General features: G+C 59.6%; 110 protein-coding genes, 1 tRNA gene and 2 pseudogenes (1 of these 113 running past the window's edge). 69 read left to right on the top strand and 44 right to left on the bottom strand.

Going from position 1 to position 113503, the window contains the following annotated elements:
• A protein-coding gene (locus ACZYHG_RS25990) for a toxic anion resistance protein (protein WP_464610974.1) crosses the window boundary here: on the bottom strand, positions 1–420 show its beginning. It extends 660 nt beyond the left edge of the window; only the first 420 of its 1080 coding nucleotides appear in the window; it begins with the start codon at positions 418–420; its stop codon lies off the left edge, out of view.
• A gap of 176 nt (positions 421–596) precedes the next feature.
• Positions 597–1256 (bottom strand): alpha/beta hydrolase, encoded by a 660-nt coding sequence (locus tag ACZYHG_RS25985; protein WP_464610973.1) that lies wholly within the window; start codon positions 1254–1256, stop codon positions 597–599.
• Between the two features lie 200 nt (positions 1257–1456).
• Here ACZYHG_RS25985 and ACZYHG_RS25980 point away from each other — a divergent pair, with 200 nt between their 5' ends.
• On the top strand, positions 1457–2656 hold the full coding sequence (locus ACZYHG_RS25980; RefSeq protein ID WP_464610972.1) for an OpgC family protein: 1200 nt from the start codon (positions 1457–1459) through the stop codon (positions 2654–2656).
• A gap of 8 nt (positions 2657–2664) precedes the next feature.
• Here ACZYHG_RS25980 and ACZYHG_RS25975 read toward each other — a convergent pair whose 3' ends face one another.
• On the bottom strand, positions 2665–3735 hold the full coding sequence (locus tag ACZYHG_RS25975; RefSeq protein WP_464610971.1) for a LacI family DNA-binding transcriptional regulator: 1071 nt from the start codon (positions 3733–3735) through the stop codon (positions 2665–2667).
• Positions 3736–3898: 163 nt separating this feature from the next.
• Here ACZYHG_RS25975 and ACZYHG_RS25970 point away from each other — a divergent pair, with 163 nt between their 5' ends.
• Together ACZYHG_RS25970 and ACZYHG_RS25965 are read left to right on the top strand one after the other, a co-directional pair.
• A complete protein-coding gene (locus ACZYHG_RS25970; protein ID WP_464610970.1) occupies positions 3899–4042 on the top strand; it encodes a hypothetical protein in 144 nt (47 codons plus the stop codon).
• A 56-nt stretch (positions 4043–4098) separates the two neighbouring features.
• On the top strand, positions 4099–4248 hold the full coding sequence (locus tag ACZYHG_RS25965; protein ID WP_464610969.1) for a hypothetical protein: 150 nt from the start codon (positions 4099–4101) through the stop codon (positions 4246–4248).
• A gap of 12 nt (positions 4249–4260) precedes the next feature.
• On the opposite strand, the gene ACZYHG_RS25960 is transcribed toward ACZYHG_RS25965, so the two are convergent.
• Together ACZYHG_RS25960 and ACZYHG_RS25955 are read right to left on the bottom strand one after the other, a co-directional pair.
• Positions 4261–4620, bottom strand: coding sequence for a DUF423 domain-containing protein (locus ACZYHG_RS25960; RefSeq protein WP_464610968.1), 360 nt, complete (start codon positions 4618–4620; stop codon positions 4261–4263).
• Between the two features lie 30 nt (positions 4621–4650).
• Entirely contained in the window at positions 4651–5904 is a 1254-nt protein-coding gene (locus ACZYHG_RS25955; RefSeq protein ID WP_464610967.1) for a multidrug efflux MFS transporter, read from the bottom strand.
• A gap of 116 nt (positions 5905–6020) precedes the next feature.
• Between ACZYHG_RS25955 and ACZYHG_RS25950 the strand changes: the two genes are divergently transcribed.
• Both ACZYHG_RS25950 and ACZYHG_RS25945 read left to right on the top strand, forming a co-directional pair.
• Positions 6021–6686, top strand: a complete 666-nt coding sequence (locus tag ACZYHG_RS25950; RefSeq protein ID WP_464610966.1) for a GntR family transcriptional regulator — start codon at positions 6021–6023, stop codon at positions 6684–6686.
• Positions 6687–6791: 105 nt separating this feature from the next.
• The gene (locus ACZYHG_RS25945) at positions 6792–7052 is read left to right on the top strand and encodes a DUF982 domain-containing protein (protein WP_027028494.1); all 261 of its coding nucleotides are present in this window, start codon (positions 6792–6794) and stop codon (positions 7050–7052) included.
• A gap of 54 nt (positions 7053–7106) precedes the next feature.
• Here the strand turns inward: ACZYHG_RS25945 and ACZYHG_RS25940 are convergent, their stop codons facing one another.
• Entirely contained in the window at positions 7107–7259 is a 153-nt protein-coding gene (locus ACZYHG_RS25940) for a hypothetical protein (protein ID WP_080680689.1), read from the bottom strand.
• A 197-nt stretch (positions 7260–7456) separates the two neighbouring features.
• On the opposite strand from ACZYHG_RS25940, the gene ACZYHG_RS25935 reads away from it, so the two are divergent.
• Both ACZYHG_RS25935 and ACZYHG_RS25930 read left to right on the top strand, forming a co-directional pair.
• The gene (locus ACZYHG_RS25935) at positions 7457–8428 is read left to right on the top strand and encodes a glycosyl transferase family 90 (protein WP_464610965.1); all 972 of its coding nucleotides are present in this window, start codon (positions 7457–7459) and stop codon (positions 8426–8428) included.
• 282 nt (positions 8429–8710) lie between these two features.
• Positions 8711–9682 carry a glycosyl transferase family 90 gene (locus ACZYHG_RS25930; RefSeq protein ID WP_464610964.1) on the top strand — a complete coding sequence of 324 codons (972 nt, stop codon included), beginning with the start codon at positions 8711–8713 and terminating at the stop codon, positions 9680–9682.
• 30 nt (positions 9683–9712) lie between these two features.
• Here the strand turns inward: ACZYHG_RS25930 and ACZYHG_RS25925 are convergent, their stop codons facing one another.
• The gene (locus tag ACZYHG_RS25925; protein WP_464610963.1) at positions 9713–10756 is read right to left on the bottom strand and encodes an aldo/keto reductase; all 1044 of its coding nucleotides are present in this window, start codon (positions 10754–10756) and stop codon (positions 9713–9715) included.
• A 281-nt stretch (positions 10757–11037) separates the two neighbouring features.
• Between ACZYHG_RS25925 and ppk2 the strand changes: the two genes are divergently transcribed.
• A complete protein-coding gene (gene ppk2, locus ACZYHG_RS25920; protein WP_464610962.1) occupies positions 11038–11958 on the top strand; it encodes a polyphosphate kinase 2 in 921 nt (306 codons plus the stop codon).
• A gap of 48 nt (positions 11959–12006) precedes the next feature.
• Here the strand turns inward: ppk2 and ACZYHG_RS25915 are convergent, their stop codons facing one another.
• From ACZYHG_RS25915 to ACZYHG_RS25905, 3 genes are all read right to left on the bottom strand, one after another.
• Positions 12007–12651, bottom strand: a complete 645-nt coding sequence (locus ACZYHG_RS25915) for a dihydrofolate reductase family protein (RefSeq protein WP_464610961.1) — start codon at positions 12649–12651, stop codon at positions 12007–12009.
• 174 nt (positions 12652–12825) lie between these two features.
• Positions 12826–13368, bottom strand: coding sequence for a glyoxalase superfamily protein (locus ACZYHG_RS25910; protein ID WP_464610960.1), 543 nt, complete (start codon positions 13366–13368; stop codon positions 12826–12828).
• A gap of 258 nt (positions 13369–13626) precedes the next feature.
• Complete coding sequence (locus ACZYHG_RS25905; protein WP_464610959.1) at positions 13627–14835, bottom strand: polyhydroxyalkanoate depolymerase; 1209 nt, start codon at positions 14833–14835, stop codon at positions 13627–13629.
• A gap of 124 nt (positions 14836–14959) precedes the next feature.
• On the opposite strand from ACZYHG_RS25905, the gene ACZYHG_RS25900 reads away from it, so the two are divergent.
• Complete coding sequence (locus ACZYHG_RS25900; RefSeq protein WP_464610958.1) at positions 14960–15661, top strand: glutathione S-transferase family protein; 702 nt, start codon at positions 14960–14962, stop codon at positions 15659–15661.
• A 50-nt stretch (positions 15662–15711) separates the two neighbouring features.
• On the opposite strand, the gene hemB is transcribed toward ACZYHG_RS25900, so the two are convergent.
• Entirely contained in the window at positions 15712–16743 is a 1032-nt protein-coding gene (gene hemB, locus ACZYHG_RS25895; RefSeq protein WP_464610957.1) for a porphobilinogen synthase, read from the bottom strand.
• Between the two features lie 123 nt (positions 16744–16866).
• Positions 16867–17688 (bottom strand): DUF2066 domain-containing protein, encoded by an 822-nt coding sequence (locus tag ACZYHG_RS25890; RefSeq protein WP_464610956.1) that lies wholly within the window; start codon positions 17686–17688, stop codon positions 16867–16869.
• Positions 17689–17872: 184 nt separating this feature from the next.
• On the opposite strand from ACZYHG_RS25890, the gene ACZYHG_RS25885 reads away from it, so the two are divergent.
• The 4 genes and pseudogenes from ACZYHG_RS25885 (at position 17873) to ACZYHG_RS25870 (ending at position 21681) form a co-directional block, all read left to right on the top strand.
• Positions 17873–18916: an enoyl-CoA hydratase/isomerase family protein gene (locus ACZYHG_RS25885; RefSeq protein WP_464610955.1), complete on the top strand. Its 1044-nt coding sequence runs from the start codon at positions 17873–17875 to the stop codon at positions 18914–18916.
• On the top strand, positions 18913–19335 hold the full coding sequence (locus ACZYHG_RS25880) for a DUF6163 family protein (RefSeq protein WP_027028506.1): 423 nt from the start codon (positions 18913–18915) through the stop codon (positions 19333–19335). Before ACZYHG_RS25885 ends, ACZYHG_RS25880 begins: the two co-directional genes overlap by 4 nt.
• 238 nt (positions 19336–19573) lie before the next feature.
• Positions 19574–20089, top strand: coding sequence for a transcriptional regulator LdtR (ldtR, locus tag ACZYHG_RS25875; protein WP_013896002.1), 516 nt, complete (start codon positions 19574–19576; stop codon positions 20087–20089).
• A 337-nt stretch (positions 20090–20426) separates the two neighbouring features.
• Positions 20427–21681 (top strand): annotated as a pseudogene (locus ACZYHG_RS25870) (L,D-transpeptidase family protein).
• Positions 21682–21742: 61 nt separating this feature from the next.
• Here the strand turns inward: ACZYHG_RS25870 and ACZYHG_RS25865 are convergent.
• Positions 21743–22468, bottom strand: a complete 726-nt coding sequence (locus ACZYHG_RS25865) for a helix-turn-helix transcriptional regulator (RefSeq protein ID WP_464610954.1) — start codon at positions 22466–22468, stop codon at positions 21743–21745.
• A gap of 366 nt (positions 22469–22834) precedes the next feature.
• Here ACZYHG_RS25865 and ACZYHG_RS25860 point away from each other — a divergent pair, with 366 nt between their 5' ends.
• The 16 genes from ACZYHG_RS25860 to ACZYHG_RS25785 all read left to right on the top strand — a co-directional run bounded on the left by ACZYHG_RS25860 (position 22835) and on the right by ACZYHG_RS25785 (position 38526).
• Positions 22835–24478: a Na+/H+ antiporter gene (locus tag ACZYHG_RS25860; protein WP_464610953.1), complete on the top strand. Its 1644-nt coding sequence runs from the start codon at positions 22835–22837 to the stop codon at positions 24476–24478.
• 176 nt (positions 24479–24654) lie between these two features.
• A complete protein-coding gene (gene glyA, locus ACZYHG_RS25855) occupies positions 24655–25968 on the top strand; it encodes a serine hydroxymethyltransferase (RefSeq protein WP_464610952.1) in 1314 nt (437 codons plus the stop codon).
• A 190-nt stretch (positions 25969–26158) separates the two neighbouring features.
• A complete protein-coding gene (locus ACZYHG_RS25850; RefSeq protein WP_464610951.1) occupies positions 26159–26647 on the top strand; it encodes a hypothetical protein in 489 nt (162 codons plus the stop codon).
• A gap of 32 nt (positions 26648–26679) precedes the next feature.
• Positions 26680–27009 carry a GlpM family protein gene (locus ACZYHG_RS25845; RefSeq protein WP_464610950.1) on the top strand — a complete coding sequence of 110 codons (330 nt, stop codon included), beginning with the start codon at positions 26680–26682 and terminating at the stop codon, positions 27007–27009.
• A gap of 95 nt (positions 27010–27104) precedes the next feature.
• Complete coding sequence (gene nrdR, locus ACZYHG_RS25840; protein WP_027057293.1) at positions 27105–27584, top strand: transcriptional regulator NrdR; 480 nt, start codon at positions 27105–27107, stop codon at positions 27582–27584.
• A 2-nt stretch (positions 27585–27586) separates the two neighbouring features.
• Positions 27587–28717, top strand: a complete 1131-nt coding sequence (ribD, locus tag ACZYHG_RS25835) for a bifunctional diaminohydroxyphosphoribosylaminopyrimidine deaminase/5-amino-6-(5-phosphoribosylamino)uracil reductase RibD (RefSeq protein ID WP_464610949.1) — start codon at positions 27587–27589, stop codon at positions 28715–28717.
• Positions 28718–28785: 68 nt separating this feature from the next.
• Positions 28786–29403 carry a riboflavin synthase gene (locus ACZYHG_RS25830; protein WP_464610948.1) on the top strand — a complete coding sequence of 206 codons (618 nt, stop codon included), beginning with the start codon at positions 28786–28788 and terminating at the stop codon, positions 29401–29403.
• 45 nt (positions 29404–29448) lie between these two features.
• Positions 29449–29820 (top strand): hypothetical protein, encoded by a 372-nt coding sequence (locus ACZYHG_RS25825; RefSeq protein ID WP_464610947.1) that lies wholly within the window; start codon positions 29449–29451, stop codon positions 29818–29820.
• A gap of 105 nt (positions 29821–29925) precedes the next feature.
• Positions 29926–30420, top strand: coding sequence for a 6,7-dimethyl-8-ribityllumazine synthase (ribH, locus tag ACZYHG_RS25820; protein ID WP_464610946.1), 495 nt, complete (start codon positions 29926–29928; stop codon positions 30418–30420).
• The gene (nusB, locus tag ACZYHG_RS25815; protein ID WP_464610945.1) at positions 30417–30917 is read left to right on the top strand and encodes a transcription antitermination factor NusB; all 501 of its coding nucleotides are present in this window, start codon (positions 30417–30419) and stop codon (positions 30915–30917) included. The genes ribH and nusB overlap by 4 nt, the downstream gene beginning before the upstream one ends.
• Positions 30914–32131, top strand: coding sequence for an MFS transporter (locus ACZYHG_RS25810; protein ID WP_464610944.1), 1218 nt, complete (start codon positions 30914–30916; stop codon positions 32129–32131). The genes nusB and ACZYHG_RS25810 overlap by 4 nt, the downstream gene beginning before the upstream one ends.
• 179 nt (positions 32132–32310) lie before the next feature.
• Positions 32311–33222 carry a glycine betaine ABC transporter substrate-binding protein OsmF gene (osmF, locus tag ACZYHG_RS25805; protein ID WP_464610943.1) on the top strand — a complete coding sequence of 304 codons (912 nt, stop codon included), beginning with the start codon at positions 32311–32313 and terminating at the stop codon, positions 33220–33222.
• Positions 33223–33278: 56 nt separating this feature from the next.
• Complete coding sequence (locus ACZYHG_RS25800) at positions 33279–34442, top strand: ABC transporter permease (RefSeq protein WP_464610942.1); 1164 nt, start codon at positions 33279–33281, stop codon at positions 34440–34442.
• Positions 34439–35377, top strand: a complete 939-nt coding sequence (locus ACZYHG_RS25795) for an ABC transporter ATP-binding protein (RefSeq protein WP_464610941.1) — start codon at positions 34439–34441, stop codon at positions 35375–35377. The genes ACZYHG_RS25800 and ACZYHG_RS25795 overlap by 4 nt, the downstream gene beginning before the upstream one ends.
• Positions 35374–36123, top strand: coding sequence for an ABC transporter permease (locus ACZYHG_RS25790; protein WP_464610940.1), 750 nt, complete (start codon positions 35374–35376; stop codon positions 36121–36123). Before ACZYHG_RS25795 ends, ACZYHG_RS25790 begins: the two co-directional genes overlap by 4 nt.
• A 261-nt stretch (positions 36124–36384) precedes the next feature.
• Positions 36385–38526 (top strand): sodium-translocating pyrophosphatase, encoded by a 2142-nt coding sequence (locus ACZYHG_RS25785; protein ID WP_464610939.1) that lies wholly within the window; start codon positions 36385–36387, stop codon positions 38524–38526.
• 87 nt (positions 38527–38613) lie between these two features.
• Here the strand turns inward: ACZYHG_RS25785 and ACZYHG_RS25780 are convergent, their stop codons facing one another.
• From ACZYHG_RS25780 to ACZYHG_RS25770, 3 genes and pseudogenes are all read right to left on the bottom strand, one after another.
• Positions 38614–39612, bottom strand: a complete 999-nt coding sequence (locus ACZYHG_RS25780) for a glycosyltransferase family 2 protein (RefSeq protein ID WP_464610938.1) — start codon at positions 39610–39612, stop codon at positions 38614–38616.
• Between the two features lie 123 nt (positions 39613–39735).
• Positions 39736–40122, bottom strand: a complete 387-nt coding sequence (locus ACZYHG_RS25775; RefSeq protein WP_464610937.1) for a hypothetical protein — start codon at positions 40120–40122, stop codon at positions 39736–39738.
• A gap of 203 nt (positions 40123–40325) precedes the next feature.
• Positions 40326–40842, bottom strand: a pseudogene (locus ACZYHG_RS25770) (outer membrane protein assembly factor BamE).
• A 114-nt stretch (positions 40843–40956) separates the two neighbouring features.
• Here ACZYHG_RS25770 and ACZYHG_RS25765 point away from each other — a divergent pair.
• From ACZYHG_RS25765 to ACZYHG_RS25745, 5 genes are all read left to right on the top strand, one after another.
• Positions 40957–41499: a ubiquinol-cytochrome C chaperone family protein gene (locus ACZYHG_RS25765; protein WP_464610936.1), complete on the top strand. Its 543-nt coding sequence runs from the start codon at positions 40957–40959 to the stop codon at positions 41497–41499.
• Between the two features lie 3 nt (positions 41500–41502).
• On the top strand, positions 41503–42051 hold the full coding sequence (locus ACZYHG_RS25760) for a YceD family protein (RefSeq protein ID WP_464610935.1): 549 nt from the start codon (positions 41503–41505) through the stop codon (positions 42049–42051).
• A gap of 113 nt (positions 42052–42164) precedes the next feature.
• Positions 42165–43235, top strand: coding sequence for a phosphate acyltransferase PlsX (plsX, locus tag ACZYHG_RS25755; protein ID WP_464610934.1), 1071 nt, complete (start codon positions 42165–42167; stop codon positions 43233–43235).
• Positions 43236–43244: 9 nt separating this feature from the next.
• Entirely contained in the window at positions 43245–44216 is a 972-nt protein-coding gene (locus ACZYHG_RS25750; protein WP_464610933.1) for a beta-ketoacyl-ACP synthase III, read from the top strand.
• Positions 44217–44304: 88 nt separating this feature from the next.
• The gene (locus tag ACZYHG_RS25745) at positions 44305–44640 is read left to right on the top strand and encodes an integration host factor subunit alpha (RefSeq protein ID WP_464610932.1); all 336 of its coding nucleotides are present in this window, start codon (positions 44305–44307) and stop codon (positions 44638–44640) included.
• A gap of 3 nt (positions 44641–44643) precedes the next feature.
• Here ACZYHG_RS25745 and ACZYHG_RS25740 read toward each other — a convergent pair whose 3' ends face one another.
• Positions 44644–44856 carry a hypothetical protein gene (locus ACZYHG_RS25740; protein WP_464610931.1) on the bottom strand — a complete coding sequence of 71 codons (213 nt, stop codon included), beginning with the start codon at positions 44854–44856 and terminating at the stop codon, positions 44644–44646.
• On the opposite strand from ACZYHG_RS25740, the gene ACZYHG_RS25735 reads away from it, so the two are divergent.
• The gene (locus ACZYHG_RS25735; RefSeq protein ID WP_027028529.1) at positions 44855–45394 is read left to right on the top strand and encodes a MerR family transcriptional regulator; all 540 of its coding nucleotides are present in this window, start codon (positions 44855–44857) and stop codon (positions 45392–45394) included. The two genes, ACZYHG_RS25740 and ACZYHG_RS25735, sit on opposite strands and share 2 nt — an antisense overlap.
• Before the next feature lie 95 nt (positions 45395–45489).
• Positions 45490–45792 (top strand): hypothetical protein, encoded by a 303-nt coding sequence (locus tag ACZYHG_RS25730; RefSeq protein WP_464610930.1) that lies wholly within the window; start codon positions 45490–45492, stop codon positions 45790–45792.
• A 71-nt stretch (positions 45793–45863) separates the two neighbouring features.
• Here the strand turns inward: ACZYHG_RS25730 and ACZYHG_RS25725 are convergent, their stop codons facing one another.
• Positions 45864–46847, bottom strand: a complete 984-nt coding sequence (locus ACZYHG_RS25725; protein ID WP_464610929.1) for an ATP-grasp fold amidoligase family protein — start codon at positions 46845–46847, stop codon at positions 45864–45866.
• A gap of 101 nt (positions 46848–46948) precedes the next feature.
• Entirely contained in the window at positions 46949–47821 is an 873-nt protein-coding gene (locus ACZYHG_RS25720) for an ATP-grasp fold amidoligase family protein (protein ID WP_464610928.1), read from the bottom strand.
• A gap of 267 nt (positions 47822–48088) precedes the next feature.
• On the opposite strand from ACZYHG_RS25720, the gene ACZYHG_RS25715 reads away from it, so the two are divergent.
• On the top strand, positions 48089–48409 hold the full coding sequence (locus ACZYHG_RS25715) for a hypothetical protein (protein WP_464610927.1): 321 nt from the start codon (positions 48089–48091) through the stop codon (positions 48407–48409).
• 137 nt (positions 48410–48546) lie between these two features.
• Here the strand turns inward: ACZYHG_RS25715 and ACZYHG_RS25710 are convergent, their stop codons facing one another.
• Positions 48547–49161, bottom strand: a complete 615-nt coding sequence (locus ACZYHG_RS25710; protein WP_464610926.1) for a hypothetical protein — start codon at positions 49159–49161, stop codon at positions 48547–48549.
• 285 nt (positions 49162–49446) lie between these two features.
• Here ACZYHG_RS25710 and ACZYHG_RS25705 point away from each other — a divergent pair, with 285 nt between their 5' ends.
• From ACZYHG_RS25705 to ACZYHG_RS25685, 5 genes are all read left to right on the top strand, one after another.
• Positions 49447–49731: a helix-turn-helix domain-containing protein gene (locus ACZYHG_RS25705; RefSeq protein WP_464610925.1), complete on the top strand. Its 285-nt coding sequence runs from the start codon at positions 49447–49449 to the stop codon at positions 49729–49731.
• Between the two features lie 182 nt (positions 49732–49913).
• Complete coding sequence (locus tag ACZYHG_RS25700) at positions 49914–50375, top strand: YbaK/EbsC family protein (RefSeq protein WP_464610924.1); 462 nt, start codon at positions 49914–49916, stop codon at positions 50373–50375.
• A gap of 314 nt (positions 50376–50689) precedes the next feature.
• Complete coding sequence (locus ACZYHG_RS25695) at positions 50690–51625, top strand: tyrosine-type recombinase/integrase (RefSeq protein WP_464614789.1); 936 nt, start codon at positions 50690–50692, stop codon at positions 51623–51625.
• Positions 51626–51976: 351 nt separating this feature from the next.
• Positions 51977–52186, top strand: a complete 210-nt coding sequence (locus ACZYHG_RS25690) for a hypothetical protein (protein WP_464610923.1) — start codon at positions 51977–51979, stop codon at positions 52184–52186.
• 263 nt (positions 52187–52449) lie between these two features.
• A complete protein-coding gene (locus tag ACZYHG_RS25685) occupies positions 52450–52683 on the top strand; it encodes a helix-turn-helix transcriptional regulator (RefSeq protein WP_464610922.1) in 234 nt (77 codons plus the stop codon).
• 915 nt (positions 52684–53598) lie between these two features.
• Here ACZYHG_RS25685 and ACZYHG_RS25680 read toward each other — a convergent pair.
• Positions 53599–53910 carry a DUF982 domain-containing protein gene (locus tag ACZYHG_RS25680; protein ID WP_464610921.1) on the bottom strand — a complete coding sequence of 104 codons (312 nt, stop codon included), beginning with the start codon at positions 53908–53910 and terminating at the stop codon, positions 53599–53601.
• A 1047-nt stretch (positions 53911–54957) separates the two neighbouring features.
• Positions 54958–55230 (bottom strand): VanZ family protein, encoded by a 273-nt coding sequence (locus ACZYHG_RS25675; RefSeq protein ID WP_464614788.1) that lies wholly within the window; start codon positions 55228–55230, stop codon positions 54958–54960.
• A 231-nt stretch (positions 55231–55461) separates the two neighbouring features.
• Between ACZYHG_RS25675 and ACZYHG_RS25670 the strand changes: the two genes are divergently transcribed.
• The 8 genes from ACZYHG_RS25670 to ACZYHG_RS25635 all read left to right on the top strand — a co-directional run bounded on the left by ACZYHG_RS25670 (position 55462) and on the right by ACZYHG_RS25635 (position 66462).
• Positions 55462–56739, top strand: a complete 1278-nt coding sequence (locus ACZYHG_RS25670) for an acyltransferase family protein (RefSeq protein ID WP_464610920.1) — start codon at positions 55462–55464, stop codon at positions 56737–56739.
• 95 nt (positions 56740–56834) lie between these two features.
• On the top strand, positions 56835–57974 hold the full coding sequence (locus ACZYHG_RS25665) for an acyltransferase family protein (RefSeq protein ID WP_464610919.1): 1140 nt from the start codon (positions 56835–56837) through the stop codon (positions 57972–57974).
• 290 nt (positions 57975–58264) lie between these two features.
• Positions 58265–58540 (top strand): hypothetical protein, encoded by a 276-nt coding sequence (locus ACZYHG_RS25660; protein ID WP_464610918.1) that lies wholly within the window; start codon positions 58265–58267, stop codon positions 58538–58540.
• A 618-nt stretch (positions 58541–59158) separates the two neighbouring features.
• Positions 59159–59440, top strand: a complete 282-nt coding sequence (locus ACZYHG_RS25655) for a Crp/Fnr family transcriptional regulator (protein WP_464610917.1) — start codon at positions 59159–59161, stop codon at positions 59438–59440.
• A gap of 372 nt (positions 59441–59812) precedes the next feature.
• Positions 59813–60583, top strand: a complete 771-nt coding sequence (locus ACZYHG_RS25650; protein WP_464610916.1) for a response regulator transcription factor — start codon at positions 59813–59815, stop codon at positions 60581–60583.
• Positions 60584–60782: 199 nt separating this feature from the next.
• A complete protein-coding gene (locus ACZYHG_RS25645) occupies positions 60783–63107 on the top strand; it encodes an AGE family epimerase/isomerase (protein WP_464614787.1) in 2325 nt (774 codons plus the stop codon).
• Between the two features lie 169 nt (positions 63108–63276).
• Positions 63277–65157: a GumC family protein gene (locus ACZYHG_RS25640; RefSeq protein WP_464610915.1), complete on the top strand. Its 1881-nt coding sequence runs from the start codon at positions 63277–63279 to the stop codon at positions 65155–65157.
• 450 nt (positions 65158–65607) lie between these two features.
• A complete protein-coding gene (locus tag ACZYHG_RS25635) occupies positions 65608–66462 on the top strand; it encodes a sugar transferase (protein ID WP_464610914.1) in 855 nt (284 codons plus the stop codon).
• 39 nt (positions 66463–66501) lie between these two features.
• On the opposite strand, the gene ACZYHG_RS25630 is transcribed toward ACZYHG_RS25635, so the two are convergent.
• Positions 66502–66738 (bottom strand): hypothetical protein, encoded by a 237-nt coding sequence (locus ACZYHG_RS25630; protein ID WP_464610913.1) that lies wholly within the window; start codon positions 66736–66738, stop codon positions 66502–66504.
• A 193-nt stretch (positions 66739–66931) separates the two neighbouring features.
• Here ACZYHG_RS25630 and ACZYHG_RS25625 point away from each other — a divergent pair, with 193 nt between their 5' ends.
• Positions 66932–68332, top strand: a complete 1401-nt coding sequence (locus ACZYHG_RS25625; protein WP_464614786.1) for a hypothetical protein — start codon at positions 66932–66934, stop codon at positions 68330–68332.
• A 26-nt stretch (positions 68333–68358) separates the two neighbouring features.
• On the opposite strand, the gene ACZYHG_RS25620 is transcribed toward ACZYHG_RS25625, so the two are convergent.
• Positions 68359–69789 carry a polysaccharide biosynthesis/export family protein gene (locus ACZYHG_RS25620; protein WP_464610912.1) on the bottom strand — a complete coding sequence of 477 codons (1431 nt, stop codon included), beginning with the start codon at positions 69787–69789 and terminating at the stop codon, positions 68359–68361.
• Between the two features lie 14 nt (positions 69790–69803).
• Complete coding sequence (locus ACZYHG_RS25615) at positions 69804–70670, bottom strand: glycosyltransferase family 2 protein (RefSeq protein ID WP_464610911.1); 867 nt, start codon at positions 70668–70670, stop codon at positions 69804–69806.
• 262 nt (positions 70671–70932) lie between these two features.
• Here ACZYHG_RS25615 and ACZYHG_RS25610 point away from each other — a divergent pair, with 262 nt between their 5' ends.
• The 4 genes from ACZYHG_RS25610 to ACZYHG_RS25595 are packed head-to-tail and all read left to right on the top strand — an operon-like array spanning position 70933 to position 75478.
• Entirely contained in the window at positions 70933–72243 is a 1311-nt protein-coding gene (locus ACZYHG_RS25610) for a glycosyltransferase (protein ID WP_464610910.1), read from the top strand.
• Positions 72240–73460, top strand: a complete 1221-nt coding sequence (locus ACZYHG_RS25605) for a class I SAM-dependent methyltransferase (RefSeq protein WP_464610909.1) — start codon at positions 72240–72242, stop codon at positions 73458–73460. The genes ACZYHG_RS25610 and ACZYHG_RS25605 overlap by 4 nt, the downstream gene beginning before the upstream one ends.
• A 29-nt stretch (positions 73461–73489) precedes the next feature.
• Positions 73490–74449, top strand: a complete 960-nt coding sequence (locus ACZYHG_RS25600) for a glycosyltransferase family 2 protein (protein WP_464610908.1) — start codon at positions 73490–73492, stop codon at positions 74447–74449.
• A gap of 39 nt (positions 74450–74488) precedes the next feature.
• The gene (locus ACZYHG_RS25595) at positions 74489–75478 is read left to right on the top strand and encodes a hypothetical protein (RefSeq protein WP_464610907.1); all 990 of its coding nucleotides are present in this window, start codon (positions 74489–74491) and stop codon (positions 75476–75478) included.
• Here the strand turns inward: ACZYHG_RS25595 and ACZYHG_RS25590 are convergent.
• From ACZYHG_RS25590 to rfbF, 4 genes are read right to left on the bottom strand one after another with little or no spacing between them, the layout of a single operon-like run.
• Positions 75465–76685 (bottom strand): class I SAM-dependent methyltransferase, encoded by a 1221-nt coding sequence (locus tag ACZYHG_RS25590; protein WP_464610906.1) that lies wholly within the window; start codon positions 76683–76685, stop codon positions 75465–75467. The two genes, ACZYHG_RS25595 and ACZYHG_RS25590, sit on opposite strands and share 14 nt — an antisense overlap.
• Positions 76682–77935, bottom strand: a complete 1254-nt coding sequence (locus ACZYHG_RS25585; RefSeq protein ID WP_464610905.1) for a class I SAM-dependent methyltransferase — start codon at positions 77933–77935, stop codon at positions 76682–76684. The genes ACZYHG_RS25590 and ACZYHG_RS25585 overlap by 4 nt, the downstream gene beginning before the upstream one ends.
• A gap of 21 nt (positions 77936–77956) precedes the next feature.
• Positions 77957–79000, bottom strand: a complete 1044-nt coding sequence (locus ACZYHG_RS25580) for an NAD-dependent epimerase/dehydratase family protein (protein ID WP_464610904.1) — start codon at positions 78998–79000, stop codon at positions 77957–77959.
• Between the two features lie 3 nt (positions 79001–79003).
• Positions 79004–79774, bottom strand: coding sequence for a glucose-1-phosphate cytidylyltransferase (gene rfbF / locus ACZYHG_RS25575; protein WP_464610903.1), 771 nt, complete (start codon positions 79772–79774; stop codon positions 79004–79006).
• An 87-nt stretch (positions 79775–79861) separates the two neighbouring features.
• Here rfbF and ACZYHG_RS25570 point away from each other — a divergent pair, with 87 nt between their 5' ends.
• From ACZYHG_RS25570 to ACZYHG_RS25560, 3 genes are all read left to right on the top strand, one after another.
• Entirely contained in the window at positions 79862–80686 is an 825-nt protein-coding gene (locus tag ACZYHG_RS25570) for a PIG-L deacetylase family protein (RefSeq protein ID WP_464610902.1), read from the top strand.
• Positions 80687–80873: 187 nt separating this feature from the next.
• A complete protein-coding gene (locus ACZYHG_RS25565; RefSeq protein ID WP_464610901.1) occupies positions 80874–81587 on the top strand; it encodes an FkbM family methyltransferase in 714 nt (237 codons plus the stop codon).
• Between the two features lie 10 nt (positions 81588–81597).
• Positions 81598–83679 carry an oxidoreductase gene (locus ACZYHG_RS25560; protein ID WP_464610900.1) on the top strand — a complete coding sequence of 694 codons (2082 nt, stop codon included), beginning with the start codon at positions 81598–81600 and terminating at the stop codon, positions 83677–83679.
• 18 nt (positions 83680–83697) lie between these two features.
• On the opposite strand, the gene ACZYHG_RS25555 is transcribed toward ACZYHG_RS25560, so the two are convergent.
• Genes ACZYHG_RS25555 through ACZYHG_RS25545 form a run of 3 tightly spaced genes read right to left on the bottom strand, consistent with a single transcriptional unit; the run spans position 83698 to position 87943 of the window.
• Positions 83698–84954, bottom strand: coding sequence for a glycosyltransferase family 4 protein (locus tag ACZYHG_RS25555; protein WP_464610899.1), 1257 nt, complete (start codon positions 84952–84954; stop codon positions 83698–83700).
• Positions 84951–86429, bottom strand: a complete 1479-nt coding sequence (locus ACZYHG_RS25550) for a lipopolysaccharide biosynthesis protein (RefSeq protein WP_464610898.1) — start codon at positions 86427–86429, stop codon at positions 84951–84953. Before ACZYHG_RS25550 ends, ACZYHG_RS25555 begins: the two co-directional genes overlap by 4 nt.
• Positions 86396–87943, bottom strand: a complete 1548-nt coding sequence (locus ACZYHG_RS25545; protein WP_464610897.1) for a DUF4214 domain-containing protein — start codon at positions 87941–87943, stop codon at positions 86396–86398. Before ACZYHG_RS25545 ends, ACZYHG_RS25550 begins: the two co-directional genes overlap by 34 nt.
• Before the next feature lie 720 nt (positions 87944–88663).
• Here ACZYHG_RS25545 and ACZYHG_RS25540 point away from each other — a divergent pair.
• On the top strand, positions 88664–89401 hold the full coding sequence (locus ACZYHG_RS25540) for a glycosyltransferase family 4 protein (protein ID WP_464610896.1): 738 nt from the start codon (positions 88664–88666) through the stop codon (positions 89399–89401).
• Between the two features lie 22 nt (positions 89402–89423).
• Here ACZYHG_RS25540 and ACZYHG_RS25535 read toward each other — a convergent pair whose 3' ends face one another.
• Positions 89424–89678, bottom strand: a complete 255-nt coding sequence (locus ACZYHG_RS25535; RefSeq protein ID WP_464610895.1) for a DUF6894 family protein — start codon at positions 89676–89678, stop codon at positions 89424–89426.
• 378 nt (positions 89679–90056) lie between these two features.
• On the opposite strand from ACZYHG_RS25535, the gene ACZYHG_RS25530 reads away from it, so the two are divergent.
• Positions 90057–91577, top strand: a complete 1521-nt coding sequence (locus tag ACZYHG_RS25530) for a phosphomannomutase/phosphoglucomutase (RefSeq protein ID WP_464610894.1) — start codon at positions 90057–90059, stop codon at positions 91575–91577.
• Between the two features lie 1033 nt (positions 91578–92610).
• On the opposite strand, the gene ACZYHG_RS25525 is transcribed toward ACZYHG_RS25530, so the two are convergent.
• Positions 92611–93261 (bottom strand): invasion associated locus B family protein, encoded by a 651-nt coding sequence (locus ACZYHG_RS25525; protein ID WP_464610893.1) that lies wholly within the window; start codon positions 93259–93261, stop codon positions 92611–92613.
• A 183-nt stretch (positions 93262–93444) separates the two neighbouring features.
• Between ACZYHG_RS25525 and ACZYHG_RS25520 the strand changes: the two genes are divergently transcribed.
• The 6 genes from ACZYHG_RS25520 to ACZYHG_RS25495 all read left to right on the top strand — a co-directional run bounded on the left by ACZYHG_RS25520 (position 93445) and on the right by ACZYHG_RS25495 (position 100396).
• Positions 93445–93795, top strand: a complete 351-nt coding sequence (locus tag ACZYHG_RS25520) for a hypothetical protein (protein WP_464610892.1) — start codon at positions 93445–93447, stop codon at positions 93793–93795.
• A 385-nt stretch (positions 93796–94180) separates the two neighbouring features.
• Complete coding sequence (locus ACZYHG_RS25515) at positions 94181–94885, top strand: CsgG/HfaB family protein (protein ID WP_464610891.1); 705 nt, start codon at positions 94181–94183, stop codon at positions 94883–94885.
• A 288-nt stretch (positions 94886–95173) separates the two neighbouring features.
• Positions 95174–98965: a beta strand repeat-containing protein gene (locus ACZYHG_RS25510; RefSeq protein ID WP_464610890.1), complete on the top strand. Its 3792-nt coding sequence runs from the start codon at positions 95174–95176 to the stop codon at positions 98963–98965.
• A 69-nt stretch (positions 98966–99034) separates the two neighbouring features.
• A complete protein-coding gene (locus ACZYHG_RS25505) occupies positions 99035–99427 on the top strand; it encodes a hypothetical protein (RefSeq protein ID WP_464610889.1) in 393 nt (130 codons plus the stop codon).
• A 44-nt stretch (positions 99428–99471) separates the two neighbouring features.
• Positions 99472–100074, top strand: a complete 603-nt coding sequence (locus ACZYHG_RS25500) for a hypothetical protein (protein WP_464610888.1) — start codon at positions 99472–99474, stop codon at positions 100072–100074.
• A 49-nt stretch (positions 100075–100123) separates the two neighbouring features.
• Positions 100124–100396 (top strand): curli assembly protein CsgF, encoded by a 273-nt coding sequence (locus ACZYHG_RS25495; protein WP_464610887.1) that lies wholly within the window; start codon positions 100124–100126, stop codon positions 100394–100396.
• Between the two features lie 6 nt (positions 100397–100402).
• On the opposite strand, the gene ACZYHG_RS25490 is transcribed toward ACZYHG_RS25495, so the two are convergent.
• Positions 100403–100855: a hypothetical protein gene (locus ACZYHG_RS25490; protein WP_464610886.1), complete on the bottom strand. Its 453-nt coding sequence runs from the start codon at positions 100853–100855 to the stop codon at positions 100403–100405.
• Positions 100856–100977: 122 nt separating this feature from the next.
• Between ACZYHG_RS25490 and ACZYHG_RS25485 the strand changes: the two genes are divergently transcribed.
• Both ACZYHG_RS25485 and ACZYHG_RS25480 read left to right on the top strand, forming a co-directional pair.
• Positions 100978–101214, top strand: a complete 237-nt coding sequence (locus ACZYHG_RS25485; protein ID WP_464610885.1) for a hypothetical protein — start codon at positions 100978–100980, stop codon at positions 101212–101214.
• A gap of 751 nt (positions 101215–101965) precedes the next feature.
• Positions 101966–102322: a hypothetical protein gene (locus ACZYHG_RS25480; RefSeq protein WP_464610884.1), complete on the top strand. Its 357-nt coding sequence runs from the start codon at positions 101966–101968 to the stop codon at positions 102320–102322.
• Between the two features lie 203 nt (positions 102323–102525).
• Here the strand turns inward: ACZYHG_RS25480 and ACZYHG_RS25475 are convergent, their stop codons facing one another.
• A complete protein-coding gene (locus ACZYHG_RS25475) occupies positions 102526–103056 on the bottom strand; it encodes a Ros/MucR family transcriptional regulator (protein WP_464610883.1) in 531 nt (176 codons plus the stop codon).
• A gap of 602 nt (positions 103057–103658) precedes the next feature.
• Between ACZYHG_RS25475 and ACZYHG_RS25470 the strand changes: the two genes are divergently transcribed.
• Positions 103659–104663 (top strand): hypothetical protein, encoded by a 1005-nt coding sequence (locus ACZYHG_RS25470; protein ID WP_464610882.1) that lies wholly within the window; start codon positions 103659–103661, stop codon positions 104661–104663.
• Between the two features lie 1508 nt (positions 104664–106171).
• Here ACZYHG_RS25470 and ACZYHG_RS25465 read toward each other — a convergent pair.
• The 8 genes from ACZYHG_RS25465 to ACZYHG_RS25430 all read right to left on the bottom strand — a co-directional run bounded on the left by ACZYHG_RS25465 (position 106172) and on the right by ACZYHG_RS25430 (position 113294).
• Positions 106172–107212 carry a hypothetical protein gene (locus tag ACZYHG_RS25465; RefSeq protein WP_464610881.1) on the bottom strand — a complete coding sequence of 347 codons (1041 nt, stop codon included), beginning with the start codon at positions 107210–107212 and terminating at the stop codon, positions 106172–106174.
• Complete coding sequence (locus ACZYHG_RS25460; protein WP_464610880.1) at positions 107213–107560, bottom strand: hypothetical protein; 348 nt, start codon at positions 107558–107560, stop codon at positions 107213–107215.
• Between the two features lie 225 nt (positions 107561–107785).
• A complete protein-coding gene (locus tag ACZYHG_RS25455; protein WP_464610879.1) occupies positions 107786–108478 on the bottom strand; it encodes a DUF4145 domain-containing protein in 693 nt (230 codons plus the stop codon).
• A gap of 98 nt (positions 108479–108576) precedes the next feature.
• Positions 108577–108653: transfer RNA gene (locus ACZYHG_RS25450), tRNA-Pro, on the bottom strand.
• 54 nt (positions 108654–108707) lie between these two features.
• The gene (locus ACZYHG_RS25445; protein WP_464610878.1) at positions 108708–109967 is read right to left on the bottom strand and encodes an O-antigen ligase family protein; all 1260 of its coding nucleotides are present in this window, start codon (positions 109965–109967) and stop codon (positions 108708–108710) included.
• Entirely contained in the window at positions 109964–111499 is a 1536-nt protein-coding gene (locus ACZYHG_RS25440; RefSeq protein ID WP_464610877.1) for an undecaprenyl-phosphate glucose phosphotransferase, read from the bottom strand. The genes ACZYHG_RS25445 and ACZYHG_RS25440 overlap by 4 nt, the downstream gene beginning before the upstream one ends.
• Before the next feature lie 90 nt (positions 111500–111589).
• Positions 111590–112720 carry a glycosyltransferase gene (locus ACZYHG_RS25435; RefSeq protein ID WP_464610876.1) on the bottom strand — a complete coding sequence of 377 codons (1131 nt, stop codon included), beginning with the start codon at positions 112718–112720 and terminating at the stop codon, positions 111590–111592.
• Positions 112721–112730: 10 nt separating this feature from the next.
• Positions 112731–113294, bottom strand: coding sequence for a polysaccharide biosynthesis/export family protein (locus ACZYHG_RS25430; protein WP_464610875.1), 564 nt, complete (start codon positions 113292–113294; stop codon positions 112731–112733).
• Positions 113295–113503: the final 209 nt, after the last annotated feature.

The following is a 113503-nucleotide window of genomic DNA, read 5'->3' as shown; positions in this document are numbered from 1 at the left end:
GGCGATGTCGCGCCGCAGCGTATCCTTGTGACGGTCTAGCTCTAGGCCGATCCGGTCGATCTGCCCCGCCACATCCTCGTATTTCTCCTTGAAGCGCTCGAGCCGCGCCTTGAACGAGGAAAACAGATTGCTCAAAAACCCCTGATCCTTCAGCGAAGCCGGATCAAGGTTCTTGGCCTTCATGATGATGTCGGTCAGCAGGTCGCCGGTGTCACCGAGATCACGGTTACGCAATTGCCCCAAGATCTTGTCGGCATAGTCGCTGACAGCCTGCTGGGCACGATCGCCATAGACCGAGATGCCGGCGCGATCCTTGACGTCGATCGTGCTTTCAATCCTGGCGATGTCGGACGGACTGGCGGTGATAACAGGCAGTTGCGAAGTGTCGTCGAGCAAAGTGACGCTGTTCTTGTCGGCCATGCAGACCTCCCCCTCGGTGAACAGTATCTCGATAGACAGGATGTAACAGACATATGTCGCCGCTGTGGACAATGGAAGGCCCAGGCCATTTCGTTGGTGAATAGTTGCTTTTGCCGCACTTATTGTCCTGCTTCCTGTCACGAACCAGCGTGCCCGGTGCTCACAAGCGGCTCCGCCTAGGCAATGGCAACCGATCCCGCCAGCCATCGCCTGACGATGGCGGCGTCCAGATCACCGATGTCATGGCCCGATGGAATGATCCGAGCGTCCATCGCGCTGCCGCGTTGACTGAGCAGCGTTACCAGCGCGGGCGCGAAGGCTCCGTAGGTCTCGTCGGCGGCACCAGCGATGATCAGCGTCCGTGTTCCCTTAAGGTCCGTCGCCGGCACGTGGTCAAGCACGGGCATTGGCCTCAACAGCGCCGCCCCGCTGACGATGCCGGGATGGAGCAGCATCAGGCTGGTAACCAGATTGGCGCCGTTCGAATAGCCGAGGAACGTTGCGTGACCGAGATCAAGTCCATGGCGCCCGGCGGCCTCGCTTGCGAATGCCGCGAAGGCGGCGGTTTCGGAAAGGATGCTCTTTTGCTCGAAGCGCGTCGGTGTGATTTGCTCGAACCAGCGGAAACCATCCTCCTGGGGGATACGACCGCGCGCTGCGACGAGCACCGCGCCGGGCGCGATCTGCCTTGCCAGCGCCACCAGGGTCGTCTCGTCAACGCCGGATCCATGCAACAGGAACAGGCATTCACGTCTCTCCCCACTGACGCCGATGAGACGGTAGGCAAAGGGCAGATCCGTGAGCAGTGGACCGTTTTCGACGCCGTCGCCGCTCATCCCGCATCCTCTTGATTATATGAGGTTCCGCTCAATTTGCCGGCTTCAAAACGCAATATTTTCGTGCTCCGCGAAAGTTGATTGAACCAGGCGCCTTTCCGCCCGTTTCTGCGCCGATGTATTCCCTCGCGGGAGGAATCGAAGCGGTGCGTCGGGGGTCGCATTGCCCAATCAATGACTAGCTTTGAGGCCTTTTGTCGATGACTACCCCCGTTTCGCCGGAGCGCGACACTCGTATCTCGGATCGCGATACGCGTATCGACGTGCTGCGTGCGCTCGCGCTCATCATCATTTTCATCGACCACGTGCCGGGCACAGTCTTTGAAAATCTAACTTACAAGAATTTAGGCTTTTCGGACGCGGCCGAAGCGTTCGTGCTGATTTCCGGCATCTCGGTCGCGCTCGCCTATGGCACCAGGTTCCGGCCAGGTGGCCGGCTGCTCGCGACCCTGAAGATGTGGCGGCGGGCAGGCACGCTCTATGTCGCTCATATCGTCACGACAATGGTTGTAATCGCCTTGTTCTGCATGGTGGCGGTGTTCACCAAGCGGCCGGAACTGCTGAAGCTGATCAACATCGAGCCGCTGATGAAAAACACGCCCGAAGTGCTGGTCGGCATCGTCACGCTCGGCCATCAGCTCGGCTACAACAACATCCTGCCGGTCTATGCCGCGCTGCTTTTGATGGCACCGGTCTTCGTCCTGCTGATCAGCTACAGGCCTGTCGCCGCACTTGTCGCGTCCGGTGCGCTGTGGCTCGCTGCCGGCATCTGGCAGATCGCCCCGCCCAACTATCCCGAGCCCGGCTTCTGGTTCCTCAACCCTTTGTCCTGGCAGTTCCTGTTTAACATCGGTTTGGCCGCCATGCTGCATGTCAGGCGCGGCGGTGTCATTCCGGTCAACCGTTGGCTGGTAGGCGCGGCCGCGACCTATGTGTTGACGGCGCTGGTCTGGGTGCACAGCCCGCTGTGGGGACAGATAACCTGGTTCAAGCTGCCCGTGGTCATTGGCGGCTTCGACAAGACGTTCCTGTCGCTGCCGCGGCTGGTGCACATCCTGGCGGTCAGCTATCTCATTGTCGCCTTGCCTGCGCTGTCGAACCTGTTCCGCACCAGCCCGGACCATCCGCTGGCGATAATGGGCAAGCGCTCGCTGCCGGTTTTCATTGCCGGTACGGTGATCGCCATGGTCGCGCAGGTGATGAGGCTGATCAATCCGGGCGGACTTGCCTATGACAGCCTGCTGCTGTCAGCCGGCATCGCCCTGCAATTCGCGCTCGCCTTCTATCTCGAATGGCTGTCGACCATCGGCGGCTCGGGCAAGGTCCGTACGACGCAAAAGGATGCCACGCTGGTTCGCGCGCCTTTCGGCGTCTCCGGGGTGGCAAGGGCCAATCGCTGAGGGATAGTTCAGCCGCGTGGCGGAGCCGACGAAGCCCGCACGATCAGTTCGACCGGCAGCTGCCGGCGATTTGTCGTGCCGTCGTTGTCCAGGATCGCCTTGACGGCGAGACGGCCCATCTCGGCAATCGGCTGGGCCACGGTGGTCAATGGCGGCTCGGATACCGCAGCTTCCGGAACGCCATCGAACCCAACGATCGACACGTCATCGGGGACGTTCAACTTGCGCGCGCTCAGCCATTCAAGCGCCACTAGGGCCATTCTGTCCGACATCGCCAGGATCGCCGTCGGGGGTTCGGCCGTGCCGAATATGGTCTCGAGCGCCGACTTCGTGCTCGCCACATCGTTGGCGGTCGCGTAGATCGGCACTCTGGTCGTGTCGACGCCGACCCGCGATAGCTCCTGGAAGTAGCCGGTGACGCGGTCTCGCGTTCCCGCATAAACCGCGTTCTGAGCCTGATCGGGCGAAACAAGGCCGGTCCTGCCGTCGACAAACTCCAACGCCAGCACGGCAAAGCGGCGGTGTCCAAGGTCGGTGAGATGGCGCGCCGCCATGGCGGCACCAGCGACATTATCGATGCCGATTGTCGCGACCGACCCATCCTCGGAAGCGAGATCGAGCGCCACGAAAGGCAATTTGCGCTCACGTGCCAGCTGCACCAGCCGGGAGCCGCCTTCGATGCAGAAGACGATGAAGCCGTCGACCAGCGCGCTCTGGATGTTCCAGGCAAGCTGTTCGTTGTTGGCGGCCGAGACAAGCGAGATGCCGGCCCCTGTTGCGTCGCAGGCCTGCGAGATGCCTGCCATCATGACGCGCGCAAAGGGATCATCGAAGAAGTAGGAGAGGGGTTCGGCGGTGGCGACACCAATGGCATTGACCTTGCCGGCCCGCAACAGCCGACCCTTGGGATCCGGCCCGCCATAGCCCATCGCCTCGGCGGCGGCCTTGACCCGTTCGCGGACCTCCTCGCGCACGATCTCGGGACGGCTGAAGACATTGGATGCGGTGCCATGCGAGACGCCGGCGGCCTTGGCGATGTCGGCCAGCCGGATGGGTCTTCGATTGTCTGGTGACGCCATTGTGCGTGCCTCCTGACATGCATTTAGCACGTTCCGGCTTTGCATCTAGCACTTTCGTTGGATCGATTCAAATTTCGCTTGACCTGGGATCGTCGAGAAATTATCTTTGAATCGATCCAATGCGGCGCATTTGCTCTGCTCAATGAACCAGGGGAGGTGCGTCATGCATCCCGTCAGTTATTTCTTCGAAGACATCTATCGCAACGACTGGAGCATCGGGTTGGGCGCCAACAGCTCCAAGCGCCGGGGCAGATCCGGCCTATCGATTCGCGACCTTCGTCTGCTGGTGACGCGCGAGCGGAACTGATCGGCGCCGTTTTTTACCTACTAATTGGATCGATTCAATTCAAAGGGAAAAAGACCATGCATCCCATCAAGCATCTGTTCGAGGACATCTATCGCAACTACTGGGGCATCGCGCCGGCTGCCGAGCGGCCGAAGGTACGGCGCCTGACGAAGCCGGCCGTGCGCAATCGCGATCTTTGGGTTCGCACCGAACGTCCCCGGGATTGATCCTATTTCGCCTCAGGAGCGCGGGGGGACCAGGGCAGAGATTGCTATCCCCAGCCAGCCGACGATGAGCAGGGTGCCTCCGATCGGCGCCGACATCGGAAACAGTTTCGATCCTAGGAAATCGCGGGCGAGAAGATCGCCCGCGAAAAGCACGAGCCCGACAAGCAGGACCACGCTCGCAATCCGCAGGCAGCGATTCGCGCCGATAAGGCCGACGGCGAGAAAGACTGGCGCGTGCATCAACAGGAACGACGCGGCCGTGCCGGTGAAGGCACCGCCGCGGTGTGCGGCGGCCGCCGACAGCGCTACGCCCGCCGCGCCGACGAGGCCGCCGGCAAACACAAGGATACGGCTGGGTTCGGCGGAATTCATATCGGCTATTTCCCTATCGCCCGGAGCCTCTCAGGATTCACTTGCTTCCAGCGCCATATGCCGTGTTCGCCGCGACTGGACAATCCAGTTGTAGACGGCGCCGCCCGCCATCAGCACCGATGTCCCGAGGAACACTGCCGGCATGCCGAAATGACCGCCAACGAAGCCGCCGGTCAATGGTCCCGCAACTTGCCCGACATACTGCGCCGAGATCGCCAGGCCAAGCACATTGCCGCCGACCCCGTCCGGAATGTTGTGGCGGATGACGCTGGTGATGCAGGGCAGCAAGCCGCCCAGCGCCAGCCCCATCAGAAAGCGCAGCCCGATCAACTGCCAGCTGTTGGTGACGAAGGCTTGCGGAATGAGCAGCAGGGCCGAGGCGGCCAGGGCTCCGACGACGACGTTCCAGTGGCCGACGCGATCCGCAAGCTTGCCGAGCCAGGATGCCGACAGGATGGTGCCGAGTGCCGCCGCCGACATCACCACGCCGGCGACCATAGTCACCCGGCTCCGGTCCTCGATGAGCTCCTGTACATAGACAGTGATGATCGGCTCGATCGACATATTGGCAAAGGCAAGCAGCATGCCGGTTATCAGCATGGCGACGACCGGACGCTTGTCGGGAATCTGCGACCAGCCGCTCTTCGGCTTTGCTGTCGACGCGGCTGTGGCTGGCTTCGGGCGCGGATTCTCCTTGATCAGGAAGGTCGTTGCCAGGAAGGCCAGGAAGATGACGCCGCCGGACAGCAGGAAGGTGGCGCGAATGCCGATCACCGGCGGCAGCGCGCCGCCGAGCAGGGGGCCGACCAGCGAACCGGCGGTGATCCCTGCCGACAGGACGCCAAGCGCCCAGCCCGAGCGGTCCTTCGGCGTCTGCATGGCCACCAATATGGTCGAGCCTGAGGAATAGCCACCGGCAAAGCCGATCAGCAGGCGAAGCAGCACCAATTGCCAGACGGTCTCGACCATGCCCGTCAAGGACATGCAGATCGCCATGCCGAAGCTGGCGCGCACCAGCATCACCTTGCGGCCGTAGCGGTCGCCCAGCCGCCCCCACAGCGGCGCGACCAGGGCCGCGGCGAAGAAGGTGGCGCCGTAGGCGATGCCGGACCACTGAACAATGGCCGCATGGCCCTGCGCGCCAAGCTGTTCGACATAAAGCGGCAGGAAGGGCAACAGCAGGGTCATGGCGATGAGCGTGCTGAACGAGCCCGCGAAACAGACGGCGAGATTGCGCCGCCAGTGGATGTTGTAGTTGCTCTGTCGCGTGTCTTCCTGCGCCATGTCCTGCCTGCCCGATATCAGCGCTTGTTGCGGATACCATTTTGGGATACCAAACCGGTATCCGTCATGAACTTTAAGCCGGCTGCTGTCAATGCGGCCTCGAAAAGGGCTACGCAATGTCGCAGATGCAGAATGTTGAACGACAGTTGCGCGAGATGATCCTCGAACTCGAGATCGGCCCGGGCGAGAAACTGACCGAGCGTTGGATCGAAGGCCGCTTCGGCGCTTCGCGCACCCCTGTCAGGGCAGCGCTGCTGCGCCTGGAGACCGAGGGGTTGGTCGGCAGGGACGGGCGCGGTTGGACGGTGTCGCCCATCAACCTTGCGGAGCTGGAGCAGATCGCGGTCTATCGCGAAGCGGTCGAGGTAGCGGCCCTGCGGCTGACATGCACGCACGCCGACGGGAACGCCATCGACGTCATCGAGGCGATGCTCGATTCCTGCGATGAAAACACTGCGCGTGAGGAATGGCATCGCGTCGGCATGGATTTTCACATCGAGCTGGCGCGCCTGTCGGGCAATGAATTCCTGTTCAAGGCAGTTAGGGATGCCATGACGCGCCTGTCGCGTGCGCGCTGGCTGGAGGTGCGGGATGAAGCAGCTCTTGGTCGCGCCTGGGCCGAACATCGCGCCATTCTGGCGGCAACGCGCCTTGGCGATGCCGATGAAGCGGCGCGCCGGCTTTCAAACCACATCGTCGGCAGCCGCGACCGGCTGGTGACGTCGCTCGCCAACGATCGGCGCGGTCTTCGCGCCAGGGGCTTTGCCGTCGTCGCTGCTTAGCGCTGCCTGTACGGGCAGGGCGCTCGCCTTGCAAAAGAGGCGGCGTCTTGACGCGAAGCGCACTTTCGGCCTCGCTTCGCGGATGCCGATGGCGTAAGAGCGGCGATGGAAAACAACCGATTTGAAACACCCGTGACCGTCAAGTCAGTCACGGCGGGAAGCACTCAGCTCTTGCGCACGGCCCGGGAGGCTTCCGATTACCTCCTCAACAGCTGGCCCGGCAAGCGCAGTCCCAAGCATCGCGCTGCGTTGCAGGCCTGCCACGACGCGCTGGCCGGCGACAAGCCGGCCATGAATGCTAGGCGCGCCTTTATCGCCGCGGCGCGTGAAGTGGACGTCTTTGTCAGCGACAAGGCGCCCGCCTGACGCAAGGCGACCGTCAGGACTGAGGCAAGGCCCGCATGTGCGGGCCTTTTGCCGTCATTCGGCAGTTTCGTTTTCGCTTTCGATCTCGCCCTCAGGCTTCGAACGGTCGCGCGCGGCAACCTTGGCCGCCAGCTTTTCGGCCTTCTTCGCTGCCTTCTGCCGGTCGCGTTCCTTGCGTTCCTGATCGTAGTTTGGTGCTCGCGCCATATTCGGCTCCTTTTCATCGCCTTGCGGCTCTGACCCTGCCTAAGAGCATTAGCCGTCAAACACAACAGCTGAAGCGACAGTGCCCGTGCGCAGCGTTAGAGATCGGAGGGGCTTGCCAGATCGGCGCCATAATGTTGTAGGAAACGCGGGGCGCCAGCGTATTGAGAGCTGCCCGTTTTGTTTTGATCAAGTGAACCATGGCCTCAATTGCACGAACGTCGGCAAGGGTTTTCTATTATGCGCGAAACGTCGCGCGCGATATCATTCCGCAATCCCTGTTTCGCCGCAGACTGGCCGTTCGCCTCGAAAAGGCCAGGCTTTGTGATGAGTCCGCGCGCCAGCGGTTGAACTACTACAACAAGCTGCAGGACGGTTTCGCGCCCAGCGCCAATGCCGTGCCCATCAGCAAGCTGCCCTTCACGCCGACCATGTATTATTACGACCTGAAGGAATTTGCCCGCTACTTCGATGCCGGCCTGCTCATCGACGTGGAGTTCGGCGACGTCAGGCATGTGCCCAAGGTGCCGACGATCGTCAAGGACCGGCCGATCCGTGATGACGACAAGAACGCGGTCATCATGAAGCTCGACAAGTTCCGTCACTTCCAGATGCCGGTTGACCCCATTTCGTTCGCCGACAAGCTCCCGGCCGTGGTCTGGCGCGGCGACCTCAACAATCCGATCAGGAAACGGTTTCTGATCGCGGTCCGCGACCTGCCGTTCTGCGATGCCGGCTCGCACAAGCCGAACGCGCCGGCCGAATACGCCAAGCCTTTTCTGACCATCAGCCAGCACCAGCGCTATCGCTACATCGTCTCGCTCGAAGGCAATGACGTGGCGACCAATCTCAAATGGATCATGAACTCGAAGTCGCTCTGCCTGATGCCACCGCCGACCTACGAGACGTGGTTCGCGGAGCGGCAGCTCGAGGCGAATGTGCACTATGTACCGCTGGCAGCGGACTTCTCCGATCTTGCCGAACACGTGGCCTATTTCGAGCGGCACCCGGCGAAGGCCGAGCGCATCACCGCGGCCGCGAACGCCTATTGCCGGACATTCGACAACGAACCGGCCGAACAGGCGATCTCCCTGCTCGTCCTCTACAAATATTTCGTGCTGAGCGGCCAGATCAAGCCGGATGCCGAGGTCTGGCACCGCATAACGGGCTAGAGCGCGGGAAAATCGTGAAACGGTTTTCCCGGGAAAGCGCGCAGCGCTTTCTCTAGAATTGCGTCAAAACAAAGAGATAGCGCAGTTCGGCGTTTCCGTGAAACGATGAACCGCGCTAGTTGCCGGCGACATCACTGGCCAGCTCGTCGACGTCAGCGATCACATGTTTGGGATGACGCTGCTGCCTTGCGAAATGCATGGCACATTAGCGCAGGAGTTTATTTCGGGAACGATATCGGCTGTCGTTTGTTTTAGTCGCCTTTATCCTGATCAAAGTGAACGATGGCCAGCATCCAGCGAACGACGGCAAAGCTCTTCTACTACGCGCGAAACGTCACGCGCGATATCGCACCCCAGGCGTTCTTTCGACGACGGCTCGCGGACCGCCTCGAACAGGCGACCCAGTCGGACGAGGCCGTGCGCCGGCGGCTGAATTATTACAACAAGCTGCAGAATACCTTCTCACCCAGCCCGGACGCCGTGCGTATCGACAATCTGCCGTCGACACGCAGCATGTACTATTACGACCTGAAAGAGTTTGCCCGCTACTTCGCTCCCGGATTGCGCCTCGACCTGGAATTTGGCGACGTCATCGACGTGCCCAAGGTCCCGTCATTCGTCAAGAACCGGCCGATCCACGCCGATAATGGCAATGCCCTCATCATGAAGTTCAACAAGTTCCGGCACTTCCATATGCCTGCGGACACCGTTGCGTTCGCCGACAAGCTTCCGGCGGTGGTCTGGCGCGGCGACCTCAACAATCCGATCAGAACACGGTTTCTCGACGCGGTGCGCGACTTGCCGTTTTGCGATGCCGGGGCACACAAGCCGGATGCACCGGCGCGGTACAGCAAGCCCTTCCTCAGCATTAGCCAGCACTTGCGCTACCGCTACATCGTCTCGCTCGAAGGCAATGACGTGGCGACCAATCTCAAATGGATCATGAATTCGAACTCGCTCTGTCTTATGCCGCCGCCGACCTACGAGACGTGGTTTGCGGAGAGCCAGCTCGAAGCCAATGTCCACTACGTACCACTCGATCCAGATTTCGCCGATCTCACTGATAAGGTCAGCTATTTCGAAAAGCACCCGGCCGCGGCCGAACGCATCGTTGCCGCGGCCAACGCCTACTGCCGCAAATTCTCCAATGAATGGTCGGAGCAGGCGATCTCGCTGCTTGCGCTCTACAAGTACTTCGTCCTCAGCGGCCAGATTATTCCGGACGCCGAAATCTGGCGTTACATAGTGGGATAGCGGCCGACGCAGTTTGTCGAGGCCCGCGTGCTACACGCCGCTCCGGTCAATCACGAGATCGGCGGGACCAAAACGATCCTTCGCCGTCAGTTGCTGGTGCCAGTAGGGGTAGAGCAGGGGCGGACGGCTGACCGCGTCGAGGCGTTCGCGTTCTTCGCCCGAGAGTGCCAGGCTGGCGGCCGCGAGATTGTCCTTGAGCTGCGCATCGTTACGCGCGCCGATCACCAGCGAGGAGACGGCAGGGCGGCCGAGCAGCCAGGCAAGTGCCACCTGCGCTGCCGATACGCCGCGAGCCTTGCCGATCTCGACAAGCACATCGACGATCCGCCAGAGGCGTTCCTCGTCGCGGATCGGCGGCTCCGACCAGCCGGCGAGCTGTCGCGCGGTCGGGCTGTCGCGATGGTATTTGCCGGACAGCAATCCGCCGGCGAGCGGGCTCCAGACCAGCACGCCTAGCCCCTGGTCGACCGAGATCGGCAGCAGTTCATATTCGGCCTCGCGAGCCTCCAGCGTGTAGTGGATCTGCTGGGTGACGAAGCGCGGCTGGTGACGGCTGTCGCTGATGGAGAGCGCCTTCATCACCTGCCAGCCGGAATAGTTGGAGCAGCCGACGTAGCGGACCTTGCCCTGAGTGACCAGCGTGTCGAGCGCGGCGATGGTTTCTTCCAGCGGTGTCACGCCGTCCCATTCATGCAGGAAGTAGATATCTATGACATCTGTCCTCAGCCGCTTCAGGCTCCTCTCGCATTCGCGGATCAGGTGATAGCGCGACAGGCCTTCGTCGTTAGGCCCACTGTCGATCCGCATGCGTGCCTTGGAGGCGATCAGCACGTCGGCCTTGCGCTTGCCGCCGAGCGCTTCGCCGATGATCTCCTCCGACAGGCCGTTCGAATAGACATTGGCGGTGTCGATGAGGTTGATGCCGGCGTCGATGCACATGTCGATCATCCGCTTGGCTTCGGTAAGATCGCTGTTGCCGACCGCGGCGAAGGGGCCTGCTCCGCCGAAGGTCATGGTGCCCAGGGTCAGTGTCGAAACCTTGAGGCCGGAACGGCCAAGGGTGCGGTATTCCATGTCAGTCCTCGCGATTGTGTTGAAGCGGGGCGGCGCGAAAGGGCGGCCCGGAATGCGCCGGGGATTTGTAGGACAATTCGGCCGATTTGTCGCTATGCAAAGATGGTGGGTCGATCACACATCGTGGAATCCGCAGCCGCGGCAATCGCGCCTGGGCTGCAATAAAACCGTCACTGCCGGCCTATATTGAATTCGGCTAAGGTGTTTCCATTCTAGGCTGCTGGCCTGCAATTGGAGGCGCCGTACGGGAACCGACAGGGCTTGTAAGCGGAGCAGCTGATATGACCGAGCTAAAACAGAATTCTCCTGCCAAGGATTGGCTTGAGGCCGAACTCGCCGACACGCTCGACGAAGATTATGAGCTCGAAATGTCGGAGCCGGCGCTGTCGATGGAGATCGCCAAGATCTACAAGAACTCGCATCCGCCTTCGATCGACCGCATGCAATATTTTCGCGATTTGATCAGCCTGCAGTCCGAATTGATCAAGCTCCAATCCTGGGTCGCCTATCACAAGAAGAAACTGGTGGTGATTTTCGAGGGCCGCGATTCCGCCGGCAAAGGCGGCGTCATCAAGCGCATCACCCAACGGCTCAATCCGCGCATCGCCCGTGTCGTGGCACTGCCGGCGCCGACCGAGCGTGAAAAGTCGCAATGGTATTTCCAGCGCTATGTGCCGCATCTGCCGGCTGGCGGCGAGATCGTGCTGTTCGACCGCTCCTGGTACAACCGCTCAGGCGTCGAAAGGGTGATGGGCTTTGCTTCACACGACCAGGTCGAGGAGTTTTTCCACGATGTGCCGGAGTTCGAGCGCATGCTGGTGCGCTCGGGCATCACGGTCGTGAAGTACTGGTTCTCGATCACCGATGAGGAACAGCAGATGCGCTTCCTGATGCGCATCCACGACCCGATGAAGCAGTGGAAGCTGTCGCCGATGGACCTGCAGTCGCGCGTGCGCTGGGAGCAGTACACCAAGGCCAAGGAAGAGACCTTCGCCCGCACCAACATTCCCGAGGCGCCCTGGTTCATCGTCGAAGGCAACGACAAGAAGCGCGCGCGGCTGAACTGCATCGATCATCTGCTCAAGCAGGTGCCGTATGAAGAGGTGCCGCACGAGGAGATCACGCTGCCGGAGCGCGTCTTCAACCCCGAATACGAGCGCCAGACGCTGCCGCGCGAACTTTACGTGCCGGAGAAGTATTGAGCCTGGAAAGGGGCGCCGTTTCTTACGCTGGCGCCCCCGTTCTCATGGCTATGCCCGACTGATCACCACATGCATCGCGTGCGGCGAGGCGACCTGTTCACTGCATTGGTAGCCGACCTTCGGCAGGTCGAGGCCTGCCAGAAGGTTTTCGCCGCCGCCAAGCAGCACAGGCGAGATCGCGAGATGCATCTCGTCGAGAAGTTTCTCCTGCAGGTATTGCCTGATCGTCGCGACGCCGCCGCCAACCCGCACATCCTTGCCACCAGCCGCGGCCTTCGCTTGCTCAAGTGCCGAATGGATGCCCTCGGTCACGAAGTAAAAGGTCGTGCCGCCTTCCATGACGACGGGCTCACGCGCATGGTGCGTCAGCACGAAGACAGGTACGTGATAGGGCGGATTGTCGCCCCACCAGCCTTTCCAGCTTTCGTCCTTCCAGGGCCCGCGGATCGGGCCGAACATATTGCGCCCCAGGATCCAGGCGCCGACATTTTCGAAGCTGCGCGCCGCGAAATCCTCGTCGACGCCGGAGGCGCCGCCTTCCTCGCCGAACATCTTGCGGAAGGTGCGGGTCGTGAAGGCCCATTTGTGCAACGCTTTCCCACCGACGCCGAGCGGATTCTCCAAATCCTGATCGGGACCGGCGCCATAGCCGTCGAGCGACAGGGTGAATGCGTTGACACGCAGCTTGGACATGAAGGCCTCCTAACCAATTATGTCTGCATCGGTTTTGTTGTAGCAAACCGATTGCAGATCGCAAGCGGTGGTCCTCACGATGCAGACACGTCCTGACACCGTCACCAAATGACGTCCGCGTGGCGATGCGCTGGAGTAGCCACTGGTGGCCCCCGGAACAGACGCAATATCAGGCTATTCGCCGGTAAGTTCCATGAAGCGGATATGGTTGCTGAACGGATCGATGACCTCGACCGTCAGCCGCCCGTCCCCGTGCTCGAGGCCAGGCTTCATGTAGCGGTAGTCCTTGGCCGCCAACTCCTTGTGGAAGTCGCGAATGCCTTTCATGTACACAAGCATGTTGCCGCCCGGCGTCGCGTCGCCGGCATGTTCGGACAGGTGCAGAATAAGGCTGCCGCGCGAGACCTGCGTGTAGAGGGGGAAGTTGGCGCCGTAGCGGTGCTCCCAGTCCACGCCGAAGCCGAGATAGCCGAGATAGAATTCGTGCGCCTTGGCGACATCGAAGATACGCACGATCGGTGCTATTCGTTCAAAGACGATCATCTCCTGCCGGGCGGGCGGCGCTTCGATCTTCGCTGACAGGATATTCCAGGTCGCCAGTCCGAACTGGCGTGCGACGATCTCCAGGGCCTCGCTGTGGCTGATTGTCAGGTCGCGGGCGGCAAGCGCCTCCCGCATGGCTTTCGCCATGGTCTTGGCATCGCGATAGGCAAGCATGTCCGTTTCCTCGGGTCACGGCGAAGTCTTCGTCATTGCCCGCATTGCCGACGCCTTCGCCCGACGGTGAAACGGGTCAGGAAGCATCCTCTTGAGGCGTTCGCCATACCTCTTGGCGAGGTGCGGGCTGCCGGCCGCCTCCGGCCGCACCTGGATCATAGCCGGGTCACGCTGATCTTGTCAGCGCAAAAAATGGGTTGGTTTTGCGGAACGTGGCACGCTCTTTGTCGTAAAGGCCACGTGCCGAGGGGCGAAAACCTATTCCATCGACAGGATGAGATTTCGCACGACTGGATAGATTTCGCGCTCCCAACGCTTGCCGTTGAAGACGCCGTAGTGGCCGACATTGGCCTGCAGGTGATGGCGTTTGAGATGCGGACGCAGTGACCGGCACAATTCATGCGCGGCCGAGGTCTGGCCGAGTGCACAGATATCGTCGCGACCGCCTTCGACGGTAAGCAAAGCTGTGTTGCGGATAGCACCTGGGTCGACCAGGCTGCCACGGAAAGTGTATGTCCCGGTGGCCAGCTCAGCCTTCTGGAACACGCGATCGATGGTTTCGAGATAGAATTCCTCGGTGAGGTCGAGCACCGCCAGATACTCGTCATAGAAAGTCTTGATCTTCTCGGCCTCGGCGGTCTCGCCGGCCGCCAGATGATCGTGCAGTTTGCGGTGGGCCTTGTTGTGGCGATCCATGTTCATAGCCATGAACGCCGCAAGTTGGAGAAAGCCGGGATAGACCCTGCGTCCGCCGCCGGCATGGCGCGAGGGTACATGCGAGATCACCGAATTCTGGAACCAGGCAAGCGACTTGCTGACGGCAAATTCATTGACCTTGGTCGGACTTTCGCGCGGATCGATCGGCCCCGCCATCAACGTCATTGATCGCGGTGTCGCCGGATGGCCGTCCTCGGACATGATGGCGACAGCGGCAAGCGCCTGAACGCAGGGTTGGCAGACGGCAAGGATATGCGCACCCGGACCAATCGCCTCCAGGAAGCGAATGATGTAGTCGACATAATCGTCCACTCCAAAGCGGCCGGCCGAAAGCGGCACGTCGCGGGCATTGGCCCAGTCGGTGACATAGACTTCGTGGTCGGACAGAAGCGTTGCCACCGTGCCGCGCAGCAGCGTCGAGAAATGGCCCGACAGCGGGGCGATCACCATCACCCGTGGCTGGCGCGTATCCATATCCTTGGCGAAGCGCAAAAGCTTGCCGAATGGCAGGTCGAGCGCCGTCTCGACGCCGACCGGCACGTCGCGATTGCCCACTTTGACGGTACCGACATCGAAATCCGGTCGCGCATGGGTGAGCTTGAAGCGGGCAATCATCTCCAGCCCGGCCGCCAGGCGTTGTTTCACGCCGTCGCCTGAAAGCAGGCTGCCCATCGTCGAACGCATGAGATCGGCGAGAAAGCGCGTTGGCGCGATGAGATCGTCCTGTAGCTGATAGGCCTGGTACAGCATCGAATGCGTCCCGTTCCGAGGCAGTCATGCGGCAGTGCAAAATAATTAGTGCAAAATTTTGTGCATTGCGAGAGGATTGTTGCCGGCAAAGGGCTCGGAGGGTCGGCGGGATGACAAAGACGACATGAGCAAGGCGCTAGGGAGTAAACTCTCGCGGGCCAACGCGCCCGCGGCCAAAGCGACGTTGACGATCTCGTCGAAGAACTATTCGTCCTGGTCGCTGCGCGGCTGGCTGCTGTGCCGCATGGCCGGGCTGGAGTTCGAGGAAAAACGTGTCGACATCGATGATCCCGAACAGCGGCAGGAGTTGCTGTTGTTGTCGCCCTCGGTCCTGGTGCCGCGGCTGACCCATGACGGGGTGACGGTTTGGGACACACTGGCGATCGCCGAATATCTGGCTGAGACGATGCCGGCGGCGGGGCTCTTGCCGGCCGACCGTATCGCACGTGCGCATTGCCGTGCCGTGTCCGGCGAGATGCATTCGGGTTTTCACAATTTGCGCTCGGCGCTGCCGATGAGTCTGAAAGCCAAGCACCGCAGCTTCAAGATATTTTCCGGCGCGCGCCCGGACGTGGAGCGGATCAAGACCATCTGGTCCGAATGCCTTGGGACCTATGGCGGTCCATGGCTGTTCGGAGCATCGCCAACCGTGGCCGATGCGATGTACGCGCCGGTATGCACGCGCTTTCGCACCTATGCGGTCGAGCTCGACGCGCCGCTCGCCGCCTATTGCGACACCGTCTTCGACTGGCCGCTGATACAGGAATGGACGCAAGACGCATTGGCCGAGCCCGAGGACATCATCGAACTGGACGTGGAGTTTTAAGTTCAGGCTGGAACCGGTTGTCGCTGCACGATGCCCGGTTTGCGACGCGGCTAACCCTTCAGCAATTCCGCCACCTCAGGCGCGAAATAGGTCAAGATACCGTCGCAGCCGGCGCGCTTGAAGGCGAGCAAGCTCTCTAGCATTGCCGTCTCGCCATCGATCCAGCCATTGGCGCCCGCCGCCTTGATCATCGAATATTCGCCCGACACCTGGTAAGCGAAGGTTGGCATCTGGAACTCATCCTTCAGCCGCCGGATGATGTCGAGATAGGGCATGCCGGGCTTGACCATCAGCATGTCGGCGCCCTCGGCGATGTCCTGCTCGGCCTCGCGCACCGCCTCGTCCGAATTGGCGTGATCGATGTAGTAGGTCTTCTTGTCGCCCTTCAGCAGGCCGGCAGTGCCCACCGCCTCGCGATAGGGGCCATAGAAGGCCGAGGCGAACTTGGTTGCATAGGACATGATCGCCACGTCCTGAAAACCGTTGGCGTCGAGCGCGTCGCGGATGGCGCCGATGCGGCCGTCCATCATGTCGGACGGCGCGATGATGTCGGCGCCGGCAGCGGCCTGGATGACGGCCGCCGCCGCGACCTGTTCCACCGTTTCGTCGTTGACGATGATGCCGTCGCGCAAAATGCCATCATGGCCGTGACTGGTGAACGGGTCGAGCGCGGCATCGGTGATGATGCCGATCTCGGGCACCGCGTCCTTTATGGCGCGGGTGGCGCGGTTGATGATGTTTTCCGGGTCAAGAATGTGCGAACCGGTCTGGTCGCGGAAGGCCAGCTCGACATTGGGGAAGGTGGCAAGGGCCGGAATGCCGAGCTTGGCCGCGCGTTCAGCCTCCTTGACGGCGAGATCGAGCGACAGGCGGAAGACGCCGGGCATGGCGGCGATCGGCTCGCGCACTTGTTTGCCCTCGACGACGAAGATCGGCCAGATCAAATCGTCGACCGAAAGTCGGTTCTCCTGCACCAGACGGCGCGACCAGTCGGCCTTGCGCATGCGGCGCAGCCGGCGGCTGCCGGTAATGTCGTCGACGGTGCGTGCGCCGGCTGGCTTGGTTGGGGTGAATTTGTTCATCGCCAAAACTCTCTTTCGGCGGCTTTTACCACGAGCTCTTGCCGCAGACCAATGCGACACGATTGTGCCAGCGGGCGAAGCCGTCACAGGGCACCAGGAGCGCTGGGACCCATGCCTGTCCGCTCAGGGCTGCCCGTTCCCCGAAAGAATCTGCGCCGCGCCTCCGATTGCCACACGGAACGCCTCGTCGAAGCTGACGCCACGCACCTGCCAGCGATAGGTCTTGCCGTGATCGGCCAGTCGCCAATCGGCGATCCAGCCGAGGTCCTTGTCGCTCCATACGATGCTGCCGACGAGCGCTTGGGACCCGGCGGCCTGTTTGGCCAGCAGATCCAGCCTTGCCAAGTCGGCGGTGCGCAGCGCGTCTTCGCCCAAGTCGGCTAGCTGCGCAGCCTTCGGAAATGCGACATGCATCAACAGTGGTCCGGTGGCATTGGCGAAGAATTCGCGCATCGTTTCGCCACGCTCCTCCTCGGCGGTCAGCACGAAATGCCGAGCGCCCTGTTCGGTGGCGAGAAAGACGGCGAGCGTCGGCCGCTCGCCGAGCCAGGGTTTGCTGCCGAGCGACGTCAGCAGCTTGTCGATCACATCAGGCTTGTAGAGGCAGGTGAGATCGTGCGGGCGGTCATGCGTGCCTTGCTCGTCATGGATGGGGATGCCTTCCAGCCGGTCATGGTAGCGGAAAGAATCGACAAAACTGCCGGCCTTGTCGCGCAGATCCGCCATCTCGGGTTTCTCAAGCAGCCGTCGATCGCCAGAAACCCTGACCAGAACCCGGTCCAGGCAGTCCCTGAAGCCTAGCTGGCGATTCTCTTCGCCCTGGCCGGTGACGATGGTACGCGACTGGTAGAGGTCGTCCGGCGTGATGGCGACTGCGGCGAACGGTGCAAGGCCGACGATCACAAGCCCGACCGTCAAAAGCGCGTGGCGAAGAAATCCAGACATGGCCAACTGCCCTCCGAGGCCATCAGTGCGCAATATCGGCGCGCCGCTTGCAGCGGCGGCGACCTTCGTAGCATCGGCCACGGCCGTGCGCCAAGACCGCGGGAACAGACTGCTGCCATTGACGCACCCATGCGCCGCCTTTAGCACTTCAGTCCCGCAGGCGCGGGGGAGGGATTCTCTGGCGATGGATTTTGGCGGCGGCGACGAGATCCGCTTCGAGCGGCTGGGCCGGGCCGGCGTCGTCACGCTGACGCGGCCGAAGGCGCTCAACGCCATCACGCACAACATGGTCAAGGCGCTCGGCAAGGCGCTCGAAGCCTGGGAAGAGGACGCGAGCATCAACGTCGTCGTCGTCATGGCCGAGGGCCGGGCGTTTTCCGCCGGCGGTGATATCCTGCAGGTCTACGAGGCTGGCCGTGCCGGCAAGGCGCCGGTCGATTTCTTCGCTGATGAATACAGGCTCAACGCCCGCATCGCCCGTTTCAAGAAGCCCTATGTCGCGCTGATCGACGGCATCGTCATGGGCGGCGGCGTCGGCATCTCCTTCCATGGCTCGCATCGCGTAATGACCGAGAATGCGCAGTTCGCCATGCCCGAGGTCGGCATCGGCTTCTTCCCCGATGTCGGCGCTAGCCACCTGCTTCCGGATCTCGGCGGCAGTTTCGGCATGTATCTCGGGCTCACTGGAGCGCGTATCCGTTATGGCGATTCGCTGTGGTCTGGCCTTGCCACGCACACGATCAAGGCCGCCGACCAGGCAGGGCTGCTCGACGAACTGGCAACCAGCAATGACCCGAACGCCGAGTTGCGCGATTTCTTCTTTCCGGCCAAACGCGAGACGGAACGGCAGGACCTGGATACGATCGCACGGCATTTTTCACAAGGCACGCTTGCCGGCATCGTCGCCAGCCTCGAGGACGCAGCCGGCGGCGATGCCTTTGCCGCCAAGACACTGGCGATGATGAGAAGCCGCTCGCCGACCAGCCTTCACGTCGCCTGGCGCGAGATCGGTGCCGGCCAGACGCTGTCGATGGACGACTGCATGAGGATGGAGTTCCGCATTCTCAACCGCATGCTCGCCGGCCATGATTTCTACGAGGGCATCCGCGCCGCCATCATCGACAAGGGCTCGACGCCGCAATGGCGGCCGGGGAGCCTGGATGCGGTGAGCGCGGCTGATATCGACGCCTATTTCGCCCCGCTCGGGGAACGGGAGCTCGAACTGTGAGCGAGGTGACGTCGAGACGCATCGTGCTGCAGCCGTCGACGGTCGAGGTGATCTTCGCCTGGTTCCAGCGTGTCATCGCGGGCTACTGCCTGCTGTTCGGCATCCTGTACTGGATCAAGCTGATCGGCTTTTACCCGGGTTCGCTCTGGCGCTTCGACCTGATGCCCGTGCACTGGCAGGTGGCGGCGGTGATGCTCGCCGTGTTTTTCCCCTTTGCCGCGGCCGGGCTGTGGATGCTCGCCTCCTGGGGCCCGGTGATCTGGTTCATCTGCGCGGTCACCGAGACCGTCATGTATGCCGGTTTTCCCGAGCTTTTCGGCCATCGGCTGCTGATCGTCGTCTCGCATGCGGCGGTGGCGCTGCTCTACATCGTCTTTCGCGTCGTCATCTGGCTGCAGAAACGCCCTGTACGGCACTAAGCCGTTGACGGCATTGACGACTTGGCAAACGCCGGATTTCAGCCCCGCGAGGACTGCCTAAGCCTTTAGGTTAATTATCCTTGCTCGGGTGACCGTTCGTTAAGCCTCTTCCGAAACCTCTTACCGGTAAGCTCTTGTTAGCCCTAGCGTTTAAGTCGAATTTTATGAGTATTCGATAGTGTCGCGATCAAGGTGAAAAACAAAAAATCACCAGGGCGACAAACGAGAGGCAAAGACAATGATCAATTCGCGTCCGGCGGCGAAGACCGCCAACGTATCCGACGATCGCCGTGAGGCTATCCGTTCCCTGTACATGGAATCGCTGCAGCTCGTCGAGCGGCTGCACCGCCGCCTGCTTGACGTGATCAAGGACGAATTCGACCGCAACGGCCGTTCCGACATCAATGCTATCCAGGCGCTGCTGCTCTTCAACATCGGCAATTCCGAACTGACCGCCGGCGAGCTCCGCTCGCGTGGTTACTATCTCGGCTCGAACGTGTCCTACAATCTGAAGAAGCTGGTCGATCTCGGCTTCATCAACCACCAGCGCTCGCGTATCGACCGCCGTTCGGTCCGCGTCTCGCTGACGCCGAAGGGCAACGAGGTGGCTGATGTCGTCGCCGGTCTCTATGAGCGCCATGTCGGCTCGATCGAACAGGTCGGCGGCATCAACACCGACGAGTTCAAGCAGATGAACCGCGCCTTGCAGCGGCTCGACCGCTTCTGGAACGACACCATCGCCTACCGGATGTAATATCATCCGCATCGGATCTGGCCCGCGCCACAGAAGCGCGGCCGAAACAGCGACCTTCAGTCAGGACCGGTGCCGAAAAGCACCGGTCTTTTCTTTTCGAGCTGACGGCCGAAGCAAATTGCGGGCCAAGGCCACGTTGCCGCCATATTCCAATGGAACCGAGGATGCCGGTGATGCTGCGGTCAAGGCCGTTCGTTCACCCGGAACCTGTATCGAGCCTCGCGCGTTTGAGGCCCGTCTGATACGGACATGGTTGGCTAATTGTTAAGATTGCCAATTCTAGAGTGCGGGCAAGATCGCCCCTTGATCGAATGCTACAAGAATGTCTGGAACGTCCATGAAAACCAGCCGCCGCTTTTTCCTGTCCGGAGCCTCCGCAATCGCCGCCGCCATGGTGGCTGGTCGGGCGAATGCGCAGGATGTTATCGGGGATATCCTGAAATCCTCGGCCCGCGGCAATTGGGACGACCAGTTCGACGCCCGCGCCAGCGAAGGCGGCAAAGTGGCCTCGACGCTGCCGATCTTCAGCACGCAGACCGTTGCCTTTACCGAACAAGCGGTCGCGCAATATCAGAACATCGCCGGGCAGGGCGGATGGCAGCCGGTTCCCGACACCAAGAAACTGCAGCTTGGCGTTGACGATCCGGATGTGGTGCCGTTGCGCAAGCGCCTGATGATTTCGGGTGACCTGTCGCAGACCGCCGGCATTTCGACGGCCTTCGATTCCTACGTAGAACTCGGCGGTGAAGCGCTTCCAGCTGCGCCATGGTCTCCCTGCCGACGGTGCGCTGGGCAAGTACACTTATGCGGCGATGAACGTTTCGGCGCAGATCCGGCTTGGCCAGTTGCAGACCAATCTGCAGCGGCTGAAGGAGAAGGCCGGCACGCTGGGCAGCCGCTATGTGCTCGTCGACATTCCGGCGGCGCAGGTCGAAGCGGTCGAGAACGACCGCGTTGTGCTTCGCCATACGGCGATCGTCGGCAAGATCGATCGCCAGACGCCGATCGTCAATTCTAAGATCAACGAGATCATCGTCAACCCTTACTGGAACGCCCCGGTCTCGATCGTGCGCAAGGACATCATTCCGCTGATGCGGAAGGATCCCAACTATCTCAAGAACAGTCACATCCGCCTGTTCGCGCCGGATGGCAGCGAAGTCGATCCGATGAACGTGGACTGGTCGACCGACGACGCCGCCAAGTACCGGTTCCGCCAGGATCCCGGTTCGGAAAACGCCATGGCGTCGGTCAAGATCAATTTCCCGAGCCCTGATGGCGTTTACATGCACGACACGCCGCAGCAGAGCCTGTTCGGCAAGATGTTGCGCTTCGATTCCTCGGGCTGCGTGCGCGTTCAGAACGTGCGCGACCTCGTCACCTGGATCCTGCGCGACACGCCCGGCTGGGACCGCCAGCATTTCGAGGCGGCGATCAAGACCGGCGAGAACACGCCGATCCAGGTCACCAATCCGGTGCCGGTGCACTTCCTCTATCTCTCGGCCTGGTCGACAGGACCCGGTGTCGTCCAGTTCCGCGACGACGTCTACGCGCTGGATGGCGCCAGCGAGCTTCAGATCACATCTTCACTCTAAATATCTGATAATATTGACAAAAGGTCGCCTTCGAGGCGACCTTTTTGTTTCCGGATTGTCGTTAAATCAGCCGCTGGTTGACCAGCCGCGCCACCGCTTGCGCGCGGTTGACGGCGCCGAGCTTGCGCTTGGCATTGTCGACATGGAAGCGCACCGTCGCTTCGGCAATGCCGAGAATGACCGAGATCTCCCAATCCGTCTTGCCCTCGGCGACCAGCGCCAGGCTGTCGCGCTCACGCACCGTCAGCCGAACGGTGGCGGCGGGCGGTGGCATTGTCAGGCTCATCAGCCGTTCGGTCAGCACGAGACCGGCCATCTGGATGGCAAAACTCTCGTCTGCCGTGAAGTCGCGTTCGTGGAAGCCGAGATGCAGCGAGGCTATGGCGCCGTCGGCGCCATAGGAGGTGGAACACAGCGCGTCATTGATCCCGGCCTCACCGAGCGCCTCCCAATAGACGCCGAACTGCGCACGGTCGCGTGGCGCAAAGTCGGAGAAGCGGTAGCGCGTCCGGCTTTCGCGGATCGCGCCCAGCAACGGATTGCACTCGAAGCAGACATAGTCGAATGCCGGACTGCCCGGCCAGTTCGCCGGCGCCAGCCGCGTGATGAAGCCGCCGGCCGCCCAATGGCTGGCCGAGGTCAGCGTCGTTGACGGCCTGCGGTAGAGGCGGGTCTGCAGATAGGAAGCGCCGAAGGTTTCCATCGCCGCGAAGAAGGCGACACTTGCATGCTCCGCCGTTTTCGAAGCAAAGGCCGGTTCGGCATGGACCATGATCCGTGACAGCATCGGTCGTCCCTTTAGCACATCATAATATAACGTCGCATGGGTCGCTCCACGCCGCAAGATGGCTGGGCCGACCTGTCAACCTCCCACTATCGAGAGGTTGATGCGACGGCGGCATCGCATATCCACAAAGGCTGCAGTGCCCGGTTTCGGCGGCCTGATCGCCCCCGAGCGGTGCACCATTCTTGTTCGCGTTTACACATGCCGACCCTCTGGGTCCGGCGTGGGGCCGGCGCCCGGTGCCCCATTGGCAGCCTTGCGCTGACGCCGGGTGCCGGCCTTTCCTGAAATCGGTCAAGCGTTATGCCTGTCCGGCTGGACGCAAGACCGATGATTGCGCATGGTCCGGCGACCGGACGGAATCGGGCCATGCAAACTGCGATCTTCATTCTCGTCGTGCTCGTCTTCGTTGCCGTTTCCGGCGCGCTGGTGCGGCTGGTGCGGGTGCCGCTGCCGGTGCTGCAGATCGCGATAGGTGCCGCACTTGCCTGGCCGGTGCGCGGTATTCATGTCGAGATCGATCCGGAACTGTTCCTGCTGGTGTTCATTCCGCCGCTGCTGTTCAGCGACGCCTTTGGCGCGCCCAAGCGTGAGCTGATAGCCTTGCGCGGTCCGATCCTCGACCTTGCCATCGGCCTCGTCTTCTTCACCATCGTCGGCTTCGGCTATGCCTTGCACTGGCTGGTGCCGAGCATTCCGCTGGTCGTTGCTTTCGCTCTCGCGGCAGTGCTGTCGCCGACCGATGCGGTGGCCGTCTCCTCGATCGTCGACAGGAATGTCGTTCCGGCGCGGCTGATGCACATTCTGGAGGGCAAGTCGCTGCTCAACGACGCCTCTGGCCTGGTCATGTTCCGCTTTGCCGTCGCGGCGGCATTGACCGGCAGCTTTTCCTTTGCCGCGGCCTCGTTGAGTTTTCTCTATGCCGTCGTGGTGGGCATCCTGGCCGGCGTTGCGGCGTTGTTCGTTGCCGCCAAGGCGCTGCAACTCTTGAACCGCATCGGCGGCGTCCCGGCCGAGGCGCAGGTGCTGATCACCATCCTGCTTCCCTTCGTCGCCTATCTCGGCGCCGAGCACTTAGGGGCCTCGGGCATCCTGGCCGCGGTGACCGCCGGCCTGCTGACCGGGAGCACCGGCATATTCCGCTTCCTCGGCGTCTCCGCGCGCATGCAGACGATCTCCTTGTGGACGACGTTTTCCTTCGTCTTCAACGGCGCGCTGTTCATCGTGCTCGGCCTGCAGCTTCCCGAGATCATCCGCAAGGTGCCGCCGGAGCTCACTGGCCACTATCCCATCCTCCAGCCGGTGCTGACCGTGGTGGCGCTGACCTTATGCCTGATCGTACTCCGCTTCGTCTGGATCTGGATTGGCGATATCGCGGGGGCGCTTGCCGCGCGGTTAGGTAAGCGTGAGGTCGAGCCGTTCGGCCTGCGCGTGCGGCTGGCCGGTTCAGTGGCGGGCGTGCGTGGTGCCATCACGCTCGCCGGCATATTGTCACTGCCGTTGGCTTTGCAGGACGGGTCGCCATTCCCCGCGCGCGATCTTGTCATCTTCCTCGCCGCCGGCGTCATCATCTGTTCCCTGGTGATCGCCAGTCTGGCCTTGCCGGTGATCGCGCGTGGGCTGGTCGAGCCGGGCGAGGATGCGGGTGCTGCCGAGGAACGCTTGGCGCGGGTCAATGCGGCGAAGGCTGCAATCGCCCACATCGAGAGCATGGCCGGCAGCAGCGACGATGACGGCGAGGTGCCCGGCGCCAGACTTGTCGCCGCCGAAAGCATCGTCGCCGGCTACCGGCGCCGCATCGCCACCTCCGACGCGGCCGATGAAGCCCGGGCCGAGGCGCGCGAGGCCGGGCGGGTGGAGCTCGAAATGCGACTTGCCGGCATCGAGGCCGAGCGCACTGCGGTGCGCGACATGGTCCGCAGTGGCCAGATCAACGACCATACCTCGCGGGCGTTGTTTACCGAGATCACGCTCACCGAAGCCTTGCTCAGAGGGCGGCAGGAGCGGAAATAGCCGGTTCTGGTGTGCCTCTGCCGCAAACCGGCCAGCAAATTTCGCGCTGCAAACGTGGCGGGTCGAAAACAACTGTGTTAATGGCGCGGCAATGCAGGTCGCCCAAAAGTGTGCAGCGGTTTTGGGGCGACGATATGCATAAACAAATTGCCCCCGAACCGGAGGATTTTCAGGCCATGGCAACAGCAGCGGCAGCGTCCAACAAATTCGAATCCTTCTTCGAAACCACGCTGGAGGACGCCGATCCGGAGATTTTCGGCTCCATTCGCAACGAGCTCGGTCGCCAGCGCCGCGAGATCGAACTGATCGCGTCGGAAAACATCGTTTCCCGCGCCGTGCTCGAGGCGCAGGGCTCGATCATGACCAACAAATATGCCGAGGGCTATCCGGGCAAGCGCTACTATGGCGGCTGCCAGTTCGTCGACGTGGCCGAGGAACTGGCCATCGAGCGGGCGAAAAAGCTGTTTGGCTGCAATTTCGCCAACGTCCAGCCGAACTCCGGCAGCCAGATGAACCAGGCGGTGTTCCTGGCGCTGCTGCAGCCGGGCGACACGTTCATGGGGCTTGACCTCAATTCCGGCGGCCATCTGACCCACGGCTCGCCGGTCAACATGAGCGGCAAGTGGTTCAAGGTCGTGTCCTATGGCGTGCGCAAGGACGACCATCTGCTCGACATGGACGCGATCGAAAAGACCGCGCACGAGACCAAGCCGAAGCTGATCCTGGCTGGCGGCACCGCCTATTCGCGCATCTGGGACTGGAAGCGTTTCCGTGAGATCGCGGATGCGGTCGGCGCTTATCTGATGGTCGACATGGCGCATATTGCGGGCCTCGTCGCCGGCGGCGTGCATCCCTCGCCACTGCCGCACGCGCATGTGGTGACGACCACCACGCACAAATCGCTGCGCGGCCCGCGCGGCGGCATGATCCTGTGCAACGACGAGGACATCGCCAAGAAGATGAACTCGGCGGTATTCCCTGGTCTGCAGGGTGGCCCGCTGATGCATGTCATTGCCGCCAAGGCAGTCGCCTTCGGCGAGGCGCTGAAGCCAAGCTTCAAGCTCTATGCCGAGAGTGTCGCCGCCAACGCCAAGGCGCTGGCTTCGAGCCTCAAGGAGACAGGCCTCGACATCGTCTCCGGCGGCACCGACAACCATCTGATGCTGGTCGATCTCAGGCCCAAGAATGCCACCGGCAAGCGCGCCGAGGCAGCCCTTGGCCGCGCCAACATCACCTGCAACAAGAACGGCATCCCCTTCGACCCGGAAAAGCCTTTCGTCACCTCCGGCGTGCGTCTCGGCACCCCAGCCGGCACCACGCGCGGCTTCGGCCAGGCCGAGTTCCGCGAGATCGGCAAGCTGATCGCCGAGGTGCTGGATGGGCTGAAGGTCGCCAATTCCGACGAAGGCAATGCCGCGGTCGAGGCTGCGGTCAAGGCCAAGGTCGTGGCGCTGACCGATCGTTTTCCGCTGTACCCTTATCTCGGTTGAGCATCCTTATCTCCGGTTGACCGGGCGCGAAGCGTCATCTTTATTCGCCGGCGATGCGCCACCCCTGATCGGGTGGCGCATGGAATTGGAGAAAATGATGATGCGTGGTTTTCGTCTTGCCCCACTTGGTGTCGTCGGTTGGCTTGCCTTTTGCGGGTCAGCTCCGGCGCAGACGCAGCCGGCTCCGGACATGCCCGTCACGAGCACCTTCGGCCGATGGACAACCATGGTCGATACGCTCGACACCGGCCAGGATGCGCACAAGACCTGCGCGGCTTCGACGGCCTTCTTCGATGCGAGTGGCAATTCGGGCACGCTGACGCTGTCGATCTCGACCGGCGATGCGCTGCCTCCGAATGCCTATCCGGCCGTCATGTTCACCGTCGACAACAGGACCCTGCCGACCGGCAAGAAGATCGCGGCGACGTTCGGCGATCCCGGCGTCAAGGTTTCGGCCACGATCTATTCCAACGAAGGTGTCATCGGCCGCCCCAGCTGGACGGTCGACAATCAGGCCAAGACCAGTCTCGCGCTGCTGCGCGCCATGCGCCAGGTCACGTCTCTCGATGTGACCTTCGGCAAGGTGGCTGTCGCCAGCATACCGATGGACGGCTTCACCAAGGCCTACCGTAACCTCGGAGCGTCCTGCGGTTTCCCAACCAAAGACGTTGCGCCGTGAGGCAGGCGAACGGATCGGGATAGGGACCGCGGATGGATATTGTCTGGAAGGGTGTGATCGGCGGGCTAGTGACGGCGCTGATCGCCTGGGCGTCGAAGCGAGGCAACGTGCTGCCAGGAATATTGCCATTGGCGCCGACCTTTGCCGTCATCGCCTTGCTCGCCGTGGGCGCCAAGGGTGATCCGGGCGGCTTCCGTGACGCCTGCCTTGCCGGCGTAAAGACAATTCCCGCCTATCTTGCCTTCCTCAGTGCCTGCTGGTTGTTCGTCGACAAGGTTGACTATCGCCTGGCTGTCGCCGGCGGCATCGCCGTCTGGCTGGTTGCCGCTCTGGCAATCTTCCTCGCGCCTCGCTATCTCTGATGCGGCAGGCTGTCCAGGAAACGGAACGGCTTCAATCCCGGCTGGAAAGGCTCTAAGCCTTTCGCCTCACCAGATTCGCGAACCCAAGGCTTTTCATGCGCTGTCCCTATTGCCAGTCCGAAGATACGCAGGTGAAGGATTCGCGCCCCGCCGAGGATGGCGCGGCGATCCGCAGGCGGCGTGTCTGCCCCGATTGCGGCGGCCGTTTCACCACCTTCGAGCGCGTGCAATTGCGCGATCTGGTCGTGGTCAAGAAATCGGGGCGAAAAGTGCCGTTCGACCGCGACAAGCTGCTGCGCTCGGTGGAGATCGCGGTGCGCAAGCGCAATGTCGACCCCGAGCGGATTGATCGCGCGGTGACCGGCATTGTGCGCCAGCTCGAAAGCTCCGGCGAGACGGAAGTGGCCTCGGGCGAGGTCGGCAAGCTGGTCATGGAGGCGCTGAAATCGCTCGACGATGTCGCTTATGTCCGCTTTGCCTCGGTCTACCGCAATTTCCGCGAGGCGAAGGATTTCCATGAGCTGCTGGGCGAGTTGAAGGGCGACGAAGAAAAGAGCGAAGAGGAAGCCCGCTGAGCATGGCAGCACCGCAACTGAGCGCGGCCGGACAAGCGGCCCTTGATCGCCGTTTCATGGCCGCCGCCCTGCGGCTTTCGCGCCGGAATGCCGGCCGCACCTCGACCAACCCGTCGGTCGGCACGCTAATCGTGCGCGATGACGGTGCGGGGCCGATGATCGTCGGCACGGGTGTCACCGCGATCGGCGGCCGGCCTCATGCCGAAACCGAGGCGCTGGCCGAGGCGGGTGAGCTCGCGAGGGGTGCCACGGCTTACGTCACTTTGGAACCATGCGCCCATCACGGTCGCACCCCGCCTTGCGCCAATGCGCTGGTCAATGCCGGCATTGCGCGGGTCGTCGGTGCTGCAAGCGATCCCGATCCGCGCGTCTCCGGCAAGGGCTATGCCATCTTGCGCGCCGCCGGCATCGAGGTGGTCGAAAAGGTGTTGGCGGGCGAAGCCGCCGAGCAGATGGCCGGTTATCTCATTCGATCGCTCAGCAAGCGCCCGGAAGTGATTCTAAAGCTTGCACTTTCCAGTGATGGCAAGATCGGCAGGGGAGGCGCTGGCCAAGTCGCGATAACAGGCGATATCGCACGCCGCGAGGTCTATTTGATGCGGGCCGAGGCCGACGCCATTCTGGTTGGCATCGGCACGGCGCTGGAAGACAACCCAGCACTGACTGTCCGCTTGCCGGGGCTGGAGAACCGTTCGCCGGCACGCATCGTGCTCGACCGGCAGATCAGGCTGCCGGAGAGCTCGAAACTGGTCTCGGGCGTGGATCGCGTGCCACTCTACGTCGCCGCATGTCTGGAAGCCGATCCGCAGCGCCGGGCAGCGCTCGAACGCGCCGGCGTGCGCTTCATCGGCACGGAAACGCATGAGGGCGGCGTGGCATTGCCGGAACTGCTCGAGGATCTGGCGGCGCTCGGCATGGCAAGCGTGCTGGTCGAGGGCGGCGCCAAGGTAGCGAGCGCTTTCCTGGCTGATGGGCTGGTCGATCGCATCGTGCTGTTCCAAGGACCGGAAGCGATCGGCGAGGACGGCATTGCATCGCCCATCGACGCCGACCATATCCCGGCAGGCTTTCGCAAGCTGCGCGAGATGCGTTTTGGTGAAGACAGTTACGCCGAGTGGGTAAGAGACCTCTAGACCATGATCCCGAAAAGTGGGACCCGGTTTTCGGACAAGGTCATTATCAAAACGGGAAGATAGCATCGATGTTTACCGGAATTGTCACCGATATCGGCACCGTCGCGGCCGTTAAGCCGCTGAGCGAAGGCGTCGGCCTGCGCATCGATACTGCCTATGACCCCGCGACCATCGCCATTGGCGCTTCGATCTCCTGCGGCGGCGTCTGCCTGACGGTCACCGCTTTGCCTGACAGTGGCTCGAACGCGCGCTGGTTCGAAGTTGAAGCCTGGGAAGAGGCCTTGCGGCTGACCACGGCCTCGGGCTGGACGTCAGGCACGCGGATCAATCTCGAACGGGCGCTGAAGATCGGCGACGAACTCGGCGGCCACATCGTTTCGGGCCATGTCGACGGCACCGCCGAGATCGTCGAGCGCAAGGATGAGGGTGATGCGGTGCGCTTCACGCTCGAGGCGCCGCGCCATCTGGCGAAATTCATCGCGCCAAAGGGCTCCGTCGCGCTCGACGGCACCTCGCTCACCGTCAACAAGGTCGAGGGCACCCGCTTCGACGTGCTGCTGATCCATCACTCGCTGACCGTGACCACCTGGGGCGAGCGCAAGGCCGGCGACCGCGTCAATCTCGAGATCGACACCATGGCCCGCTACGCCGCGCGGCTGGCGGAGGCGGCGAAAGAGGGCTTGTAGCGGTCACATGGTCAATATTCCGAGAGCCGTCCCGAAGGCAGCAAGTTGATCGAAGATAGTGAAAACCTTGTCTACGAAGCGGTCAAAGACCTCAACAGCTCCAAGACCTACAAAGATCTGCTTTCCGATGATGTCGAGGAGCGGATCCGCGCGATACTCAGCATATCGTGGCACGACGACTGGCGTTTCGCGCAAGCTGTTTGCTTCAAATACGCACGTTCTCTCGATCCGGATATTCGAAGGATTTCCATCACAGGATTGGGTCATATCGCGCGCATCCATGGCGCCATCAATATGGGATCAGTCTGGGAACTTGTCGGCGATCTCAGGCACACCGGGCGTGACGATGGTGCTATCGAGGACATGCTCGGCGACATTATGATCTTTGTCGCGCGGCGAGGGCGTAGGGCGGTTTAGTTCGATAAGCGCGGCGCCGTCCCGAAATTGGGGCTGGCCCTTCGGACAAAGCTTGCGAATGTGGTCGCTTCGGCCTAAGTCACCGGCAACCCCCCGGAGACTTTCATGGCTGGCACATCCCAACACGGCAAAGCCTTCATTCGTCCGAAGACGAAGGCGCATCTGCTCATCATCGAAGCGCGCTTCCATGACGACCTTGCCGATGCGCTGCTCGACGGTGCGACACACGCGCTCGATGAAGCGGGCGCGACTTACGACGTCGTCACCGTTCCAGGTTCGCTGGAGATTCCAGCCGTAATCACTTTCGCGCTGGATGGCGCGGCGGAAGGCGGCACGCATTACGACGGTTTCGTTGCGCTCGGCAGCATCATCCGTGGCGACACCTACCATTTCGATATCGTCGCCAATGAATCCAGCCGCGCGCTCATGGACTTGACCGTGCAGGACTCGGTCTGCATCGGCAATGGCATCCTGACTACAGAGAACGATGCGCAGGCATGGACGCGGGCGAAGCGCTCGGAAGGCGACAAGGGTGGCTTTGCCGCGCGTGCGGCGCTGACCATGGTCGCCCTCAAGGAACGACTGGGAGCGCGATCGTGAGCGAACCCGCTTCGCCCGGACAGCCGGCCGTGCGCCAAGCCAACAAGCGCGGCGCTGCCCGTTTGGCCGCCGTGCAGGCGCTCTACCAGATGGATGTCTCCGGCAGCGGCGTTTTCGAGATCACCGCCGAATATGAGGCGTTTCGCCTCGGTAAGGAAGTCGACGGCGCGCTCTATCGCGAGGCGGATGCCCAGTGGTTCCGCGCTATCCTGGCCGGCGTCGTCGAGGACCAGAAGAACATCGATCCAATCATTCGCCAGGCGCTGACCGAGGACTGGCCGCTGTCGCGGCTCGATTCGACGCTGCGCGCCATCCTGCGTGCCGGCGTCTATGAACTGATGAAGCGTGAAGACGTGCCGGTGGCGGTCATCGTTTCGGAATATGTCGACATCGCCAAGGCCTTTTACGAGGAAGACGAGCCGAAGCTGGTCAATGCCGTGCTCGACCGCGTGTCACGCCGGGTGCGTGGCGAAGGGCGCGGCAAGGACGCTTCGTGACGTCAATCGCCGTCGAGGCTGGCAAAGAGGCGCGGCGTACCGCGCTGATCCTCGCCGCCTCGCAGGCGATTATCGGCTCGGCCGCCCCCATCGCCATCTCCATGGGCGCACTGGCCGGGCAATATCTGCTCGGTGCAGACAAATCGCTGGCGACGGCGCCGATCACCGGCTTCAACATCGGTGTGGCACTGGGCGCGTTGCCGGCCGCGGCCATCATCCGCAGGCTGGGCCAGCGCGGCGGCTTCATGACCGGAACCGTCATTACCGCCCTTGGCGGCCTGGTCGCCACCCTGGCGCTCTTCCATGGCAGCTTCTGGCTGTTCGCCTTTGGGCTGCTCGTGATCGGCGCCGGCGGCGCCTTCGTCCAGCAGTTCCGCTTCGCCGCCGCCGACAATGCGCCGCCACAGTTCAAGGCTCGCGCCATCTCCTTCGTGCTGGCCGGTGGCATCGTCACCGCCATCCTCGGGCCGCAGATCGTCATCTTCACCCGTGAACTGTTCGCACCGGTTATGTTTGCCGGTTCGTTCATCTCCATCCTGCCGCTGGCCGCGGCCGGCGCCATCATCCTGTCATTCCTGCGCCTGCCGGCGAAGGCCGCGAACAAGGTTGATATTACCGAGGGTGGTGCCAGGCCACTGGCCGAAATCGTCACCAAGCCGCGCTTCGTCGCCGCGCTGTTTTGCGCCGTCGGCAGCTATGCGCTGATGAGCTTCGTCATGACCGGCGCGCCGCTGGCCATGGTCGGCTGCGGCCTGTCGGAAAATGACGCGACACTCGGCATTTCCTGGCACGTCATGGCGATGTTCGCGCCGAGTTTCTTCACCGGCTCGCTGATCCATCGCTTCGGCGCCGAGCGCATCGTCGCCATCGGTCTGATCCTGCTCATTGGCTGCGCCATTGTCGCTTTGTCGGGTCTGGCGCTATGGCACTTCTGGACGTCACTGATCCTGCTTGGCCTCGGCTGGAATTTCGGCTTCATCGGTGCCACCGCCATGGTGGCTGCCAGCTACCGGCCGTCGGAAAAGGGCAAGGTGCAGGGTTTTCACGACTTCGTCCTGTTCGGCTCGGTCGCCTGCGCGTCGCTGCTGTCTGGGATGGTCTACAACGCCTGGGGCTGGGAGATGCTGAACTGGATGATCTTCCCGGTCACAGTGCTGTGCTTCGTGGCGCTTGGCGCGCTAAAGATGACTGCTTCGCCCAAGGTCAGCACCTGATCCCCAAATCACTCCGACCTGACATGATGTTGTCAGGATTGCTTCGGCCGAATTTGCCGATCTGAAACAAAATTATTGCGCCTGTACCTATTGTTATGAAACCGTGTGCCCCGACTGGCCGTTGCAGCCATGCTCATATGCGGCCACCGCGTTCCGGTTCACAGCAAGAGGTTTTCACGATGTTTTCAGTCAAGGTTTTCGCCGGCGCGGCATTGGCGCTGGCCATCACGGCGGCTTCCGCCAATGCCCAGGTGGTTGTCTCCTCGAAGATCGACACCGAGGGCGGCGTGCTCGGCAACATCATCCAGCTGGTGCTGAACGCCAACAACATCAAGACCACCGACCGCATCCAGCTGGGTGGCACGCCGGTGGTGCGCAAGGCGATCAGCGCCGGCGAGATCGACATCTATCCCGAATACACCGGCAACGCCGCGTTCTTCTTCGAAAAGGCGGATGATCCGGCATGGAAGGATGCCGCCAAGGCCTATGAGACGGCCAAGAAACTCGACTATGACGCCAACAAGATCGTCTGGCTGTCGCCGGCGCCGGCCAACAACACCTGGGCGATCGCGCTGCGCAAGGAAGTGACGGACGGAAACAAGCTCGTCACGCTGTCGGACTTCGGCAAATACGTCTCGGGCGGCGGCAAGGTGGTGCTGGCGGCTTCCGCCGAGTTCGTCAATTCGGCTGCAGCCCTTCCGGCCTTCCAGACCACCTATGGCTTCACCTTGAAGCCGGACCAGTTGATCACGCTCTCGGGCGGCGACACGGCGGCGACCATCGCCGCGGCCGCCAACCAGACCAGCGGTGCCAACGCCGCCATGGTTTACGGTACTGACGGCGGCATCGCGCCGTCCGGTCTGGTCGTGCTTGAGGACGACAAGGGTGTGCAGCCAGTCTACCAGCCGGCGCCGATCATCCGCGAATCCGTGCTCAAGGAACATCCCGAGATCGAGACGCTGTTGAAGCCGGTCTTTGCCAAGCTTGATCTCGTCACGTTGCAGGAGTTGAACGGCCGCGTGCAGGTCGGTGGCGAGCCGGTCAAGGGTGTCGCCGAGGACTTCCTGAAGAAGAACGGCTTTCTGAAGTAGGACGATTCCGGCGTGCCGCTTGCGTGGCGCGCCGGGACGACCGACTGGGGAAGGGCGTGAATATCCGTTTCGACAAGCTGGGCGTCGTCATCGCCGCGATCGCGGCCTATGCGGCGTTCCTCGCCCCCTTCGCCACGTTCCGCGCCAACCGCATCGTTCCCGGCCAGGCGCGTTCGATTCTCGAAGCGCTGCCGACAGCAACCGGGGCGTTGCTGCTCGTCATCATCGTCGTCGCGGCGCTCATCGCGCTCTTCAAGACACCGCTCCTCCTGCGTCTTGTAGCCAGCGTCGTGGCGCTGGTCGCGCTTGCGCTGCTGATCGGTGTCGCCGGCACATTCCTCACGCCGGCCGGCAACACGTTTGCCAGAATTTCGCCAGCCTTCGGTTTCTGGATACTGATCTTTGCCTTCACGCTTTTGCTCGCTGATGTGCTGCCGAGGCTGGAGCTTTCGCCCTGGGCACGCGTCGGCGTGCTGGTGCTGGCCGCGGCGGCGGTCGGTCTTTTGCTGGTGTCGGGAAGCTGGAACGATCTTTCCATCCTCAAGGAATATTTCAACCGCGCCGACAGTTTCTGGGCCGAAGGCTCCAAGCATGTCACGCTGGCGCTCGGCTCGCTGTTTGCCGCGGTGGTCATTGGCCTGCCGCTCGGCATCCTCTGCCATCGTGTCGAAAGGCTGCGGTCCGGCGTGCTCAACGTGCTCAACATCATCCAGACCATTCCCTCGATCGCGCTGTTCGGCCTGCTGATCGCGCCGCTTGGCTGGGTCGCCCTCCATGTGCCGGGGGCTGCCGCGCTCGGCATTCGCGGCATTGGCACGGCACCTGCCTTTGTCGCCCTGTTGCTCTATTCGCTGCTGCCGGTGGTGGCCAACACCGTGGTCGGGCTTGCTGGTGTCCCTCGCGCGGCCAACGACGCCGCGCGCGGCATGGGCATGACCGATCGCCAGCGCCTGTTCGGCGTCGAGTTTCCGCTGGCCTTTCCGGTGATCCTCACCGGTATTCGCATCGTGCTGGTGCAGAACATCGGCCTTGCCACCATCGCTGCGCTCATCGGCGGTGGCGGCTTCGGCGTGTTCGTCTTCCAGGGTGTCGGCCAGACGGCGATGGACCTGGTGCTGCTCGGCGCGGTGCCGACGGTCGCGCTCGCCTTCGCCGCTGCCATCATCCTCGATGCGGTGATCGAAATGACCGCCACCAAGCGCAGGGTTGAAACGGCATGATCGAGATCGAAGGCATTACCAAGCGCTATGACGCGACGACGGTGGTCGATGACGTCTCGATGGTCGTCGAGCCACGCACGGTTTGCGTCATCGTCGGCACGTCCGGTTCCGGCAAGACGACGCTGCTGCGCATGATCAACCGGTTGGTCGAGCCGACGGCCGGCATCATCAAGCTCGACGGCGCCGACAATCGCTCCGTGCCCGGTTATGAGCTGCGCCGCAGCATCGGCTATGCCATCCAGGGCCACGGCCTGTTCCCGCACCGCACGGTGGCGCAGAACATTGCAACGGTGCCGGTGCTGCTCGGCTGGGACAAGGCCCGCATCAAGGCCCGCGTCGATGAGTTGATGACGCTCTACCAGCTCGATCCGCAGGCCTACGGGCCGCGCTATCCGCACGAACTGTCCGGCGGCCAGCAGCAGCGCGTCGGTGTGGCCCGTGCGCTCGCCGCCGAGCCCAATGTGCTGTTGATGGACGAGCCCTTCGGCGCGCTCGACCCGATCATCCGCACCAAGGCCCAGGAAGATCTGCTGGCGATCCAGAAGCGCTTCGGCACCACCATCATCCTCGTCACCCATGACATGGAAGAGGCCGTGCATATGGGCGACAAGATCGCCGTCATGGATGCCGGCAAGCTCGTGCAATACGCCAGACCCGCCGAGATCCTGGCAAACCCGGCCAGCAATTTCGTCGAGACCCTGGTCGGCGCCAGCGAAAGGCCGTTCCGGCTGTTGTCGCTCGGACGGGTGCGTGACGCGGTGGAGAATGGCACCGCCGACGGCGAAGCGATATCAGGCGATGCCAGCCAACGCGATGCATTGGCCGAGCTGTTGTGGTCGGGCCGGCCGGCGCTGCCGGTGAAAGGCGCCGACGGCAAGCCGCTCGGCCGCGTCACGGTGGACGGACTGGTCAAGCGCGCGGCGAGGCCGACATGAAAGCCTGGCTGCCTGCGCTGCTGCGGCTTGCCCTCGTGGTGCTGCTCGTCGCCTTCCTCACCAATCCCGGCTGGTTCGAACCATTGCTGAAGCCGCTGACAGAAAACAATGCGCCGGTGATCTACAATCAGGGCAGCCTGCTGACGCTGACGCTGTTGCATCTGCGCACCGTTCTGCTCGCCACCGTGGCGGCGACCATCGTTGCTGTTGCGCTCGCCGTCTTGGTCACCAGGCCGGCAGGTGCCGAATTCCTGCCGCTGTCGCGCAGCCTGGTCAACATCGGCCAGACCTTTCCGCCGGTGGCGGTGCTGGCGCTTGCCGTGCCGGCTGTCGGCTTCGGCGAGAAGCCAACGCTGATCGCCCTGTTTCTCTATGGCCTGCTGCCGATCTTCGAGAATACGCTGACCGGGCTGACAACGCTGCCGGCCAATGTCGTCGAGGCGGCGCGCGGCGCCGGCATGACCGGCTGGCAAAGGCTCATCAAGGTCGAACTGCCGCTCAGCGCGCCGATCATCCTGGGCGGCATCAGGCTGTCTGTCGTCATCGGTCTTGCCACCGCCACCATCGGCTCGACGGTGGCCGCCAAGACGCTGGGCGAGGTGATCATCGCCGGCCTGTTGTCCAACAATCTCGCCTTCATCCTGCAGGGCGGCCTGATCGTGGCGGCGCTCGCCGTGCTGATCTATGACGGGCTGTCGGCGGTCGAGCGCTATGCGGCGCGGCGTATGGGCAGTGAGGCGGAGTAGTCCCTGGGTAAATGGAGGCCAGTCGGCAAGATCCTCTAGCGTCATTTCAATCGATCTAAATCAAGGCCCATGTCAGCAGGGCTGTGCCGGTTTTTGTCTTTTGGGCGAAAGCCGGGCAAAAACCGAACAATATCTTGACGTTCCGAGCCCTGTTTCGCATACACCGATGCGAAGAGGTGGATTCCGCGCGCGGAATCCGGTCTTTGTCTCAACGGCCCAGGGAGGGGTTCTTTTGGGCCAGCAATCGAGGAAAATTCGGCAATGACCATACTTTACGCCGTCATCGCCTGCGGCTTGCTTTCTGTCCTTTACGCCATCTGGGCGACACGTTCGGTTCTCGCGGCCGATCAGGGCAATGCACGCATGCAGGAAATCTCCGCCGCCATCCGCGAAGGCGCGCAGGCCTATCTGGCGCGCCAGTACACCACCATCGCCATTGTTGGCGTGGTCGTGCTCATGCTCGCCTGGTGGCTGCTTTCGATCACCGCCGCAATCGGCTTCCTGATCGGCGCCGTCCTGTCCGGTGCCGCCGGCTTCATCGGCATGCATGTTTCGGTGCGGGCCAATGTGCGCACCGCGCAGGCTGCATCCAACAGTCTCGCCGCGGGTCTCGACATCGCCTTCAAGTCGGGCGCCATCACCGGCATGCTGGTGGCAGGCCTGGCGCTGCTCGGCGTCTCGATCTACTTCCTGATCCTGACCGGCCCCATGGGCCTGCAGCCCAATGATCGCATCGTTATCGACTCGCTGGTCTCGCTCGGTTTCGGCGCCTCTTTGATCTCGATCTTTGCCCGTCTCGGCGGCGGCATCTTCACCAAGGGTGCCGACGTCGGCGGCGATCTGGTCGGCAAGGTCGAGGCCGGTATCCCGGAAGATGATCCGCGCAACCCGGCCACCATCGCCGACAATGTCGGCGACAATGTCGGTGACTGCGCCGGCATGGCCGCCGACCTGTTCGAAACCTATGCGGTGACGGTCGTCGCCACCATGGTGCTCGGCGCCATCTTCTTTGGCGGCACCGCCGTTCTGCAGACTGCGATGCTCTACCCGCTCGCCATCTGTGGCGCCTGCATCCTGACCTCGATCGTCGGCACCTTCTTCGTCAAGCTCGGCTCGAACGGCTCGATCATGGGCGCGCTCTACAAGGGCCTGATCGTCACCGGCCTGCTGTCGATCGTCGGTCTTGGCATCGCTACGTCCGCTACAGTCGGCTGGGGCGAGGTCGGCACCGTTGCCGGCATGATCATCACCGGCAAGAACCTGTTCATCTGCGGCCTGGTCGGCCTCGTGGTGACCGGTTTGATCGTTGTGATCACCGAGTACTACACCGGCACCAACAAGCGTCCGGTCAACTCGATCGCCCAGGCTTCGGTGACCGGCCACGGCACCAACGTCATCCAGGGCCTCGCTGTGTCGCTGGAATCGACCGCGCTGCCGGCAATCGTCATCGTCGGCGGCATCATCTCGACCTACCAGCTCGCTGGCCTGTTCGGTACGGCGATCGCGGTGACCACCATGCTCGGCCTTGCCGGCATGATCGTTGCGCTCGACGCCTTCGGCCCGGTCACCGACAATGCCGGCGGCATTGCCGAAATGGCCGGCCTGCCCAAGGAAGTGCGTCATTCGACAGACGCGCTCGACGCGGTTGGCAACACCACGAAAGCCGTGACCAAGGGTTATGCCATCGGTTCGGCGGGCCTCGGTGCGCTGGTGCTGTTTGCCGCCTATTCGAACGACCTGAAGTTCTTTGCCGCCAATGGCGACAGATATCCCTACTTCCAGGGCATGGGCGAAATCTCCTTCGATCTCTCCAACCCCTATGTCGTCGCCGGCCTGATCTTCGGCGGCCTCATCCCCTATCTGTTCGGCGGCATCGCCATGACGGCCGTCGGCCGTGCGGCGGGCGCCATCGTCGAGGAGGTGCGCAAGCAGTTCCGCGAGGATCCGGGCATCATGGCCGGCACCTCCAAGCCGAACTATGCGCGTGCGGTCGATCTCCTGACCAAGGCCGCGATCCGGGAAATGATCATCCCGTCGCTGCTGCCGGTGCTGGCGCCGCTCGTCGTCTATTTCGGCGTGCTCTTGATCTCGGGCTCGAAGGCCTCCGCCTTCGCAGCGCTGGGCGCCTCACTCCTCGGTGTCATCGTCAACGGCCTGTTCGTCGCCATCTCGATGACCTCGGGTGGTGGCGCCTGGGACAATGCGAAAAAGTCGTTCGAGGACGGTTTCGTCGACAAGGACGGCGTCAAGCACCTGAAGGGCTCCGAGGCGCACAAGGCTTCGGTGACCGGCGATACGGTCGGCGACCCCTACAAGGACACCGCCGGTCCTGCGGTCAATCCGGCGATCAAGATCACCAACATCGTCGCACTCCTGCTTTTGGCCGTGCTCGCGCACGGCTGAGCGACAACGATTGAATGAAAAACCCGCGGGGAGCGATCCCCGCGGGTTTTTCATTGAGACTGCCCGTTTCGGTCGGGGAGTGTGCTTTCAATCGTCCTTGGCGTGTGTATCTATCCGGTTGCGATAGAGTGTCAGCAACTCTTCCGCGGTCGGCTCGCGTTTCGGCATAGGCGTCAGGCCGCGTATCTCGCGCAGCCTGGCGACGAATGCGCCAGGCTTATGTCGGCGACGAAAGGACAGCGCCCTTGGGTGAATGCCGAAGGCCACCAGCAATCTGCGCCTGAAATAGGTGTATCTTCTCCAACGAAGTGGAGGTTCGGCCGCGCTGAGAATCCGCACACGCAAGGCGTCCGGTGTGGCCATTGCGTCGATAAGCTCCTCTTGTTCCGTCGCCACGTCGTCGACATAGCTGCCCTTGCGCATGCCCGAATGCAGCTTGAGAACCGTCAAATGAGGCATCGTCGCGATCACAGCGCCTTTTTGCCAAGCCCGAAACAGCCAGTACTGCGATGTTTCGCAGTAGCATTGACTTGCCGGACGCCAAGGACCCAACCTGCCCAGTGATGTTCTTCGGACCACCTGGGCTGAACCATATCCCGTTGTGATGGCGGGATCGTAGAAGCCGCCCTTGCCATTCCCAAATACCGAATTCCGGGCATGGGTGCCTTTCGCGGGCGGCGGTTCAACAACGATGCCGCGCGCGATCACGACATCGGCGCCGGTCGCGTCGATCCATCCCGTGGTCGCGGCAAGATGGTCGGGAAACCAGAGATCGTCTTGATTGAGCAAGGCGACGAATTGGCCGCGCGACCTGGCAAAACCGATATTGTTGGGGCCGGATTGCTCACCGAAATTAACCGGCAGGTCGACATAGACGATGCGTGGGTCGCGAAATTCGGCGATGGTCGCTGCCGTGTCCGGGCGACAGGCATCGCCGATCACCAGAATTTCAAAGTACTGCAAGGTCTGACCCAGCACGCTGTGCAGTGCTTGTCGCAAGGCGGCAGGCCGGTTGTGGGTTGCAATGACCACCGAGACGAGCGGCGCGTTCTGCCCGGCTGCGTCGGAGAGGCCGGATTGTTCCACGCTACACCAGTTTATAGGGGATGTGATCCGTGTCCGGCGGCAGGCGCCAATGGTCGGGCGCGTCGTACGCATAGGCCTTGTCGACGAGATTGAGGAGCATGGCGATCTCCGGTCCCAGCGCCGTCACGCCATGCCATACGCCAGGCGGGATGATGACGATCGCTGGGCGCAAGGCGCCGACGATCTTGTGCCAGACCGTGCCGAAGCTGGGGAAGCCTTTCGGCCGTCATAGAGCGATATGCGCACACTGCCGACACAACAGAAAAGCCGATCCTGCGTCACCTTGTGGGCATGCCAACCGGTCACCGCACCCGGATACATCGTGCGCTGGAAAACCTGGCCGACAGGCAATTGATCGAGATCCCATTCGTCCCGGAACACCTCGGTCAGATAGCCGTTGGAGGTCGCGACAGGCCTGATTTCCTTGACCCTGACGCCATCGATTGCCGGAGGATCGATGGCAAGCCAATCAGGTGTCACGCTTTGCCGGTCAGGCGTCCCCGTGGCCATACAGCCATCCGGTGCTATGCGCTCGACACTACCCATTTTCAAAACCCCAAAACCCGCCGGATTTGATACGGGCTTGCCCCATTGCTGGCAAGCCTCTGCCTGGCCAAAACAAAAAACCCGCGGGATCGCTCCCACGGGTTTTCGGTCGCCTGAGGTGCTGCCGCTTTCCGTAAAGGGACGCGGTTCTTATAACCTTCCTATAGTCAGGGAGTGCTGCCGCCGGGAATGCTGGGCGCCAGCTTGCTGGCACCGTTGATGATCTGGCTGAGGAAGTTCTGGTCCTTGCCGCCGGTCGGCGTGGTGCGCGAGATGAAGTCGAATATCTTGCCGTCCTTCAAGCCATAATTGGCGATCTGGGTCACGCGGCCGTCAGCACCGAAGTAGACCGCCAGCACTTTCTGGTCGACCAGCCTCGGCTTGTCGAAGGCGACATAGCGCTTGCGCGTCTGCGAGATGTAATAAAACGCCTCATTGTCGAAAGTCGCGGTGGTCGACGGCGTGCCAAGCGCCAGAAGCACCTGCTCGCGGCTGGAGCCGACGGGCACCGAGTTCGACTGCCTGCTGGTCGATGACGTACCCTTGGGTGATTGTCTCGCTCGGGGTGAGGTCACCGAACATCTTGCTGGAGTGGCAGGCCGAGAGCGCCGAAACGACGAGCAACAGCGAGATCGCGCCGGCGGGCCTGGATGTGAAGGTCGACTTGAAATTCAGCGCGCGCAACAACAATTCTCCATTATATCGCCGCAACTTGCGCTGGGCCGCAAAACCGGTAAACCAGCTTGCTTGCCGATGCAACAAGGCCAATTCAACAAACGGTCCCCGGAGACCATCCCCATGTTCCAGCGCCTTTTTGGTCGCGAACGCCACGCCAACCGCGCCATCACCGACGCGCTTTACGCACAAATCGTGGCGGCGGCGCGGCAGAGTGTATTTTATTCCCACTGGAATGTGCCGGACACGCCACTCGGCCGTTTCGAGATGCTTTCGCTGCACATGTTCCTGTTCCAGCATCGCTTGCGCGGCGAGGACGGCGCCGCGCAGGAGGTCGCCCAGGTGCTGATCGACGAGTTCTTCCTCGACGTCGATCATTCGCTGCGGGAACTGGGCATTGGCGACGTCGGCGTACCCAAACGCATGAAGAAGCTGGCGAAGATGTTTTATGGCCGCACCGCTGCCTATGATGACGCGCTGGAAAGAAATGACCACGATGGGCTGACCGCGGCACTTGCCCGCAATGTCCGGCCCGACGCCGGAACCTGGCCGCAGGCGCCGCAATTGGCCAGCTACGTTGCCGATGCCTGCCGGCAACTGTCCGCGCAGCCGTCCGAATCAATCGTTTCCGGCACGGTGGCGTTTCCGCTCGCCAGGGAGGGTTGATTGATGAAACATGCTGATACGCAAAGCCCGGTTTCCTTCCTCGCAAACGTCGCCCGGCTGCCGCACAAAGGATTGCCCGTGGTGATCGAGGCCGACGCCGCCCAGCGCGCAGTGCTCGCCGAGGAGCACGGGCTGCTGTCGGTCGAAGCCTATCGTGCTGAACTCCTGGTGGTCTCCTGGAAGCGCAATGGTGTGAAGGTCAGCGGCCGTGTCGAAGCCGACATCACCCAGGCCTGCATCGTCACGCTCGAACCCGTCGAAGCGCACATCGACGAGCCGGTCGAGGCGCTGTTGCTGCCCGAGGACTCCAAGCTTGGACGGCAGGGATTTGAACGCGGTGGCGAGATATTGCTCGATGCGGATGGTCCGGACAGTCCCGAAACATTCTCCGGCGACATCATCGATGTCGGAGCGCTGGCCGAACAGTTCTTCGGATTGGCGATCGACCCCTATCCGCGCAAGCCGGGCGCGTCGCTGGATGCCGGCGGCAAGACCGATGCGGCTGAGAATGAATTTCAGCAAAAACTGCGATCCTTGCTGGGAAAATCCTGAAAACCTCCTCCGCGATGGAAAAGTCGGTTGTGTGAAAAGCCAAAACCGCTATTTTCGCCAAAACTTCGCGATCGCTAAAGCGACCTGCCGCCCAACCGTGAGATGAATACCGCGTGATCAGGATTTCCATCGATGCCATGGGCGGCGATCACGGACCAGCCGTGGTCATCCCGGCGCTCATGACGGTCGCGACCCGCCGACCCGACATCCGCTTCGTCATCTACGGGCGTGAGGAACTGGTGCGTCCCGAACTGGCCAAGTTTCCCAAATTGGCCGAGGTGAGTGAATTCTTCCACTGCGAGATCGCGGTCAGAATGGATGACAAGCCGAGCCAGGCGCTGCGCCATGGCCGCTGGAAGTCGTCGATGTGGAAGGCGATAGAGGCGGTCAAGTCGGGCGCCGCGGACGCCTGCATCTCCGCCGGCAACACCGGCGCGCTGATGGCGATGTCGAAATTCTGCCTGCGAACCATGAACACCATCGATCGCCCGGCGATCGCCGCATTGTGGCCGACATTGCGCGGCGAAAGCGTGGTTCTGGACGTTGGCGCCACCATTGGCGCCGACGCGCACCAGCTCATTGATTTTGCCATTCTCGGCACCGGCATGGCGCGCTCCGTATTCGGCATCGCCCGGCCCACTATCGGCCTGCTCAATGTCGGCGTGGAAGAGATCAAGGGCCAGGAAGAGGTCAAGGAAGCGGGACGCATGCTGCGCGAGGCCAACATGGCCTCGATGAACTATCATGGCTTTGTCGAAGGCGACGATATCGGCAAGGGCACGGTCGACGTCGTGGTGACGGAAGGCTTTGCCGGCAATATTGCCCTGAAGACGGCGGAAGGCACCGCGCGCCAGATAGCAGGATATCTGCGTGCCGCGATGAGCCGAACCCTGATGGCCAAGATCGGCTATATCTTCGCCAAGGGTGCCTTTGATCGTCTGCGCGAAAAGATGGATGTCGGCCGCTCCAATGGCGGCGTGTTCCTGGGGCTGAACGGCATTGTCGTGAAAAGCCACGGCGGTGCCGATTCGGACGGTTTCGCCGCTGCTATCGAACTTGGTTACGACATGGTGCGCAACAATCTGCTCGACCGCATCGAGGCCGACCTCGACCTGTTTCATGCGCGCAACCCGCATGCCCTGTCATCTCGGAAGTCTGACGTCGTTACCGACGTGAAGGAATAGGAAAGAACTTTGATCAGATCAGTCGTGCGCGGCACCGGTGCCGCGCTGCCCCGCCGCATCATGAAGAATGCCGATTTCGAAGGCATGGTCGAAACCTCGGACGAGTGGATCGCCCAGCGCACCGGCATCCGCCAGCGTCATATCGCGGCCGACGACGAGACGACGGCTTCGCTGGGCGAGGCGGCGGCCCGCGCCGCCCTTGCCAATGCGGGGCTGACGCCTGGTGACATCGACCTGATCGTGCTGGCGACGTCGACGCCCAACAACACATTCCCGGCGACCGCGGTCGAGATCCAGAACCGGCTCGGCATGCATCACGGCTTTGCCTTCGACATGCAGGCGGTGTGCTCGGGCTTCGTCTATGCGGTGACGACGGCTGATCTCTACATTCGCGGCGGCCTTGCCAAACGCGTACTGGTGATCGGCTCGGAGACATTCTCGCGCATTCTCGACTGGAGCGACCGCTCCACCTGCGTGCTGTTCGGCGACGGCGCCGGCGCCCTGGTCCTGGAAGCAGGTGAGGGGACCGGCACGATCGCCGACCACGGCGTCCTGGCGGCCAGCCTGCGCTCCGATGGCGCACACAAGGACAAGCTTTTCGTCGACGGCGGACCGTCGACGACGGGTACGGTCGGCCACCTCAGGATGGAGGGCCGTGAAGTCTTCAAGCATGCGGTCGGCATGATCACCGACGTCATCGAGGCGACCTTCTCACAGGCCGGCATCACCGCCGAGGATCTCGACTGGTTCGTGCCGCATCAGGCCAATAAACGAATTATTGACGCTTCGGCCAAGAAGCTCGGGATTGCTGAACAAAAGGTGGTGGTTACGGTCGATTTGCACGGTAACACCTCGGCTGCTTCCGTGCCGCTGGCGCTGTCGGTCGCCGTTGCCGATGGCCGCATCAAGAAGGGCGACCTCGTCCTTCTGGAAGCGATGGGGGGCGGCTTCACCTGGGGTGCGGTTCTGGTTCGCTGGTAAGTGCCGAACAGTCCGGTTCGGTCCTTGACCTTGCCGGATCAATTACTTAGGCTCTGCCGTTGTTGTGCCGATTTTGTGTTTTGAACTGATGGGACGGTCGCATGGGGGAAAGACACTTACGCGCGCCGACCTTGCCGAGGCCGTGTACCGAAAGGTTGGTCTGTCGCGCACTGAATCCGCCGAACTCGTCGAAGCCGTTTTGGACGAAATCTGCGAAGCCATCGTCCGCGGCGAGACGGTAAAACTGTCGTCTTTTGCGACATTCCATGTCCGCTCCAAGAACGAGCGGATCGGGCGCAATCCCAAGACCGGTGAAGAGGTGCCGATCCTGCCGCGCCGGGTGATGACCTTCAAATCGTCGAACGTGCTGAAGAACCGGATCTTGCGCTCCCACCAGAACAGCAAGGCCAAGGGCGGCAAATAGCCTCTATTGTACGGTTGAAAACCGGCCCCGCCATGACGCCGGGCTTGAATATTGCTTCACAAACCGCTGAAATAAGGTCCAATTCGGCAGCATGGCCGGATTGGTTTTCAGCGTATGATCCATTCCGCGCAAACGGAATGCGCTTCTCTCTTCATTGAGATTGATCTCGCCTGAAGACCGTTCCGGATCACGCTCCAGCGTGAGGATTTCGCCCATGGACAAGAGCCCTGACGCCTTCCGCACCATCAGCGAGGTCGCCGAAGATCTCGACTTGCCCCAGCATGTGTTGCGCTTCTGGGAGACTCGCTTCAACCAGATCAAGCCGATGAAGCGCGGCGGCGGCCGTCGCTATTACCGGCCGCAGGATGTCGAGTTGATCAAGGGCATTCGTCACATGCTCTACGACCAGGGCTATACGATCAAAGGCGTGCAGAAGCTGCTGCGCGAAAACGGCAATCATTTCCTGGTCGCCATCGGCAATGGCGATATGGCCGCCGTCGAGGCGATTTCGCAACGAAAGCAGGCAGATCAGGTGCCGCTGACGCCGGCAGCGCAGCCGCGTGGCGGCGATGATGAGTTGGTTGGCCAGCCAAGGGTCAAGCCCAGCCGCCGCTTTTTCGGCCTGGGCAAGAGCGACGAGGAAGGTCCGGTTACGCCGGACGCGTCGAAACTGTCGCGCGACAATCGCGCGCTGCTGCAGGAGGCGCTGTTCGACCTCCTGGAATGCAAGCGTCTGCTTGACCAGGTGCGCTGACCGCCGCGAAGCGCTTTAAAACCTCGAAACTGGAACCCGCCTTGGGGTGGGGCGTTACGTTTCCTTCTGCACGAAGCAAGACAAGGAAACGCATGATGGCATCATTTTCGACCCTTTCGGACATCGACCTGGAAAAGCAGGTCGCGGTTCTCTCGAAAGAAATCGCGGCGTTGCGCAAGGCAGTCTCGAAGCGGGGCGGCGCATATTACGAAGATGGTCGTGATGCGGCGCTCGACACCTATTCCGATCTTGCCGGACGTCTGCGCGATGCCATGCCGGCAATCCGCAAACAGGGCAGGGTGATCGAAAAATCGGCCCGCGACCATCCGACGGCCGCCGCCGCGGTTGGGCTCGTGGTGCTCGGCCTGGCCGCCAGCCTGCTGTTCAGCCGGCGCTGACTACTAGCCCGGAACGAGTGATTTAGGGAAGAAAATGGCGGCCCGCCTTCGGGCGCGGCCGCCATTCCGATTCATGTCAGCGATTCCTGCTGTCGCTCCCGGCATCTGGCGCGAAGTGCGTCGGCATAGAGTCGCACGGCGCCCTTGTGCTGCTGCCGCAGGAATGCGGACTGGTCGAGCCGCCAAAGCCGCTCGATTTCGCCGGCGAACGCCGGATTGGTGGTGGTGCCATAGCCGGCGCCGGGATAGACGACGATCTCGCCGCCATAGAGGCAATTGTCGGTGACCAGGAAGTCGATGCGGATATAGTCGAGGTTGCCGGCGATGACCGGGGCGATCGATATCGCCTGACGGACGTAGTCGAGAAGCCGCGTGTTGACAGGCACTGCCTGATCCTCGCGGGGATAGTCCGGATCGCGCCCAGGCAATGGATTGGCGTCCCGGTCAAGGAGCAGCGAACGCGCCGCTACCTTATCCTCGACCCAGGCATGCGTTACCACACCGCCGCAGACATGCACTTTGATATCAGTCGCGATCCTTGCGCCGGAAAGCGCCAGCCGCTCTTCCACGAAAACGGTGGGGACGACGGGCCAATAGGCCCACTCGCCATTGCGGCGGCCATAGATTTTTCTCAGCCAGTGCCTCGCCTTGGCGACGATGAAGCCATGATTGGGGGTGCCATTGGCAACGAATATATTCATCGCGCAGCCGTGGTTTGTCTTGACGATGACATCGCCGGCCAGCAGGTCGAGAGGAATGTCGGCGGGGTCGCGGCCGGACCAGAGCGTCTGGGGCACGGCAAGTTCGGGGCACGCGCTGTTGATATGAGCCTTGGCTGCGAGCTTGTCGGTCAGCGTCACGAACAGGGGATTGCGGTCGACGATTTTCCGCCAGAGCAACATTTCATGGTACGTTTCGGGCGTGGCCAGATTGGGCAGATAGCCGAGTTTTATCAGGAAGCGCACCGTGAGCGCGGGGTGACGAAGGGTCAGCAACAACCCTGCGACCGACAGAATAAAGCCTCCTGTCCAGGAAAAACTGGCCTTGGCAGTCATCAGGCATACCCGGCCATTGTTGGCTCATTCCGATCCGGGCGGATCGCCGGCCAGATGTATTCATCCCGTATCGCGATTTGTGCTTTCGTAAAAGGCTCTTGTCAGCGGTTTGCGCCGCTCTGACATCTGGCGCGAAGAGCGTTCGCATAAAGGCCCATTGCTCCCCTGTGCCGCCGGCGCAGGAATGCGGATTGATCGAGCCGCCAGAGCCGCTCGATCTCCGCGGCGATCGCCGGGTTCGTCCATGTGCCATAGCCGGCGGCCGTATAGATAACGATTTCGCCGGCATGGAGCTGCTCGTCGGTGACCAGGAAGTCGATCCGGACATAGTCGAGGTCTCCGGCTATGCCGGGTGCCATTGAGATCGCCTGGGTGACATAGTCGATGAGCCGCGCATTGACAGGCAAGGCCTGATCTTCGCGGGGATAGTCCGGATCGCGGCCGGGCAATGGGTTGCCTTCCCGGTCGAACAGCAGTGAACGCTTGGCGTGCTTATCCTCGACCCAGACATGGGAGATCTCGCCGCTGCAGATATGGACCTTGATGTCGGTGGCGATCGACCCGCCGCAAAGCGGCAGCCGCTCCTCCACGAAAACGGTCGGAACGATGGGCCAATAGGCCCATTCGCCATCGCGCCGGCCATAAGTCTTATTGAGCCAATGCCTCGCCTTGCGAACGACAGCAGCGCGATCGGGCTCACCCTTGGAAACGAACATATTCATGGCGCAGCCATGGTTTGCCTTGACCACGACGTCGCCGGCCAGCAAGCCCGGCGGGATGTCGGCAGGGTTGCGTCCGGACCAGAGCGTCCGAGGCACGGCGATCCCGGGACAGGCGTCACGGATATGAGCCTTGGCTGCGAGCTTGTCGGTCAGCGTCACGAACAGCGGATTGCGATCGAGGATCTTTCGCCAGAGCAAAAGCTCATGGTAGCGCACGGGCGCCGCCGGATTGGGCAGATATCCCATCTTCATGACAAATCGCACGATAAGGGCAGGGTGGCGAAGCATCAGCCACAATCGCGCGACCGACAGGACAAGGCGGTTTGTCCGGGAAAGATTGGCCGTCATCGGGATACCCGGTTGGCGAAGGCTGATCGGTGCAGGTACCGGTCAGAAACATCCCTTGCCGTATCGCGATTTGGCTCCGCGTGAAAGATTTCGCTGATCGTTGCGGTATCGGAGCGGCGCCGAAAATCCTGGGCCAGCAATGTCATCAGGCGAAATTCGATCGGCCGATTCATGTCGGGCCTGGCATTGCACAGCCAGGAGAAGACCAGCCTTGAACAAGAAGCCAAGGCCGGTCTTCTCGTTGGCGGTCTGGTATTAGGCCTTCTTCACCATCTTCTTCATGTGGTGGTGATGATGATGGTGGTGGTGGTGCCAGTGGTGGTGGCGATGATGATGGTGGTGACGATGATGATGATGCTTTGCCATCGGGGCCGCTTCCGCGCTGGTTGCGCCGATCATAGGAACCGTGAAAGCAACTGCAGCTGCAAGCCCGAGGGCCGAGACGAGGGACTTCTTCATGGATCGTTTCCTTTTTTTCGCAGGCAGATATAAATCGGGTCGATAGCCCGACCGCCGCGAATGGGATTACGCGCCCACTTTTTTTCGTCAGTATTTCCCGATTGTAGAATTTTGTTTCTGGACTGTTTCTGGGAAATCCAGGTTGGTCGCCACCACCGGGAGGCCGAAAATTACATCGGCGGAACCACGCCATTGGTTCCGACAACCACGCGGCTGGAACTCAGCGTGCCGTCAGCCTCACGCTGAGCGTTGACGAAGACGGTCGCGCCCGGCTTGAGATCGGTCGGCGTGGCCGGGGCAAAGGTCACGACTGGCGTGCTGTCGGGGATCGAAATCTTCTTTGTCTGCCCATTGTCGTAGGTCAGGGTTACGGCTCGCCCGTTGATGTCGGTGACGTCGGCCACGGTGCCATTGGTCATGCGGCTGTTCGGCTGCAGGTCCCAGGGGCGGTCACCCTCGCCGGTGCCTTTCAAGGCGGCCGGGAAAATCACCACTTCCAGTGCGCCGCTGCCGCCATCCGCCTTCGAAACCGAGGCGATGCCGAGAAAATCGCCCTGCTTGATGTCTTTTTCGGAGGCGCTGGCGACACCCGAGATCTTCCAGCCGGTATTGAGCTTGATCGCGGAGGTATCACCTTGGCGGGTTTTTACGGTGAGCAGCGATGGGTCAAAACTGACCACGGTGCCGCGCACGCGCACCGCGTCAGCCGCTTGAGCACCGCTCACGGCGGCAACGGAAAGGCTGGAGATCGTGCCGAGCACGACCATGACTGTCTTGAAGTTCATTGCAGGGATCCTTCTGGGAACGGGCTGGCTGAAACCGGATGGTTTTCACCCCAGCGCATCAGAACAACGAACAGGTGGGCCTAAACCTCCGGGCAAAAAGGTGCCGGGTGTTCAAAAGAACTTGATGGCGCCGATATGTGTGAAACCGCCGCGTCGCAGGCCAGAGGTTCACGATAGCGTGACGGCCTGTTTGGCTCTTGGCAAATCGCTGGCGAGCGGGCATGTTCCGGCCGTCTCAGGCAACGCTCCATTTTGATCAAACGCTTTCAGCCACCGGAGTTGCCAATGCCCCACAATGCAACAAGCCATGCCCTCTCCGAACCGTTAGCCAGTGAGATCGGGCCGGATTACACCACCCTCAGAGCCATGCGGGAAACCCGCGGATACAGCGTGGAAGAGCTTTCCCTGACTTGCGGCCTCTCGGTCGGCGAGATCGAGGACATCGAGAACGGCCGGGCGGCCGATCCCTCGAAGCTGCGCCGTATCGCGTCCGCGCTTCGGTTGCCCCAGGACGCTCTCATCGCTTCCGCCGCACCGACGCCGGCCGCGCAAGGTCGACCGCAGGCATAGATCAGTACAGTCATGCAAGAGAACCCGCCAAGGCCCGTTTGGCGGGTTTCTTGCTGATTTGACAGTGTTCTCCGGCAGGCCAGGCTTGCCCATTTGCCGATCGCACGTGTTTATACGGGCTGCATCCAAATCCCTGCCAATCGCCTAGCCCTGAATAGGGTTTGACCCATGGTTTTTCCGATATGAGCCTGGACTCCGTTCGTGCCTTCTTCGCCGCTCATGCGCCCGATATCGAGGTCATCGTCACGCAGGCAAGTTCAGCGACGGTGACGCTGGCGGCTGAAGCGCATGGCGTTCTGCCGGCGCAGATCGCCAAGACCATCTGCCTGCGCGTCGGCGACCGCACCATGCTGGTCGTAACCAGCGGCATCGCCAGGCTGGACAACCGCAAGTTCAAGGACCGGTTCGGCGGCAAACCGCGCATGCTGGACGCAGAGGAAGTTGTCGCCGCCACGAGCCATCCGGTCGGCGGCGTCTGCCCCTTCGGCCTGCCGGCGCCGCTGCCGGTCTATTGCGACGTCTCGCTGCGCGAATTCGACGAGGTGGTGCCTGCTGCCGGCGCCACCAACGCGGCCGTGCGGATTGCACCGGATAGGATGGTTGAGCTTACAGGCGCGGAGTGGGTGGATGTGTGCCAGGCTTGAATGCCCAATCCAATTCGAGCTGAAACCAGCAGGGTACGGGAAGCGGCATTCGAGAATTGGCTGATCTGGCCAGGCGGACTTCGGGGGCAAGTCCTGCTTCAAAATGGTCGGAGTGGCCGGATTCGAACCGACGACCCCTTGACCCCCAGTCAAGTCTCAAGCCTCCCGACGTCTAACATTGCAAACCATCCGAGCGCGCCGCATGCCTTGTAATGCAAGGCTTTGAGTATGTCTGCAAATGATACTAACATCGGGTAACGCCGCCAACCACACGAAATTCGTTACCCCTGGTTGCCCGGAAGGGGCATTTGACCATGGCAAGCGTGCTCACAGTGAAGGCCGTCGAGGCCGCCAAGCCTGACCCAAACGGCCGGCGCGAGATCCCCGACGGTGGCTGTCGCGGCCTCTATCTGGTCATCCAGTCGAGCGGCGCAAAATCATGGGCCCTCCGATACCGCTTCGGGGGCAAATCGCAGAAGCTGACCATGCCACGTGCTCAATACCCGGCTATCAGACCCGCCAGTGGGCGGGCCTGTTTTGGGACAGGGACACACGCTCAGCGAGGCCAGGAGGGCAGCGGAGCGCGCGCTGGCGGCCGTGTCGGAGGTGTGGACCCGGCAAAGGCCAAGAAGGCGGCTATCGAGGCTGCCAAGCCGGTTTCCGAGGATGCCTTGGCCGAGAAGCAGGCCGCAGCCGAACGCGATCTGGTGCGAAACCAAGCCGCCGCCTTCGTTGAAGGATGGTGCAAGGCGCAGAAGAACCGATCTTGGCCCGAGGTCGAGCGGCAATTCAAAGCCGAGATCAATCCGGTTTTGGGCGATCGCCACGTAGCTCACGTCACAAAGCGAGACGTGAAGGACCTTCTAAAAGCTATTGTCGCCCGCGGATCGCTTGTCACGGCAAATAGGGTTTTTGCCACGTTGCGAAAATTCTTTGGCTGGCTCGTTGACGAGGACGTCATTGCTGGATCGCCGTGTGATGGGATCACCAAACCGACCGAGGAGACGCCTCGCGAGCGAGTGCTTACCGATCCCGAATTGCAAGACGTCTGGCGCGGTACAGGGGCATTTGAATATCCCTTCGGACCGATGTGGCGTCTGCTCCTGCTGACCGGTCAGCGCCGCGAGGAAGTTGCCGGAATCGAATGGTCGGAACTGGCCTTGGGCGGGAACTGGCCAGAATGGAGGCTGCCGGGGTCTCGGACAAAAATGGTAAACCGCATTCGGTGCCATTGTCGCATCTGGTGGTAGGCATCCTGGGGCAGTCGCCTCGCGAGCCGGTCATTGCCGCCAGCGGCAAGAAGATTGAGCCTAAGTTCGCGTTCACCACTACCGGCGAAACTCACGTCTCTGGATACAGTCGATCAAAGGCGCGGCTGGACGCCGAGATAGGACGGTTGCGAGCGGAGGCCAACGGAGACGCCGAACCTATGCCGCCTTGGGGGCTGCACGATCTTCGCCGCACGGTAGCAACCCGACTGGCCGGCTTCGGCGTTCGCCTAGAGGTTATCGCCGTTTGCAGGGATCGTCGGCGTCTATCAGAAGCACGATTTCGAGGCCGAGAAGCGACAGGGGCTCGAAGCTTGGACGCGATATGTCGAGTTGCTGGTCGACGAGACGCTGTGGCCAAAGTTTGAGGAGTGGAGAGTTGACGGCGATCGTGAGGAAGAGACAGCCCGTAGCCGGGAATTCAATGCCGCCATTCTTGAGGGCGGCCCGCGCTGGCTAAGCGTGTTGGCTGCTATCCGCGGCGATCAAGACGAGGTTGTCGTGAAGCTGTCCCTTGGCCGTGCCCGGGAACGCCTTGCGTAAGACTTCGAGGAATCCTTGCCAACGTCCAGTTGCATAACGATTGCTGGTGATCTAACATGAGACATGTTTTGCGGCGAGGCCGTGAAACTTCTCTAGGTCTTCGAATACCCCTGCCTCTCGACAATATCGGGAGACCGCAAAAAGCGCCGATGGCGAGCAGGTGACGGGACTGAGCGGCGGATGCCGCGAGCTTCTGGTCTTCAACCAGGCTCGCCGGCTTTTTTTGTTTTTGCGCCGCGAGCATCCTGTTTCTGGAGTTCGCTATGGTCGGAAAACACAACCTCGCTTCCCACAACGAAGAGTCGGCCGCTGACGCCGCATATCTGACGGCGCCACAAATTTTGGCACGTTTCCAGATCAGCGACATGACGCTTTGGCGTTGGTTGCAGGATGAAAAGCTGGGGTTCCCGCGGCCGCTGGTCATCAATCGTCGGCGGCTGTTTCTCAAATCCGCATTGGTTGAATGGGAGCGCACTCGAGCTGGTCAGCCGGCGTGAGCCGACGACAATGCCTGGATGTGCGCTTAGGGACCGCATTGCCAAGGGCCCCGCCACCTTGTCGCCAGATCGCGCCCCTGATCGTGTGTCAAATGCTATCTGGCGCTTTTTAGCTGGCAATCCGAGAGATTGTCTCCATAATCGCGCCGATAATCTCGGTAGGGTAACATTACAGCTGCGTCAATGCCACGGAATCACGCGCGAAAGACCAGCCAGAGGACCGAGATCCAGGCTGAAAGCTCGGCCATAAGCAAGCCGACTTTGCGCGGCGTCGACCGTCGAACCGCCCACGGTCGACGCCATGCCGAGATCCTCGACAGCATCCTGGTTGCCATTGGGGGAACGGTTCGCGACGAGCAAATGATCTTAGCACGACGAGCGGCCGCCCTGACGCAAGTATGCGAAAATGAGGATGGGCGGCTAGCTCACGGCGAAACGATCGACGCCACCAGTTACGTGACGGTAGTGAACGCTTTGGCTCGCCTTTTCGAAAGTCTAGGAATCGATACCGCCCGGCCGCCAGCCGATCGGCCCGGGCGTCTGCCGCCACTTGGCATCTTCAGATGAGTCAGCATTATTCGGATTACCTAAATGCCGCTTCCCATGCACTTCATATCGACAACGTCGCACGATTTCGCAAAAAGCATCCTCGAGTTGGCACTGCGGAGCCGGATTCGGAGCTGGACGGCTTAGCCGCGTCACTCGGCGCGGCCCAAACCGCGGCGGCCTAGATTGAAAAGCTTCTGAGTGCGATCAATCGCGACACAAACAGGCCGGCGGAAAACGCTATTCGAATCCGTGCCGCCGCAATCGCGATTGGAACACGCGACGCTATCTGTCAGAGAGCACCAAGCGCGCTGGTGAGTTCCATTGTGCCTTTTCAAACGAAAAAGTCATCAGCGGTAAAGCTGCATTTCAAATCACGGACCGTGCATCATAGGCCGTCATCCACTCTTCAGCTGTGCGTGCAACCGAGACTTCGATCGCGTCAGGCACAAGAATCCCGTGGGCTCGAGCAAATGCCTCAAAGGCAGTGCAAGCCAACTCAACGTGTTCACCGCGGCCAAGTGCGGAATGGCAAAGCGCTGCGGCCTCCGCATATTTTGCGCTTCGGCTACCGGTCCATTCATCAAGAATCTGATGGGCTTCCTGTACAGTCGATACCAAATGCGGAAGGCCGAGCCCCACGAAAACGTGCACATGGCGGCTGAAGCGCTGAGCAGTCATTTGTTGAACCTCCTTTGGTCGCGCGGTGGCCCAAGTGCCAAGGACAGTGCTTAGGGATGCATGAAAGGCCATCCCTGGCCCGCGAATGATTGCTGTGTTCTCACAACGATGCAACTAAGCCTTACTGATGGAGATCACGATCCGAACGTGCGGCAACGGGGCAGGACTTCAGTATTAGTTGCGCGATTGCTAATATGCATATAAATTAATCAGTGCGGGTTGGGATCGCTTCTAGAACTTTCCTGCATGGCCGGTGCCCCCGCACCGGCTAGATCTTTTTTGATTATGGTCCGTGTCCCGGTAGCCGGGCATAGGCTCGTCAAGCGGAAGTGAGGAGCCGGCAGGGTATTTCTCCGACTTTCTAGAGTCCCCGCGCAAAGCGCCACACGGACAACAGTCCTGTGAACGAGCCAAAAATTCCAATGACCCAGCCAATCCTCGCGACGGCCGCTCGGCGTTGTTCCTTGCGCTCTTGCCGGATCGCGCTCTGGATTTCCGAGTATCCGCTTGCCGTCAGGATCCAGCTGTTAAGCTGGGTTGACCGCCTCCACAACGGGCTATTCTCAACCGCGTCGTCAATCGCCAAGTCGAATCTGTCTGCCTTCCTCAACAGTCGTCGCGTCCGTATCGCTTCGATCTGCTCGGAGTACAACAATGTCTCCCAATGACGTTTGTACCGTGCCCGCTCGCGTTCCGCGTCCGAGCCAGCGTCTCCAAGGTTGAGTTCATACGCATGGTCGATTGCCTTGATCGTTCGCCGGTACGCGTCAAGTTCCAACAACTCTCTGATTTGTAACGGTATCACCATCGGCCTCCCCAGGCGCACTTCCCCCGGTGAGCCTACTGCTCGGCATAACCTCCAGTCCATTCCACTACTTGGATGATACTGGCGTGCAAAAGGGACTAGCCCCGTCGCCGTGGTTCGATCAATTCAAATTTGCCAGGCGGTTCACCTCGAACCCGTTTTTGCCGGTCTCCACTGATGGAGCGTCCTTACCCGTATCAGTTCAAAACCTCTGTTGTGAATAACAGGAGCGAGCAGAGTTCTTACGGGCGCTGTCGCAACCGACCGTTCCTCGCCATTACACAACCGGCCAAGACCCCGGCAACCCCTGCAGCAGCCTTGATGACAGCGTCATCGACGGCGGGGTGTCGCGTTGGGCTTAACAGTTGCAAGGCTTCAACGCCGAACCCCGCAACAACCACGAGGCAGAGCATCAGGAACCAATTTCGGTGGTATGCGAGCCCGAGCAGCAAGCCAAGGGCCAGAAAAGCGGCTATTCGCTCGGGTTCCGGTCCAAAGTCCGACACGGGCCGCATCCCGATTGGAACAATCGTTACGACGACGATAGCAATAAGGGTTAGCCATGCGGCAATCCGGCAGACGGTCAGAAGCATTCTTCGTCACTAGCAATCAATCAGGCACGCATCTACCCTCAGTTCCATGTCAGCGGTCAGCACTTTGCCGCATATCCGAACGTACTAGCAGGTGCCCTGACCATTTCGGTCTATCATCCCGACTTTGGCGCCTGGCAAAGTGCGGAAAGTGCGATGAAATCTGCCCATCACTATCTGGCGATAGACATACTGCGCATTTTGGCGGCGACCCTGGTGCTGTTGAATCACTTCGCGACATTCGGAGGGCAGGCGGCATCGGTTGTCGACACCAACCAGGCCGCGTTCGGCTTTCTTTCGGCTTTCGCCGGCGTGGGCGCAGTGGGGGTTGAAATCTTCTTTGTAATTTCTGGCTTTGTGATCGCCATGAGTGCTTCCGGCAACGGGGGGGTGTCGCAAGCACTCCAATTCGCACGACTCCGCGCTGTTCGTATATTGCCAGCCTTATGGATATCGGCGTTGATAAGCCTCGCGGCTAGATCTGCCTACGGAGAGGACATATCATCGCTGTCGATGCATTTTTTCAGATCCATTATATTATCACCCAAAGGCCCATACATTGACGGTGTTGTATGGTCATTGGTTGTCGAAGCGGTATTCTATGCGCTCATATTTTTCTCTATAATTTCCCGGTTTCGCGTCTCCCTTTACGGACTGGCAATCTTTATAGGAAGCTGCAGCTCTATCTACATAGCTTCCTTGTTTTTTCTCAATGTCGCGCCGTCGAATGGCTTTTCAACGGATATCATCGCGCTTCTATCACGGTTTCACTTCAAGATATTGCTACTCCAGCACGGCGTCTTTTTCGCGTCTGGGATGATATTGTTTAACTTGAACGGTGATCTGCAGAATTTCCGCCGTACAAAAATGACAACGTTGATGGGCTTTTTCCTCGCAATGGGTGCGTTGGAAATACTGTTCTCGGTAGACAGGGTTTATCCATACAGAATCGCAGCAGTTGGAATCTGGGCTCTATGCGTGATAGCGATAATTCTAAACGTCGTTTCACAGAATGCGGTGAATTCACGCCTTATCGCATATGGCCGAGCGATTAAATTCTGCGGAAAATTGAGTTATCCTCTATATTTAAACCACTACGCCTCTGGGATGATTATTGTCTGGTTTGTAAACTCTTATGGTTTTTCTGCGCCTGTTTCGTTTGGGGCTTCCTTGCTGGCCGTCTTGATTTTAAGCTTGGCTGTCCTCTGGCTGGAGGGCAAGATTTCAACATCGGGCAAGAGGCTGGTTTCACAATCCCGCGTCTGCTTCGCAGGCCAAACGTGCCGGCGACGACACTCGCATCCGGGTGATCGCCGCGGACGGCGCCTTGCGCGCCTCTTGATATGGGCAGCTGCCCTACGGCGCCTGGAAAGCCGTCCGGGCCGCAAGGCTCTGATGCAACCAGTTCAGACGGCCGATTATCCAAAGGAATGACGCCGTACCCAAACGGTGCAGTGGTCGCGACCGGCCATTCGATGTAGCAAAAGCGATCCCTTCGTGGCGTCCGAAGCAAAGGCCCATAACGCCCCATGGACCGCAGACCGCACTACTTCACCCTGGACTTCCTGCGGATATTCTCCGCCATATTGGTGCTACTGAGCCATTTCGCTACATATGCCGCGACGTCGGCATCCGTGACCAGCGGAAAGGATGCGGCCTTCGGGTTCCTATCTGTATTTGCGGGGTTGGGGGCGGCGGGTGTTGCGACCCTTTTTGTGATTTCGGGATTTGCGATTGCAATGAGCGCCTCTCGCGACGGCGGGATGTCCGCAGCCTTGAGGTTCGCTCGTATCCGGGCCACGCGCATCCTGCCTGCCTTGTGGATGTCGGCGCTCGTCAGTTTGGCTGCGCGCAGCTTTTACGGCGAAGACTTCCGAGTTCTAGTGATGGATTTTGCCAGATCTGCAGTTCTATCTCCCAAGGGACCATACATTGACGGTGTCGTCTGGTCGCTCGTTGTGCAGGCGGCTTTCTATTTGTTGGTCGCCGTTTGCGTGATGTCGAAATTTCGCCTGTCCATCTATGACCTGGCAAAATTGATAGGCCTGTCGAGCTCGGCATATCTTCTCGTTTTGAGTGGCCTGCATTTGGCGCCGTCCTCCGCCGGAGCGCAGGGCGCGATAGCTGTGCTCTCCCGCTTCCCGTTCAAAATACTCTTGTTGCAGCACGGCGTGTTCTTCGCGGCCGGTATGGTCTTTTTTATCGCTAGCAATCAAGATCGTGGACCAAGGCCCAGCCATGCGCAGATGGCCACTCTGTTTGTTCTGTTTTCAATGATGGGGATCATTGAGATATTGGTCAATCTGGACAGTCCTGGAGAATATAAATATATAGCGGTTTCACTGTTTGTTTTATTGTTGTTGGTAATGGTGATTGGAAAAATATGGGACCTCGCGATAAGCATAAAAATTGCTACGTACCGAAATTTTGTGAATTATATGGGTCGGATAAGCTATACCATATACCTAAATCACTATGCGTTAGGGATGGTTTTAGTTTGTTTTTTATTTCGTAGCGGACTTCCAGTCTATGCCGTGTTTATCCTGTCTGTTGCCTCGGTCTTGATTGTAAGTGCTAGCGTCACCTGGCTGGAGAGAAAAGTCCAAAACGTCATCAGCGGAAGGTTCGCCCGTCCCGTTTCAGGTGCGACCAAACTGGCGGCCATGTGATGGGTCGGAATACTGACGGCGTAAACCCACGGCAGGTTTTTGTTGGTAACGATGCGTTGGTAGCTGTTGCGGGAGTCCTTAGCAGGATCAGCACCTGCAAATGCCGACCTCTTGCTATCTGGCTGGTGTGGGGAGGTGCGCTGGGTTCCAACCTGTTCAATAAGTTACAGCTAATTTGGTAGGCTCCGCACGCTGTGTCGGGATGTTGAATAGGGCTAGTATGGTGTTCACATTTCTGACGACGGCGTGCGTTGGAGGTTGGTCTGGTTCCGAGAGATTGAGAGATTGAGATGGGAAAAAGGAAGTCACGCTACAGACCAGGCGGCGACCTGCTCGTCGTGCAGGGCAAAAGGCCTAAGGCCATTGCACTTGCTGCGTTGCATGTGAGCGAGGCGCTGCTGCTGGAATTGGAAGCATCCGAAATTCTTACGGCCAGAGAAATCAGGGGGGTGCTGAAAGACGCCGCTACGACGCTGCGAAATGCTGCAGCGGACAATCGCAGTTGCATGGTGGCGAGTGAGATGGTCGAGGCCATCCGTGAAAGTTTCAAGAAAAGCAAAGCCTGATCCGCGCCCTGCAGGCGCTGTTCGCCAAATTGGCTGTGGAGGCAAGCTCCGCTTTGACTTGGGCGGAAAACCACGCCATAGCTTCATCCAATAGGTGTAGCTAATGTAGGCTACTCATCTATTCGAGCCTGATATACATTTACCCTATGGTTGCTAAAAGGAGGGGTTAGTGGGGTTCGATGGCATCTGCATCTCATCCATTTTTGACTGGGAACGAAAATCGTCCTTCATCGGCCCGACTAGACGACGATGACAAGGATTACATCAAAGCGCTCGGCTTCGTGACGAGGCGGTATCCGGCCGAAACAGCGATCGTTGATCAAGGCCAGCACGCTGCTCGTGTCTTCATAATCGAGTTCTGGTTGGGGATGTATATCGCACAATCTCGCTGGCGGTCAGCGTCAGATCCTGGATTTTGCGTTAAAGGGCGACGTTGTCCTGCCGCACTCTTTCCCAGGGACCGCTCCCGAGACTTTCGTCGCCCAGACCGACCTTACGGTATTCGAGGCATCAACCAAGACGTTTGCGCTTGCAGTCGCCAGATCGCCTCGCATAGCTTCCCTGTTTCTTGAAACTCTCGTCCATCAGCGGGCGCTTGTCGCACAGCATCTGACGAATGTGGGGCGGCGCAGCGCCTTGACACGCACAGCACACCTTCTCCTTGAACTGAGGACACGCTTGGAGCGTGTGGGTAGTGCTACTCGCAATGGCTATTCTTGCCCGCTTACCCAATACGACCTCGCCGACGCGTTGGGCCTCACCCCGATCCACGTCAATCGGATGTTGCGAGAATTGCGTGAACGCAAGCTTCTGGAGTTTCGTCAGGGCCATGTCCGGATGCTTGATCGAGAGGGCGTCGCGAAGTTTGCAGACTTCGACGACAGGTATGTCGACAACTGACGCGGCGCCGTATCCACACCTAAGACGCTCCAGTTCCTTTGGGCGGTCCGCCGCATTCGACCGGGTGAGCGGCGAGTTTCACACCGATAACACGAGCCTTTGATACGGTTACGCGCAATGGACCACATCGGGTATCTCGCATCGCGCTAAATTAATTCTCGTTTTTTTACGCTTTTTTAACATACGTTAGTGAAAGCGTGCGGTTTCGCTGATAGCCTGATTGAATTAGACCTGTGACCATGGCGGGGGCCTAGGAACTCACAGTCTGCCAGACTTTGACGCGAACAGAAGATCGTTCGCAGTTTTTCGCTTGTCCCGAAATCCCCGTCTCGTGCCGGTCTCGACCTTGGGTGATGTTTAGGGGTGAGTGGCATGATTGCGGCAATTCAAACAGATACCAAACCGATCCTCGGGCTGGAACTCGTCAGTCAGAAAGGCGGGGGTGCAATACGTCTTCACGGACAGGCCCCTGCTGAAACTTGCCTGGTTCTGCTCGACGAACGTGTGCTTGACCGGCAATGCCTGGCGCAGTGCTTGACCGCTTACCGCGTCGGGAAAGAAATCGTCTCATTTGGCTCTATCGAAGAATGGCAGCTGTGCGAGAATATGCCGTCGGCTTCGGCAATTCTGCTAAACCTGGGAAGTCGGAAGGTGAGTGATGCAAAGACAGGTGAGGCGATAGCCGATCTCGTCAAGAAAGCTCAGCCCGCCCCAGTTGTGATATTGGCTGACACTGACGAGTTGGAGCAAATTCTCAAGGCCCTGAATTATGGGGCAAAAGCGTATATCCCCTCATCGCTCCGGTTCGAGATTTGTGTCGAAGCCATAAACTTCGTCATCGCCGGCGGCACATTTGTTCCGGCAAGTAGCCTTTTGGGGCTACACAAGACCACTGACGCCGACGTCGAAATGCCAAGACCTATGGCGAGCGTGTTTACCGAGCGCCAAGAGGAGGTTGTCCAAGCCCTCAGGCGCGGGAAGGCGAATAAGATAATCGCACACGAGCTCAATCTGCGAGAAAGTACGGTCAAAGTTCATATCCGTAATATCATGAAGAAGTTGAAGGCCACCAACAGGACTGAGGTCGTCTACAAGCTAAACGAGATGTTTCCTGGCACAAGTCAGTCAGCGCGAGCGAGCTGACGGTTTCTGGGCGTCTTGATCTAGCATGCCTTGTGTTGACGGGAATACTCGGCGGCGGCTCTCATGAATTGTGCTGGTGTCGTTCAATTGCAATTCCAGATCACAAGCCCTCCGAGACTTGTGTCGGCTCCGGCTGCCGCGGTTCTCAAGGGAGAACTTTTTGGCAATCTATGTCGCGTCTGAACGGGTTGAAAGTGTCATGACTGGTCGAATTTCCTGTTTTGTGTTGAGCGGCGGAGTCGGTTCCCGGCTGTGGCCGCTGTCTCGGGAGGACAATCCGAAGCAGTTCCATGATTTCGCAGGTGACGGGTCAATGCTGACCCAAACCGTTAAGCGACTGAAGAGCCGCTCCAACACTGACACGCCGATCCATCTGATAGCATCGGAACGGAACGCGGACAGGGTCCGGTCTGACCTTGCCGGAATTGACCTTTCTGGTGGATGTGCTGTCTTCGAACCGGTCGGACGCAACACAGCAGCTGCCGTCGCCACAGCGGCGCTGCACACGATCGCTCGCCATGGCGATGGGATTGTTCTCGTCGTGCCCTCCGATCATGCGATCTCCACCAACCTGGAATTCTGGGAGACAATCGAGAAAGGCGTGCAGGCTGCGGACGAAGGCAGCATTGTTGTGTTTGGCCTGCGTCCAACTCGTCCTGAAGCCGGATATGGCTATATCGAGGCCGGGGCGCCGGCGGGTGAAACCGACATTCGCAACGTGGTTCGCTTCATCGAGAAACCCGAGCTCGAGGTTGCAAAGAGGTACATCGGCGCCGATTCATTTTTCTGGAACACTGGCATCTTTCTTTTCCGCGCGAGCACCATGCGCGAAGCCTTTCTTCGCCATCGTCCCGAGATTTGGAGTCGTGCTGAAAAAGCCCTGGATGCGGCGACGACAAACGTCTCTGGTACTTATCTACCGCTCGATCTCTATGGGTCGATCCCGGCGATCTCGATTGACTACGCCATCATGGAGAAAATCAGCAATATCGCTCTGGTGTCGGCAAGCTTCAGTTGGAGCGACCTTGGCTCTTGGCAATCATTGCTGGATTCAAGCGTGACCGATGATAACGGCAATGTGGTGATCGGCGATGTCGTAGCCATAGATTGCGAGAATTCCTATCTGCGCAGCCGCGGCAGGTTGCTGTCGGCAATCGGATTGAAGAACGTTGCCGTTGTCTCGACAGCCGATGCGACCTTCGTGGCCCCCGTAGCCGAGAGCCAGAATGTAAAGCGGGTTGTCGAGCGGCTTGAAAAATGGGGCCGCCTCGAAACCAAGTTCACGCCTTCCCACAATCATGTTCTGCTGCCGGGTGCCTGGCGCGAGCGTGTTGCACACTGGCTTTTCAATGAGACGTTGCCGCACTGGTCGACCGTGGGCGTGGACGAACGCTACGGCGGATTCCACGAGGCTTTATCACTCGACGGCAAGCCGCTTGCCAAGCCCAAGCGCATGCGAACAATGGCGCGGCAGGTTTATGCGTTTTCGGTCGCCAAGCTGCGCGGATGGGACGGGCCCGCCGACGATATCATCGCGCATGGCATCGCGTTCATGAAGAATGGACGAACCAGTCGAGGTGGATGGGCACGTACCTTCAGCTTCGACGGAGCGGTCGCGGATCCGTGCGAGGATGCCTACGATCATGGCTGCGTCCTTCTGGCCTTGGCATACGCCCACCTGGCGCAAAATCCGGATGCGCTCAGGCTGGGCGAAGAAACGATCGCCTTCGTCGCAGCGCATCTCGAAGATGGGCGTTTGAACGGGTTCCTCGAAACGTCGAGCGGGACTGGGCTACGCCGCAGCAACCCCCACATGCATATGCTGGAAGCCTTCCTGGCGTGGCATACGGCTACTGGCCAGCGAAGCTATCTTCGCCATGCCGCTCGCATCGTCGATCTCTTCCGAACGCATTTTTTCGATGCTGACAGCTGGACGCTTGGGGAGTTTTTCGACGACGAATGGAAGCCGGCGGCGGGCGAGCAGGGTCAATGGACCGAGCCCGGCCACCATTTCGAATGGGCCTCGCTCCTTGTCGAGTTTGCGGCCAAGAGCGGGCAGACGGATCTCATCCCCTATGCCAGAAAGCTCTATGCTTCCGCCATAGCCAATGGGCTCAATCGATCGACAGGATTGGCCTATGGTTCCGTGTCGCGCTCAGCTTTGCCACTGGACGTGATATCGCGCAGCTGGCCCCAGGCGGAGGCGATCAAAGCAGCGATCGCACTCGATGGAACCGGCGGGCCAGACCTGAAGCCGGAGATAGAAATCCGTGTCGGACGCCTGTTTCGCTGGCATATCGACCCGGCGCCCCTCGGACTGTGGATCGACAGGATTGATGAGAAGGGCAGGGCCTTGGCCACTGAAACGCCTGCTAGCATATTCTACCACCTGGTGACGGCCTTGATGCAGTATCTGGACAAGACTGAGGGGGCGATCGTTCGGCCGATATCGACATCGCCTGACACGTCAAGGCCCAGTTTGGACCGAGACATGTTCGATCAGGCTCTTCGGGATTCGGCTTAGAATGCCTTTGTCACAGCGGTGCCGCCTAATCCAAACGAGCTGATACTAGCCACCCATTGGAAGCAGCAACAATCGGAATTGAACACCATTTGACGCGTTCTTGCAGCCAGGGCGACAGCCGATCTCTCACTTGCTGGAAAATTTCCAGTCATAACTGTGGATTTTAAGCATGTTACAACGGTCTCTGGCGGCGATGAATGACAGATCATGGCGAGAGGCTGTCACATCGCACGAATTTATCAGCCTTCATGATGTATTCTACTTTGTCCGACAGTACATATATTCTATATCTTTGTTTTGTGCTGCTGGTATATTGCTGTCAATATTCTATGTCGTCACCTCTGACCCAATCTATTCGGCGCGAACGCAAATCCTGATCGAGCCGAAGATTCCCCGCGGCCTTCAGCAGCAGCAGCCCGCCGAAGTGAACCTGTCTCTCGACACCGCCCAGGTCGAGAGCCAGCTCGCTGTCCTGCGCTCCCAGAAGATCGCGATGATGGTAATCGATGACCTTGGGCTTATGGACAATCCAAGCTTCAGAGACATGCACGGGCCTGGTATCGGGGCGAGGATCCGAAGGGCCTGGGCCAGCCTCGTTTACGCCGCGTCGCTGCGCGATCACGGTGGCTACGCCGCGTTGGCGAATTTGTTTGATCGGATGCTCCCGTGGTCAGACGACAAACGACCGGAAGTTCCACAGCCAGAATTGGAGCGCGAGCGCGTCGCGGTTGAGGTGTTCGATGACGGTCTGGAGGTGCAGCGTGTCGGTGTCTCCTACGCGATCGATATCACCTTCCAGTCCCTGGAGCCGGCTTTGGCGGCACGCATTGCAAATGCGACGGCGGATGCATTCGTGCGCGAGCAGGTGCAAACGACATCTCAGGCAGCTGGAGAAGGGATCGCCTGGTTGGAGAAGCGGATGCAGGAGGTCGGCAACCAGATGAACGAGGCGACCCGGATCGCCCAGGAGTTTCGCGCCAAGCACGACTATAGTATCGATCAAGACCAAACGCCCATTGGCGGCCAGGATGGCGTGGTTGGTGGCGAACGTCAGACCACCTTGGAGCAGCTGGAAGTTACCGCCGACACCTATCGCAAGATGTATGAGAGTCTGCTTGCGGCATATACAAATTCGGTTGATCAACAGCCATATCTGATCGCAAATGCCAGGGTCATCACGTCTGCGACCAGCCCGAAGGTGGAAAGCTGGCCCCGCAAGAAACTGATCCTTGCCTTCGGGGGGCTCGCCGGACTGGTCGCCGGCATCGGGTTTGCCGTTGCTCGACGAAGCCTTGATCGCAACGTACGGTCGGCGCAGCAAATCGGCCGGGAACTGGGTCTGGCGTGTATTGGAGAGTTGCCGCACGTTCGCTTCAGGCGAGGTGGTTTTGGTCGCCTCGATGAGGTGCTCAGGGACCCTAAATCCGCCTTCACGGCCAGCTTGAAAAGTGCCAAGCTATCGATCAACGTCGCAAGGGCACCCAATCAGGCGCGGATCGGGATCACGTCGGTGTCGCCCGGAGACGGAAAGGCCACCGTCGTGAGCAATCTGGCGGCTCTTTATGCGGTATCCGGCATACAGACTTTGGTCATTAATGTCGATAACAACTCCGCTCTGGCCAGCGATTTGCTTCACACTCACAATTTCGACGTGTTCGAGCAGGAATCCGTCGACGCAAAAGATCATGTCAGAAAAATACAGTTTGTTGAGGAAACAGGATATTATTGCATGATGGGTTCCGATACTGGTGCAGGGAAACTCACTCTCACCAGAAATCTGGAGAAGGTTCTGAAGGAAGTCGGTCTCTATAAAATGACTCTTGTCGACCTTCCGCCTTTTACCTCGGGGTCCGATGCGCTTTCAATCTGCCCGACCCTTGATGGTGTGATTGTTGTAGCGCAGTGGGGGGCAACCTCCATGGACCAACTCGCAGAGCTGACGGCGACCCTCAAGAACAACAATTCAACGGTACTGGGCGTGGTGATGACTAAGGTCCATTCAGCGTCGACGCGCGGTCACCGTAAGCTCGCAGCTCAGACTCCGCGCTGACAATCGCGTCGTAGGCCTTAGGGTTGAAAACCGCCATCGATCTGGTTTGGCTGACACCACAATGAGCATTCTGCCGTTTGAATCCTTTAGCGCCACGCAACGCCGATGACAGGCATCGCCGGCGCCAGACTGAAAGCCATCGTCGCGTTTCGTCGCGCCCTGTAGACAATCTGACTGAAGCGCCGGAGATCGGCCCGCCTCACACCCCCGGGTATAGCCGAGCGGGCGGCGGTAAGACTTGCTCTATATTTGGAAGTCTCCCCGGCGCGTTATCGCCGGTTAACACTGACGGGCGAGCATATTTGGGGTGGGACGTGAGGGGTGTTCCCTAGCAACTTTGGCGTAGTTCGGTGAAGCGGGTAATCGCAGACTACCACCTTTTCGCTGCTTGCTGACCGGCATGCTCCGTTGCGAATATGTCAAGGTAACAGTGGAAAGTTGTCGCTACAAATGCCCGACGTGTTTGAAAGCAGTCTGCAGCAACTTGGACTCCAGGGCACGTCGGTTGGGGGGCGAGCCGCACCGGCAACATTGTTTGCCATGCCGGTGGCCAGTGCAAGCATCAGGCCGCACGCACATGCGGTCTCTTCACCTGAAGTCAGCGCGAGCCAAGCTCTCAACGCCATCCCCCCTGGGACCGACATATCCTCGGCAATCGCCAACGACAACTCGCCCAACCAACGCCTGCAACCAATCGGGGGTCGTGCAAAACGGTTGCTGGACCTGCTAGTCGCCTCAATGGCGCTCGTTCTCGTCAGCCCCCTTCTGATATTCATCCCCATCGTGATAAAAATAACGACGGGCGGCCCGGTGCTATTCGTTCACCGGCGGATCGGGTTCAATGGAACGGTCTTCGATTGCTACAAGTTTCGCACCATGGTGCCTAATGCCGCGGAGGTGCTGGAACGACATTTGAGTTCTGATCCAAACGCCGCTCAAGAGTGGAAGGCCAACCAGAAGCTGAAGTGCGATCCACGTGTGCTGTTTTTTGGCAATATGCTGCGCAAATCGAGCCTGGATGAGTTGCCGCAGCTGTTCAACATTATGCGTGGCGACATGAGCTGCGTTGGTCCTCGACCTGTGGTGGCCGACGAACTGGAACGCTACGGAGCCGCATCGCTGGAATATCTGAAAGCACGGCCAGGCCTGACCGGCCTTTGGCAGATAAGCGGCAGAAACCTGGCCGAATATTCTTACCGTGTATCGATTGACACACAGTATATCCAAACATGGTCATTCGCACGCGACCTAACAATCCTTGCAAAGACAATACCCGCGATCTTGCGATTTGATCAGACTTCCTAGGTGGCACCCGCTGGAAACACTGCCAACGCGTTGCAACCCTTATCGGGCGCGGTGGCGCAGCAGTCCGATGGCGAGGCCGATCAAATAGAAAGTCTGCGTGACGAGAACCAGGCATAATGTCGAGCCGATCGTGGTTCGAAGTGAAAGCTGGAGAACACTGCCGGCAATGACGCTCATGAGGATCACCACAAGCGTAGCCACAATGAGCGCTGGCGCACGCAACGTCAGCCCAATTAGCAGGGAAAGGATTGCAACGCCGACGACGGCAAATAACACGGCGATCTCCCCAGGTCGGCTTGGCACGGTCGATCTGATCAGCGGCCGGAGGAAATCAGAGTCGACCCTCCGTGTGAAGCGGATGATTTATCCATGCGATTGGGCGTCGCACGCCCGTCATTGGAGGCGTTGAGTGCAAATCTCCGTCGTAGGCTTACTGATATGCTGTGGGATCCTTGCGGTTGTGGCCTACATGCGCTGGTCGATGATCACCGCCCTTATTGCCTCGCTGGCTTTCGGCGCGACCGCAATTGGCACTATAGGCTCCCTTGGGGGCTCATCTCCGCTGATCTTCACGGTTTTCAACATACTGCTCATCGGGACAGCGTTGGCGCGGCGTGGGATATGGCGCCAAATTGGAATAGCCTTCAGCCATATCGGTGCAACATGGATCGTGTGCGCGCTCATGATCTACGTGACTTTGGGTGCGCTGCTGTTCCCGAGGCTGTTTGAGGGGCAGACCAGTGCCTTTGTTGCTTCTCGAACCGGCAGGGGCGTCTACGAAGCGGCGCTGACGCCGGTGTCGGCCAACATTTCGCAGACCGGATACTTCGTGCTTGCTGGACTTACGTTTCTGGCGGTCTGCGTGCTGGTTCAGCGTGAAGGCACGTTAACGGACATCAAACGCGGTTACTTCTTGTGGTTCATCTTGCACGTGTCGATGGGCATGCTAGATCTGTTGGGGAAAATTGCAGGCGCCGGCGATATCCTCGCCCCCATCCGTACCGCCAACTACTCCATGTTGACAGATGTTACAGAAGCAGGATTCTTTCGCATTGCGGGGGCATTTTCAGAAGCTTCGGCCTTCGGCGGCGTATCCCTGTCGGGCCTTGCGTTCAGCTACACCTACTGGACCAAGACCGGATCCAAGTTTGCGCTGGGCCTGGGAGCCGTATTGTTCTGCCTCCTGTTGCTCTCGACATCGTCGACCGCCTATGTCGGCCTTACAATCGTCAGCCTGCCGGTCGTCATATCCATCGTAAGGTCCCTGGCTTCAGGTCGGCTAAGATCTGGGGAAGCTTTGCTCGTGACGCTTCTGATGCCGCTGCTGCTCCTGGGTATGGGCGTCATCTTGTTTTATCCTCACTTCCTCGATCCGGTGGTGCAGCTTGTCGACACCACCATCATCAACAAGGTCACGTCGACTTCCGGCCAGGAGCGCAGTTACTGGAACTACAAGAGCCTGCAGTCCTTCTTCGACACAGGGGGGTTGGGAGTCGGCCTGGGGAGCTCTCGAGCGTCAAGTTGGCCGATAGCACTTCTTTCTCAATTGGGATTGTTCGGTACGGTCATCATGATGGTTCTGCTGGCGATGCTCATGCGGGGCCTGAAGGGCAGCAGCCATATTGATCCGGAGGTGGACGCCATTGCCTCGAGTGCCCGCGCCTGCGCATTTTCCTCACTTGTGGCCGGATCGCTGGCAAGTGGCAGCCCCGACCCAGGCATCGTGTTCTATATTCCGCTTGCTGTCGTTCTCGTGAGCCGACGCTTGCCCGTCAAAGACAATCGCGCCGTGGTTGCAGCTTTGGAGCGGTTCGATCATCCGGTCCGTTCCGGCAAGCGTCGATTGGCTTCGATTCCCGGGCGCGCGTGACAACTCGCGAAAGCACCGGTCGTGGCCTATGGAATGGCGATGGAATCGGCGGCGGGATCTTCCTGAAGCGCTATTCCGGGCGCCTGCTTGCGTCCGTTCGATATTGCGCCTAGCGCACCCGGCTCATCAGAGACCATCGGCAAATCGACCTTTATGGTATCCCCAGGCTCCACAGCGCTCGTTTCGCTCGCTGGTATCCGCTCTGTCGTACCGTCCGCGGAAGGCCTGAAAATAGTGTAGGTTGGCGCGGCCGTTTCTGAATCTGCTCGACGGGCCTCAAGACTTGGTGCAGAGACTTCGGAATCGTACAAAAGCTGCTGGGTTGTATCTGTCTTGCTCACGAGGGCATCGAGCTCGGCCTGTGTTTGACGTAGGTCGATCGTGACCTCGTTTTTCCTCCCATCCTGGAGTTCGAGAATCGATATGTCCGTCTTGCTGATTTCCTGGCGGCCCCGCAGCAAGCTGATCTCAGCCGTAAGTCTTTCACTTTGGGCCTGCGCGAGCGTCCGTTCCAGGGAGAACTCCCGAGGCGCAACCGCGAGACCTTTCTCCACAAGCGATGAGACGCTTTTCAGTTCCTTTTGAATGGACTCGATCTGCTTATCCAGGAAAACCAGTTGCTCCTCCAGTGAGGTCAGTTCTCTCTCAAGGAACTCTCGCAGGTTTTGAAGTGCCTTGATCTGGGTATCCAACCCTTCGCTTCGAGCCTGGAAGACCTGGCGCTCCTGCTTGACGATCATCGCGATCGCGCTGTCTTGAATGTGGGATGTCACTTCCGGCGGGAGAGCTATTTCGCTGGCATGAGACAGTTCCGCCTCCAGCCGCGCTTTACGCACGAGGAGGTTGACCTCGTTCAACCTGATCAGGCTAAGATCCCCACGAGCCTGGATCGCCTCGCGCTCGAACCTTGCGTCCTTGTCTTCCCGGGTTCGCAGTCCGCCTGCAAGACCCAATGCCTTCAAGACCGTCAGCCCCGGCCGATATGCGAACTCTCCCGATTGCGAGACCTTGCCCACCACGTAGATCGGCCGAAACTGGACGATCTCCACTGCTGCGGCCGGCGGCCTTGCCAAACCAATGTTTCGCATCAGGCTCTCGCCGACGAAGACGGCGACCTCCTGGGTCGTGAAGCCGGCGGCCTTGATTTCTCCGATCAATGGGAGGGAAACGGACCCATCTGGGCCGACCGTATAAACGTCATTGAGCGCATCCCATGCAAATATGGAATCCCGAGACGCCCGCCATTCGTAGACCTTCACGCGAAGCTTGTCTTGAGGCCCGAGAACATACCCCTTGGGATTGGCGGATGAGGAGCCAGCAATTGCGCTGACGGAAAGTCCCGCTAACAACACCACACGAAGAAAATGCGTGGTCATCCATCGATTGAGCAGGTTACGTGGACACCCCACGCGATTGGTCAAACCATCGTCAATCGATCCCGTTGGCGCTTCCAGCATCACTACCCTCTGCACTAGATCTCTAGAATATATTCTGGCTCTACTCGGCCTCTCGCGACATGTGATATGGCCAGAAGATTGCCGCGCAGGCGTCCCCTGCGATCGACATAAGACTCCGGCCAGAGGCTGCGTGCGAGATTGGCGAGAAGATTCTTGCCCACCAGCCGCAATGCGAAGGTCAAGGGAACCGTGCCTTTGCGGATGAGGTATATCGGGTTGGCTACCTGAGAATAACCGAAACGAACACCACTGACGCGACCGCTCTTGACGCCGAGGTGGACCCCCCGGATCGAGTTCAAGCCAACAACCCGCCCTTTGACCCTCAGTTGGCTGGTGAAATCGACGTCTTCCTGCCACCCGTATAGGACAAGGCGCTCGTCAAAGCGCAGATTGCCTATGAAAGCTGTCCTGATGGACATGTTGCAGCCGTAGCCGCACAGCTTGTCCACGCCGCGCGTTTCGGCGGTGGGGCCGGCCTCACCAAGTACCTGTATGCCCTCATCCCAGGTCAGGCCCGCCGAGCTTGCTCCATCCCTAAGTACGTTGCCCGTTATGACAGCCCAGTCCGGCTGTTTCTCGAAGGCCATCGACACGCCGGCGAGATAGGTGTCTTCAGGAATGAAGTCGTCATCGAAAAAGGTGACAATGTCGAAACGGTCAAGCGCCGCTTCGAGAGCGATGTTTCGTTGAGCGGGCAAACCGGTCTTGCCGAACAGTGTCGAGACGGGAAACGTTGAGGTCATACTGGTTGGAATGTGCCCGGCATCCGGCGCGGAGATGATGACGGCGTCCGGCAGCCTGGACTGCTTCTCAAGCTGTGCGAGAAGCCGGGTCACGTGTTCAGGACGTCCGAACGTTGCAATGACCACGACCACTTTCATCGACGATCAGCTCTTCCCTTTGGCAAACAAGACCAGATACAGGCTCTAGGCCACATACCGCATCCTAATGCCCCGAACCCAGCGATGCAGCCTGTGCATAAGGCTAGCGCTGATGCCCCCTTAGGCAGATCGAAGTAGCAGGCTTACTCCGTTGGACTACATCCATGCCCTGTCTGGGCCTCGGCTCAGCCTGATAGCCAGCTTGTGCGGATCGGACGGGCAACACACTGTCGAGTGATAGCAAGGGGTCGGGAGCAAGCACATGCGTCATGAGCGGCGGACCAAATCGTCTGACTCGCAACGTCTTGGTGCCAATAGCTCCCGTTCCACGGCGCAACTGCCCGCTATCGACCGCAACGCTCGCATCGCTGTCGTACATGACTGGTGTCCCAATTTTCGAGGCGGGGAACGCGTCCTTGCTCGTATTTGCAAGATATTCCCACGAGCCGAGGTCTTTACGCTGTTCGATTTTCTTCCGAAAGACGTGAAAGATGAATACTTCAAAGACGTTGTGTTTCATGTATCTCCATTAAACCGACTTCCGTTCGTGAAGAAGTATTACCGGTCACTCTTCTTTCTCTGCCCGTTCATGGTCGAGCAATTTGATGTAACTGGGTACGATGCCGTCATTTCCTCATCTGCCGCCTTTTCCAGAGGGGTCCTGACCAGACCGGATCAGCCGCATCTTTGCTATGTCCACAGTCCGGTGCGATATGCCTGGGACGAGCAATTCTCCTACCTGCAGCAGGGTGGGCTAGGATTCGGGCCGAAGGGCTTGGCGTTTCGATATCTGCTTCACAATCTGAGGATATGGGACGCGCGCACCGCTCATGGTCCGGATCTGATGCTGGCAAATTCGACCTACGTCCGGTCGCGAATTCAGCGGATCTACGGTCGCGACGCAAGGGTGGTCCACCCGCCCGTGGCCATCCATGAGCTCGAATTTGCCGCTGACAAGGACGACTACTATGTGACGGCTGCGTTTCACGCTCCATACAAGCGCACGGACCTCATCATCGAGGCATTCAGCAAAACGCCATCACGCCGGCTGGTTGTTGTAGGCGACGATGTACAATCGAGGCACCTCAGGTCGATCGCCGGTCCTAACATTGTCTTTACCGGGTACCTGCCGCGGCACGACTATATCGAGAAGATCGCGCGAGCTCGCGCCATGGTTTTCGCCGGATGCGAAGATTTCGGGATTGCGCTTGCCGAGGCGCAAGCGTGCGGTACTCCGTTAATCGCGTTCGGCCGCGGCGGGGCTCGCGACATCGTTCGGCCGCTTGGCGAGAGCAACCACCCTACCGGCGTGCTTTTCGCCAACCAGACCCTTGCCTCCATTTCGGCCGCAATTGATCTGTTTGAGGCCAACAAGACGTCTATTGCCCCAAATGCATGCCGCATGAATGCAGCCCGGTTCTCCGAGGAACGGTTTGATCTGGCGATATGTGACGCCCTTGGCCTTGCTCAGTCCGTCCAGTCCGCCCGCGAAATGGGACACAACGAATATCTCGGAGCCGAAAGCGCGGCCCGCGGCATTTCCGATACTCTTGCTGAGCCAGCTTTGCCATGAACTCATTTGACCCGCATGCTGTCAGGAACGGCCAGGCGCTTCGAGTTACGGCGTGTCCGTGTTGCTCCGCGGCGGTTAGCCGATCAATTTATCGCGTCGCATCCGTCCCGGTCCATAGCTGCGTCCTCCTGAACACGGCTGAGGAAGCTCAAGCCTTTCCCCGTCGCGAACTCGATCTCGCATTCTGTGAAGCGTGTGGCTTCATATTCAACAAAGCCTTTGATGAAGGCGTTATGATTTACTCGACCAATTTCGAGGAGTCGCAACATTTTTCGAGTACATTCAACAACTTCGCGAAAGAACTCGCGCATGAGATCGCCCGCAAATGTGAGATAGCCGGGAAGAGGGTACTGGAGATAGGCTGCGGCAAGGGAGAATTCCTGCGAGAATTCTGCCTGTCGGGCAATGCAACGGGCCTCGGTATCGATCCAGGGTATCGTGCCGACAAGGGACGGAACGAAGACTACAACGACATCGAATTCATCGTCGATTTCTTCGGTCCGCAGTATAGACATCTCGAGGCCGACACGATCCTTTGCCGACACACGCTCGAGCACATAAGCTCGGTTGCCGCATTCGTACGGTTGATCCGCGAGATGGTTGGCAAGCGGACCGAGGATTGGATATTCTTCGAAACGCCCGACGCAAAACGCGTGCTGGCCGAAAGTGCCTTTTGGGATATCTACTACGAGCATTGTTCCTATTTCAGTGCCGGTGCGCACGCGCGGCTATTCCGACAGGAAGGTTTCGACGTCACCGATTTGGAACTCGTCTACGACAAGCAGTACATCGTCCAGTACGCCAGGCCGTCAAAAGGACGATCCATGCCAAGGCTGCCGCTAGAACGCGACCTGGAGGAAATGCACCAACTGGCCGAAACGTTTCCCATCCGCGTAAGGGCCTCGCAACATCGGTGGCTGGAGCGCATCCGGTCTGCCCATGCCGCCGGCCGGCGAGTGGTGCTGTGGGGCGGCGGGTCCAAGGCCGTGTCATTCCTGACGACACTGAAGATAGGCGACGAGGTGTCAGCCGCTGTCGACATCAATCCCTACAAGCAAGGCAAATTTACACCCGGTAGCGGTCATCCGGTGATCGCTCCCACTGACCTTGTTGATAATCCACCCGACCTCGTCATCGTCATGAACCCGATTTATCGCAACGAAGTGGTGCAGTCCCTGGACGCGTTGGGCTTGCGGCCGGAAGTCGTCTCGGTCTGATCGCCGACCTCGCTCAGAGCGACCTAAAAATGGAAGAATCCATGCCTCCACAGGTGTCCCTAGGTCTGCCCGTCTATAACGGCCAGAATTTCGTCGCCGAGGCGATCCGTTCGATCCTCGATCAGGACTTCGGCGATTTCGAGCTTGTCATAACCGACAATGCCTCCACGGACAGGACCGCGGATATCTGTCAGGAATTCGCGCGGCGAGACGGACGCATCCGCTATTTTCGAAACGAGCGCAATCTGGGCGCCGCCGGCAATTTCAACCAGGCTTTCAAACTGAGTATCGGCAAATACTTCAAATGGTGCGCGCACGATGACATCGTGAATGCAGGCTTTATCACGGCATGCGTTCGTGCACTCGACGACAACGCAGCGCACGTGATTGCCTACCCCCGCCTAATGGGTATCGACGAGGCCGGACAGCTGACGGGGTACGTCGAGCGCGTGCTGCCCGACATGGAAAGAGCGCCGCCGGCATCCCGCTTCCGGCTGATGGTTGCGGCGCACGGATGGGATGCAGCCATGTTTGGAGTTTGGCGGCGGGACGCCCTGGTCAAAACAACATTGCACGAGCCCTACTATGGGTCGGACTGCGCGCTTCTGGCCGAGATGGCTCTGCTGGGGACGTTTGTGGGCGCTCCTGAGGCGGTTCTGTATAGCCGTGACCATCCGATGCGCTCGGTGCGACTGCCGAGCTCCGATCGACTGGCTTGGCAAAACCCCAATGGCTCCAAGGCAAATGCCTTTGAACTATCGACACGGCTGAGGCATCTCGTTGCCATTGTCTATCGACACCGTGGGATCGTGCCGTTGGGACGGACACTTTTTCATTTGTTTGCATGGGTCCTGAATCCGCTGCTTATCGCGCGCCTGTGCCTCGAGGCTGTGGGTGTTGTCTCTCCCACTTTGCGCACGAAACTGCGTGGTGCCGGCCTTGTCGCGCTAAAACGCATCCAAACCGTCTCCAATCGATCTTCTGGCTGAATGAGCAATTTTTTGGCGACGATCCGCTCGGAGCTTTGAATGAACCGCCGCAGGCTGGCACCGGGTGCATCGGCCTTCCCAATCCCGCGACAATTGCCCAAGGGGTCGGGCGTAAGGAATCTGGTGATCGTCCGGGCGGGACGCAGATCTTTGCATCCCGGATGGGCGAACGGGTCGGGGAACGCCGGCTTTGATCTTCTGGTCGCCGCCTATGAGGCTGGCGTTTCTCATGGACCGACCGATCTGAGCGTCTTCCTCCCCGGCCGCAAGATTGCCGGATATCATGCGCTATTCCAATGCTATCCAGAGATTTTGGAAAACTACGATCTTATCGCGCTGATCGACGATGACATCGACACCACCATGGACGATATCAATCGGCTGTTCGAAATCGGTAGAAAGTACAACCTCGATCTATTTCAACCGGCTTTGTCATCAGACAGTTATTTCTCATACGCATCGACCCTCGCCAGCGGAAAGCGATATGTCTTGCGATACACCAACACGGTCGAAATGATGTGCCCGGTGTTTAGCGCACGTTGCCTCCAGTCCGCGCTTGGATTGTTCGGACTGGGCTACGAGACAGGTATAGACTTGCTCTGGACCCGCCTGACTGACACACCCTGGCTGCGGTACGCCATAGTTGACGATGTCGTCGTGCGCCATACTCGACCCGTCGGTACGACAAAAACGCTACAAGGCTTTGGTGCGAACGAACGTTACGATGTCCAAGTCGATGCGGTGTTAAAGAGGTTTGGCGCTGAGTTTCGTGGGTTCGTAACCTACGCGGCCGTCAACCGGCGGGGACAACTTGTTCGCTCTCGCTTTCTGATCGGCCTCAATTCCCTGAAGCTTCTGCGATCGCTGTTCAAAACGCCACTCAAATGGACCCAGTTCTTGCGCCTGGCGACCGACTACACGCGACACTGCTGGTCGAGGCCGATCAACCTGCAGCGGATCGACATCGCTGGTATCGAGAAGCCGGGCGTTCAGCGGGAGGGGGCGTCTCGTTCGATCATGCCACGATGATCTCCGGGGCAAGGCCGAGCTGGCGGGCGGCCTGCGCGACTTCGTCCCGATAAAGGGGGTTCATCACGATGATCGATTGCAAAGGCCTGCCACGCAGGCTCTCGGGCTCAACCACGGGGGTTCCGGTGCCCGGGGCAAAGCGGCCTTGCTTGTGGGGGTTGACGTCGACCAGCGCTGCTATCCGCCCGCCCTCGGGAACGACGTTGACGAAAGTGATGCCTTTCGATCCCGCACCCCACACAACGGTCTGCGCCGCATCCTGCTTTGAAAGGTAGTGACGCCACCACGCCACCTTGTCGCGGTAGGTTCGATCAAACCTGCGGACCAGCCCGTCGACCGTCCCGGACGTCGAGAGACTGACAGTCGTCGGCGATGCGGGTGGTCTTGCCTCGATGAAGAGGTATTGATCGCCGTACGACGAGCCTTCATCCAGCACCTCGAAACCGGCCGTCTGCATCGCTACCCGCAGAGAATGCGGCGTGAAATAGGATACGTGCTCATAGATCAGATCCCAGATGCCCATGTCGCGCAATGTATAAAGGGCATTGGGAACTTCGATGTAGAACACCGACTTGGATCCAACCCCAGGATGAAAGCGAAGGCCTTCCAGGAAGGCAATTGGGTTGGCTATATGCTCAAGAACGTGACGGCAGGAGACGAAGTCGGGTTTTACCTGCGGATAGGCATCACCGAACCAGTCATTGATGAACTCGACGCCGGCGACTTTTGCGCCCCGATTATCTTCGTAACTCCTATCAAAGCCAATGCCGCTGGCGCCGCTGGTCGAACAAAGGCGCTTGAGGAAATCTCCTTTGCCGCAACCAACGTCGATGGCCAGTTTTCCCTCGAGCGCGTAAGCGCTGGACAGGCGGTGTGCGAGATCTTCAACGAACTTTACGAAACGCGGCGAGAAGTGCAGAGAATTCTCGTAGTCTGGGGTGTATCCGACGCGATCGTCTTCAAATGCCGCGTTGAAGAAATGTTCGCAGCTCCGGCAGAAGGCGAGGGCGAAGTGGCCGGTCGGTGCAGCGACCGCCGACTTGGCGTCTGGGTGCAGCGAGTTGCACGAAACCGGCAATGCTTCGAAGGAGACGGAATGCAGCAAATGCTGTCCTGCGCAGACGGGACAATCCCCACGAAGATGCGTGGCGCCCGGGATGGCCCTGCGTAATTCGTCACTGACCGCGCGTTGGATCACCGTCATCATATGATCCGTGGAGTCGGCACCGGAACGACGAACTTGCCACCTCGAGCGCGATATTCCGACTGCTGTGCTACGATCTCGTCGATAAAATTCCAGGCGAGGACGAGAACATAGTCCGGCTGGGCATCCAGCAAGGCTTCAGGCCGGCGGATTGGGATTCTCTGGCCTGGCATGTATTTGCCCTGCTTGTGGGTGTTGCGGTCAACAACGAAATCGAGAACATCGCGCCCGATCCCGGCGGTGTTGATCAAGGTGGCGCCCTTGGCCGCGGCCCCATAGGCCGCGATCGTGGCGCCATCGGCCTTCAAATCGTGCAGCAAACTGCGAAGGTCCACCTTCAGCTGGTCGACTTTCGCGGAAAAGTCGCGGTAGTATTCAATAGCGTCCAGTCCGCGTGATTTCTCATGCGCCAGCTGATCCTTTACGCTTGCTCCGACACGCTCCAGCTTCTCGACATAAAGGCGAAGTGAGCCCCCATGGATCGACAGGGGCTTTATCTCGTTGAGATAGAGCCCGTGCCTGCGAAACAGCTTGTCCAATGCCGTCACTGAGAAGTAGCACAGATGCTCGTGGTAGATCGTATCGAATTCACAATGATCGATCATCGGCTCGACATACGGCGCCTCTATTACCGCAACGCCATCGTCCTTGAGAAGCCGGGCGACGCCGGCGACAAAACCATTGGTGTCGGCGACATGGGCAAGGACATTGTTTGCGTGAACGACATCGGCCTGTCTGCCTTTCTCGCGTAGCGTTTCTGCAAGCTCAAGCGTGAAGAAAGCAAGATCTGTCGGAACTCCGATCTTGTTTGCCGCGGCGACGGGTCCGTCGGCCGGGTCGATGCCCAATACCTGAATACCCGCCTCGACGTAGTTCTTCAGGAGATAGCCGTCATTGCTCGCCAGTTCGATTACAAAACTGTGGGCGGTCAGTCCGCGCCGCTCGATCAGATCGAGAACGTTTTCCCGCGAGTGCTCCAACAGCGCTTGCGAGAACGACGAGTAGTAGGGATAGGCGTCGGCAAACAGTATCCTGGGGTTCACCGTTTCAGTGATTTGCACCAGACTGCAGTCTTGGCAGAAGGCGACATTGAGCGGGAAAACGGGCTCTGCCTCGCCACTGTTGGCGTCGGTTGTAAGCCGATCCGCAAGAGGCGTCCTGCCGAGCTTCAAGAACGTATCAATGTGAGGCCCACCACAAGATCTGCAGGTCTGCTCGGTCACAGATGCTGTACCAGCGATCATCATGGTCATCGTCCCCAGCTACAAATTACGTCAAACCGCCATCGCCAGTAGTGGCCTGCGCCGCAGGTCGCCATCCAACTCGCCATCTCGGATCAACTTCTGTACATGGGCGATGCGTTTGAAGCGCTCGCCCTCGAAGTCTTCAAGCGTCAGGCTCGCTGCCTGGAAGGTGTCGTGGAGTTGCTCGATACCGCGCCGCGCGGTCCATTGCGGTTTGAATCCGTGCAGCCGCCGTCCGATATAGGAACAGTCGACCCGATAGCATCGCTTGTCCGGCCCGGCGTCTGGCGCGAACTCCACACGGCTGCCGGGAACGATCGCCTGCACCAGGGCGGCGATCTCACGGATCTGGTAATTTTCCGTCGTCAAGCCGACATTGAATGCCTCGTTGTGGACAAGGTCCCGGTCGGCTTCGAGCACGGCGATGTAGGCGAGTGCAATGTCCTCGACATGGACGATTGGGCGCCATGGCGATCCATCGCTTTTGAGGTAGACGAGGCCGGTCGTATAGGCCCATGCGGTCAGGTTGTTGACCACAAGGTCGAAGCGGATGCGAGGCGAGAGGCCATAGGCGGTGGAAGCTCGCAGGAATGTCGGACTGAACGTTTCATCCGCCATAGGGGAGACGGCGCGCTCCACATTCGCCTTCGACACGCCATAGGGCGTAACGGGGTTGAACGAGGCATCTTCGGCCAGAAAGCTGTCGCCAGCCGCTCCATAGTTGCTGCACGATGACGCGTAGAGGAAGCGCTTGACCCCGGCCGCCTTGGCGATCTGGGCGAGCCTTACCGAGGCGTTGCAGTTGATTTCCTCGGTGAGATGCGGCCGGTAGTCGCCCAACGGATCGTTTGAAAGGCCGGCGAGATGGATGATGGCGTCGAACCCAGCGATATCGCCGGGCTCGATGTCGCGAATGTCTTTCTCGATCGTTGGCGTGTTGGCCAGTGCGCCGACAAAGGTGCACGCTCGGAAGATGTCGCTGTCAAGGCCTGTAACGGCGTGACCGCGCTCGAGCAGCATCGGCGTCAGGACAGAGCCGATGTAGCCAAGGTGACCGGTAACCAGAACGTTCATTGATCAATCCCATGTCTTCCAGGGGGCGTCGCCGCCGTCCCACAGTTTCTGAAGCAGGTGCTTTTCGCGCACCGTGTCCATGCATTGCCAAAAGGATTCGTGGCGATAGGCCATCAACTGCCCGTCGGTGGCGAGCCTCTGCATGGGAGCATGCTCGAACATGACGTCGTCGCCGTCGATGTAGTCCGTGATCCCCGGTTCGAGCACGAAGAAGGCGCCATTGATCCAGCCCTCTGAGGCCTGCGGCTTTTCCGTGAAGTCGACGACGCGGTTGCCATCGAATTCGATGTGCCCGTAGCGAGCTGGCGGTCGCACCGCCGTCATGGTCGCGAGCTTACCGTGCGATTTATGGAAGGCGATCAGCTCGTCGAGATTTACATCGGAAACGCCGTCACCCCAGGTGAGCATCACCGTTTCACCGCCCATCCATTCGATAAGCCGCTTTATGCGACCTCCCGTGAGCGTATTCAGTCCTGTTTCGACCAGATCGACGGACCAGTCTGGCAGGGAATTTGAGTGGCGCTTGACGCTGCCCGATCCGGCATTGACCGTTAGACTGCCGTCGAATGCAACATAGTCACTGAACCAGCGCTTGATGTATTCGCCCTTGTATCCCAAGGCGATCGCAAATTCGCGGTGGCCGTAGGCGTAATAGTGCATCATTATATGCCATAGAATCGGCTTGGCCCCGATCTCGACCATTGGCTTTGGCTTGATTTCGGTCTCTTCCGCCAAGCGCGTACCTAATCCGCCAGCTAGAATTCCCACCTTCATTATTTTCACACCCCTTACCCTGCGGTTTTGCTAGCATGCAGTTGTCGGGTTGAACCAGACCGAAGAAGGGATGATGGGAAGGCATGGATGCGTGACTTCAGGCATACGATTGGTGCTATACTCGACAGAGCGATGATTAAGGGGGGTCACCCATTCGAGGTAGCGGACTGGCGGTCATCGGCGGTCATTATTGCACCGCACCCCGATGATGAGACGTTGGGATGCGGAGGTGTCGCGAGCAAGAAACTCAGCTGCGGGGCCGACGTGAGATTTGTGTTCGTTACAGATGGTTCGGCGTCCCATTCGGATCGTGTTGACCCGGAGACACTAAGGACGATCCGGGAAGGCGAGGCCGTCGAGGCCGTTCGCCGGTTGGGCGGCTCAGCCGATCGCGTGACATTCCTGCGCGTTCCGGACGGCGAGGCGAGGACCCATGTTGGAGCGATCGCGAATGCGCTCGCACCGCTGTTTGTCACCTGGCAGCCTCAGAGCGTTTTCGTCACTCATGCGAAAGAGCCGCCTTCCGATCACATTGCCGCCAATCTTGGTGCCAGGGAGGCGCTGCGGATTTACGGCCGGCATGTCACCGTTTTCGAGTATCCCGTCTGGTATTGGCATCAGTGGCCCTGGGTTAGCCTGCACGGGCACGTACCTGGGCTCCGTCGCGCCGCGCTGCGTCAAACACTGCGGACCCTTGCAGGCCTGCGTGGCATCAGGATGTTCAACTGCGTTGCCGATGTCGGCGACATGATCGATGTAAAACGCCATGCCCTTACGGCACACCGATCCCAGGTCGAGCGGCCGGCGGGGCTCGATAACTGGCCTGTGCTGGGGGATATTGGTGGCGGCGACTTCCTCGTGCGGTTGCTGGGCAACCATGAGATGTTCACGCGCTATGAGGTTAACGCGTGACGTCGGCTTGTCTCATTCGATCGGATGGTCACCTGAGGTACCCCCAGAAGGATGTGAGCTGAGCAACTGATGTATGACTCGAAAGCGGCATCTCGTTCTGCCATGTTCGAGGTGTGCTCCTTGGGAGCCCAGCTCGTGAGGAAGATCGATGAGCCTAGCGACGAAGCTGCATGATGTCTTGTCCGGCATGCCGACAATTGCCGAGGGAGAAGCCGCCGGCCTGAAGATATTTTCGCGTGGTGCCGATCCCGATTTTGCCAAGGGAATTTACGAGCTTCCCGTGCAGAAGGCGATTGTATCGCGCTTGAGCCCTGGCGATGTTTTCTATGATATAGGCGCCAACATAGGTTTCTTCTCACTGATCGCTGCGCGCCAGGTCGGCGCCGCCGGTCAGGTCTATGCCTATGAGCCAGTCCCGCGAAACGCTGCCGCTATCGAGCGAAGCCGTGACGCCAACGGAATGAGCGGGCTTCGTGTTTTTGCCGAAGCGGTTGGTGCGCTCAGCGGGCAGGTCGAGTTGTTGCTGGCTCGCCATCTCGGAGGTGCCACCCTTGCCACGGTTTCCATGCCTCCGGATATGAATGGGCGGCTCGATGTCAGGATGACCACCCTCGACGCGTCCATCGCCGAACACGGATTGAGGCCGCCGAGCCTCATCAAGGTCGATGTCGAAGGCGCGGAAATGGATGTATTTCTTGGGATGGTGGCGACTTTGAACGCGCATCGCCCAAAAATAATCTGCGAGATCGATGATGCCACAAAGGAGGGGGCCGATCAGAAGATGCGCGAGATCGCCCGGTTCCTGGCTTCAGTCGGGTACACCGTATCGCCCTTGCCCGTGGCTTATGCCAACGACGGCTGGCAGGTCTTGCATCTGCTTGCACAGCCCGTGACGATGTGAGGACATTTTCTTGGATTGGCACGACCGGTTGGAGCCGGATGAAAGGGTCGAAGTCGACGGTGCGTTGCCAAGGACGATAGTCGTCGATGACTTTGGCGATGATCAGGCACGCGGCACCGTGATAGGGACGCCGGCGACGAAGGGAGGCATCAGGCACGGCTGCGATGTCGAGCGCCAGATCGCGATCGATCACGGTGCCCTGCGTTTTCAACCACTCGTGAGACCGGGCTGGGGTCGGCAAGGTATCGCCTACGGCCCCTTTCAGCGCGAGGCCGGCCTGGTGCTCATGGTCTCCTTGACCAACGGACACAACACCTCGCAGGGGTCGCCACTACCCGACGACATCGCCAGGCGCTTCTATCGTTGGCTGCGGGGGCCTGGGATCGACCCATGGCCCAGCCGATTGCTTGCCTTGATGCGCTCTCCGCGAAAGAGCCTCACCGTCCGCCGCTTTTTGTGGTGGGCGCTCAGCACGTCAAGGACCTACCGGGGACCGAACATCAACGAGAATCTGGCCGTTGGTTGGTTCTCCAGCGAGGCCCCGATAGATCCGCTCGAAGACGGCTGCTGCTTTGTCGTTCACGCCGCGGAAGGTGAAAACGGGGAACTGTGGGCTCGTGTCGGCAAGCGTTGTCTCAGCGCGTTTCGACGCCTGAAGAACATTCATACGTACTACGTCGTGGCATTGCGGGAACAGGGCGCCGTCTACTATGCGGCAGCTGACCAGACCTCGTTCGGCGTCGCGGCATTCCCGATGATGCGTCCGATCGCGATCGACCCGTTCAACAAGGACGAAAAGCTTTTTGCGGGTGTCCATCAAGCCGCACTTGGCCAGATCGGGTTTAGGGTCGACACTCGCGTCGAGGCGGTCCGCATCGGAACAATACCGCAGTTCGCTACGACGTTTGGATCCGCCCACGCTGCCGATGCATTTGACGAAGGCTTGCCAAGACGGTCTGCCGCTATCGGTGGGCCTTGGCGTAGTTGGCGGGATGGATCCGACAATATCTCCATCGTCGATCCCGGCCGCCGCTCTGGGCTGATCCACGCATTGTTGCAGATTGACAAGGCCTCGGGCGCTGGGGGGCTCGTGTGGCGGTTCGGCGACATAGGAAACTACTGGCTGCTGAAACTCTCGGCGCTCGGATGCAGTTTGGTCACCAAGCGCTCCGGCGAAGAGATCGTAATCGCGTCGAATACAGAGCACGGGCTGCGAGAGGGCGTTACGCATTCGGTCCAGATTCTCGACTGGGGTGGCCAGGTCACCTGTTTTCTGGACGGGATTCGTATTTTCGAAGCGCATGCCGGTGTCGTCGCTGTGGAGACTGCTACCGGAGCCGGAACGTGGAAAAACGCTGACAGCGAGATCCGATGGCACAGCTTCGAGGCCCATCCGAGCGAGGTTCCTGTTCCATCAATGGCGCCTTTGCGGGAGCATCCCCAACTGCTCGGCACATGCCTGTCCTACGCCGACAATTTTGCTGGCATTGCAGGTGAGCTGGAACAACGCACGACGGAATTCGGCAACGGACAATGGACCAGAACGCTGGGAGGTGGGGTCATCAGCCTCGACGGGCGTGGCAGCGCCAGTGTGCGTGCAAGCGTGGAACGACCGAACCCGGGTCGTACGTTCTATTCGCTGCCATGGGATCTGCCGGGCTTCAGCGATCTGGAGGTTTCGATTCTGCCCCCTGGGGAGCGTCGAGGACAGGATCAACGCAGCCGGGCCGGATTGGTCTTCTGGCAAGATCGCGACAACTACGTTTGCGTCACGACCTGGCTCGACGACGTCTACCCGGGCGCTTCGATTTCAGTGTTTATCAAACGGTTCGGCTTTGAAGAACTCTACGATGCCGTCTGGACCAACGTGGCGGACAAGGTCATCTGGGGGAAGCCGTTTTGCATGCGCGTAGCATTCGACGGCAATCGGTTTGAAATCTTCATTGATGACGAACCTGTCATGCAGCGCAGCCTGACCGATATCTATCCGAATGATCCGGCACTTCAAATCATGCAGGTCGGACTTGCTGTCAACTGGGAATGGGGCGACGACACGGGTTCGGTCTTCAGATCGTTCAAGGCCCGGCGCTGATACGGCAGCTGCTTGCCCTCAAAGACGCGCACGGCGAAGAGAGAGCGCCGTCGCATACTGGGCGAGGGTCGATTCAGCGATTTTGTCCCACCCATAGCAGTCGGGGATCCTGACGGCTGCTTGAGATCCCATTTTTGCCGCTCGCTCGGGATTGGCTAGAAGGTCGATCATCTGAGCTGCCAGCGCCTGCGGGTCATTTTTTTCCACAAGAACGCCACCCCCGACCCCTTCCACAATCTCCGTCATGCCGCCGACGCGCGTTGCAAGAACAGGAGTGCCTGCCGACAGCGCCTCGATCAGGCTCATTCCGAAGGATTCGCTCAGGGAAGGATTTACGAGGAGCGATGCCTGGGCGTATCGCTCAGTCAATAATCCGTAGGGCAGGGTGCCAAGAAAGCTGACGGTGAAAGCGATTTCCGCGGGTATCATGGCGCGCAATGCCGCTTCGTAGGAACCGAGGCATTCGCGACCGCCCTCATAAAAGCGGGCGAGGTCGCGAACGTCATAATCCGAACTCAAGTCAATCAGAAATTCGCGAGGAAGAGTGGCCGACGGGCCAACGATCTCTAGCCGCGCCGCAGGAAGCTCAGCACTCACGATCTGCCAGGCTTCCATCAGCGTGTGGAGGCCCTTTTCGGGAGACACTCTGCCAACAAACAAGACCCGCCCAGGAATTCGCGCTGCGGCCGAGACGTTGTGGCTTTCGGGTGCTCCATTCGGCAGAACCGCGAAGGCTGTGTCCAAGTCGGCAAAGCGATTGCGCGCGCCGGCCACGACATGTCCAGAGCACCCTACAACAAGATCGGTGGCGGCCAGCCCGCGCTTCATCGCTTCGCGGTCAAGTTCGGCCAGCCAGTCACAATGCATGTGCAGCATGATTGCTGCTTTCGGCGCCGCCCGTCGGATCGCAGGCACATACTGAGGGAAATTCTGCACGTGGATTATATCAGGCGAGATCCGACGTATCGCCCAAAGGGCCTGAGCGAGATAGTCTAGTGCATAGATACTTTGCGCTACCAACGGCGATCGCGGCCTGACATGTCTCCAGAAACGGGAGGCTATGCCCCATAAACGTGCCGGTGCGCATTTCAGCAGTTCGAAACGTACGCAGTCGATCTCCAGGTGGGCCGGCATACCTCGCAAACGCCGCGCCAGAACCGTCGTTTGACAATCGCCACCCAGCCGCCTGGCAACCTCATATGTCCAAATGCCAATCGAGTTCTGGGTTGGCGGTGTGACTGTGTCAAAGGGCTGGCTCAGGATGACGACCTTCATCGGGTCCTCAGTGCGAGCACGAAATTGCGTGCATTGAGCAGGTCAGGCCGCACAAGCACGAAGGAGGCCGCGGCATAGACGATCGCGCCGACAAAGATACCGCCGATCAGTACGAAGCCTGGCGCGGCGCTGGCAGGGGCGCCCCTTAGCCACAGACTGACGACCGCAAACATCAGCATCGAAGCGAGGGCAAGACGAGGGAAAATCACCAGCGGCCTGAGGACATCGATGTGGGCAATTTGGCGAATCTGGACAAGGAAGACTGGCAGAAGCAGCACGTTGCTGGCCACGAGGCCGGCGATGGCCCAAGCGAAGCTGACTTGCACTCCGCCCGCTATGAAGACAAGGGCCAGAACCGTATAGATCATGTTCAGCTTGAGCAGAAGGCCGGAGCGGCCGAGTGCGAGGATCGTATAGGCGCAGATTCCGTCAACCGTTCTTTGGACTCCCAGTATCATCAATATCTGGACAGCCACGACGCCGACCGACCAGTGTTGGCCGAAGATGAATGGGACGGCGACTGGCGCCACTGCCGCGAACCCGAAAAAGGCCGGGAAACCGATGAGGCCGGCGACGCGGATCGTCGTGTTGAAAAAGCTGTTTATCTTTTCTGGTTCAGCCTGGATGCGGGAGATGGTTGGCATCGTGATGGCCATGATTGGCCAGAGCAGGAATTCCACCAGAAGATCGAGAGGTCGGCGCGCAAGAGCATATATGCCGACGGCGCTTGGACCGAGGAACGCACCAAGCACGATCTTGGGGAGTTCATCGTTACCCAGGTTCCAGAGAGTTTGCAGGACCAGTGGGCCGGCAAATCCAAAAAGCTCCCGGATGCGGGTATAGGAAAATCTAAAGCGCGGCTTCCATGCGCTGCCAATGAGAATGACGCTTGTCTCGACAATGGCCTTTGTGAGCTGCATCCACACGAGGCTCCACACGCCAAAACCGGCGAGGGCCATTCCCACCCCCAGCGTGCCGCCTACCACGGAGCCTGTTAGCGTGCGCACCGCAAAAAGGCGGAAGCTCAGCTCCCGTTTCAAGACAGCCGCAGGGACGACGTTAAATGCCTGAACCACAACGACAGCGCTGGTCCATTTGACGAGTGCCTGCAGTTGCGGCTGGTCGAACGCAGCTGCAATCATCCCAGCGGACAGCCATATGACGGTACTGATCACCGCCCCTGTCGAGACAAGCAGCCAGAACGCTGAATCCAGATGAATGGGTTCGATTTCAGCCCGCTGAATAATGGCGTCGGGCAGTCCCCGCGTTACCGGAGCGGCGAAAATATTCGGCACCACCATCGAGAGGGCGGCAAGCCCGAATGCCTCGGGGCTAAGATGGCGCGCCAGCACCACGAATACGGCAAACATGGCGGCTTGCCGGCCCCAGGTTTCCGCAGCCGCCCAGAAAGCGCTACTGGCGATCTGCCTACTAAATAAACTCACTGTATTTCCTGCTGATTGGAGAACAAACATGGATGCTTGGAGTGAAATTCATAGGAATTTATGAATTCAGCTATAATGTCTTGGCGCGTTACCTTGTTGATGCTAAGTCTACCAACATAGGAATCGAGCCCATTATTGTCTGGCTCACGCCCAAGGAGCACTCGGTAGAGAACGGTTATATATTTCACGTTCCCAAGCCCGGCCGGCAGGTTTCCTGTTTTGAATTCGGCCGAATTCAATATCAGCAGGAGTGTCGACGAGATGGACGGATCCGTTTTCAGGGCAACGATCTGATTCCACTGTTCGACCGGCGACGGCATGCGATGCAGGAGCAAGCAGTATGCGTACGCAACCCGATTTGCCTGGTTGAAGGAGGACTTATCAATAGCATCGAGGGAACAGGGGTGAATTGCCCTGACAATTTCAGGTGACGGAACCGATGCTTGGTCCACAAGCGCTGGGCTCGTTGCTGTTACTGTTGGTGAAACGAAATCCAAATTGCCGTCCGCAATAAGCTTCTTTACGGCCTCGTATGCCGGTTTTTCTCCACTAGGTGTCCATAGCCCGCCGCCACGTTTTTCCAGCCGGACGAGACCCATAAAAGCCTCATAGCTTGGCGCCCAATAGGTCTCATCGAGAAGTTCGTAAATGTGGGCAGCCTGCAAGTCATAGGAAGACTGATATTTGCGCAGGAGATTCATCGTTTCGAGCAGACCTTCGGCCTGCTGGCTTTCTCCTCGTTGGCTGCCTCCGCTATAGTTGAACTCAGTCAACCAGATCGGTTTGCCAAACGCCGCCAGGAACTTGAATGCCTCCTCGGGATCACCCTCATAGAGGTGCCAGACCGAAATATCCCACCTTATGCCGTCTTGCCGCATGCGGGTGAACGCCGCGCGATGACCCCAGCCTGCCGTCCCCATCGCTTTCCTTATGGTCGGATCGACCGCGATCGTGGCGTCTGAAAGACCGCGCAGCACCGCGCTCACCTTCACCCAGCGCGGGCTGAAATAGTCTGATGTTTCCAAGCCACTGGCGGGTCCCCAGGAGCAGCTGTACTGCGCTCCGTCATCCTTTATCTCGCAAGGCAACAGGATGGCATAGTTTTCCATCTCGTTGCCGAGTTCCCAGACGCGAATGTCGTCCTTGAAGCGAGAGACGAGTGTCGATGCAAGACGATAGGCTTGTGCGTAAAGTTCATCCGCTGTGGTGTGGTCGAGATCCAGTTCGGGTGTGATCACCGGCAGGATCTCTATCCCTCGCACCTTCCCGGCCTTGATCAGTTCGGCAAGTCTGCCGGCGCTATCGGCGTTGGAAATGTTGACGCGGTAGGACTTCATCCCGAGGTCGCGGATATAGTCGAGCTGCCGTTCGATAGATATGCCGGGATAAGCGTTGAACGGATGTCCGTTCACGCCCCAGAGCAAGTCCGCAGCGTACGAACCGGTTGTGATCATCAGGCACGACAGGCACAGCCAAAGACATCTGGTTGCCGCGGCAATGTGGCCAACGGCTCCTGGTCCCGATGACTTGGTCGCGACCAGCATCAGCCCAAACTTGCCTGGACGTCGCCAGATATCATACGCATTCACTCCATTGCCAGATCTATCACTGATCAATCGAAGGGGATCATTTCAGACCTGTCGCAGCGTCGGCGCCATCCTATCACTGGCGCGCCGGCGGAAAGCCCACACATTGGACGTAGACGTCCGCCCAGGACACGCCATTCGGATGAGAACAGCCCAAAGCCTTACATTGAGTCGGTTAAGTCGCAAGGCCAAGATGACCTGGGCATTCTCGTCAGCCAAAGTCGGGTAGACTGGGGACTGATCCCGGCGCCGTTATCTTTGCGCCCGAATGTGATTGTTGATGACGCGACATTGGACGATAAACGGCCGCTTCCTGGCGCAACCGACGACAGGCGTTCAAAGGTATGCCCGCGAGATCATTTCGGCACTGGACAGCTTGCTCGCTGATCGAGGTCCATTGGCAAGGGACCTCGAGGTTGAGTTGCTGGCTCCCCCGGGCCACATGACCTCTTGAACCTTTCCGCGATCCACGTCCGGACAGTCGGCAGCTTTGGTGGCCATGGCTGGGAACAGGCCGTGCTTCCGGCTCGACTTCGTGGCGGTCTGCTTAGCCTATGCAATACCGGCCCTTTGAGCGTGCGCAGGCACATACTGTGCATTCATGATGTCAACACGCGAATCTGTCCACAGAGCTACTCGCTGACGTTTCGACTGCTTTACCGTACGCTGGTACCGGCCTTGGGCAAAACTGCACTGAAGATAACAACGGTGTCGCAGTACTCAGCCGGCGAGTTGACGAGGCACGGCGTGTCTTCCGCGTCGAAGATCGAGGTCATCGGCAACGGGCACGAACATGCGCTTCGCTGGGCGCCTCTTCATTCAGATCGCACCCGGTCTGTGGCCGGATCAAGGACGATTGTTGTCCTCGGCAGTTCGATTGCGCACAAGAATATAGGTCTGATCCTTGGCCTGCAGGATCGGCTTGGTTCGGCAGGACTGCAGGTGGCGGTCGTCGGCGCCTCCACCTCTCGCGTCTTCAGCAGGGTCGACTACAAGAACGCGCCAAACGTCGTCTGGCTGGGGAGAACGTCGGACGCGGAACTGGCCGCACTTTTGCGCGACTCTTTGTGCCTGGCGTTCCCGTCACTTGTTGAGGGTTTTGGATTGCCGCCGCTCGAAGCCATGTCTCTTGGATGTCCGGTTGTCATGTCGGACCGTGCAAGCCTGCCAGAAATCGGAGGAGATGCCGTACTTTATGCTTCCCCTGATAATGCCGATGCCTGGTTCGACTGTTTTATGCGGCTGCAACAGAACGAGGGTCTCAGACGCGATCTGTCCTCGCGCGGCCGGGCGAGAGCGGCTCAATACAGCTGGACCGCATCGGCTCAACGATATCTCGAACTGATGGCTCGTGCAGATGGGATTGCGCAAGTGGCGCCGTGCCACCTGGAGACATCGAACGCCCTTGCAACCTAGTGGTTCGGAAGCGCGGATCTAATCAATTGGCTCGCAACTGACCGTCAAAGACCGTTACGGCGCAATCGATCTTGGCTGCGACCACAGGTCTGTGTTCCTCGTCATATATCTGGACAGCCAGCGCGCTCCTCACACCGTCATGCCATTCGTCCTGCGCTATGGCCACGAGCATCCTGATGGCGTCGGCCTGCGCCTCGGCAATGCCACGGTATTCCGTACCTTCCGTGTCGGGCGAGCGGGGTTTGCCGTCCTGGATGTCGAAAAAAAACACTGGCATTAATTGTCTCAGCCTTGTGGAACTGTGAATTTCAGAAACACCGCTCGCGAAAGCGCTGGTGGCACCGTTCTTAGGCCAATTTCATGACACGTGACAGCAACCGAGGGTGGGAAACAAAACGCTTCTGTGCACAACACGGCAAAAGTTCGATCACAAGATAAGAAGAAGCGTTACGATTCGTTGCCTACAATTTGGACCACGCAAGCCGATGTCGAGTTCGTCGTAAATGATGCGGATCCGGCTATCCAACCTAGACGATTGAAGGAGCCGGACTGTCCAACCGTATAAGCAGGAGCTAGGGGCCCTTGTGGTATTGTCGGCGCTTGAGCGCTCTGCACTCGAGGCATTTGGAGTTGTCCTGTCTTGGCCCCAAAAATCTTGGCCCCAAAAATCATTGGTGAAGCCCGGCCCAACAGTTTCGAATTCGAAACCGCGGCGCTGATCAAGGCGTCCGGCTTTCGCGAATACGATGCGCGTTGGTGGTTTGGCCATCCAGGTTCGGCGGTGCCGCCTGAACTCAATCTGATCGGCGTTCAGGCGCTGGGCATGGGGTTGGGAACGCTGATCCGCCGTCTTGGCGCTGGACCCGATATCGTCACCGGACATGATTTCCGATCCTATTCGCTTGGCATCAAGCTGGCGCTTGTATCCGGCCTGATGGCCGCCGGTGCCCGAGTGAGAGATGTCGGCCTGGCGTTGTCGCCGATGGCCTATTTCGCCCAATTCGCGCTGGAGACCCAATCAGTCGCCATGGTCACAGCCTCGCACAACGAAAATGGTTGGACAGGCGTCAAGATGGGAGCGGCCCGGCCGTTGACCTTCGGCCCCGAGGAGATGAGCGCTCTGAAGGCGATCGTGCTTGCCTGCGATTTCGATCTTACGGGCGGCGGCTCCTACGATTTTGTCCACGATTTCCGCGCCACCTATCTCGACGATCTGACCAGGAACAAACACGTCACGCGAAGGCTGAAAGTGGTCGCCGCCTGCGGCAACGGCACCGCTGGTGCCTTCGCACCGGTGGCGCTGGAGCGCATCGGCTGCGAGGTGATCCCGCTCGATACCGAACTCGATCATACTTTTCCCCGCTACAATCCCAACCCCGAAGACATGCAGATGCTGCACGCCATCCGTGACAAGGTGCTGGAGACCGGCGCCGATGTCGGGTTGGGCTTTGACGGTGACGGCGACCGCTGCGGCGTCGTCGATAATGAAGGCAACGAGATCTTTGCCGACAAGGTCGGGGTGATGCTTGCGCGCGACATTTCGCTGCTGCATCCAGGCTCAACCTTCGTTGTCGACGTCAAGTCGACCGGCCTGTTCAACACCGACGGCGTGCTGAAGGCCAATGGTGCCGTCGCCGACTATTGGAAGACGGGCCACTCCTACATCAAGCGTCGCGTTGCCGAACTTGGCGCCGTGGCCGGCTTTGAAAAATCAGGCCATTTCTTCTTCAATCCGCCGATCGGGCGTGGCTATGATGACGGTCTGGTCACGGCAATCGCCATTTGCCAGATGCTGGATCGCAGCCCGCAGAGTTCGATGGCCGACCTCTACCGCGCGCTGCCGCTGACCTTCGGCACGCCGACAATGTCGCCGCACTGCGGGGACGATGTGAAGTACGCTGTCGTCGATCGGGTCGTTTCCGATTTTCAGGCGATGCAGCGGAACGGCTCAAGTTTCGCGGGCCAGAAGATAGCGGACCTGGTCACCGTCAACGGCGTGCGTGTCGTGGCCGAGGACGGCACCTGGGGCCTGGTGCGTGCCTCGTCGAACAAACCCGAACTTGTCGTTGTTGTCGAAAGCCCGGTATCGTCGCAACGCCGCCGGGAGATGTTCGACGCTGTGGACAGCCTTCTTCGCCGAAGTCGGGAAGTCGGCGCTTACAACCAGACTTTCTGAGACGCGGGTCTTGCCATCCGGTCTGACGGCAGACTTGGATTGGGGTGCATCATCGCCGAGAAGCCCGTGCGAGGCTGATGGCTCAAATCAACTGGCGCCCGCCTGTCTGGTACAACTCGACAAAATGTACCCCAGCCAGACGTTTGAAATGCCAAGACAGAGGCCGGTACCACGCCCGGCGGGGGCCTGGAACGGGCGCCGGCCAACGCGGAAATCAGTTCCACCGCCAACAGATGACAACAGGGTCGACACCGCGACGAGATGCGCGATCGCGGAATGTCAGCCCGAATGATGTTGGCTCCAGCACAGCTTACGTCCTTAAACCGGATGCGGTGCAGCCAGCGTTGTCACATTGAGGTGCCCTCTGCTTATCCGGTCGCCAAACCAATGGGGTTGGAACCTTGAAGTGCTGTTCCGAATTGAGATGAATGCAATAGGCATTGTAATTGCAGGGACTGAAGGCACAGCTGTTCGAACGCAACGTGACGTCCCAAAATGGGAATGTGATCAGCCTGAGGTGAAACTGGTGCCAACTTTGTCATATGTGACTGATTGCAAATGATCGAAAACGCCCCGCCGATCGGTTGTAGACAATGCAAAGTAGCGCTGGTGCGCGGTGAGGGTGACGAGGTGGACCGTCTGTTTTGCCCTCAATGCGGAATTTCAGACACAGATGAGAATGTCACCCTCGAGATTGACGAACGAGCGGCGGAAGCACTTTCACGCGCGCTCTGCCGTCCCGTACTGCCCAGCGGCAACTCGCGGGGAGGGCGCGACACCCTGTATCGGTTCGTCCTCCTGTTTGGAGACGGATACGCAACATCAGCGGCCTCTCAAAACCGAGCCAAAACCAAGCGATAGAGGCTTGCCGGCAGCCCGACAGGCGGACGCGACAGACAGGGCGGATCGCGCTTGATGAGGATCCGTACGCTGAACAAACGTGCTGAGGCAATGCTTGGGGCACTACCCCTTTGCGCTCAGGCGCCGCAGACCTCAATGGCGCTCCCGGGCGCAAGCTGACATGCAGCGCTCGTCAGTTGGTGGCACTGATTGACGCGTAGGCTTCAGCAAAGGCCTTGGCGGGCAAAGGCAATTTGATGGCTTGGCCCTCCGAGGAGTAAATGATGGCCGTCCCATCGGCCCCTTTCTCCAGCGCGTCGATCAAAGGTTGGGGCGCTTCGCCCTCAACAATGCATCCCTGAGCGGTGCAGCGGCTGATCGGGAATGAATTGCTGTAGCCGCCGAGCTTGATAGTGACGCCCTTCCCAATCGACAGACCGAGTGGCACTGCCATTTGCATTCGGGTATCGCCTTTTCGCGACCGCGCAATTCCCAACACCAGTGCGATCTGGTCACGAACCGCGGAGCGCAGGATCGCCTGGCAATTGGGTTTCGCGGACTTTTCCTGGCATTCGGTTCTCCAGGTTCCGAACACCACATTTGCCTCGGCGGACGGGGCCTCACGAACAGGTTTAGCTTCGGCTTTTCGTTTGTGGGGCGCGACGAGCGGCGTATCCGAAGCGGACGGTTGGTTTGGCGCCTTATCGGGCAAACCAATTTGTCGTTCGGGGACAATTGGCACGACGATCGTATCCAGCCCCTGCCGGCCTTGGGACTGCGCTGCAGCCAAGTCAGGAGTCACGCTAAGGAAGAGAGCGGGCAAGACAAAAACCAGGCGCATCATCGTTACATCCTGCTTCAGCATGAGCGAATTTTTTGTTGCACCCTAATGCCAAATAAGCAGAACCGCCAGCAGGTTCGGTGCCGCAACTTGACAGGATGCAGCTTAAAGTCGAGTTTCTGGGACGACGGATAGATCTCGCCGAAACTAAGATCTATGGCACCCAAGCTGTGAGGAGAGTTCGATTTGGGTCGTTTTTCGAAAATTTTGATCCTGGCAGTATGGCCTCTCACAGTCGTGTCCACAGCTTCTGCGGATGCATACATCAAACAGATCGATGGGAACGTGGGTGACCAGAACCAACAGCAGCAAATTGGCGCGGCGTTGGCGTACATACAACAGCTTCCCTCCGATGCGCGTCCGGTAACGGTTCGCCCGCGGAAAAACCATGAAATGGCTGACGGCAAGGTGCATGCATCGCCACGTGGACGGCAGCCTGCCTATCCGAATGTGGGCGCTGGAGTTTCCTTGGCGCTGACAGCAGCGAAGGCCGATAGCGAGCTTCCAAATGTTGGCTTTGGCGTGGTCAAGCGCTGACAGCCTCCTACGTCGAATGGTTGATGGCTATTCTCCACCATCAAGGTCGAGAATTGATTGTTTGAACAGAAATAACTGTTATTTTACAACGCATCGAACTGTCAAAAAACGTCGGATATTTATAATATAGATACATCCCCCTAATGGTGGCGGGTAACTCCCCTAATACTTAGTGAGGCGTTAACGCAAGGATTTGCGACCCATATAGTGGCCGTAATCGTGCGGGGGGAATTTTATGAGAAGGTTTGCGTGGCCGGGGCTGATCGCCTCGGTGTGTCTTGTCGCTTCCGGTTGTCAGACCGGACAGCAACTTCCGACACCTCCAGCACATCTAGAATCTCTTACAAAAACGACAAACAAATTGTCGGAGGTCCCCGGGCCCGTCGTGCCTGTCGATGTTGCTGTTTACGATTTCCCGGACCTGACCGGACAGGCGAAGCCCAACGATAATTTTGCCGAATATAGTCGAGCGGTGACCCAAGGCGGCGCCGACATTCTTATTGATGTCTTGAAATCAGCCGGCCACGGGGACTGGTTCCGCGTGGTCGAACGTGGCGGCTTGAAGAACCTGGTCCAGGAACGGACCCTGATTGAAAACACTCAGCGCGCTTACACGAGAAGACCTGCCAACCTTCCGCCGGTGCGCTTCGCCGGCCTGATCCTCGAAGGTGGCATTGTCGGTTACGATTCAAATGAACAGACGGGAGGCGCCGGAGCACGCTATCTGGGCATTGGCGGCGACGTAAGATACCGCTCCGATCTCGTGACGGTGTCGCTGCGCGCCGTGAGTGTGCAGACTGGCGAAATCCTCGTCTCCACGACCACATCGAAGCAGATCTATTCCTTCGAGATGCGCGGCGGCGCCTACACATTCGCGGCCCCGACGGAACTGCTCGAAGCCGAAATCGGCACATCTTACAACGATCCAGGCCATCTGGCCGTGCGCGAGGGGATTGAGCTCGCCGTTTACTCGCTGGTTGTCCAGGGCGTCAAACAGGGGCTGTGGAAGCTGAGTGACCCGGGCCGCACGTCTGCACTGATCGGTGAATTTGCAAAAACCTACGCGAGAACTGAAAGGCCAGGATCCTGATCAACTCACGCAATCGGCCATGGCGGAGTTCTCAGAAGAAAAACCGGAGGATGCCAAACGATCAAAATGCATTCAAATGTTACTGAACCTACCGCATCTATAAGATTTGACGGAATACCTACTTTGTTTCGATAGCAAGAGGTTAAACTTTAGTCTGAACAAATTAAACTGATTGTGTAGTATGGTTTTATTTCGGCTGAGTACTAGTTAACGCTTGGAAGCCGGTAGCTTTAGCGCCGGATGGGGTTGAAAGCTGGCCTCGTGGCCTATTCAAGGAGGAATTACCAAATGACGCGTTCCAAACTGTTCCGGGCCAGCCTGTTGGCCAGCGCGGCGATTGTGCCGATGACGGGGGCCGCCCTGGCGGGCAACACGGCCTTTATCGGCCAGCTGGACGACAGCAATCTTGCCTATCTGTCGCAGGACGGATCAAACACCGGCTTCATCTACCAGCACGGCACCGGGAACGTCTTCTTGCCCCTGGACGGCTCGAACAATCCTTCTGTGGCGCAGACTGGCACCAATACGCTGGGTGTAGAACAACTCGGTGATGGGAACTTCATTGGAGGCGTGTTCCATCAGGATGGCGATAACGTCGCGGGTCTGGCCCAGTTCGGCGAGCACAACCTTGTCAACAGGTTCCTGCAGACAGGCAACAACCGAGCGGCGATCTTTCAGGGCGGATACTCCAACTTGGCGCAGAACGAGCAACAAGGCTCCAACAACGACACCGGTATCATCCAGCTCAATCCCAATTCGAGCAAGGTCGGCAATTATGCCTTCAGCACCCAGCTCTCCGGTCCAAACGTGATCGCCTCAGATTCATTCTCCGGTATTCTGCAGGGGGGCTCCAATAATGTGGCCTCGAACGCGCAGAGCCAGCAGAAAGGGTCCGCCGCGGCGGTCGCGCAAAGTGGCGATAACAATCAGGCCTACAACAGTCAGTTCATCGATACCTACAATACGCCAGCCTTGATCTCGCAATATGATATCGGCCACGGCAATAAAGCCGGCATCGTGCAGGTCGGCAACGACAATCTCGGCATTAACAGCCAGGATTCCAGCACCAGCGGTCTTGTCGCCATCATCCAGGGTGGCGAAGGCAATAAAGGCTACAATTTGCACATTGGCGGAACGGACAATGACGCGGCCATCGCGCAGTTCGGCGACGACAATACGGCGACGAATCTGAGTCGAGACGGTGGGCATATCGGTACCGGCAATAAGGCCGGTATTCTTCAGATCGGCGACAGCAACAACGCCGTGAACAATTCGCAGAACGGTTTCGGCGACGTCGCCGGCATCGTTCAGGTGGGCGACAGCAATACCGCATTCAACAGTCAGGTGGGCGCCGCAACGGACGTCGCCGTTCCGGGTGTCGGCACGACCGGCAACACCGCACTCATCTTGCAGCATGGCATCGGCAATGGAGCCACCAACCTGCAGCTTGCTCAGCTCGAGGGCGGCAACAACAAGGCCGGCATCGTCCAGGACGGAACCGGCAACATCGGTCTCAACACCCAGACAGGCGGCAAGAACAACGTCGCGGGCATCGTTCAGTTCGACACGTCGAACACCGGCATCAACACGCAGACCGGCGGCACCGACGCCACCGCGCTCATCGTCCAGGGTGGCACAGGCAACTTCGCTTCCAACAGCCAGATCAATGTCGATCCGACTTCGGCGGCGGTGATCCAGGGTGGCACCGGCAATGTCGGTGCCAACAACCAGGACACTGTCATCAACTCGAACGCCCTGATCATCCAGACAGGCAACTCCAACTTCGCTACGAATACGCAGTCCGTTTACACTGATGTGACACCGAACATCCCTGGCGACACGCTGAACGCAGCTACGATCCAGGCGGGCGCCGGCAACATCGCCGTCAACTTCCAGCAAGGTGGTGACAACAACGCCGGCATCGCCCAGTTCGGCGACAGCAACTTCGCATCCAACTCGCAGATCGGCGCCAAGCTGAATGCCGGGATCATTCAGGTCGGGTCTTCGAATGCGGCGGTGAACACACAGGATCTGACCGGTAGCGACAACGCCGTCATAGCCCAGTTCGGTACGTCCAATGCGGCCACCAACACACAGGGTGGGACTGGCGGAACGTTCGCCAATGCTGCCATAGTACAAGGCGGCGATAACAACGTGGCGTCCAACACGCAGATAAATGGCGGCTCCGTCACGGCTGATCTTCCCAACCAGGCGGGCATCGCCCAATTCGGCTCGTCCAACACGGCAACGAACTACCAGCAGGATGGCTACAACAATCAGGCAGCGATCCTGCAGGGTGGCTCCAACAACCTAGCCAGCAACGTGCAGACCGGTTTGACCACGGCAGGCGCCGACGACACAGGCAACGCCGCGGTCATCGCGCAGTTCGGCGACGGCAATACGGGGTCGAACATCCAGACGGCGGATGCCGCTCAGGCGGGGCTTTCGGCAGGCGTGCTGCAGATTGGCGACGGCAATCAGGGCTTCAACGTTCAGACCGGCGGCCAGGACAATTCGGCCGGCATCGTGCAGGCCGGCAACAACAATAAAGGCACCAACCTGCAGTATGGCGGCTCGACGGATGCATCCGCAGCCATCGTACAGCTTGGCAGCGGCAACGTCGCGCTCAACGACCAGAGCGGCGTCGACCCGACCTCGGCGCTGATAGTCCAGGGTGGAAGCGGCAATGTCGGTGCCAACACGCAGACGGCAGTGGTCGACTCGGACGCGACCATCCTGCAGTTCGGGACTGGCGGGCTCGCAAACACTGCCTTCAATATCCAGAGCGGCGTTATCGACTCCAGCGCATTTGTCGCGCAGTTCGGCAGCGGCAATGCGGCGGTCAACCTGCAGCAGAATGGCAGCTCGGGTGTCACGGCCGGAATTGTCCAGGTCGGCAACAACAACCAGGCATTTAATACCCAAGGCAATTCACAGACGGTTACGCTGGGGATACCAGATGGCTCGGCACAACTTGGAACAGCGCGCCAGTTTCTTCTCGCGGGGCCCTCAAACTATTGGGCATATGGGGTGAATTGGTCCAATGCCGGATTGACCGGCACCGACGATGCGCCCGCTCAGGCTTCCATCGCGGCAGTCGTGCAAAATGGCGACGGCAACTTCGCAGCCAACAGCCAGGTCGGAAAGGTCATCATTCCAGACCAGCTAACCGCTCACGCCACCGCCTCGCTGTACGTCAAGAAGGTCTCCGATGGATCATCGGCACCCGGCAGTATTGTGAGCGGGATCAACTCGCTTGTCGGATCCGGACTCTCGACGGCGGCCGTTTCCACCATCCAGGCTATAGGCAACCTGCTTCCCGAAGTTGTCGTTCCGACGATCGCGTCGGCAGCGGCTGTCGTCCAGGACGGCGACGGAAACTTCGCGACCAACTCGCAAGTTGGTGCTGCGGCTTCGCTGGCGGCGAGCGTCCAGATCGGCGACGGCAACGCGTCTATCAACTCGCAGGAACTTACGGCAGGTGTCCTTGCCGGCACTTTCCAGCAAGGCAATGGCAACCTGGCAGTCACGACGCAGCAGGCCGCTCTGGCTTCGGCTGCCGGCACGGTCCAGAACGGCAACGGCAACCAAGCTTACACCACGCAGTCCGGTGATCTCGATCTGACCAACATCAACTCGCTCGATGATGTAGCGAACCTGCAGGTTGCTTCGGCCGACCTTTCGCTGACCACTCAGATCGGCGACAGCAATCTGGCGATCACCTCGCAGAAGGGCTCGAATAACCAGTCAGCGACGGTTCAGCACGGTAGCCAAGACTGGGCGGTCACAGCGCAATCGGGGACGGGGAGCTCGTCGCTCATCGTTCAGGACGCTGACAACTCTGGTGTTTCCGTGTTGCAGTCAGGCTCTTCGCAGTCGTCGCTTGTCGCTCAGGCAGGCGACTACAGCTTCGCCTACATAATCCAGGACGGCAGTTCGAACAGTTCGACGGTGCTGCAAAATGGTGTTGGTGCCGGGTCGAACCCGAACATCGCCTCCGTTACCCAGCACAACAGCGGCAACAATTCGCTGGTCATGCAGTCGGGCCGCGGCAACGTGGCCGCGATCGTCCAGAACTAGACTTCAATCATGTGGGGCGCGCATGCGTGCCCCACATCTCTTTCAGTCCACAAGCAAGGGAGGCTGCGGATGGTATGGAAAACCGGCTTTCTGGCAAGTGCTCTTGTTCTCGGCGGCAACACAGGTGCCTTTTCCATGGATAGCCAGACCCTCGACGCCAGGATTCTCGACAGCCGCGTTGTAAAATGCGGTGTCACGATCGAAAGCGGCGCCATTGTCAGGATCAGGCCGTTCATCGAGACGAGCGAGAGCCTTTCAGGCAAGTTCGCCATCACCGTGCATGGCCGTTCGGGGTCGAATAAGAGTTTCAACACCCAGACCGTCAGTTTTCCAGGCAACAATCTCATCGCCATTGGACAGCCGACTAGCATGAGCATCGAGATGGTCGCCACATCCCAGGGCAGGGAACTCTGCCGGCTCTCGCAAAATATCGACTTCGACGCACAGGGCATCCGGACCTGACGAATTTGCAACCACGTGCCTTCGGGCATTGCAAGGAGAGAAAGATGGACAGACTGGGCAGATGGAGCAAGGCGCTTGGCCGTGCCGCAGTCGTTTCGGTCTCTGCGCTGGTTGCAGTGTCTGCTTCGGCCGAGGATTTGCTGGTCGAGAGTTCGCCCAATGCCGAAGCCACGCTCAATGTGCTGATGCAGCCGATCAGCCCGTTCATCCTGGGCCAGGCCCAGACCACGACCTCGATCGCGCAGATCGGCGACACCAATCACGCCATGTCATCCGTCGAGGGCGCCAGCAACCTGTCCTCCATCAACCAGGGCGGCACCAACAACCGCGCGGTACAGTCGATCCAAGGCAGCAATTCCGCTCTGCTGCTGGTTCAGGGGGGCACCGACAACAACGTGCTGCAGGCGAGCCAGGGTGACCGGAATTTTCAGCTCGTGGGCGTCTCGGGCAGCAACAACAATGTTGCCTTCTTGCAGAAGGGAAGCGATCTCGCCGGCGCCCTTGATGTGACCAATGCCAGCAATTCTACCGTTCTAGCGATCCAGACCCCGCAATCGGGAAACTATCTCATGCCCAGCGGCCTGCGAGGACTGCAGAACACGGTCGTCATAATCGTTCCCGGTCGCATGTATGTCATCCCAAAGTGACGTATCCCGCAGCCCGGCAGGACAAAGAGCAGGAAAGGATGACTTGATCATGCTACGCACCATTGTGCTCGCCATCGGCCTTGCGGCAGTCGCCTTGAGCGGCGCCGCGACGGCGTCCGAACTCGTATACAAGCCGGTGAACCCAACCTTCGGCGGCGATCCGCTCAACGGCAACTGGCTACTCTCGCAGGCGACCGCGCAAACAAAGAGCGGTGGCTCGCCGGGGTTCTCGATAGATTTCCCCGATTTTGGCGGCATTCCGCAGCCCGATCCTAATCCAACGGACCTGCCGCCCGTTACGGGTGACGGGACCGGCAATTGACGAATTCTACCAGAGGTCTAAATGGCCGGCAACGCTCGGCCTTCTGCTCTGGAAGTTCGAGCGCTGGTTTATGATCGCGACGTTGCTGCGGCCCTGCTGGAAAACCAGGGCCTGGTGTCGCGAGCCGCTTTGCACAAGAGAAGCCGTGTTCTCGATTCCGATCTGGCGGATGAGTCCCACATTCCCGACCCCGTCCTGCGTGATCGAGGCATTGTCAGCATCGCCGACCTGCCACATCAATGCGAGATTGCCGCGCTCCGGTCTCAATGAAGACATTGAGGCAGCCACTTGGAACATCGGCTTCACTATGTCCCTGGTGCTGACTGTCGCGAACGATTGCGAATAAGAACCAGAGTCGCCGATCTGGTCTACATATGCTGGAGAACGCATATCAGAGGCCTGCACATTGCTGGACACTACGACGACAAAGGCAGCGTAAATCGTTGAATTTATTCTCATGGCCCGCCCCAAATTGCAGAACGGACAGTATCTACCACAAGATAATTTATCGTTTACCGCTGGAATTTGCAGGTCTTTAAGTGGGAAAAATCTGGCGTGCTTGATCCAACTGGCGCTTGTTGATGATGATCAGCCATCAAGAGCATCGTCTTGAAACGACGAAGGGCGGCGCGAACCGGCAGATCCATAAGCTTGGCTGTCACGCAAAACGCTTCTTCGCAAACGGCGGAGCCTTAGCCCCCCGACCAGACGACTTGGGATCGGCAATCGAAGCCTATCGGCCAAGCCCGATGAATGGCTGTGGTTTTCTGTGGGAAGGTTCCGTCTCGACCGAGCATTCCGGCCGGCCGGACGTTTAGGCTTCCCACCGCGCGAAGCAGACAGAGATTGGACATGTCGATGACGATAGCTGCGCTGGCGTCATGTTGCGGCGAAGTCAGTAGCTTCTGTCAACTTGACTTGCCCGGCATACCCTTGGCGCAAGGGTCACCTCGGGGTTGCGTGCAACGATCGGAAGAATCAACTATTGAGCTGCGTCAGCAGGCGTTCGATACTCCATATGCTGTAGTACTCCTGTTGAAAACACCCTTAAGGGATAGTTTTCTCTCCTGAAGGACGACTTGCGTATGGTCACGCTGAAGGACAGGTTGGCACGCCGGAGCTCCTAGCGTCCGGCTCGGCCCGGCTGCCTATGCTGTCGCCAAGCGTCCCCCGCCAGCAGCCGGGCCTGAGCGGCGGCTCGGCAGCAACCCGGCACGTCGCACTTACGGGATGCGAGTTTGTAAAAATGCGCTTGTATCTGTGCCGGCAATTTCTGGGAGGGAAACCAGCTTACCTATTTTGGACGTGATTGCCAGACGGAAGGACTAATTGCCTGCCGGGCGGGGTGAGGGCATCGTGACCAATGCGTTGTGCACGGCCTGCTCGTTCCATGGCTAACATTTCGGGTGCGATTTTCGGCAACCGGCCTTTCGCCTTGTCGCACGCAGACATTGGCTACGCGGCCGACGCGTTCACGTTCTGCATTCTTAAGCCGTCGGCGATGCGGACGCACACAGCATATCTGCGCTGCCGCCAGTGCATTTCCCGGCCATAGCGAGATTGGTGTGGATGTCGATACTCAGCTTCATATCCAGACATCCATCGCGTGGGCGACCTGCGGGTGTCGTGCGGTTCGATTTTCTGGCAATGGTTTTCGACAAATTTGCTGCCGAGATGGATGCCGAGAAAGAAGACCTCATAAAACGCCATGGAAGCAGTGTCACCAACGCCGCTTTCCTTGCCGAGGCGATTGAGAACCGTTCCGTGTCATCAGATCACTCGTTGCAACTTAGCAAGATGACAAACTTGATCTTGAGCTACGAACGGCGGATCGCGATGCTGTCACACCAGACAGACGCGGTGCGAGAATTTCGCGCTTCAATGCATAACCTGCTTGACGACGAGACAGCGTGTCGGAATGTATAGATACGGCGACGGCGGCGACGACCGATGCCACCAAAACGAGTCTATCTACAGGGCATCTCGAAAGCTTTTTGAACTTTCTGCCCAGCGCCCCCCTGCTGAAGTGCACGTGCTTATGAGCGAGACTGGTTCGTCTGAATGGGCAGTGGCGCGAGCTTGATAAGAGCCCTCATTGGAGCGGTCTCTCGGTAGGCCGTTAGGCGGGACTACGCTTTGGCAGACGTCTTGCGCGCCTTCTTCAACGGCGACTTGACCGCAGCCGCAGTTGTTCGCTTTGCAGCCGCACGCACGACGGGTTTCTGTCTTTCTGTCACAGCGGCTGTTGGAGCCGGCGCCTTGCGCCCGAGCCCAATCGATTTCGCCAGGGCCGAGCGGGTGGCTGCGTAGTTGGGCGCCACCATCGGATAGTCGGCCGGTAGGTTCCACTTCTGCCGATATTGATCGGGGGTCAGGTTAAAATGGTGGAGATGTCGCTTGAGCGATTTGAATTTCTTTCCGTCTTCCAGGCAGATGATGAAGTCCGGTGTCACTGACTTCTTGATCGATACGGCCGGTTCCGGCTTGACCATGGGCTCCACCACCGGCGTGCCGATGCCATTCAGGGCGGCATGGATATCACCAATCAGCTTCGGCAACTCGCCAACCGGCACCGGATTGTTCGATACATAGGCAGCGACGATGTCAGCCGTTATCGACACGTTATCCAGTCGGTTATGTTGTTCGAGAGCGGAGGTCATACAATTTCCTTTTACTGCACCGGATGAATTTTATTGGACCGGATGAATTGATGGCGATTGTTTTGCCTGTCTTGCCCACGAGAGGAAAATAGTACGTTTCTATGTAAAATCCACACGTCCTGCTCAACATTCTACGACAAAGCCTCGCCGTCACGGGACTGCCCTGGAACGGCTGCCGCTACGGCAAATATGGTGTTCGCTGCCGTGACCGGCTCGAGGCGGGACATGGGCGACAACCCAAAGATCGATCTCTCACGACATAGCTTGCCCTCGGTTGCCCGAGCCAGTTGTCCGGGAGGCTGGCCGAGGTTGTGCAAAATACGTCCCGCGGCCGCGCGGGTCAGTCTGTCGGCTGACGGCTTGAGATGGTAACTCAAAGTACAGTAACCTCGAAGTGGAAAAACCGTAAGGAGCCACTATCTCTACGCCTTTTGAGCAACCTAAGCCATATTAGGTATTAGGCGTAAATGTCGGGAACAATCCCAGCAAGCGTAAGTTATCCTTTCGTGAGATGACATCATACAGCAGAATTCTATGGCACTGATCACTGCAAGCAAGACCGCAATGGCATGCCGTTTAAGTGAAGCAGCGAGGATCACGCGGTGGCGTTCAGAGATGGATCTTTTTCAGGCCCCCAACACAATAAGCGTGCGGCCTTGCATCGTTTTAACTTGCCTCACTGGAGGTGGAGTGCCATCCCTGTATGCATTTTTCTTCTGTGGGTAATCTCTCCCGCAGACGATGGCGCCGAAACGAAGCAGCTTGTCGCGGCGCAGAGCGAATTGGCGGCGGCAAGAGCGCAACTGGTCTTGATGCAGCGCGACAAAGGCAACTCCATCGCGCAGGCCCATACAGCTGCGGACACAGCGGCACAGCAAGGACGAGCGTTGAGGAATGCGGCTCAACAGAACCAAAATATCGCACTCGACCTAGAAGTGTCTTACGGCGTTATTACAGGCTTAAAAGCAGAAGCTGTTCTTTCCGAGGAAGCGCGTAATTCCATGGCGGCTTCACTCGCCCAGGCGAATCGAGCGTTTGACCAGGAACGCCGCAGGGTAGAGCTCACCTGGCGCGAGCTCGCCCTAGCCCGGCAAGCCGGCGACGCCAATAAGACTAGTGCGGATCAGGCCGCGATCGAACTGGCCGGCGCTGTAAAGGGCCGACAGGTCGCCGAGGCTAACTTAAAGCTGTCCAACAATGCATTGCAGCATTCATTGCAAGTTGCGCGCGCTCAGACGGACCTGGCCGCGCGTGATCTCGACGTTGCTCATCAGGAACGCGACGCGGCAAGGCAGGCCGCTGCCGTACAACGCTCTGCTCTGGAGCAAGAGCGCAAAAAGGCCATTGGAATGGCCATCAACCTCAGTGCCGCGCGCAGCGCGATCGATCTCGTCAAATCGCAAAGTGCGCGTCGTAGCGCGCGTATCGGGCGGGCAATCGAAGCGGATGTTGCTGCAATTCCACTGGCTAGCCAGTCGGCCCGCCAACGCAGCTCGCCTGAAAAAGGCAAGTCAAAGGTCCAGAAATCGTCAAAACGGGTTGTGGTAGCGACGACGATTACCCTCCCGGACGCATTGCTCCCGACTACGCAGGGCCCTCGACAGTGAAGCTGATAAGCGCCCGGCGAAAATCGAACCTACGCCGCTGGAGGAAACCTTCAATGTACAAATACGTGGCAGTAGCGATGATGATCGGAATGGCTAAACCTGCCTGGGCCCTTGACGTGGGTGGTGGCGGCAAGGTTGGCGGGCTCGGAGTCGGTGCTGGAGTGAGCGTCGGTTCACAAGGTGCCTCTGTGGGGGCCGGTGCGAGCGTCGATGGTGTGGGTGGCGCAAACATCGGGGGATCGGTCGGCACGGGCAACGGGTCCGTCGGCGTAGGCGTTGATGCTGGCGGCAACCTGGGGAGCAAAAGCGCAGGCGTGTCGACTGGTGCTGGCGGTTCGGCTGCCGCTAAGGCGTCTGCCGCAGGCAGCCCAGCCCCGGATAACGGGGCCAATGTGTCGGCCAATGGCACCAAGCCTGGCATCAACCTGCCGTCCACTTTAAGGCCTTCCGATGCTGGACGCGGCGAGTTCGGGCGGGTTTCAATCGGCTATCCCTTTGGACCGTTGGCATCCCTGAAAGCGAAACCTGGGACCCCGCCTGAAGTCGTGAGTGCCTGCCGAGCGGCGATCGTGTCTGCCGCGAAGCCGCTCGGTGCCGTGCATGTAAACGTGGTTAGCGCTGGTCCAATACGCCAATCTCAAGCCGCGCTGATGGCACCGATCAAGGTGCGAATACAGTACGCAAACCAAGGCGGCCTCCAGGTGCGACAGTCGGAAGTCATTTGTCGCCTCGATAGGGCGCGAAGAGTCGTTGCAGTAACATAGCAAGCAAGCGCCGACCGCAGAACCTCGCGCCGGACCGGTGCAGCCTCCCACGACCGGGTGAACGCACCTGCTGACGCTCGCGAAAAGAGCTTCTTCAGCGCAGCAGTTGCCGCTTTCGAGAATGCCCGGCATCGTGTAGTTGGGATGTAGGACGCCGGGCCTAGGCCGGCGGGCAATTTGGGTGCCAGCTGATGCCCGTTAAGCAGGTTGCGCCTTACGTCGTGAGCGTATTCGAAAAACCGCACTGCCGCACGGTGCTCACACCAAGGATAAGCAGAAATCATTCGATCTCGCAAAGGAGATCGGTCCAAGGTGCGGGTGCAGGAGATCACGCCGAAGGAAAATAAGCGCCAGAATTGGTGGATCAGCTTGGCGACTCGCGCGCCAGCACCAGGATGAATGTCCTTGGTTGATGGCAAAGTCCCAAAACCAGAGCGCCATCCAGCGAAAATAGAAGAGCGAAAAGCGCATCACATTATTATAAATTCGACGATATTTGGATGTTCCGCGAGAAAAATCTCTCGCTTAATCTTTCTTACTCCCATTGGTCCAACCTTTTGAAGTCGGCTCGAAGCTCGCAATTTCGCGACATCACAATCTGTCAGCTACCCAAGCAGCTTACCCCGTGCTGATCTCCAGCAAGGCCAGGACGGCAGGGTTCTGCGTAACCCATTGCATTTGTTAACACGACGAACATCAATCCGGTCCACAAGCCCTTGACCGGTGCTCAAACGCTCGAACTTGCTAATGGAAATATCGATTTCGTATCGTTGGATATCGGATGAGTGTCCTCTCCAGTTCAAGTGACGAAAAATGGAGCTGCTCTATTGATCGCTTGCCGCATACAGCGTCGAGTTTGTCATAGAGTGTGGCGTCGATGAGTCCAGTCGTGAAGACCCCGAAACCTTGCGCTCCGTAGTGGTCGAGCATATCCCCTACATCCACGAGCTTGGTCGCCGTTAAAGACGAACCATTCCCGATAAGCTTGCATTGAAATATCCACTTATTGGGTTTGAATCCTGGCTGGCTAGGGATGTCGTGTACCTCGATGTCCCTGCCACCATCTCTCGACCTCGACTTGCCGAGTTTGCGAATTGTGTCGGCATCGAATTTCGGATGCATGAAGATGACGTCGTAACACAGCTGCTCAAACTGCTCGTCAGTGATCTTTGTCCAGTCGTAATTCAAATTGTCAGAAAGACCCACACTGGCTGCCAACTCATGGGCTACCCCAGCCACGAAGGTGTGAATGCTTTTTGTCGTAACGAGATTAAGGGGAGCGACATCGTACAAGACATGCCAAAAATCTCGATCGCCCACGACAACCAGGGTGCCGCTCGGATCAACTAAGCAATCTTCGCGTCGGCTTTGCGACTGATCGTAACGAAGATGTTCCCAACGTGGCGAATAAGTGAACGAGGCCTCATGCCAGAGGAACGGATCATGCCAGGCGTCTTCATCTTTGCGTAAAGCGAAACTGGCGCATACGCGCGATTTAAAATATTGACTCATGGGGAAGTAAGCGAGCAATCCGTCCGACTGGACGAACGATTTACCATCCATGGTCAGAACTCGACCAGGAATAAAATCCGTAAAGTTGTATTTTTGTCTCGTCACTTGAAATAATCGACCCGGCTCTACACCGCGAGGGATTAGCCAGCTATCAATGGAGCAATAGCTTGCCGCATCTAACAGGCCACTGAAGCCGCTTTTGTAAAATCCAATTTGTCTCTCCGGGAATTTTGCAAGTTCTTCTGTGTATCGATCTGGAGCGTCTTCTTTCATCTAGGCGTAGGCGCCGTATACAAGATTGGCTAGGTAGTCATCGACAATCTGAGGGACAAGCGGAGATATCTCGTCTATTGCCAATTCATAATCATCAACGATTGCTCTCGTTTTTTGCCACCGAACGAATTCTGCTTGGTCCGTTTCATCCAATTCGCGAAACAGGATGACGCAATCATATAGGACCTCTTTAAAATTCGGGCCGGGGCGGTAGACTGTCAGTTTCAACCTCATCCGATGGGAACCCTCGGGAAAGTCTTCCTCCACTTCTACATTTCCGCAGGCTTCCGCGATCCTCTCCGCGGCCCAAGAGGCATCAATGAGATCGCTGCATATATCGGCATGCATGTTGGTGACATTGACACTAAGTACGGGGATGTAGACGACGAGTTGGTCAATTCCCGAAAATTCAAGGCATCAAAGTCTTCTTGCCATAAGTCGGCTAGGTTCAAAGAAGGCCAAGCGCTCATTTGTGGGCCTTTCGTCAACGCGGGAGCACAAGAATGTGATGAGCCACCTCCTGCCCACCGCATCGGAGCTTCGAGCATCGAGATATCGCGACAATGTTACCCCTCAGGGCGTCTTTCGCTTAGCAGATTTAGGGGGGATTTTTGCTTGAACCGCAGCCGCTTGTTGTGGATGCACGTATATCGAAGCCACCAGCCATTCCGTCAGATCCATCATCGTTTCCAGTTCGGTAACGCTAGGTTTCCAACTCCGATGCATAGCAGCGTGGCCACCCTCGATAAGGGTTTCACGAAAGAGTCTTTCTGACTTTGGAGGAACGTAGCCTGCAGCCAAAAACGCCTTAACGTTGTCACCGAATGCTCCCTGGTCTCCGACCTTGTCGATCATGATCGTTTCCACGAGGGCGCGGATAGCCATGGCCGCAGATCTTCGAGAATCGTTCTGAAGGGCAGCGTAGATTTCGGCAAGCAGATCGCCGATCGCCGCCTCCGCTTTTGAGCCGAGAGGCCAAATAATGTCTCGAGCCCAAGGCGGCTCACGTCGTGAAAGTGCCGGTGGGTAAAGGCGAACGGTGGGCCCCCCTTGGGGATCATCCTCCGAAAAGAATATCTCGTGACGGAACTGGATGTCCTCACAGCCCGCACATTTAAGCAGATAATAGCTGTCGGATCCGGAGATTGAGTTTCCGTACCCCAGCACGTCCTCCCAATCAGTTCGGTCATGATACGCAATTCGGTGATTCCGTACCCCGCCACACTTGTTGCAGTGTGATTTCTTGATTCCATTGGCGGTGGACACGTGAATTGTCCTTTGTTTCAATTTACCCGGGCCATTACCCCGAAACTAAAAAGTGGTGTCTGAAATCGTGGACTTTGGGGGAAAGTCCTTGTTTTAATTGGTCGGAGTGGCCGGATTCGAACCGACGACCCCTTGACCCCCAGTCAAGTGCGCTACCGGGCTGCGCTACACTCCGGACCGGTCGCGATGTATCGTGATAACCCTGTTCGGGTCAACCGAAATTCGGCGTTTATCGCGCGATCGCCGACACGCCTGGAAATGCCGGCAGCAATTGCCGCTGGTGGCGGTATTCCAGGGCGATCGCGCCCCAGATCAGGCCGAGCAGCAGATACATGTGGCGCCAGTGGTCGATGTCGATGAAGGTGCCGAGCCCGATATTGCCGATGAAGGCGACGTAGGCGCACAGGAGATAGGGCTGCCACGGCCGGTCGCGCAAAAGGATGCGGAACCCGGCTGCGATGGTCCACAAGACGAGCGTCAGGAACGACACGAAGCCGAGCCAGCCATAATCCATCAGCATCTTCAGCCAGATGTCGTGCGTGTCCTCGCCGAACATCTTGCCGAAGACCAGCGGCCCGATGCCGAACGGATGCTCCATCGCCATCTGGAAGCCGATCGTGTAGCGGGCGAAGCGGCCAAGGCGCGCGGTATCGTAGCTCTGCTCCAGATGAGCGCGCTGGGTGAACATGTCCGACACGCCGGGCAATTGCAGGATGACGATGATGGCGATCGTCAGCAGTGCCAGCGCGGCGATGGTCATGATCACCACGCGCAGCCGGAACTTGCCGCTGGCGCTCTGCAGGAACAGGCAGCCGGTGAGCAGCACCGCCGAGACGGCGAACATGCCCCAGGCGCCGCGCGAGAAGGAGAAGAAGATGCCCAATGTGATGATCAGCAGCGGCACCGCCAGCAGCGGCATGCGCGAGATCGAACCGGTCAGGATCAGGTAGAGCAGATAGATGCCGGGCAACACCAGAAAAGGTCCGAAGACGTTCGGATCCTGGAAGGCGCCGGCGGCGCGATCGTATTTGGTGAAGATCTCGGCGCCGGGAAAGGCATGGAAATAGCCGGCTATGCCAAGCAGCGACGTCGCCACCGCCGAGATGACATAGGCATTGAAGATCAGCCGGTAGAGGCCCGGCTGCGTGGCGGTAATCGAGGCGAAGAACACCGCGCTGAAGGCGAGAAACAGCGATACGGAGAGATAGAGCGGCGTGAAGGCGAGGTCCGCCATCTGAGTCATGGAGATCATGCCGCCAATGTTCATCGTCACCAGCAGCACCAGCAGCGGTGCTGTGGCGCGCGAAATCCTCAGGCCAAACAATGCCCAGATGACGATCAGGCCGGCCATGTAGATTTCGTAAGGCGCCGGCTCGCTGATGACGAAACCGGACAAAAGGATGCCGACCACCACCGCACTGGTCGATATCAGCGCGATCAGCTTGGCATTGACCGCGGCCGACGGCAACTCGTGGGAAATCGCGCTCAATAGGCGTTTTCCGTGTTGAGCAGCCGGACCGGTGTCAGGAACAGGATTCTGAGATCGAACAGCAGCGACCAGTTCTCGATGTAATAGAGGTCGTATTCGGTCCGCATGCGGATCTTCTCATTGGTGTCCATCTCGCCGCGCCAGCCATTGATCTGCGCCCAGCCGGTGACGCCGGGCTTGACCTTGTGGCGCGCGAAATAGCCGTCGACCACCTCGTTGTAGAGCAGGTTGTGCGACTGCGCGGCGATCGCATGCGGGCGCGGGCCGATCAGCGACAGCGAGCCCAGCAGCGAATTGACGAACTGCGGCAGCTCGTCAATCGACGTCTTGCGGATGAAGCGGCCGACGCGGGTGACGCGCGGATCGTTCTTGGTCACGGTCTGCTTGGCGGTCGGATCCGAGCGGTCGGTGTACATCGAGCGAAACTTGTAGACCTCGATGATCTCGTTGTTGAAGCCGTGCCGCTTTTGCTTGAACAGCACCGGCCCCTTGCTGTCGAGCTTGATGGCGATCGCGGTTGCCAGCATCACCGGCGAGAAGACGACGATGCCAATGAGGCTGAATATGATATCGAAGGCACGCTTGGCGACCGAATCCCAGTCGTTGATCGGCCTGTCGAAAATATCCAGCATCGGCACCGAGCCAATGAAGGAATAGGCGCGCGGGCGAAACTGCAGCGCGTTGGAATGCGCCGACAAGCGGATATCGACCGGCAGCACCCACAGCTTCTTCAACAGCTGCAGCACACGCATTTCAGCCGTCAGCGGCAGCGACACGATCAGCATGTCGATGCGGGCGATGCGGGCAAACTCAATCAGTTCCGAAATCGTCCCGAGCTTGGGATAGCCGGCAACGATCGGCGGCGAGCGCTTGTCGCCGCGATCGTCGAAGATGCCGCAGATGCGGATATCGTTGTAGGGCTGCTTTTCGACCGAGCGGATCAGTACTTCAGCCGCCTTGCCACCGCCGACAATGACGGCGCGCCGTTCCATGCGGCCATCGCGCGCCCAGCGCCGGATGAGTTTCGACATAACCAGCCTGAGACCGAAGAGGAGAACGAAACCGACTACGAACCAGGTGCCGAACAAAAGGCGTGAATAGTCTTCCGACATCTTCACGGCGAAGGCGGTCAAAGCCATCAGCGCGAAGGCTCCGGCCCAGGCCAGCAGGATGCGGCCGAAATTGGCGATGGGCCGCATCAGCGCGACGACCTGGTAGCAGTCGCTGACGTCGAGCAGCACCACGGCGAGGAACGAGGCTGCGGCCATCGTCAACGGATATTGCCAGGCGAGATAATTGAAGAAACCGACATAGTGGAAATAAACGCCGAGGCCGGACAGGAACAGCAATCCGAATTCGACCATGCGAAGCACGCCGCTGACCATGATCGGCGACATCGTATCGCGCCGGTATTGCGAAGCGACCTGTCGGGCAACGTCATTCATGCCGCCGGGCGTGTCACCTTCGGTCGGGGCCTCGAATTTGCGCACGGCTTCTGGTGAAAAGCGGTGTGCGGGGTCGATCTCGTTCATGGGGGCTGTCCGCAAGCTTCCCCTGACGGAATAGCAAAAGAGAGCTAAGAAACCCTTGAAACAACGCGTGGCTTTGGAAAGGCTTGGGCGCTACCTGTCGAGCGCAGCGAAATAAGCCTTCTCGATTTCGGCGGCCATGACGTCGGCCCCGAAGCGCGCCTTGAGGCTGGCAGTATCGGGCATCAGTCGGCCATAGGCGGCAAGGTCGGCAAGCGCCTCACTCATCTTGTCGGCGAGTTCGACCGGATCGGGGCGAATCAAGGCAGGGGAGCCGGAGCTAAAAATCTCCGGTATGCCGCCGACGGACGTCGCGATCATCGGTCTCGCCGCGGCCAGCGTCTCCAGCACGATATAGGGCATGGCTTCGGCGCGTGAGGGAACCACGACAAGCGCTGCCAGCGCAAAGGCCTCCCTGGCCGGCATTGGCGGCAGGAAGCGGACATTGCCTTGGAGTCCCAGGCGCTCTACCTGCGCGTGGTAGCGCGGCAGGTCATCGCCGTCGCCGACCATTACCGCGCTCAGCGCGCGTCCAAGCTGCGGACCGGCGGCGGCCAGGGCGTCGATAAAGATGTCGGGCCCCTTCAGGTCGCGCATCATGCCGATGTAGAGCAGATCCGCCGCATCGGTACTGGTGATCACCGGCTCGAATTCGGCGGCACGCAGTCCGTTGTAGACCAGAATGTTGGGGATCGGCGGCTCGCCCACCTTCCTGCGATAGGTCCGCCGCTCATAATCCGAGACGAACAGCAGGCAGTCGGTGAAGCGTGCCATGAAGCGTTCGAGCGCAAAGAAAAGCTTTCCCGTGATCGTGTTCTCGTCATAGTGGAGAGAGCCGCCATGCGGCGAATAAAGGCGGGCTACGCGAGACCTTGATATCCGCAACAATGAGCCGAACAGACGGGCATAGGCGCCACCCTTGGCGCCATGCCCGTGCAACACGTCCGGCCGCAATTCCTTGATGATCCTGTAGGTGCGCCGCGCCGAGGCGAGATCGCCCGGGCCGACATGGCGCTGCATTGGCGTGCGATGGATACCGAGCGCCAGCATGTCCTTCATCTGCGCGAACAGGCGCTCCTCGAATTCGCCGCCGGTGGTCGAATCGCAGACGATGCCGACCATATGGCCTGCGGCGACCTGCGCTTCCGTCAGGTCGCGCACATGGCGGAAAATTCCTCCGACGGGTGAGCGAAAGCAGTGGACGATCCTGAGCTTGTCCGCCACGTGGTGTCTGTCAGAACAGGCGTTCGCGGACGTAGACGGTGTCTCCGGGCAGCAGCGGCTCGGATGTGACCACGCGGCCGGTCATCACCTTGCCGTTGATGTCGCGAGTGATGTCGACGCTTTCCTGGTTGGCGCGTGGCGAGAAGCCGCCGGCTATGGCGATGGCTTTCTGCACGGTAAGGCCGGGCACGTAGGAATACTGGCCGGCGGCACCCACTTCACCCATGACGAAGATCGGCCGGTAGCGATCGATCTCGACCGAGACGTCGGGGTCGCGCAGATAGCCTTGTCGCAATTTGTCGGCGATTTCCTTTTCCATCTGCTGTGCGGTGTGGCCACGCGCCGGTATGGCGCCGACAAGCGGGAAGGAGAGATAGCCGGACTGGTCGACGCTGTAGGTGTTGGTCAACCCGTCCTGCTCGAACACGGTGACGCGGATGCGGTCGCCTGCGCCGAGGCGGTAGGGCTGGTCGAGCACCTCGTGGAACGCCGCCGGGGTCGGCCGGTAGCTGGAACAGCCGGCGAGCATCGATACGGCAAGCAGCGCGCGAAAGAGAGAAGCAGTGCTTTTCATGACCGGACACGTACCTTCGGCTGGCCGCTGCAGCATCGCAGCAAACATCTGATATCGAGGTTCGTTATCATCCTGTTAGGGTTAATGGTCGGTAAAGGAGGCGGTCAATGCGGCGCACACCGGCAATGGTTTTGTCGTTTTTTTGCGGGTTTGTTTGCTGCTCGCCAGTAATCCCTAACGGCGTATTACCGCGATCTTAACTACTGGGT

Source organism: Mesorhizobium subarcticum, assembly GCF_055456085.1.
This window is presented reverse-complemented; position numbering and strand designations above follow the sequence as displayed.

Bases quoted from the DNA above. Each gene is read 5' to 3' on its own strand.
- ACZYHG_RS25985 (WP_464610973.1), bottom strand. From the start codon at position 1,256: ATGAGCGGCGACGGCGTCGAAAACGGTCCACTGCTCACGGATCTGCCC.
- ACZYHG_RS25980 (WP_464610972.1), top strand. From the start codon at position 1,457: ATGACTACCCCCGTTTCGCCGGAGCGCGACACTCGTATCTCGGATCGC.
- ACZYHG_RS25975 (WP_464610971.1), bottom strand. From the start codon at position 3,735: ATGGCGTCACCAGACAATCGAAGACCCATCCGGCTGGCCGACATCGCC.
- ACZYHG_RS25970 (WP_464610970.1), top strand. From the start codon at position 3,899: ATGCATCCCGTCAGTTATTTCTTCGAAGACATCTATCGCAACGACTGG.
- ACZYHG_RS25965 (WP_464610969.1), top strand. From the start codon at position 4,099: ATGCATCCCATCAAGCATCTGTTCGAGGACATCTATCGCAACTACTGG.
- ACZYHG_RS25960 (WP_464610968.1), bottom strand. From the start codon at position 4,620: ATGAATTCCGCCGAACCCAGCCGTATCCTTGTGTTTGCCGGCGGCCTC.
- ACZYHG_RS25955 (WP_464610967.1), bottom strand. From the start codon at position 5,904: ATGGCGCAGGAAGACACGCGACAGAGCAACTACAACATCCACTGGCGG.
- ACZYHG_RS25950 (WP_464610966.1), top strand. From the start codon at position 6,021: ATGTCGCAGATGCAGAATGTTGAACGACAGTTGCGCGAGATGATCCTC.
- ACZYHG_RS25945 (WP_027028494.1), top strand. From the start codon at position 6,792: ATGGAAAACAACCGATTTGAAACACCCGTGACCGTCAAGTCAGTCACG.
- ACZYHG_RS25940 (WP_080680689.1), bottom strand. From the start codon at position 7,259: ATGGCGCGAGCACCAAACTACGATCAGGAACGCAAGGAACGCGACCGG.
- ACZYHG_RS25935 (WP_464610965.1), top strand. From the start codon at position 7,457: ATGGCCTCAATTGCACGAACGTCGGCAAGGGTTTTCTATTATGCGCGA.
- ACZYHG_RS25930 (WP_464610964.1), top strand. From the start codon at position 8,711: ATGGCCAGCATCCAGCGAACGACGGCAAAGCTCTTCTACTACGCGCGA.
- ACZYHG_RS25925 (WP_464610963.1), bottom strand. From the start codon at position 10,756: ATGGAATACCGCACCCTTGGCCGTTCCGGCCTCAAGGTTTCGACACTG.
- ppk2 (WP_464610962.1), top strand. From the start codon at position 11,038: ATGACCGAGCTAAAACAGAATTCTCCTGCCAAGGATTGGCTTGAGGCC.
- ACZYHG_RS25915 (WP_464610961.1), bottom strand. From the start codon at position 12,651: ATGTCCAAGCTGCGTGTCAACGCATTCACCCTGTCGCTCGACGGCTAT.
- ACZYHG_RS25910 (WP_464610960.1), bottom strand. From the start codon at position 13,368: ATGCTTGCCTATCGCGATGCCAAGACCATGGCGAAAGCCATGCGGGAG.
- ACZYHG_RS25905 (WP_464610959.1), bottom strand. From the start codon at position 14,835: ATGCTGTACCAGGCCTATCAGCTACAGGACGATCTCATCGCGCCAACG.
- ACZYHG_RS25900 (WP_464610958.1), top strand. From the start codon at position 14,960: ATGAGCAAGGCGCTAGGGAGTAAACTCTCGCGGGCCAACGCGCCCGCG.
- hemB (WP_464610957.1), bottom strand. From the start codon at position 16,743: ATGAACAAATTCACCCCAACCAAGCCAGCCGGCGCACGCACCGTCGAC.
- ACZYHG_RS25890 (WP_464610956.1), bottom strand. From the start codon at position 17,688: ATGTCTGGATTTCTTCGCCACGCGCTTTTGACGGTCGGGCTTGTGATC.
- ACZYHG_RS25885 (WP_464610955.1), top strand. From the start codon at position 17,873: ATGGATTTTGGCGGCGGCGACGAGATCCGCTTCGAGCGGCTGGGCCGG.
- ldtR (WP_013896002.1), top strand. From the start codon at position 19,574: ATGATCAATTCGCGTCCGGCGGCGAAGACCGCCAACGTATCCGACGAT.
- ACZYHG_RS25865 (WP_464610954.1), bottom strand. From the start codon at position 22,468: ATGCTGTCACGGATCATGGTCCATGCCGAACCGGCCTTTGCTTCGAAA.
- ACZYHG_RS25860 (WP_464610953.1), top strand. From the start codon at position 22,835: ATGCAAACTGCGATCTTCATTCTCGTCGTGCTCGTCTTCGTTGCCGTT.
- glyA (WP_464610952.1), top strand. From the start codon at position 24,655: ATGGCAACAGCAGCGGCAGCGTCCAACAAATTCGAATCCTTCTTCGAA.
- ACZYHG_RS25850 (WP_464610951.1), top strand. From the start codon at position 26,159: ATGCCCGTCACGAGCACCTTCGGCCGATGGACAACCATGGTCGATACG.
- ACZYHG_RS25845 (WP_464610950.1), top strand. From the start codon at position 26,680: ATGGATATTGTCTGGAAGGGTGTGATCGGCGGGCTAGTGACGGCGCTG.
- nrdR (WP_027057293.1), top strand. From the start codon at position 27,105: ATGCGCTGTCCCTATTGCCAGTCCGAAGATACGCAGGTGAAGGATTCG.
- ribD (WP_464610949.1), top strand. From the start codon at position 27,587: ATGGCAGCACCGCAACTGAGCGCGGCCGGACAAGCGGCCCTTGATCGC.
- ACZYHG_RS25830 (WP_464610948.1), top strand. From the start codon at position 28,786: ATGTTTACCGGAATTGTCACCGATATCGGCACCGTCGCGGCCGTTAAG.
- ribH (WP_464610946.1), top strand. From the start codon at position 29,926: ATGGCTGGCACATCCCAACACGGCAAAGCCTTCATTCGTCCGAAGACG.
- osmF (WP_464610943.1), top strand. From the start codon at position 32,311: ATGTTTTCAGTCAAGGTTTTCGCCGGCGCGGCATTGGCGCTGGCCATC.
- ACZYHG_RS25795 (WP_464610941.1), top strand. From the start codon at position 34,439: ATGATCGAGATCGAAGGCATTACCAAGCGCTATGACGCGACGACGGTG.
- ACZYHG_RS25790 (WP_464610940.1), top strand. From the start codon at position 35,374: ATGAAAGCCTGGCTGCCTGCGCTGCTGCGGCTTGCCCTCGTGGTGCTG.
- ACZYHG_RS25785 (WP_464610939.1), top strand. From the start codon at position 36,385: ATGACCATACTTTACGCCGTCATCGCCTGCGGCTTGCTTTCTGTCCTT.
- ACZYHG_RS25775 (WP_464610937.1), bottom strand. From the start codon at position 40,122: ATGGCCACGGGGACGCCTGACCGGCAAAGCGTGACACCTGATTGGCTT.
- ACZYHG_RS25765 (WP_464610936.1), top strand. From the start codon at position 40,957: ATGTTCCAGCGCCTTTTTGGTCGCGAACGCCACGCCAACCGCGCCATC.
- ACZYHG_RS25760 (WP_464610935.1), top strand. From the start codon at position 41,503: ATGAAACATGCTGATACGCAAAGCCCGGTTTCCTTCCTCGCAAACGTC.
- ACZYHG_RS25745 (WP_464610932.1), top strand. From the start codon at position 44,305: ATGGGACGGTCGCATGGGGGAAAGACACTTACGCGCGCCGACCTTGCC.
- ACZYHG_RS25735 (WP_027028529.1), top strand. From the start codon at position 44,855: ATGGACAAGAGCCCTGACGCCTTCCGCACCATCAGCGAGGTCGCCGAA.
- ACZYHG_RS25740 (WP_464610931.1), bottom strand. From the start codon at position 44,856: ATGGGCGAAATCCTCACGCTGGAGCGTGATCCGGAACGGTCTTCAGGC.
- ACZYHG_RS25730 (WP_464610930.1), top strand. From the start codon at position 45,490: ATGGCATCATTTTCGACCCTTTCGGACATCGACCTGGAAAAGCAGGTC.
- ACZYHG_RS25725 (WP_464610929.1), bottom strand. From the start codon at position 46,847: ATGACTGCCAAGGCCAGTTTTTCCTGGACAGGAGGCTTTATTCTGTCG.
- ACZYHG_RS25720 (WP_464610928.1), bottom strand. From the start codon at position 47,821: ATGAAGATGGGATATCTGCCCAATCCGGCGGCGCCCGTGCGCTACCAT.
- ACZYHG_RS25715 (WP_464610927.1), top strand. From the start codon at position 48,089: ATGTCGGGCCTGGCATTGCACAGCCAGGAGAAGACCAGCCTTGAACAA.
- ACZYHG_RS25710 (WP_464610926.1), bottom strand. From the start codon at position 49,161: ATGAACTTCAAGACAGTCATGGTCGTGCTCGGCACGATCTCCAGCCTT.
- ACZYHG_RS25705 (WP_464610925.1), top strand. From the start codon at position 49,447: ATGCCCCACAATGCAACAAGCCATGCCCTCTCCGAACCGTTAGCCAGT.
- ACZYHG_RS25700 (WP_464610924.1), top strand. From the start codon at position 49,914: ATGAGCCTGGACTCCGTTCGTGCCTTCTTCGCCGCTCATGCGCCCGAT.
- ACZYHG_RS25695 (WP_464614789.1), top strand. From the start codon at position 50,690: ATGGCAAGCGTGCTCACAGTGAAGGCCGTCGAGGCCGCCAAGCCTGAC.
- ACZYHG_RS25685 (WP_464610922.1), top strand. From the start codon at position 52,450: ATGGTCGGAAAACACAACCTCGCTTCCCACAACGAAGAGTCGGCCGCT.
- ACZYHG_RS25680 (WP_464610921.1), bottom strand. From the start codon at position 53,910: ATGACTGCTCAGCGCTTCAGCCGCCATGTGCACGTTTTCGTGGGGCTC.
- ACZYHG_RS25675 (WP_464614788.1), bottom strand. From the start codon at position 55,230: ATGCGGCCCGTGTCGGACTTTGGACCGGAACCCGAGCGAATAGCCGCT.
- ACZYHG_RS25670 (WP_464610920.1), top strand. From the start codon at position 55,462: ATGAAATCTGCCCATCACTATCTGGCGATAGACATACTGCGCATTTTG.
- ACZYHG_RS25665 (WP_464610919.1), top strand. From the start codon at position 56,835: ATGGACCGCAGACCGCACTACTTCACCCTGGACTTCCTGCGGATATTC.
- ACZYHG_RS25660 (WP_464610918.1), top strand. From the start codon at position 58,265: ATGGGAAAAAGGAAGTCACGCTACAGACCAGGCGGCGACCTGCTCGTC.
- ACZYHG_RS25650 (WP_464610916.1), top strand. From the start codon at position 59,813: ATGATTGCGGCAATTCAAACAGATACCAAACCGATCCTCGGGCTGGAA.
- ACZYHG_RS25645 (WP_464614787.1), top strand. From the start codon at position 60,783: ATGACTGGTCGAATTTCCTGTTTTGTGTTGAGCGGCGGAGTCGGTTCC.
- ACZYHG_RS25640 (WP_464610915.1), top strand. From the start codon at position 63,277: ATGTTACAACGGTCTCTGGCGGCGATGAATGACAGATCATGGCGAGAG.
- ACZYHG_RS25635 (WP_464610914.1), top strand. From the start codon at position 65,608: ATGCCCGACGTGTTTGAAAGCAGTCTGCAGCAACTTGGACTCCAGGGC.
- ACZYHG_RS25625 (WP_464614786.1), top strand. From the start codon at position 66,932: ATGCGCTGGTCGATGATCACCGCCCTTATTGCCTCGCTGGCTTTCGGC.
- ACZYHG_RS25620 (WP_464610912.1), bottom strand. From the start codon at position 69,789: ATGCTGGAAGCGCCAACGGGATCGATTGACGATGGTTTGACCAATCGC.
- ACZYHG_RS25615 (WP_464610911.1), bottom strand. From the start codon at position 70,670: ATGAAAGTGGTCGTGGTCATTGCAACGTTCGGACGTCCTGAACACGTG.
- ACZYHG_RS25610 (WP_464610910.1), top strand. From the start codon at position 70,933: ATGCGTCATGAGCGGCGGACCAAATCGTCTGACTCGCAACGTCTTGGT.
- ACZYHG_RS25605 (WP_464610909.1), top strand. From the start codon at position 72,240: ATGAACTCATTTGACCCGCATGCTGTCAGGAACGGCCAGGCGCTTCGA.
- ACZYHG_RS25600 (WP_464610908.1), top strand. From the start codon at position 73,490: ATGGAAGAATCCATGCCTCCACAGGTGTCCCTAGGTCTGCCCGTCTAT.
- ACZYHG_RS25595 (WP_464610907.1), top strand. From the start codon at position 74,489: ATGAACCGCCGCAGGCTGGCACCGGGTGCATCGGCCTTCCCAATCCCG.
- ACZYHG_RS25590 (WP_464610906.1), bottom strand. From the start codon at position 76,685: ATGATGACGGTGATCCAACGCGCGGTCAGTGACGAATTACGCAGGGCC.
- ACZYHG_RS25585 (WP_464610905.1), bottom strand. From the start codon at position 77,935: ATGACCATGATGATCGCTGGTACAGCATCTGTGACCGAGCAGACCTGC.
- ACZYHG_RS25580 (WP_464610904.1), bottom strand. From the start codon at position 79,000: ATGAACGTTCTGGTTACCGGTCACCTTGGCTACATCGGCTCTGTCCTG.
- rfbF (WP_464610903.1), bottom strand. From the start codon at position 79,774: ATGAAGGTGGGAATTCTAGCTGGCGGATTAGGTACGCGCTTGGCGGAA.
- ACZYHG_RS25570 (WP_464610902.1), top strand. From the start codon at position 79,862: ATGCGTGACTTCAGGCATACGATTGGTGCTATACTCGACAGAGCGATG.
- ACZYHG_RS25565 (WP_464610901.1), top strand. From the start codon at position 80,874: ATGCCGACAATTGCCGAGGGAGAAGCCGCCGGCCTGAAGATATTTTCG.
- ACZYHG_RS25555 (WP_464610899.1), bottom strand. From the start codon at position 84,954: ATGAAGGTCGTCATCCTGAGCCAGCCCTTTGACACAGTCACACCGCCA.
- ACZYHG_RS25550 (WP_464610898.1), bottom strand. From the start codon at position 86,429: ATGTTTGTTCTCCAATCAGCAGGAAATACAGTGAGTTTATTTAGTAGG.
- ACZYHG_RS25545 (WP_464610897.1), bottom strand. From the start codon at position 87,943: ATGCTGGTCGCGACCAAGTCATCGGGACCAGGAGCCGTTGGCCACATT.
- ACZYHG_RS25535 (WP_464610895.1), bottom strand. From the start codon at position 89,678: ATGCCAGTGTTTTTTTTCGACATCCAGGACGGCAAACCCCGCTCGCCC.
- ACZYHG_RS25525 (WP_464610893.1), bottom strand. From the start codon at position 93,261: ATGATGCGCCTGGTTTTTGTCTTGCCCGCTCTCTTCCTTAGCGTGACT.
- ACZYHG_RS25510 (WP_464610890.1), top strand. From the start codon at position 95,174: ATGACGCGTTCCAAACTGTTCCGGGCCAGCCTGTTGGCCAGCGCGGCG.
- ACZYHG_RS25505 (WP_464610889.1), top strand. From the start codon at position 99,035: ATGGTATGGAAAACCGGCTTTCTGGCAAGTGCTCTTGTTCTCGGCGGC.
- ACZYHG_RS25500 (WP_464610888.1), top strand. From the start codon at position 99,472: ATGGACAGACTGGGCAGATGGAGCAAGGCGCTTGGCCGTGCCGCAGTC.
- ACZYHG_RS25495 (WP_464610887.1), top strand. From the start codon at position 100,124: ATGCTACGCACCATTGTGCTCGCCATCGGCCTTGCGGCAGTCGCCTTG.
- ACZYHG_RS25490 (WP_464610886.1), bottom strand. From the start codon at position 100,855: ATGAGAATAAATTCAACGATTTACGCTGCCTTTGTCGTCGTAGTGTCC.
- ACZYHG_RS25485 (WP_464610885.1), top strand. From the start codon at position 100,978: ATGATGATCAGCCATCAAGAGCATCGTCTTGAAACGACGAAGGGCGGC.
- ACZYHG_RS25480 (WP_464610884.1), top strand. From the start codon at position 101,966: ATGTCGATACTCAGCTTCATATCCAGACATCCATCGCGTGGGCGACCT.
- ACZYHG_RS25475 (WP_464610883.1), bottom strand. From the start codon at position 103,056: ATGACCTCCGCTCTCGAACAACATAACCGACTGGATAACGTGTCGATA.
- ACZYHG_RS25465 (WP_464610881.1), bottom strand. From the start codon at position 107,212: ATGAAAGAAGACGCTCCAGATCGATACACAGAAGAACTTGCAAAATTC.
- ACZYHG_RS25460 (WP_464610880.1), bottom strand. From the start codon at position 107,560: ATGCATGCCGATATATGCAGCGATCTCATTGATGCCTCTTGGGCCGCG.
- ACZYHG_RS25440 (WP_464610877.1), bottom strand. From the start codon at position 111,499: ATGAACGAGATCGACCCCGCACACCGCTTTTCACCAGAAGCCGTGCGC.
- ACZYHG_RS25430 (WP_464610875.1), bottom strand. From the start codon at position 113,294: ATGAAAAGCACTGCTTCTCTCTTTCGCGCGCTGCTTGCCGTATCGATG.